At 68.1% G+C, this 113,120-nt stretch carries 110 protein-coding genes, 2 tRNA genes, 1 other RNA gene and 1 pseudogene (2 of these 114 running past the window's edge); 47 read left to right on the plus strand and 67 right to left on the minus strand.

Annotated features, from left to right (window positions below):
- From AB0F44_RS12180 to acs, 3 genes are all read left to right on the plus strand, one after another.
- Positions 1–270, plus strand: partial view of a DUF485 domain-containing protein gene (locus AB0F44_RS12180; RefSeq protein WP_160025759.1) — the 3' portion only. It extends 81 nt beyond the left edge of the window; only the last 270 of its 351 coding nucleotides appear in the window; its start codon lies off the left edge, out of view; the stop codon is at positions 268–270.
- A complete protein-coding gene (locus AB0F44_RS12185; protein WP_357355695.1) occupies positions 270–1,901 on the plus strand; it encodes a cation acetate symporter in 1,632 nt (543 codons plus the stop codon). The genes AB0F44_RS12180 and AB0F44_RS12185 overlap by 1 nt, the downstream gene beginning before the upstream one ends.
- Positions 1,902–2,013: 112 nt before the next feature.
- Positions 2,014–3,984, plus strand: coding sequence for an acetate--CoA ligase (acs, locus tag AB0F44_RS12190; protein ID WP_357355697.1), 1,971 nt, complete (start codon positions 2,014–2,016; stop codon positions 3,982–3,984).
- Positions 3,985–4,060: 76 nt separating this feature from the next.
- On the opposite strand, the gene AB0F44_RS12195 is transcribed toward acs, so the two are convergent.
- Positions 4,061–4,579: a C40 family peptidase gene (locus tag AB0F44_RS12195; protein ID WP_357355699.1), complete on the minus strand. Its 519-nt coding sequence runs from the start codon at positions 4,577–4,579 to the stop codon at positions 4,061–4,063.
- A 513-nt stretch (positions 4,580–5,092) separates the two neighbouring features.
- Between AB0F44_RS12195 and nhaA the strand changes: the two genes are divergently transcribed.
- The 3 genes from nhaA to AB0F44_RS12210 all read left to right on the plus strand — a co-directional run bounded on the left by nhaA (position 5,093) and on the right by AB0F44_RS12210 (position 7,940).
- Positions 5,093–6,391 (plus strand): Na+/H+ antiporter NhaA, encoded by a 1,299-nt coding sequence (gene nhaA, locus AB0F44_RS12200; protein WP_357355701.1) that lies wholly within the window; start codon positions 5,093–5,095, stop codon positions 6,389–6,391.
- Between the two features lie 42 nt (positions 6,392–6,433).
- A complete protein-coding gene (locus AB0F44_RS12205; RefSeq protein ID WP_357355703.1) occupies positions 6,434–6,841 on the plus strand; it encodes a phage holin family protein in 408 nt (135 codons plus the stop codon).
- 166 nt (positions 6,842–7,007) lie between these two features.
- Positions 7,008–7,940 carry a DUF559 domain-containing protein gene (locus AB0F44_RS12210; protein ID WP_357355705.1) on the plus strand — a complete coding sequence of 311 codons (933 nt, stop codon included), beginning with the start codon at positions 7,008–7,010 and terminating at the stop codon, positions 7,938–7,940.
- A 162-nt stretch (positions 7,941–8,102) separates the two neighbouring features.
- On the opposite strand, the gene AB0F44_RS12215 is transcribed toward AB0F44_RS12210, so the two are convergent.
- From AB0F44_RS12215 to nth, 4 genes are read right to left on the minus strand one after another with little or no spacing between them, the layout of a single operon-like run.
- Complete coding sequence (locus tag AB0F44_RS12215) at positions 8,103–9,281, minus strand: MarP family serine protease (protein ID WP_357355707.1); 1,179 nt, start codon at positions 9,279–9,281, stop codon at positions 8,103–8,105.
- Entirely contained in the window at positions 9,278–9,973 is a 696-nt protein-coding gene (locus tag AB0F44_RS12220; RefSeq protein WP_357355709.1) for a CoA pyrophosphatase, read from the minus strand. Before AB0F44_RS12220 ends, AB0F44_RS12215 begins: the two co-directional genes overlap by 4 nt.
- Positions 9,970–10,617 carry a TlpA disulfide reductase family protein gene (locus AB0F44_RS12225; RefSeq protein WP_357355711.1) on the minus strand — a complete coding sequence of 216 codons (648 nt, stop codon included), beginning with the start codon at positions 10,615–10,617 and terminating at the stop codon, positions 9,970–9,972. The genes AB0F44_RS12220 and AB0F44_RS12225 overlap by 4 nt, the downstream gene beginning before the upstream one ends.
- Positions 10,617–11,333: an endonuclease III gene (nth, locus tag AB0F44_RS12230; protein ID WP_357355713.1), complete on the minus strand. Its 717-nt coding sequence runs from the start codon at positions 11,331–11,333 to the stop codon at positions 10,617–10,619. The genes AB0F44_RS12225 and nth overlap by 1 nt, the downstream gene beginning before the upstream one ends.
- Before the next feature lie 187 nt (positions 11,334–11,520).
- Here nth and AB0F44_RS12235 point away from each other — a divergent pair, with 187 nt between their 5' ends.
- The 3 genes from AB0F44_RS12235 (at position 11,521) to AB0F44_RS12245 (ending at position 14,187) form a co-directional block, all read left to right on the plus strand.
- On the plus strand, positions 11,521–12,198 hold the full coding sequence (locus tag AB0F44_RS12235) for a Crp/Fnr family transcriptional regulator (protein WP_008356269.1): 678 nt from the start codon (positions 11,521–11,523) through the stop codon (positions 12,196–12,198).
- A gap of 68 nt (positions 12,199–12,266) precedes the next feature.
- Entirely contained in the window at positions 12,267–12,776 is a 510-nt protein-coding gene (locus tag AB0F44_RS12240; protein WP_357355715.1) for a SigE family RNA polymerase sigma factor, read from the plus strand.
- A complete protein-coding gene (locus AB0F44_RS12245; RefSeq protein WP_357355717.1) occupies positions 12,769–14,187 on the plus strand; it encodes a hypothetical protein in 1,419 nt (472 codons plus the stop codon). The genes AB0F44_RS12240 and AB0F44_RS12245 overlap by 8 nt, the downstream gene beginning before the upstream one ends.
- A 44-nt stretch (positions 14,188–14,231) precedes the next feature.
- On the opposite strand, the gene AB0F44_RS12250 is transcribed toward AB0F44_RS12245, so the two are convergent.
- From AB0F44_RS12250 to AB0F44_RS12270, 5 genes are all read right to left on the minus strand, one after another.
- Positions 14,232–14,828 carry a YdeI/OmpD-associated family protein gene (locus AB0F44_RS12250; RefSeq protein ID WP_357355719.1) on the minus strand — a complete coding sequence of 199 codons (597 nt, stop codon included), beginning with the start codon at positions 14,826–14,828 and terminating at the stop codon, positions 14,232–14,234.
- A gap of 17 nt (positions 14,829–14,845) precedes the next feature.
- Positions 14,846–15,640, minus strand: a complete 795-nt coding sequence (locus AB0F44_RS12255; protein WP_357355721.1) for an MBL fold metallo-hydrolase — start codon at positions 15,638–15,640, stop codon at positions 14,846–14,848.
- Positions 15,637–16,512 carry an NUDIX hydrolase gene (locus tag AB0F44_RS12260; RefSeq protein WP_357355723.1) on the minus strand — a complete coding sequence of 292 codons (876 nt, stop codon included), beginning with the start codon at positions 16,510–16,512 and terminating at the stop codon, positions 15,637–15,639. The genes AB0F44_RS12255 and AB0F44_RS12260 overlap by 4 nt, the downstream gene beginning before the upstream one ends.
- 62 nt (positions 16,513–16,574) lie before the next feature.
- Complete coding sequence (locus AB0F44_RS12265) at positions 16,575–17,033, minus strand: RidA family protein (protein WP_357355725.1); 459 nt, start codon at positions 17,031–17,033, stop codon at positions 16,575–16,577.
- Complete coding sequence (locus AB0F44_RS12270) at positions 17,030–17,185, minus strand: DUF4177 domain-containing protein (RefSeq protein WP_141791386.1); 156 nt, start codon at positions 17,183–17,185, stop codon at positions 17,030–17,032. The genes AB0F44_RS12265 and AB0F44_RS12270 overlap by 4 nt, the downstream gene beginning before the upstream one ends.
- 92 nt (positions 17,186–17,277) lie before the next feature.
- Between AB0F44_RS12270 and AB0F44_RS12275 the strand changes: the two genes are divergently transcribed.
- The 3 genes from AB0F44_RS12275 to AB0F44_RS12285 all read left to right on the plus strand — a co-directional run bounded on the left by AB0F44_RS12275 (position 17,278) and on the right by AB0F44_RS12285 (position 20,416).
- Positions 17,278–18,093, plus strand: coding sequence for a maleylpyruvate isomerase family mycothiol-dependent enzyme (locus tag AB0F44_RS12275; protein ID WP_357355727.1), 816 nt, complete (start codon positions 17,278–17,280; stop codon positions 18,091–18,093).
- Between the two features lie 27 nt (positions 18,094–18,120).
- On the plus strand, positions 18,121–19,137 hold the full coding sequence (locus AB0F44_RS12280; protein ID WP_357355729.1) for an ArsA-related P-loop ATPase: 1,017 nt from the start codon (positions 18,121–18,123) through the stop codon (positions 19,135–19,137).
- Between the two features lie 112 nt (positions 19,138–19,249).
- Entirely contained in the window at positions 19,250–20,416 is a 1,167-nt protein-coding gene (locus AB0F44_RS12285; protein ID WP_357355731.1) for an ArsA family ATPase, read from the plus strand.
- Between the two features lie 94 nt (positions 20,417–20,510).
- Here the strand turns inward: AB0F44_RS12285 and AB0F44_RS12290 are convergent, their stop codons facing one another.
- Entirely contained in the window at positions 20,511–20,786 is a 276-nt protein-coding gene (locus tag AB0F44_RS12290; RefSeq protein ID WP_045548985.1) for a WhiB family transcriptional regulator, read from the minus strand.
- 226 nt (positions 20,787–21,012) lie between these two features.
- Between AB0F44_RS12290 and AB0F44_RS12295 the strand changes: the two genes are divergently transcribed.
- Entirely contained in the window at positions 21,013–23,451 is a 2,439-nt protein-coding gene (locus AB0F44_RS12295) for a penicillin-binding protein (protein WP_357355733.1), read from the plus strand.
- Positions 23,452–23,517: 66 nt separating this feature from the next.
- On the opposite strand, the gene AB0F44_RS12300 is transcribed toward AB0F44_RS12295, so the two are convergent.
- Positions 23,518–23,976, minus strand: coding sequence for a GatB/YqeY domain-containing protein (locus tag AB0F44_RS12300; RefSeq protein WP_355021157.1), 459 nt, complete (start codon positions 23,974–23,976; stop codon positions 23,518–23,520).
- A 26-nt stretch (positions 23,977–24,002) separates the two neighbouring features.
- On the opposite strand from AB0F44_RS12300, the gene AB0F44_RS12305 reads away from it, so the two are divergent.
- The 4 genes from AB0F44_RS12305 to AB0F44_RS12320 all read left to right on the plus strand — a co-directional run bounded on the left by AB0F44_RS12305 (position 24,003) and on the right by AB0F44_RS12320 (position 26,364).
- Entirely contained in the window at positions 24,003–24,923 is a 921-nt protein-coding gene (locus tag AB0F44_RS12305) for a metallophosphoesterase (protein ID WP_357355735.1), read from the plus strand.
- Between the two features lie 73 nt (positions 24,924–24,996).
- A tRNA-Pro gene (locus AB0F44_RS12310) sits at positions 24,997–25,070 on the plus strand.
- 72 nt (positions 25,071–25,142) lie between these two features.
- A complete protein-coding gene (locus AB0F44_RS12315) occupies positions 25,143–25,601 on the plus strand; it encodes a nitroreductase/quinone reductase family protein (RefSeq protein ID WP_357355737.1) in 459 nt (152 codons plus the stop codon).
- Between the two features lie 37 nt (positions 25,602–25,638).
- Positions 25,639–26,364 carry a hypothetical protein gene (locus AB0F44_RS12320; protein ID WP_357355739.1) on the plus strand — a complete coding sequence of 242 codons (726 nt, stop codon included), beginning with the start codon at positions 25,639–25,641 and terminating at the stop codon, positions 26,362–26,364.
- 78 nt (positions 26,365–26,442) lie between these two features.
- On the opposite strand, the gene AB0F44_RS12325 is transcribed toward AB0F44_RS12320, so the two are convergent.
- The 8 genes and pseudogenes from AB0F44_RS12325 to ffs form a co-directional block, all read right to left on the minus strand.
- Positions 26,443–27,486 (minus strand): aspartate-semialdehyde dehydrogenase, encoded by a 1,044-nt coding sequence (locus AB0F44_RS12325; RefSeq protein ID WP_357355741.1) that lies wholly within the window; start codon positions 27,484–27,486, stop codon positions 26,443–26,445.
- A complete protein-coding gene (locus AB0F44_RS12330; RefSeq protein ID WP_357355899.1) occupies positions 27,483–28,040 on the minus strand; it encodes an ACT domain-containing protein in 558 nt (185 codons plus the stop codon). The genes AB0F44_RS12325 and AB0F44_RS12330 overlap by 4 nt, the downstream gene beginning before the upstream one ends.
- Positions 28,014–29,321: pseudogene (locus AB0F44_RS12335) on the minus strand (aspartate kinase); the annotation flags it as partial. The pseudogene AB0F44_RS12335 and the gene AB0F44_RS12330, both read right to left, overlap by 27 nt.
- Positions 29,322–29,332: 11 nt before the next feature.
- Positions 29,333–29,920 carry a DUF5063 domain-containing protein gene (locus AB0F44_RS12340; RefSeq protein ID WP_141802328.1) on the minus strand — a complete coding sequence of 196 codons (588 nt, stop codon included), beginning with the start codon at positions 29,918–29,920 and terminating at the stop codon, positions 29,333–29,335.
- A gap of 101 nt (positions 29,921–30,021) precedes the next feature.
- Positions 30,022–30,618 carry a recombination mediator RecR gene (gene recR, locus AB0F44_RS12345; RefSeq protein ID WP_008356228.1) on the minus strand — a complete coding sequence of 199 codons (597 nt, stop codon included), beginning with the start codon at positions 30,616–30,618 and terminating at the stop codon, positions 30,022–30,024.
- Positions 30,619–30,666: 48 nt separating this feature from the next.
- Positions 30,667–31,056: a YbaB/EbfC family nucleoid-associated protein gene (locus AB0F44_RS12350; RefSeq protein WP_350666520.1), complete on the minus strand. Its 390-nt coding sequence runs from the start codon at positions 31,054–31,056 to the stop codon at positions 30,667–30,669.
- A 10-nt stretch (positions 31,057–31,066) separates the two neighbouring features.
- Complete coding sequence (locus tag AB0F44_RS12355) at positions 31,067–33,193, minus strand: DNA polymerase III subunit gamma and tau (RefSeq protein WP_357355744.1); 2,127 nt, start codon at positions 33,191–33,193, stop codon at positions 31,067–31,069.
- Between the two features lie 92 nt (positions 33,194–33,285).
- An RNA gene (gene ffs, locus AB0F44_RS12360) (signal recognition particle sRNA small type) lies at positions 33,286–33,376 on the minus strand.
- Between the two features lie 100 nt (positions 33,377–33,476).
- Here ffs and AB0F44_RS12365 point away from each other — a divergent pair.
- Positions 33,477–33,564: transfer RNA gene (locus AB0F44_RS12365), tRNA-Ser, on the plus strand.
- Positions 33,565–33,637: 73 nt separating this feature from the next.
- On the opposite strand, the gene AB0F44_RS12370 is transcribed toward AB0F44_RS12365, so the two are convergent.
- Together AB0F44_RS12370 and AB0F44_RS12375 are read right to left on the minus strand one after the other, a co-directional pair.
- Entirely contained in the window at positions 33,638–34,363 is a 726-nt protein-coding gene (locus tag AB0F44_RS12370; protein ID WP_357355746.1) for a hypothetical protein, read from the minus strand.
- Between the two features lie 5 nt (positions 34,364–34,368).
- A complete protein-coding gene (locus tag AB0F44_RS12375) occupies positions 34,369–34,866 on the minus strand; it encodes a VOC family protein (RefSeq protein WP_357355748.1) in 498 nt (165 codons plus the stop codon).
- A gap of 58 nt (positions 34,867–34,924) precedes the next feature.
- Here AB0F44_RS12375 and AB0F44_RS12380 point away from each other — a divergent pair, with 58 nt between their 5' ends.
- Complete coding sequence (locus AB0F44_RS12380) at positions 34,925–35,563, plus strand: helix-turn-helix domain-containing protein (RefSeq protein WP_357355749.1); 639 nt, start codon at positions 34,925–34,927, stop codon at positions 35,561–35,563.
- Positions 35,564–35,576: 13 nt separating this feature from the next.
- On the opposite strand, the gene AB0F44_RS12385 is transcribed toward AB0F44_RS12380, so the two are convergent.
- Positions 35,577–35,987 carry a Rid family hydrolase gene (locus AB0F44_RS12385; RefSeq protein ID WP_357355751.1) on the minus strand — a complete coding sequence of 137 codons (411 nt, stop codon included), beginning with the start codon at positions 35,985–35,987 and terminating at the stop codon, positions 35,577–35,579.
- A 77-nt stretch (positions 35,988–36,064) separates the two neighbouring features.
- Between AB0F44_RS12385 and AB0F44_RS12390 the strand changes: the two genes are divergently transcribed.
- The gene (locus AB0F44_RS12390) at positions 36,065–36,427 is read left to right on the plus strand and encodes a helix-turn-helix domain-containing protein (protein WP_357355753.1); all 363 of its coding nucleotides are present in this window, start codon (positions 36,065–36,067) and stop codon (positions 36,425–36,427) included.
- 4 nt (positions 36,428–36,431) lie between these two features.
- On the opposite strand, the gene AB0F44_RS12395 is transcribed toward AB0F44_RS12390, so the two are convergent.
- The 6 genes from AB0F44_RS12395 to AB0F44_RS12420 form a co-directional block, all read right to left on the minus strand.
- Positions 36,432–37,562, minus strand: coding sequence for a S8/S53 family peptidase (locus AB0F44_RS12395; RefSeq protein ID WP_357355755.1), 1,131 nt, complete (start codon positions 37,560–37,562; stop codon positions 36,432–36,434).
- The gene (locus AB0F44_RS12400) at positions 37,559–38,965 is read right to left on the minus strand and encodes a type VII secretion protein EccB (protein ID WP_357355757.1); all 1,407 of its coding nucleotides are present in this window, start codon (positions 38,963–38,965) and stop codon (positions 37,559–37,561) included. Before AB0F44_RS12400 ends, AB0F44_RS12395 begins: the two co-directional genes overlap by 4 nt.
- Positions 38,965–40,335, minus strand: a complete 1,371-nt coding sequence (gene eccD / locus AB0F44_RS12405) for a type VII secretion integral membrane protein EccD (RefSeq protein WP_357355759.1) — start codon at positions 40,333–40,335, stop codon at positions 38,965–38,967. Before eccD ends, AB0F44_RS12400 begins: the two co-directional genes overlap by 1 nt.
- 183 nt (positions 40,336–40,518) lie before the next feature.
- Positions 40,519–40,812 (minus strand): WXG100 family type VII secretion target, encoded by a 294-nt coding sequence (locus AB0F44_RS12410; protein WP_350666498.1) that lies wholly within the window; start codon positions 40,810–40,812, stop codon positions 40,519–40,521.
- A 47-nt stretch (positions 40,813–40,859) separates the two neighbouring features.
- On the minus strand, positions 40,860–41,195 hold the full coding sequence (locus AB0F44_RS12415) for a WXG100 family type VII secretion target (RefSeq protein ID WP_091043262.1): 336 nt from the start codon (positions 41,193–41,195) through the stop codon (positions 40,860–40,862).
- Positions 41,196–41,346: 151 nt separating this feature from the next.
- A complete protein-coding gene (locus tag AB0F44_RS12420) occupies positions 41,347–42,720 on the minus strand; it encodes a hypothetical protein (RefSeq protein ID WP_357355761.1) in 1,374 nt (457 codons plus the stop codon).
- A gap of 174 nt (positions 42,721–42,894) precedes the next feature.
- Here AB0F44_RS12420 and eccCa point away from each other — a divergent pair, with 174 nt between their 5' ends.
- Positions 42,895–46,926, plus strand: a complete 4,032-nt coding sequence (eccCa, locus tag AB0F44_RS12425; protein ID WP_357355763.1) for a type VII secretion protein EccCa — start codon at positions 42,895–42,897, stop codon at positions 46,924–46,926.
- Positions 46,927–46,998: 72 nt separating this feature from the next.
- On the opposite strand, the gene AB0F44_RS12430 is transcribed toward eccCa, so the two are convergent.
- The 12 genes from AB0F44_RS12430 to AB0F44_RS12485 all read right to left on the minus strand — a co-directional run bounded on the left by AB0F44_RS12430 (position 46,999) and on the right by AB0F44_RS12485 (position 60,327).
- On the minus strand, positions 46,999–49,062 hold the full coding sequence (locus AB0F44_RS12430) for a protein kinase (protein ID WP_357355765.1): 2,064 nt from the start codon (positions 49,060–49,062) through the stop codon (positions 46,999–47,001).
- 257 nt (positions 49,063–49,319) lie between these two features.
- The gene (locus tag AB0F44_RS12435) at positions 49,320–51,530 is read right to left on the minus strand and encodes a protein kinase (protein WP_357355767.1); all 2,211 of its coding nucleotides are present in this window, start codon (positions 51,528–51,530) and stop codon (positions 49,320–49,322) included.
- A gap of 57 nt (positions 51,531–51,587) precedes the next feature.
- Complete coding sequence (locus tag AB0F44_RS12440) at positions 51,588–53,171, minus strand: ABC transporter substrate-binding protein (protein ID WP_357355769.1); 1,584 nt, start codon at positions 53,169–53,171, stop codon at positions 51,588–51,590.
- Positions 53,172–53,410: 239 nt separating this feature from the next.
- Positions 53,411–54,046: a transcriptional regulator gene (locus AB0F44_RS12445; RefSeq protein ID WP_357355771.1), complete on the minus strand. Its 636-nt coding sequence runs from the start codon at positions 54,044–54,046 to the stop codon at positions 53,411–53,413.
- Positions 54,047–54,184: 138 nt separating this feature from the next.
- The gene (locus AB0F44_RS12450; RefSeq protein WP_357355773.1) at positions 54,185–55,399 is read right to left on the minus strand and encodes a hypothetical protein; all 1,215 of its coding nucleotides are present in this window, start codon (positions 55,397–55,399) and stop codon (positions 54,185–54,187) included.
- A 146-nt stretch (positions 55,400–55,545) separates the two neighbouring features.
- The gene (locus tag AB0F44_RS12455) at positions 55,546–56,385 is read right to left on the minus strand and encodes a hypothetical protein (RefSeq protein WP_357355775.1); all 840 of its coding nucleotides are present in this window, start codon (positions 56,383–56,385) and stop codon (positions 55,546–55,548) included.
- Positions 56,386–56,421: 36 nt separating this feature from the next.
- Entirely contained in the window at positions 56,422–57,048 is a 627-nt protein-coding gene (locus tag AB0F44_RS12460; protein ID WP_357355777.1) for a protein TPRXL, read from the minus strand.
- A 1-nt stretch (position 57,049) separates the two neighbouring features.
- Positions 57,050–57,733: a hypothetical protein gene (locus AB0F44_RS12465; protein WP_357355779.1), complete on the minus strand. Its 684-nt coding sequence runs from the start codon at positions 57,731–57,733 to the stop codon at positions 57,050–57,052.
- Positions 57,734–57,767: 34 nt separating this feature from the next.
- On the minus strand, positions 57,768–58,400 hold the full coding sequence (locus AB0F44_RS12470) for a hypothetical protein (RefSeq protein ID WP_357355780.1): 633 nt from the start codon (positions 58,398–58,400) through the stop codon (positions 57,768–57,770).
- Positions 58,401–58,462: 62 nt separating this feature from the next.
- Positions 58,463–59,551, minus strand: a complete 1,089-nt coding sequence (locus AB0F44_RS12475; RefSeq protein WP_357355782.1) for a hypothetical protein — start codon at positions 59,549–59,551, stop codon at positions 58,463–58,465.
- A gap of 85 nt (positions 59,552–59,636) precedes the next feature.
- Positions 59,637–59,933: a flagellar protein FlgN gene (locus AB0F44_RS12480; protein ID WP_357355784.1), complete on the minus strand. Its 297-nt coding sequence runs from the start codon at positions 59,931–59,933 to the stop codon at positions 59,637–59,639.
- Positions 59,934–60,039: 106 nt separating this feature from the next.
- On the minus strand, positions 60,040–60,327 hold the full coding sequence (locus tag AB0F44_RS12485; RefSeq protein WP_008356172.1) for a WXG100 family type VII secretion target: 288 nt from the start codon (positions 60,325–60,327) through the stop codon (positions 60,040–60,042).
- 274 nt (positions 60,328–60,601) lie between these two features.
- On the opposite strand from AB0F44_RS12485, the gene AB0F44_RS12490 reads away from it, so the two are divergent.
- Positions 60,602–61,042: a DUF3592 domain-containing protein gene (locus tag AB0F44_RS12490; protein ID WP_357355786.1), complete on the plus strand. Its 441-nt coding sequence runs from the start codon at positions 60,602–60,604 to the stop codon at positions 61,040–61,042.
- A gap of 97 nt (positions 61,043–61,139) precedes the next feature.
- Here the strand turns inward: AB0F44_RS12490 and AB0F44_RS12495 are convergent, their stop codons facing one another.
- From AB0F44_RS12495 to AB0F44_RS12535, 9 genes are all read right to left on the minus strand, one after another.
- The gene (locus AB0F44_RS12495; RefSeq protein WP_357355788.1) at positions 61,140–61,841 is read right to left on the minus strand and encodes a hypothetical protein; all 702 of its coding nucleotides are present in this window, start codon (positions 61,839–61,841) and stop codon (positions 61,140–61,142) included.
- Between the two features lie 35 nt (positions 61,842–61,876).
- Entirely contained in the window at positions 61,877–62,512 is a 636-nt protein-coding gene (locus tag AB0F44_RS12500; RefSeq protein WP_357355790.1) for a hypothetical protein, read from the minus strand.
- Complete coding sequence (locus AB0F44_RS12505) at positions 62,509–63,147, minus strand: hypothetical protein (RefSeq protein WP_357355792.1); 639 nt, start codon at positions 63,145–63,147, stop codon at positions 62,509–62,511. The genes AB0F44_RS12500 and AB0F44_RS12505 overlap by 4 nt, the downstream gene beginning before the upstream one ends.
- Before the next feature lie 19 nt (positions 63,148–63,166).
- Positions 63,167–64,348 carry a hypothetical protein gene (locus AB0F44_RS12510; protein WP_357355794.1) on the minus strand — a complete coding sequence of 394 codons (1,182 nt, stop codon included), beginning with the start codon at positions 64,346–64,348 and terminating at the stop codon, positions 63,167–63,169.
- A gap of 75 nt (positions 64,349–64,423) precedes the next feature.
- Complete coding sequence (locus AB0F44_RS12515; RefSeq protein ID WP_357355797.1) at positions 64,424–64,720, minus strand: WXG100 family type VII secretion target; 297 nt, start codon at positions 64,718–64,720, stop codon at positions 64,424–64,426.
- A 133-nt stretch (positions 64,721–64,853) separates the two neighbouring features.
- Positions 64,854–65,141, minus strand: coding sequence for a WXG100 family type VII secretion target (locus AB0F44_RS12520; RefSeq protein ID WP_008356172.1), 288 nt, complete (start codon positions 65,139–65,141; stop codon positions 64,854–64,856).
- 336 nt (positions 65,142–65,477) lie between these two features.
- A complete protein-coding gene (locus tag AB0F44_RS12525) occupies positions 65,478–65,765 on the minus strand; it encodes a WXG100 family type VII secretion target (RefSeq protein ID WP_008356184.1) in 288 nt (95 codons plus the stop codon).
- A 124-nt stretch (positions 65,766–65,889) separates the two neighbouring features.
- Entirely contained in the window at positions 65,890–70,395 is a 4,506-nt protein-coding gene (locus AB0F44_RS12530) for an FtsK/SpoIIIE domain-containing protein (RefSeq protein WP_357355799.1), read from the minus strand.
- Between the two features lie 67 nt (positions 70,396–70,462).
- Positions 70,463–71,824: an RDD family protein gene (locus AB0F44_RS12535; RefSeq protein ID WP_357355801.1), complete on the minus strand. Its 1,362-nt coding sequence runs from the start codon at positions 71,822–71,824 to the stop codon at positions 70,463–70,465.
- Positions 71,825–71,937: 113 nt separating this feature from the next.
- Here AB0F44_RS12535 and AB0F44_RS12540 point away from each other — a divergent pair, with 113 nt between their 5' ends.
- Both AB0F44_RS12540 and AB0F44_RS12545 read left to right on the plus strand, forming a co-directional pair.
- Entirely contained in the window at positions 71,938–72,825 is an 888-nt protein-coding gene (locus AB0F44_RS12540; RefSeq protein ID WP_357355803.1) for a fused MFS/spermidine synthase, read from the plus strand.
- A gap of 193 nt (positions 72,826–73,018) precedes the next feature.
- Complete coding sequence (locus AB0F44_RS12545) at positions 73,019–73,189, plus strand: hypothetical protein (protein WP_168381080.1); 171 nt, start codon at positions 73,019–73,021, stop codon at positions 73,187–73,189.
- Between the two features lie 88 nt (positions 73,190–73,277).
- On the opposite strand, the gene AB0F44_RS12550 is transcribed toward AB0F44_RS12545, so the two are convergent.
- Both AB0F44_RS12550 and AB0F44_RS12555 read right to left on the minus strand, forming a co-directional pair.
- Complete coding sequence (locus tag AB0F44_RS12550) at positions 73,278–74,771, minus strand: amidohydrolase (RefSeq protein ID WP_357355806.1); 1,494 nt, start codon at positions 74,769–74,771, stop codon at positions 73,278–73,280.
- Between the two features lie 54 nt (positions 74,772–74,825).
- A complete protein-coding gene (locus tag AB0F44_RS12555) occupies positions 74,826–76,376 on the minus strand; it encodes a helicase HerA-like domain-containing protein (protein WP_357355807.1) in 1,551 nt (516 codons plus the stop codon).
- Between the two features lie 50 nt (positions 76,377–76,426).
- Between AB0F44_RS12555 and AB0F44_RS12560 the strand changes: the two genes are divergently transcribed.
- Both AB0F44_RS12560 and AB0F44_RS12565 read left to right on the plus strand, forming a co-directional pair.
- Complete coding sequence (locus AB0F44_RS12560) at positions 76,427–76,720, plus strand: type II toxin-antitoxin system VapB family antitoxin (protein WP_045551249.1); 294 nt, start codon at positions 76,427–76,429, stop codon at positions 76,718–76,720.
- Between the two features lie 28 nt (positions 76,721–76,748).
- Positions 76,749–77,264 (plus strand): LytR C-terminal domain-containing protein, encoded by a 516-nt coding sequence (locus AB0F44_RS12565; protein ID WP_357355810.1) that lies wholly within the window; start codon positions 76,749–76,751, stop codon positions 77,262–77,264.
- 15 nt (positions 77,265–77,279) lie between these two features.
- On the opposite strand, the gene AB0F44_RS12570 is transcribed toward AB0F44_RS12565, so the two are convergent.
- Positions 77,280–78,770 (minus strand): potassium/proton antiporter, encoded by a 1,491-nt coding sequence (locus AB0F44_RS12570; RefSeq protein ID WP_357355812.1) that lies wholly within the window; start codon positions 78,768–78,770, stop codon positions 77,280–77,282.
- A gap of 211 nt (positions 78,771–78,981) precedes the next feature.
- Between AB0F44_RS12570 and AB0F44_RS12575 the strand changes: the two genes are divergently transcribed.
- From AB0F44_RS12575 to AB0F44_RS12595, 5 genes are all read left to right on the plus strand, one after another.
- Positions 78,982–80,157, plus strand: coding sequence for a pyridoxal phosphate-dependent aminotransferase (locus AB0F44_RS12575; protein ID WP_357355814.1), 1,176 nt, complete (start codon positions 78,982–78,984; stop codon positions 80,155–80,157).
- Between the two features lie 199 nt (positions 80,158–80,356).
- Positions 80,357–80,719 carry a hypothetical protein gene (locus tag AB0F44_RS12580; RefSeq protein WP_357355816.1) on the plus strand — a complete coding sequence of 121 codons (363 nt, stop codon included), beginning with the start codon at positions 80,357–80,359 and terminating at the stop codon, positions 80,717–80,719.
- Positions 80,716–81,597 carry a hypothetical protein gene (locus AB0F44_RS12585; RefSeq protein WP_357355818.1) on the plus strand — a complete coding sequence of 294 codons (882 nt, stop codon included), beginning with the start codon at positions 80,716–80,718 and terminating at the stop codon, positions 81,595–81,597. Before AB0F44_RS12580 ends, AB0F44_RS12585 begins: the two co-directional genes overlap by 4 nt.
- Positions 81,594–82,922 carry a hypothetical protein gene (locus tag AB0F44_RS12590; RefSeq protein ID WP_357355820.1) on the plus strand — a complete coding sequence of 443 codons (1,329 nt, stop codon included), beginning with the start codon at positions 81,594–81,596 and terminating at the stop codon, positions 82,920–82,922. The genes AB0F44_RS12585 and AB0F44_RS12590 overlap by 4 nt, the downstream gene beginning before the upstream one ends.
- Before the next feature lie 133 nt (positions 82,923–83,055).
- The gene (locus AB0F44_RS12595; RefSeq protein ID WP_357355822.1) at positions 83,056–84,147 is read left to right on the plus strand and encodes a hypothetical protein; all 1,092 of its coding nucleotides are present in this window, start codon (positions 83,056–83,058) and stop codon (positions 84,145–84,147) included.
- Positions 84,148–84,230: 83 nt separating this feature from the next.
- Here the strand turns inward: AB0F44_RS12595 and AB0F44_RS12600 are convergent, their stop codons facing one another.
- Positions 84,231–85,226 (minus strand): MerR family transcriptional regulator, encoded by a 996-nt coding sequence (locus AB0F44_RS12600; protein ID WP_357355824.1) that lies wholly within the window; start codon positions 85,224–85,226, stop codon positions 84,231–84,233.
- Between the two features lie 65 nt (positions 85,227–85,291).
- Positions 85,292–85,780 carry a MarR family transcriptional regulator gene (locus AB0F44_RS12605; RefSeq protein ID WP_357355826.1) on the minus strand — a complete coding sequence of 163 codons (489 nt, stop codon included), beginning with the start codon at positions 85,778–85,780 and terminating at the stop codon, positions 85,292–85,294.
- Positions 85,781–85,821: 41 nt separating this feature from the next.
- On the opposite strand from AB0F44_RS12605, the gene AB0F44_RS12610 reads away from it, so the two are divergent.
- The 3 genes from AB0F44_RS12610 to AB0F44_RS12620 all read left to right on the plus strand — a co-directional run bounded on the left by AB0F44_RS12610 (position 85,822) and on the right by AB0F44_RS12620 (position 89,489).
- Entirely contained in the window at positions 85,822–86,733 is a 912-nt protein-coding gene (locus tag AB0F44_RS12610; protein ID WP_357355828.1) for a DMT family transporter, read from the plus strand.
- A 10-nt stretch (positions 86,734–86,743) separates the two neighbouring features.
- Positions 86,744–88,252 (plus strand): fused MFS/spermidine synthase, encoded by a 1,509-nt coding sequence (locus tag AB0F44_RS12615; RefSeq protein WP_357355830.1) that lies wholly within the window; start codon positions 86,744–86,746, stop codon positions 88,250–88,252.
- Between the two features lie 460 nt (positions 88,253–88,712).
- Positions 88,713–89,489: a GntR family transcriptional regulator gene (locus AB0F44_RS12620; RefSeq protein WP_357355832.1), complete on the plus strand. Its 777-nt coding sequence runs from the start codon at positions 88,713–88,715 to the stop codon at positions 89,487–89,489.
- 12 nt (positions 89,490–89,501) lie between these two features.
- Here AB0F44_RS12620 and AB0F44_RS12625 read toward each other — a convergent pair whose 3' ends face one another.
- Both AB0F44_RS12625 and AB0F44_RS12630 read right to left on the minus strand, forming a co-directional pair.
- On the minus strand, positions 89,502–90,863 hold the full coding sequence (locus tag AB0F44_RS12625; RefSeq protein WP_357355834.1) for a VWA domain-containing protein: 1,362 nt from the start codon (positions 90,861–90,863) through the stop codon (positions 89,502–89,504).
- Entirely contained in the window at positions 90,860–91,738 is an 879-nt protein-coding gene (locus AB0F44_RS12630) for a MoxR family ATPase (protein ID WP_350663119.1), read from the minus strand. The genes AB0F44_RS12625 and AB0F44_RS12630 overlap by 4 nt, the downstream gene beginning before the upstream one ends.
- Positions 91,739–91,850: 112 nt before the next feature.
- Here AB0F44_RS12630 and AB0F44_RS12635 point away from each other — a divergent pair, with 112 nt between their 5' ends.
- Entirely contained in the window at positions 91,851–92,183 is a 333-nt protein-coding gene (locus AB0F44_RS12635) for a hypothetical protein (protein ID WP_357355836.1), read from the plus strand.
- 21 nt (positions 92,184–92,204) lie between these two features.
- On the opposite strand, the gene AB0F44_RS12640 is transcribed toward AB0F44_RS12635, so the two are convergent.
- On the minus strand, positions 92,205–92,906 hold the full coding sequence (locus AB0F44_RS12640) for a winged helix-turn-helix transcriptional regulator (RefSeq protein WP_357355838.1): 702 nt from the start codon (positions 92,904–92,906) through the stop codon (positions 92,205–92,207).
- Positions 92,907–93,023: 117 nt separating this feature from the next.
- Entirely contained in the window at positions 93,024–93,698 is a 675-nt protein-coding gene (locus AB0F44_RS12645) for a helix-turn-helix domain-containing protein (protein WP_357355840.1), read from the minus strand.
- 53 nt (positions 93,699–93,751) lie between these two features.
- Here AB0F44_RS12645 and AB0F44_RS12650 point away from each other — a divergent pair, with 53 nt between their 5' ends.
- The 8 genes from AB0F44_RS12650 to AB0F44_RS12685 all read left to right on the plus strand — a co-directional run bounded on the left by AB0F44_RS12650 (position 93,752) and on the right by AB0F44_RS12685 (position 100,424).
- Complete coding sequence (locus tag AB0F44_RS12650; RefSeq protein ID WP_357355843.1) at positions 93,752–94,543, plus strand: DUF899 family protein; 792 nt, start codon at positions 93,752–93,754, stop codon at positions 94,541–94,543.
- A gap of 10 nt (positions 94,544–94,553) precedes the next feature.
- Positions 94,554–94,967, plus strand: a complete 414-nt coding sequence (locus AB0F44_RS12655) for a VOC family protein (protein WP_357355845.1) — start codon at positions 94,554–94,556, stop codon at positions 94,965–94,967.
- 31 nt (positions 94,968–94,998) lie between these two features.
- Positions 94,999–95,640 (plus strand): PadR family transcriptional regulator, encoded by a 642-nt coding sequence (locus AB0F44_RS12660; RefSeq protein WP_357355847.1) that lies wholly within the window; start codon positions 94,999–95,001, stop codon positions 95,638–95,640.
- A 149-nt stretch (positions 95,641–95,789) separates the two neighbouring features.
- Entirely contained in the window at positions 95,790–96,800 is a 1,011-nt protein-coding gene (locus AB0F44_RS12665) for an ATP-binding cassette domain-containing protein (protein WP_357355849.1), read from the plus strand.
- Positions 96,800–97,582: an ABC transporter permease gene (locus tag AB0F44_RS12670; protein WP_350663104.1), complete on the plus strand. Its 783-nt coding sequence runs from the start codon at positions 96,800–96,802 to the stop codon at positions 97,580–97,582. The genes AB0F44_RS12665 and AB0F44_RS12670 overlap by 1 nt, the downstream gene beginning before the upstream one ends.
- Positions 97,583–97,783: 201 nt before the next feature.
- Positions 97,784–98,458 carry a response regulator transcription factor gene (locus tag AB0F44_RS12675; RefSeq protein WP_141806421.1) on the plus strand — a complete coding sequence of 225 codons (675 nt, stop codon included), beginning with the start codon at positions 97,784–97,786 and terminating at the stop codon, positions 98,456–98,458.
- Complete coding sequence (locus AB0F44_RS12680) at positions 98,455–99,876, plus strand: HAMP domain-containing sensor histidine kinase (protein ID WP_357355851.1); 1,422 nt, start codon at positions 98,455–98,457, stop codon at positions 99,874–99,876. Before AB0F44_RS12675 ends, AB0F44_RS12680 begins: the two co-directional genes overlap by 4 nt.
- A gap of 11 nt (positions 99,877–99,887) precedes the next feature.
- Positions 99,888–100,424, plus strand: coding sequence for a hypothetical protein (locus AB0F44_RS12685; protein WP_357355853.1), 537 nt, complete (start codon positions 99,888–99,890; stop codon positions 100,422–100,424).
- Positions 100,425–100,428: 4 nt separating this feature from the next.
- Here AB0F44_RS12685 and zwf read toward each other — a convergent pair whose 3' ends face one another.
- The 4 genes from zwf to AB0F44_RS12705 form a co-directional block, all read right to left on the minus strand.
- A complete protein-coding gene (gene zwf, locus AB0F44_RS12690) occupies positions 100,429–101,886 on the minus strand; it encodes a glucose-6-phosphate dehydrogenase (RefSeq protein ID WP_357355855.1) in 1,458 nt (485 codons plus the stop codon).
- Positions 101,887–101,974: 88 nt separating this feature from the next.
- Positions 101,975–103,237 carry an anthranilate synthase component I family protein gene (locus AB0F44_RS12695; protein WP_357355857.1) on the minus strand — a complete coding sequence of 421 codons (1,263 nt, stop codon included), beginning with the start codon at positions 103,235–103,237 and terminating at the stop codon, positions 101,975–101,977.
- Positions 103,234–103,821 (minus strand): aminodeoxychorismate/anthranilate synthase component II, encoded by a 588-nt coding sequence (locus AB0F44_RS12700; RefSeq protein ID WP_357355859.1) that lies wholly within the window; start codon positions 103,819–103,821, stop codon positions 103,234–103,236. Before AB0F44_RS12700 ends, AB0F44_RS12695 begins: the two co-directional genes overlap by 4 nt.
- Positions 103,818–105,788, minus strand: a complete 1,971-nt coding sequence (locus AB0F44_RS12705; protein ID WP_357355861.1) for an anthranilate synthase family protein — start codon at positions 105,786–105,788, stop codon at positions 103,818–103,820. Before AB0F44_RS12705 ends, AB0F44_RS12700 begins: the two co-directional genes overlap by 4 nt.
- A 94-nt stretch (positions 105,789–105,882) precedes the next feature.
- Between AB0F44_RS12705 and AB0F44_RS12710 the strand changes: the two genes are divergently transcribed.
- From AB0F44_RS12710 to AB0F44_RS12720, 3 genes are read left to right on the plus strand one after another with little or no spacing between them, the layout of a single operon-like run.
- Entirely contained in the window at positions 105,883–106,383 is a 501-nt protein-coding gene (locus AB0F44_RS12710; protein ID WP_357355863.1) for a SigE family RNA polymerase sigma factor, read from the plus strand.
- On the plus strand, positions 106,380–106,994 hold the full coding sequence (locus AB0F44_RS12715; RefSeq protein ID WP_357355865.1) for a hypothetical protein: 615 nt from the start codon (positions 106,380–106,382) through the stop codon (positions 106,992–106,994). Before AB0F44_RS12710 ends, AB0F44_RS12715 begins: the two co-directional genes overlap by 4 nt.
- A gap of 40 nt (positions 106,995–107,034) precedes the next feature.
- Entirely contained in the window at positions 107,035–107,679 is a 645-nt protein-coding gene (locus AB0F44_RS12720) for a hypothetical protein (RefSeq protein ID WP_357355867.1), read from the plus strand.
- Between the two features lie 57 nt (positions 107,680–107,736).
- On the opposite strand, the gene AB0F44_RS12725 is transcribed toward AB0F44_RS12720, so the two are convergent.
- The 3 genes from AB0F44_RS12725 to AB0F44_RS12735 form a co-directional block, all read right to left on the minus strand.
- Positions 107,737–109,926 (minus strand): UvrD-helicase domain-containing protein, encoded by a 2,190-nt coding sequence (locus AB0F44_RS12725; RefSeq protein ID WP_357355869.1) that lies wholly within the window; start codon positions 109,924–109,926, stop codon positions 107,737–107,739.
- A gap of 133 nt (positions 109,927–110,059) precedes the next feature.
- Complete coding sequence (locus AB0F44_RS12730) at positions 110,060–110,581, minus strand: hypothetical protein (protein WP_357355871.1); 522 nt, start codon at positions 110,579–110,581, stop codon at positions 110,060–110,062.
- A 91-nt stretch (positions 110,582–110,672) separates the two neighbouring features.
- Positions 110,673–111,440, minus strand: coding sequence for an enoyl-CoA hydratase family protein (locus AB0F44_RS12735; protein ID WP_357355873.1), 768 nt, complete (start codon positions 111,438–111,440; stop codon positions 110,673–110,675).
- 198 nt (positions 111,441–111,638) lie between these two features.
- On the opposite strand from AB0F44_RS12735, the gene AB0F44_RS12740 reads away from it, so the two are divergent.
- Positions 111,639–112,208 carry a protein-L-isoaspartate O-methyltransferase gene (locus tag AB0F44_RS12740; protein WP_357355875.1) on the plus strand — a complete coding sequence of 190 codons (570 nt, stop codon included), beginning with the start codon at positions 111,639–111,641 and terminating at the stop codon, positions 112,206–112,208.
- Here AB0F44_RS12740 and AB0F44_RS12745 read toward each other — a convergent pair.
- Positions 112,205–113,120, minus strand: the 3' portion of a protein-coding gene (locus AB0F44_RS12745; RefSeq protein ID WP_357355877.1) for a YihY/virulence factor BrkB family protein. Its footprint extends 221 nt past the window's final position; only the last 916 of its 1,137 coding nucleotides appear in the window; its start codon lies beyond the right edge, outside the window; its stop codon occupies positions 112,205–112,207. The two genes, AB0F44_RS12740 and AB0F44_RS12745, sit on opposite strands and share 4 nt — an antisense overlap.

Below are 113,120 nucleotides of genomic sequence, written 5' to 3' on the forward strand. Positions count from 1 at the left end.
CTGCGGTCGGCGTACCGGAAGTTCGTATTCCCGGCCACGGTGGCATTCCTGGCTTGGTACCTCCTCTACGTGTTCTGCTCCAACTGGGCAGAGGACTTCATGAACACCAAGCTCGTCGGCAACATCAATGTCGCGCTGGTCTTCGGGCTCCTCCAGTTCGCGACCACGTTCGGCATCGCCTACCTCTACGCCAACTACTCCAACAAGCACCTCGACCCGCTCGCTCGGAAGCTGGATGAGGAATACGAGATCGAGAAGAGGCAGCTCTGATGGACGGCAGCCAGATCCTCACCACGGTCCTCTTCCTCGCGGTCGTCGCGGTCACGATCGGCATCACCTTCTGGGCGAGCCGGCAGACGAAGACCGCGGCCGACTACTACGCCGGTGGCCGCGGCTTCTCCGGTTTCCAGAACGGTCTTGCCATCGGCGGCGACTACATGTCGGCGGCGTCGTTCCTCGGTATCTCCGGCGCCATCGCCCTGTCCGGCTATGACGGGTTCCTCTACTCGATCGGCTTCCTCGTCGCCTGGCTGGTGGCGCTGCTGCTGGTCGCGGAGGTGCTGCGTAACTCCGGTCGCTACACGATGGCCGACCAGCTGGCGTACCGGATGAAGCAGCGCCCGGTCCGCCTGGCTGCGGCGACCTCCACGGTCGTCGTCTCGATCTTCTACCTGCTGGCCCAGATGGTCGGTGCGGGCGCCCTGGTGGCCCTGCTGCTCGGCGTCGAGGACCAGCTGGTCAAGAACATCGTGATCCTGTTCGTCGGCGCGCTGATGATCTTCTACGTCACCGTCGGCGGGATGAAGGGCACCACCTGGGTCCAGATCGTCAAGGCCGTCCTGCTGATGACCGGCTCGGCGCTGATCGTGATCCTGGTGCTCGCCCAGTTCGGCTTCAATCTCTCCGAGCTGCTCGGCTCCGCGGCGGATGCCTCGGGCAAGGGCGACGCCTTCCTCCAGCCCGGACTGAAGTACGGCCTGAGCTTCACCAGCGAGCTGGACTTCGTCTCGCTCGGGCTCGCCCTGGTGCTCGGCACCGCTGGCCTGCCGCACATCCTGATCCGCTTCTACACCGTCCCGACCTCGGCGGATGCCCGCAAGTCGGTGCTGTGGGCGATCGCCCTGATCGGCGTCTTCTACCTGTTCACCCTGGTCCTGGGCTTCGGTGCGGCCGCGCTGGTCGACCCGACAACCCTGGACAAGGCCGGCAACCTGGCGGCACCATTGCTCGCCCAGGAGGTCGGTGGCGGTGAAGGCTCCATCGGTGGCGCCGTACTGCTGGCTCTCATCGCCGCGGTCGCCTTCGCCACGATCCTCGCCGTGGTCGCGGGTCTGACGTTGACCTCCTCGGTCTCCGTCGCCCACGACATCTACAACTCGGTGATCAAGCGTGGCAAGGCCACCGAGAAGGAGGAGATGAAGGTCTCGCGGTGGGCCGCGGCGGGCATCGGTCTGATCGCGATCCTGCTGGCCATCCCGGCGCAGTCGCTGAACATCGCGTTCCTTGTGGCGCTGGCCTTCGCGGTCGCCGCCTCGGCGAACCTGCCGGCGATCATCTACAACATGTTCTGGGCGCGGTTCAACACCCGTGGCGCGGTGTGGTCGATCTACGGTGGCCTGATCTCCTGCGTCGGTCTGGTCTTCTTCTCGCCGGTCGTCTCCGGCAAGACGGCCGTGGACGCGGTGACGGGCGAGACGATCTCCGCCTCGCTCTTCCCGCTCGGCGTGGACTTCTCCTGGTTCCCCCTGGAGAACCCCGGCATCATCTCCATCCCGCTCGGGTTCTTCCTGGGCTGGCTGGGCACGGTGACGTCGAAGGAGCCGGAGACCGCTGAGCGTTACGTCGAGCTCGAGGTGCGCGCCCTCACCGGCGCCGGCTCGGAGAAGGCGATCACGCACTGATCCCTCACGGCGGGCCGTCGTACACGTGGTGTTGTACGACGGCCCGCCATCATTCTTTCCCCCGCACTACCCTGTGGCTTGAGCCACACATTTTTCGTACGTAGGAGTCACTGTGAGCGACGAGACCCTGTCCAACCTGCTGCACGAGAAGCGCCGGTTCGAGCCGCCTGCCGAGCTTGCCGCCGCTGCCAACGTCAAGGCCGATGCGTACGACACCGCTGGCGCGGATCGCGACGCATTCTGGGCGGCCGCCGCGGAACGGCTCACCTGGTCCAAGCCGTTCGATCGCGTCCTGAACTGGGACAACCCGCCGTTCGCGAAGTGGTACGAGGGTGGCGAGATCAACGTCGCCTACAACGCCGTCGACCGCCACGTCGAGGCCGGGCTCGGTGACCGGGTCGCGATCCACTGGGTCGGCGAGCCTGCCGACGACAAGCGCACCATCACCTATGCCGAGCTCAAGGACGAGGTCTCCCGGGCCGCGAACGCCTTCGAGGCGCTCGGCGTCGGCAAGGGCGACCGAGTGGCGATCTACATGCCGATGATCCCCGAGGCCGTCATCGCGATGCTGGCCTGCGCGCGGATCGGCGCGATCCACACCGTCATCTTCGGTGGCTTCTCCGCCGACGCTCTCGCGACCCGCGTCGTCGACTGCGGCGCGAAGCTGATCGTCACCTCGGACGGCGGCTACCGCCGGGGCGCACCCTCGGCGCTCAAGCCCGCCGTGGACGAGGCGGTCACGAAGGTCGAGGCGACCCAGCCCGGCCTGGTCGAGAACGTACTCGTGGTCAAGCGCACTGGGCAGGACGTCGACTGGAACGACTCTGTCGACAAGTGGTGGTCGGATGTCGTGTCGTCGGCGTCGACCGAGCACACTCCGGTGGCGCACGACGCCGAGCACCCGCTCTTCGTCATGTACACCTCGGGTACCACCGGGAAGCCGAAGGGCATCCTGCACACCACCGGCGGCTACCTCACCCAGGCGGCGTTCACGCACTGGGAGGTCTTCGACCTCAAGCCCGAGACCGACGTCTACTGGTGCACCGCCGACATCGGCTGGATCACCGGCCACTCCTACATCGTCTACGGCCCGCTGGCCAACGGCGCGACCCAGGTGCTCTACGAAGGCACGCCGGACTTCCCGGAGAAGGGTCGCTGGTGGCAGATCATCGAGGAGTACGGCGTCACGATCTTCTACACCGCGCCGACCGCGATCCGGACGTTCATGAAACAGGGACGCGCCATCCCGGACGGCCGCGACCTCTCCTCGGTCCGCCTGCTCGGGTCCGTCGGGGAGCCGATCAACCCCGAGGCCTACATCTGGTACCGCGACGTCATCGGTGGCTCGAAGGTGCCCGTGGTGGACACCTGGTGGCAGACCGAGACCGGCGCGATCATGATCTCGCCGCTCCCCGGGGTCACCCACGGGAAGCCGGGTTCGGCGATGAAGGCCCTGCCGGGTGTGGGCGCCGACGTGGTCGACGACAACGGTGTCTCCGTCCCGAACGGAGCCGGGGGCTACCTCGTGCTGACCCAGCCGTGGCCGTCGATGCTGCGTACGATCTGGGGCGACGACCAGCGCTACATCGACACCTACTGGGCGCGGTTCAAGGACCAAGGGTTCTACTTCGCCGGCGACGGCGCGAAGAAGGACGAGGACGGCGACGTCTGGGTCCTGGGCCGCGTCGACGACGTGATGAACGTGTCCGGCCACCGGCTCTCCACGACCGAGATCGAGTCGGCGCTGGTCTCGCACCCCTACGTCGCGGAGGCGGCGGTCGTCGGCGCGACCGACCCCGACACGGGGCAGGCGGTGGTGGCGTACGTCATCCTGCGCGACGGGTCGCCCGAGGACTGCCACAAGGAGCTCTCCGACCACGTCCGCAAGGAGATCGGCCCGATCGCCAAGCCGCGGCAGATCATGATCGTGCCCGAGCTGCCCAAGACGCGCTCGGGGAAGATCATGCGGCGGCTGCTCCGCGACCTCGCCGAGGGTCGCGGCGTCGGCGACACGACGACGCTTGCCGACCAGACGATCATGGACCTCATCGCTGCCGGGAAGACGACCGCCACGGACGAGTGATCACGCTCGGCACCCACAGCGGCCCGGTCGCCCCTCGCGGGGCGGCCGGGCCGCTGCGTACGTTCTAGTGCTTCTTCTACTTCACCCGGCGGATGAAGTGGCTGTCGGTCCAGATCGGGTCCTTCTTGACGGTCTCACCGGACCTGGGCGCATGCCAGACCCAGCGGCGGCCGTCGTGCTTCCCGGCGTAGATGCCGACGTGGTAGACGCCGCCGCTGCCGTAGAAGAAGACCAGGTCGCCCTTGCGCGGCTTCTTGACCTTGAAGGTGTGGCTGACCTGGGCCGATGAGCTGTGCGGCAGCTTGCGGCCGAGCTTCTTGTAGACCCATTGGGTCAAGCCCGAGCAGTCGTAGGCGTGGGGGCCGTTGCCGCCGTAGGAGTAGGGGTCGCCAGCCTGGCTCTTGACGCGACGCAGCGCTCGCAGCCCGCGCGACTTCTTCTTCTTTTTCTTGGTGGTGTGGGTGCTCGTCTGAGCGCTCGTGTTGGCGCTGGTCTGGGCACTTGCGCCCGGCGGGGAAGCTGCCGTGGCGGACTGGTTGGGAGCGGCGACGAGCGCGAGACCGACCACGAGGGCGGTCGCGAGGCCGACGGTCATCGTTCTGTAGGCGCGCGAAAGCGCACGGACACACGATCCGGTCATTCGAGGTTCCCCTGTTGCAGCGACGCCTGCGAAGGTTCACCTGTCGGATTCGGGCTGCTGTTGCCCGGGCGCTGGTTTCATCTGCGCCTTCACCCCGAGCCGGTCTGCCTTGTGTCTGGCTCCCGGCGTACTGCTTGGCTCCCCCGTGCCCGCCACCGTGGTCGGATCGACTCTCCTCCGGTTGTGACGGGCCTCGGCGCGACCGGAGCGGCCCCACCGTTCGGTGAGGGCTCATCCACTATGCAACGGAATCCGGTGCCGGTCGGGGCATTTGTGCAGCAACTCACTCTCGATCTGATGGTTTTGTGTACGTTTGCGACCGTTTACGCCTGTGTCTTGGCCAAAGGCGGCCCCAAGTTGATCACCTTCCTGCCTCTGAAGACGGCGCTTGCTAGGGTCGTCGTCAGGTGTGCCGGGAAGTCTGGTCGGCGTGAGTTCATCGACCCCTGAGCCCCTGGAGGCCCACTCGTGACCGACACCCGCAACCGCCTCTTCACCCGCGGCTCCTGGCTGGAGACCTCGCGGACGGCCGAGATCCTGCGAGCCGAGACGACGGGCGGCGTACTCCTCATCATCGCCGCGATCATCGCGGTCGTCCTGGCCAACAGCCCCTGGCAGGATGCGTACGAGGCGCTCCGCGACTTCCGGGTCGGACCCGAGTCCCTTCATCTCGACCTGACCCTCGGGGCCTGGGCGGCCGACGGCCTGCTCGCGATCTTCTTCTTCGTCGCCGGCCTGGAGCTCAAGCGCGAGTTCGTCTCCGGCGACCTCCGCGACCCCCGGCGGGCCGCGCTGCCGATCGCGGCCGCGGTCGGCGGCATGGTCGTGCCGGCGCTGGTCTATGTCGCCGTCAACCTGATCGGCGGCGGGTCGCTCGCGGGCTGGGCGACACCGGTGGCCACCGACATCGCCTTCGCGGTCGCGATCCTGGCGGTCATCTCGACGCACCTGCCTGCGGGGCTGCGTACGTTCCTGCTGACCCTCGCCGTCGTCGACGACCTGCTCGGCATCATCGTCATCGCGGTCTTCTTCACCTCCGAGCTGCACATCGGCTACCTCCTGCTGGCGCTCATCCCGATCGGGCTCTTCGCGTTGCTCGTGCAGCGCCGCGTACGCAGCCCCTGGCTGCTCCTCCCGCTCGCCCTGATCGCCTGGGCCCTCGTCCACTCCAGCGGGGTCCACGCCACCGTCGCCGGTGTGCTGCTCGGGTTCACCGTACCCGTCATCGCCCGCAACCCGGAGGCCAAGCGCGGGCTCGCCGAGCACTTCGAGCACCTGGTTCGGCCGATCTCGGCCGGCGTCGCGGTGCCGATCTTCGCCTTCTTCGCCGCCGGTGTCTCCCTCGGTGGCTGGGACGGGGTGACCAGCGCGCTGCGCGACCCGATCACGCTCGGCATCATCCTCGGCCTGGTCGTCGGCAAGACCATCGGCATCTCCGGATCGACCTGGCTGCTGGCCCGGTTCACCCGTGCCTCGCTCGACGACGACCTCGCCTGGACCGACGTGATCGGGATGGCGATGCTGGCCGGCATCGGCTTCACCGTGTCGCTGCTGATCGGCGAGCTCGCCTTCTCGTCCGATCCGTCCGCTCATGACCACATGAAGGTGGGCGTTCTGTTCGGGTCCGTCCTGGCCGCCGCCTTGGCGACGGTGGTGCTGCGGGCACGCAACCGGGTCTACCGACGCATCGAGGAGGTCGAGACTCTCGATGCCAACAAGGACGGCGTGCCGGACGTGTTCGAGGATGATCAGGGTCGGGACCGGTAAGGTCGTGGGCGCTCCCCAATACACGTTCAGCGAAGGGTTCCCATGGCAGTCGACATCGTGAAGTCCCCGGGCGGCGAGGACCCGACGATCGGCAAGCTCGTCGTCGACGCCACCCGCGACATCTCCGAGCTCGTCAACAAGGAGATCACGCTCGCCAAACAGGAGCTCAAGGTCTCGGTGACCAACGCCGGCGTCGGCGTCGGCCTCTTCGCCGCTGCCGCGTTCCTGCTGGTACTCGCCGTGATCATGCTGTCCGTCTCGGCGGCCTACTTCATCCACTGGACCGGCCTCGGCCTGCAGTGGTCCTTCCTCATCGTCTTCGGCTTCTACGTCCTCCTCGCCGCCCTGCTCGCCTTCATCGGCGTACTCAAGGTGAAGAAGGTCAAGGCCCCCGAGAAGGCCATCGCGCAGGGCAAGGAGATCCCCCGGGCTCTCAAGGGCCAGCGCTGACCCCTCTGCCGAAACGTCAGCCCCGTCGGCCGAGGCGTCACCCCGGTCGGCCGAAGCGTCACGGTGACGGGCCAGTTTCCGTCCACAGGGCACGCTGAGTCCGAAGTTATCCACAGCCTCTGAAAAGAGGGATGACTTCGTACGCAACCTGTCGCACGCTGCGGCCATGAATCTCTCACTCGTCAAGACCGACAGCCGCCTGCCGGAGCGTCCCTTCACCACGTCCGACATCGAGTCGGTCGCGACCAACCGATACGCGCTCGCCCAGGCGATCAACCATGGGGACGTACGTCGCCCTTTCCGGGGCGTCTATCTCGCCGCGCAGGCGGAGGACGATCCGGTGAAGCGCGCCGAGGCGCTCGTCCAGGTGGTGTCCGAGCATCAGGTGATCAGTGACCGAACCGCCGCCTGGGTGCACGGCATCAACACCTTCACCCAGACCGAGATGGCACAGCTCCCGGCCGTGGAGACGTGTGCCCTCCGTGGGCACACCCGCACGCGGCGCCCAGGCACCGACGGCCGCTCGCGCGACCTCCTGCCCGAGGACATCGCGGTCATCGGGGGCGTACGTGTGACGACACCGCTACGCACCGCGCTCGACCTCGGCTGCAACCTGAAGCGGCGAGAGGCGATGGCCGCGCTCAACGAGTTCGCCAGACACCACGGGATCACTCGGGACTCCCTCGACAAGGAGCTGCCCCGCTTTCGCGGGCGCCGCGGCGTCGTCCAGCTCCGCGAGCTCGTCCCGCTCCTGAACCGCCGCCTCGAGTCCCAGCGTGAATCGTGGACCTTGCTCGCGATCAGTGACGCCGGACTTCCCCTTCCCGAGGCACAGGTCTGGGTCGACGTCGAAGGAATCCCGACCTACCGCCTCGACTTCGCCTACCGACTCGCCAAGGTCGCGATCGAGTACGACGGCGAGGACCACGACGACCCCGACCAACGAATCTACGACGAAGAGCGACGAGGCTGGCTGATCGATCACGGCTGGACGATCGTCATCGTACGGAAGGGCGACTTCACCGGCGACCGTCTCGACGCCTGGCTCCGAGAGATCAAGGACGCCCTGACCCCGACCTACTCCTCCCGCCGCTTCTGATCGAAGCGTCGCCCCCGTCGGCCGAAGCGTCACCCGCCCGAGCCGAGGCGTCACTCCCGTAGGCCGAGTTGGCATCGCATTGCCAACTCGGCCGACGCAGGTGACGTCTCGACCGACCTACCTGGCGCCTCGGCCGACCTAGCTGACGCCTCGGCGAGAGGGTCAGCCGGCGCAGGCTCCGGTGTCGACGGCAGCGGTCTGGAAGCGCGCCTCGCGGGCGATCTCGATGACCTGGTCGGTGGTGAGGGCATAGCCGGTCTCGGAGTCGGTGACGGAGGCGGCGAAGACGACGCCGACGACGTCGCCCTCGGAGTCGACGATGGGGCCGCCGGAGTTGCCGGGGCGGATGAGGCTGCGTACGGAGTAGACGTCTCGGATGACGGTGCCGACGCCGTAGATGTCGGGCGAGCGGAGGCGCTGCTCGGCACGGATACGACCGGGCTGTACGTCGAAGGGGCCGTCCTGCGGGTAGCCCAGGACGGCGATCGGGTCCTCGGCTGCGGCAGTGCGGTCGAACTCGAGGCGCTTGAGGTTGCCGGCACCTTCGAACTTCAGGACCGCGATGTCGATCTCGGGATCGTAGTGGACGACCTTGGCGTCGTTGGCGCCGTCACCGACGATGACGTTGGGGTCGTCGACGCCCGCGACGACGTGGGCGTTGGTCATCAGGTAGCCGCGGCCGATGACGAACCCGGTGCCCTCGACGCCCTTGCCGCACTCGTTGGCGCCGCGGATCTTGAGGACCGACTCGCCGGCGCGTACGACATCGGGGTCGGTGAGCATGCGACGCGGACCGGGGCCGACCTCGACGATCCGCTCACTGGCGAACGGCTCCAGGTAGCGCGGGAAGAACGAGGTGCCGACGACGTCGTTGAACGCGCTCAGCGCACGGTCGGCGGGCGACGGCATGATCGAGTCGACCTTGGCCAGGATCGCCGAGCCACGCACCGCGGGCGTGAGCCCGTTGATCTGTGCACCCGAGACCGCGACCCCGAGGGCCCAGGCGACCACCAGCACGGCCGCCGCGCTGAGCAGCGAACCGCCGAGCGCATCGACGATCCGGGCCGGCTGCCAGGTGATCTCGTCTCGCACCCGTACGCCGCCGTATTGCAGCACCGCCTGCCCGATGGACGCACACGCGATCACGACGAACAGGGCGCCGAGCGAGACCCACAACGACGGAGCCGCGCTGCCGAGCACCTTCGGTGCCAGCCAGATGCCGATGAAGCCACCGAGCAGCAGTCCGCCGGTCGCGAAGGCGCCGGTGATGAAGCCCTGCCAATAGCCCGAGAGCGCGTAGGCCCCGACGAGAATGATCAGGATCCAGTCAAGAAAGTTCACGGCTGATTCCGTTCGCGTCCCTGGAACATGTATTCGGGCAACTCCTTGATCGGGGCGTCCGGAATCTCCGTGATCCACCCGAGATAGGTGAAGAAACGGCTGATGATTCCACCTGTGAAGCCCCAGAGGATGACATCCTTCTCCGGTCCGATCAAGAACGCGGGCATCAGCCATTCGTTGCGGCCAGGCGCGCCGACCTGGATCCGGTGGGCCGGGTCGATGAGATCCGACAACGGCACCCGATAGACGGCGTGCACCTCTTCGACCGACCGCGTCGTGACCGGAGACGGCTCCCGCCACCACGCGATGATCGGTACCACCGCGTGGTTGGAGAACGGGATCCACAGCGCCGGGAGGCGGCCGACGACGTCGACACCGGTGGGGTCGAGCCCGGTCTCCTCCCAGGCCTCCCGGAGCGCCGCCTCCTCGGCGGTCTCCCCCGGATCGAGCCGGCCGCCGGGGAACGAGACCTGACCCGGGTGCGAACGCATCGTGTGCGACCGCTCGGTCAGCAACAGATCGGGACCCGAGGGACCTTCGCCGAAGAGCATCAGCACGGCCGATTCGCGGGCGCTGCCGTCGGCCGGCGGCAGAAACTGTGAGATGTCCTCGCCCTGGATCTGCTGCGCCGCCTCGACGATCTCGTCGAACCACTCCGGCCGAGTCCCGTTGGCCGTCTGACGCTCGCTCACAGCGTGATCCCCAGCTTCTTCTCGACGAGCTCCTTCACCTGGGTCGCACTGGTCATGCCACCCATCTGCAGCAGCTCGACCTCGCCGGAGGAGGACAGGACGTACGTCGCCGGCACCGCGCGCGCCGTGAGCGGCCCGCCCTGCAGCTCGCCGCCTGGATCGGCGTACATCGGGAAGGACACCCCGCGTGAGATCGCCTCCTCGAGCGCGACTCCGGGGACGGTGTCCATGACGTCGATGCCGATCACCGGCACCTCGTCGCCGTAGGTCTCGTAGAAGCTCTGCAGGGCAGGCATCTCCTCCTTGCAGGGCGCGCAGAAGCCCTGGAAGAGGTTGATCACCATCGGCCCCTGGAACGAGGCGAGGTCGGCGGACTCGCCACCGCCGAGACAGGGCAGCTCGATCGACGGCAGTCCGCCGTCGCTCACCGGCCCCTCCTGGCAGGCCTCCACCTTCGATGCCTTCTTGGCCGCGACCATCTTTGCGGTGGCGACGTTCACCTTGGAGGAGGACGGCTCGTCAGCAAGTGGCGCGCCGGACTGCCCGCCCCCGCTCGAGGAGTCGGTGCCGCAACCGGCCAGGACGGCCAGCAGCAGGGCGGCTGCTGACGCGGCCCGGGCTCGTCTACCCAGGGCACGAACCATCAGTTGCGGCCCTCCGTGCGGACCAGCTTGGCCGCGGCGACCGGGTCGGTCGGCCCTTCGCCGTACGCAGGGCACAGCTGGGCCACCGGACAGGCACCGCACGCCGGCTTCTGGGCGTGACAGATCCGCCGCCCGTGCCAGATCACGTGATGCGACAGCATCGTCCAGTCACGCTTCTCGAACAGCGCACCGACCTCGTGCTCGACCTTGACCGGGTCCTTCTCGGTCGTCCAACCGAAGCGCCGCGACAGCCGTCCGAAGTGCGTGTCGACGGTGATCCCCGGCTTGCCGAAGGCGTTGCCCAGCACGACGTTGGCAGTCTTGCGCCCGACACCGGGCAGCTTCACCAGCTGCTCCAGACGGGAGGGCACCTCGCCGTCGTACTCCTCCACCAGCACGGCGCTCAGCTTGAGCAGCGCGTCTGTCTTGGCGCGGAAGAAGCCGAGCGGCCCGACGAGCTGCTCCAGATGCTCCCGAGGCGCCGCCGCCATCTCCTTCGCGGAGGGGTAGGCCGCAAAGAGGGCGGGCGAGGCCAGGTTGACCCGCTTGTCCGTGGTCTGCGCGCTCAGCACGGTCACGACCAGGCACTCGAACGGATTGGTGAAGTCGAGCTCGGCCTTGGCATCCGGGTAGGTCTCACCGAGGACGCGGTCGATCCGACGGGCACGACGCACCAGACCCAGGCGCGTCTCAGTCGCAAACTTCTGGGCAGGCACGCAGCAAGGCTACGCGGCCGCACCGACAATCCCGATCCGGCCCAGAGCGCGGCTACCACAAACACCGCTCAGCACATGCACTTTCTGCCCTTATCGGTGGGTGATGTGCACTTGTGAGACGTTCCACAGATAGGATTCCCGGTGTACTACCCGCGGATGTGGGGAAAATCCAGGAGGAATGGCCGCAATGGACAACGACGTACTCCGTCAGGCACCGCTCTTCAGCGCACTCGATGACGAGTCGATGACGGCCCTGCACGCCTCGATGGCAGAGTCGAAGCTCCGCCGCGGAGAGGTGCTCTTTCACGAGGGCGACTCCGGCGACAAGCTGTACGTCGTGATCGACGGCAAGGTGAAGCTCGGCCGCACCTCGTCCGACGGCCGCGAGAACCTGCTCGCCATCATGGGCCCCGGCCAGATGTTCGGTGAACTCTCGCTCTTCGACCCGGGCCCCCGCTCGGCCACCGTCACCGCGGTCACCGACTCCGCCTTCGCGAGCCTCTCGCACGAGGACCTCCTCAAGTGGCTCGAGGGCCGCCCGGTCGTCGCCCGCGGCCTGCTCGCCCAACTGGCCGGCCGCCTCCGCAAGGCCAACGACGTCGTCGCCGACCTCGTCTTCTCCGACGTCCCCGGCCGTGTCGCGAAGGCCCTGCTCGACCTCGCCGACCGGTTCGGCCGCACCGCCGACGACGGCGTCCACGTCCACCACGACCTCACCCAGGAGGAGCTCGCCCAGCTCGTCGGCGCCTCCCGCGAGACGGTCAACAAGGCCCTGGCCGACTTCGCCAGCCGCGGCTGGCTCCGCCTCGAGCCGCGCAGCGTGGTCATCATGGACATCGAGCGCATGGCTCGTCGCGCCCGCTGATTCTTTACCTTCCAACAGGCATCCGGCCTCCTTCCACCTGGCGTAACAGCAGGTGAAAGGAGGCCGAGATGCTTTTCAGATCAGACTCGGGTCAGGCGGAGTTCGACGAGTTCGTACGCTCCCGCGCCCAGGCACTCTCCCGCACGGCGTACCTGCTGACCGGTGAGGCCCACCTCGCCGAGGGCCTTCTCCAGCAGGCGCTCCTGTCCGCGGCCAAGGCCTGGCACCGCATCGAAGGCCACCCCGAGCCGTACGTCCGGCGGATCCTCTACACCCAGAACATCTCCTGGTGGCGCCGCCGTCGCTTCGCGGAGACCCCGCTGGACACGCACGAGGCCACCACCGCAGCGCCCGAGACCGGCGACCGAGACCTCCGGCTCAGCCTGGAACAGGCCCTTGCACAGCTGACGCTGAAACAGCGCACGATCCTGGTGCTGCGCTACTTCGAAGACCTCACCGAGGCCCAGACCGCCGACATGCTCGGGCTCCACGTCGGCACCGTGAAGTCGACCGGCCGCAAGGCGCTCGACCGACTGCGCACCCTCGCCCCGCACCTCGAGGAGCTCATCAATGACTGACCAGAAGCTTCGCGACGAGCTCTCCCGCATCGCCGACACGACACCCGCTCTTCGGGTCCCTGACGGCCTGTACGCACGCGGTCGCCGCATCCATCGCCGCTCGGTCGCGATCGTGGCGGCCTCCGTCACCGCGGCCGTCGCCCTCATCATCGTCGGCTTCACCGGGATCCCCGACCGGCAGTCCGATATCGAGCCGGCCGAGCGCAACGGCGACCTGGCCGTCCCAAAGATGGTCGAGACCGCGCCGGAGTGGTTGACCGAGCTCGACGGGCTCGGTGCCTACGCCCACGCCGACGTCATGGAGGACGACCTCGATCTCGGCGTCGGGGCCGTGGCGTACGTCCGGAGCAGCAGCGACGAGAACGGCAGCGTCCCGGTCGTGGTCGATGCCGCCACAGGCGGCTACCACGTGCTCGACCTGCCGGGGTTCGTCGGCAAGGAGGTGCGTGGCCAGCCGTCGCACAGCGCCCTCGCGCTCTCGCCGGACGGCAGCCACCTCGCCTGGGCCTGGGCAGATCCCGCCGACAGTGACACCACGCCGCGTCCTGCCGGCGTGAAGGTCGCCGATCTGACCACCGGGGACGTACGCACCTGGAATGTCTCCGCGCAGCACGACGCCGCGGTCTACGTCCACAACCTCGAGTGGTCCACCAACGGACAGTGGCTGCTGTGGCAGGGCTGGCAGATGCGGAGCTGGCGGGACGCGAGCTTCGAGACCGAGACCTCCCGCGCCGGCGGCATCGGGCTCGGGGACGACGGGTTCCTCTTCACGGACGAAAGCTCCGCCGAGGCCGATCAGCAGAACAGGGAGCTCGGGTTGAGCCGGGAGGTCGAGTGGGCCATCTCGGACGACGGCACGATCGCTCGCCTCATCGAGAGCCGCGTCATCACTCAGGCACCCGGATTGGCCCCCGAGAGCCGCCCGCTCACCCCGATCACTAGCGGGGCGTACACAGGCTTGGCCTTCCGAGGCACAGAGCTGTACGTCATCAAGCAGCCCTTCGGAACCGAGGTACTGCCGGTGGACGGGACCTCACCCGGGCTGAAGACTGATGCGACCGGGTATCCGCGGCTCGTCGGCTGGATCGGCGCGAACCCGATCCTGTGGCAGGAGATCGACGACAACCTCACCTCCTTCGATCAGTACCACGCTCCGGTGGACCTGCAAAGCTTCTCAAGCCTCGTCGTGATGCACCGGCCGATCGCGGAGGGCGCGACGATCGCCTACCGACTGATCGACCCAGGTGAGGCCAGGTCGACCGTCACCAGTCCTGACCCAACCTGGCCCAAACCGTCCAGCGGGTTGGGACTGCCGACGATCGGCCTGGTCATCGCGGCCCTGTTCGCCTTCGTCCTCACCCCGTTCGTCGTACGCCGGCGTCACTTCCGTGCGGCGAGGAAGGCCAGCTGAGCGCACACCGAGAGCTCAGTGGCACCCGCCCACACGAACCGGGGCTACTGTGGCCGGCGCTTCTGGGGATGGAGCGTCTCGTGACGGGCGAGCATGGCGACGTACTCCTCGATCCTGCGCGACCGCGCGGCCTCGGTCTTCAGGGAGGTGATGCGGTGATAGAGGGCGTAACGGTTCTGGGAGGTGAGGACGTCGTACATCGCCTGCGCCTCGGGCACCGCTGCGATCGCGGCGAGGAGGTCGGGCGGGGTCTCGGCGGTGGCCGGACCCGCGTACGCCGCCTCCCACCGCCCATCCGACTTCGCCGCCTCCACGGCGGCCCGCCCGGCGGCGGTCATTCGGCCCTCGGCCTCGAGACGGCCGATGTGCTCGACGTTCCTCAGCGACCAGCGGCTCTTCGGCCCGCGCGGCGTGAACCGCTGGAACGACGACTGCTCGTCGCGCCGCCGGGCCTGGCCGTCGATCCAGCCGAAGCAGAGCGCTTCGTCAAGCGCGGTCTGCCAGGTCAGCGTGGTCAGCGTGCCGCCCTTCTTGGTCAGCACCAGCCAGACCGCGGGGGTGTCGGCATGGTGCTCCTCCAGCCAGGCCCGCCACGCGGACGGATCGGGAAGCAGGAGCTCGGCTCCGGACAGGATCGCCATGAGCCGAACAGTAGGCCTCAGCGCTCGGCGAGGTAAGCCAATTGCGCTCGTACGGAGAGCTCGGCGGCTCCCCAGAGGACCTGGTCGACGTCGGCGTACACGATCTCGACGATCGCCCGCGGATCCGCGTCGGCCGGGGTGGCGTCGAGCCCGGAGAGAGCGTCCGCGACCTGGCCGAGGCGTTCGCGCCGGTGGGCGATGTAGTAGTCCAGGGCGCCGAGGGCGTTTCCGATGACCGGGCCGTGGCCTGGCCAGACGCTGCCGACACCGTGCTCGGAGGCGAGCGCGTGAAGACGGTCGAGCGAGTCCAGATAGGCACCCAGCTCGCCGTCGGGGTGGGCGACGACCGTGGTCCCCCGCCCGAGGACCGTGTCACCGGTCAGGACGGCGCCGTCGGCGGGCAGCCAGAAGGACAGCGAGTCCGAGGTGTGCCCGGGAGTCCCGACGACGCGGATCTCCAGGCCGTCGACCTCGATGACGTCACCGTCGCCGAGCCCCTCGGTCCCGAGCCGGTATTCAGGATCAAGAGCGCGTACGCCGGCCCCGACCCGCTCCGCGAAGGCCCGTGCCGCCTCGGAGTGGTCGTAGTGATGATGGGTCAGCAGCACCGTCGCCACCTCGCCGGCCGCCTCCGCGACCGCATCGAGATGCCCCTCGTCGAGAGGCCCCGGGTCGATCACGACCGACCGGCGCGCGCCGGGCTCGCGCAGCACCCAGGTGTTGGTGCCGTCGAGCGACATGATCCCAGGGTTGGGCGCGAGGATGCATTGCCCGCGCTCGCCGAAGACGCCGCCTGACCAGGACTCGTTCATGAGCGGTTCCTTCCGGCGACGAGAGTGGCGTGCAGGGGCATCATCGACAGGGTGTGGCCGCCGTCGACCTCGGTCACGGCCGGGGTGAACATCGTCAGCACGCGCTCTGCGGCGGCAGCGAGGACCTCGTCCTCGGAGCCGAGCGAGGTGACCTCGAGACAGTTGAGGTAGGTCGGCGGCATCATCGCCAGCTCGCCGGCCTCGACCTGGGCGACCGCCTCGGCGGTGCTCAGCCAGAGCACCGAGGAGGACTCGCTCGACACGTCACGCGTCACCTGCCCCTCAGGCAGGCGCGCGACGAAGAACCAGGTCGCGAAGCGCTTCGGCTCGAAGACGGGCGTCGTCCAGGCGGCCCACGGCCCCAGCAGATCCGTACGCAGCACCAGCCCCCGCCGGGTCAGCAGCTCGGTCAACGACAGCGAGCGTGACTCCAGGGCGGCCCGGTCGGCCTCCCAGTCGTCTCCCGAGACGTCGTCGACGACGGCATCGCCGGAAGCCCCCGCGAGCAGCACCCCGGACTCCTCGAACGTCTCCCGCACCGCCGCGGCGACCAGCGCCCGCGCGCGGGACTCGTCGACCCCGAGCCGGCGCGCCCACTCACCGGCCGACGGCCCGGCCCAGCAGGAGTCGGGCAGCTCGGCGTCGCGTACGTCCACGCCGCCGCCGGGAAAGACGGCCATCCCCGCGGCGAACCCCATCGTCAGCTGTCGGTGGAGCAGATAGACCTCGGGACCTGCGTCCGAGCCCGGCCGCAGCAGCAGCACCGTCGCCGCATCGCGCGGCTCGACCGGGGTGCGTACGCCCTGGGCGTACTCCCCGGCCAACGCCACGATGTCGTCACCAAGCCGGACTGGAGGGATCGGGATACGCACGTTCGTCACTGTAGCGACGCTCACACCAGCGCCCTACCCCCATCCGAGACTCAGACCGAGGCTCAGATCTCGACGACGATCTCCACCTCGACGGGAGCGTCGAGCGGCAGGACGGGCACACCGACGGCGGAACGCGCGTGCCGGCCGGCGTCGCCGAAGACCTTCCCGAGCAGCTCCGAGGCGCCGTTGGCGACGCCGGGCTGGCCGGTGAAGTCGGGCGTGGAGGCGACGAAGCACAGCACCTTCACGACGCGCTTGACCTGCGAGAGGTCACCGAGCTCGGCCTTGACCGCGGCCAAGGCGTTGAGCGCGCACTGCTGCGCCGCCGCGTAGCCGTCCTCGGCTGACACATCCCCGCCGACCTTGCCGACGGAGAGCAGCGCGCCGTCCTTCATCGGGAGCTGGCCCGAGGTGAAGACGTGGTTGCCCGAGCGCACCGCCGGAATGTAGGCCGCCACCGGCGGCACGACGTCCGGCACGCTCAGCCCGAGCTCGGCGAGGACGTCCTCGGGGCCGCTCACTCCGAGACCGCCCGCTTGAAGAAGCCGACGTAGTTGCCGGTGCCGTTGTCGAGGATGGAGACGAGCTCCCACCCGTCGGCACCGAAGTTGTTGAGAATCTGCGCCGCAGCGTGGTTGAGGATCGGCGCTACCTGGTACTCCCACTTGGTCATATCGGCACCCTACTTCGCGGACCCGCGGACCGGTTTTCCGGCGACATGGTTTGACCTTCCAACCGAGGACCCGGCCCACTATCGTCAGGTCCGTGACTCCCGCAGAGCAGCTGAAGACGTACGTCGACACCTGGTGGTCCTCCGTCCAGGACCTCCTCACGCTCCTCGAGGAGCTCTCCGAGCCCGACTGGGAGCAGCCCACCGACCTCCCCGGCTGGGACGTACGGGCCGTCGCCTCCCACGTCGCTCACCTCGAGGGCCTCACCGCCGGCGCGCCCCGCGAGGACGCGACCGTGCCCGAGTCCGCCCACATCAAGTCGCCGATGGGCCAGTTCACCGAGATCGGCGTGCTCACCCGCCGCGACGTCCCCACGGCGAGCATCATCGACGAGATCCGCCGTTACACCGCCGTACGCCACGACGAGCTGCTCGCCTCCCCGCCCGAGGACCCCGCGGTGCCGGCGTCCGGCATCTTCGGCGCGCTCGGGTGGACCACCGGCAAGCTGCTTCGCAACCGGCCGCTCGACCTCTGGCTGCACGAGCAGGACATCCGCCGCGCCACCGGCCGCCCGGGCAACCTCGACAGCCCCGGCGCTCTCCACACGGCCGACTACCTCCTCGAAGGCGTCGGGTTCGTGCTCGCCAAGAAGGCCGCCTGCGCCCCCGGCACCTCCGTCGTCGTCGAGGTCGAGGGCCACGCGCCCTACGCGTTCACCGTCACCAAGGAGGGGAAGGGAGTCCCGGTGGCCGACCCGGTCACCGCGCCCACCGTCACCCTCTCCACGGACCGGGAGACGTACGTCCTCCTCACCGGCGGCCGCGCCTCCGGCGACCCCGCCAAGGTCGAGATCAGCGGCGACACCGCCATCGGCACCAAGATCGTCGAGAACCTCAACATCACCCCCTGATGGCGCGACCCCGTTAAAGTCACTCCCATGAGTTCCGACTGGCCCCACGTGCAGCTGCATGTGGTGACCGGCAAGGGCGGCACGGGCAAGTCGACGGTGGCCGCGGCCCTGGCGCTCGGGCTGGCCTCCCACGGGAAGAACGTCCTGCTGTGCGAGGTCGAGGGCCGCCAGGGGGTGGCGCGGATGTTCGACGTCGACCCGCTGCCCTACGCCGAGACCCGCATCGCGACCGGGTTGCGGCTGCGGGCGCGATCCGGTGCCGACGCCGAGCCGGGCAACGTCTACGCCCTGCACATCGCCCCCGAGGAAGCCCTCCTCGAGTACCTGAAGATGTACTACAAGCTCGGTCCCGCCGGCCGCGCGCTCGACCGGTTCGGCGTGATCGAGTTCGCGACCACGATCGCGCCCGGGGTCCGGGACGTGCTCCTCACCGGCAAGCTCTTCGAGGCCGTCCAGCGCAACAGCCGCAACAAGGGCGCGCGGACCTACGACGCCGTCGTGCTCGACGCTCCCCCGACCGGCCGGATCACGAGTTTCCTCAACGTGTCCGAGTCCGTCGCGGGCTTGGCCAAGGTCGGCCCGATCAAGAACCAGGCCGACACGATGATGACCCTGTTCCGCTCCCGGCGCACCGCCGTCCACCTGGTCACGCTGCTCGAGGAGATGCCGGTTCAGGAGACCGCCGACGGCATCAGCGAGCTGCGCTCCGCCGGGCTTCCGGTCGGCGGCGTCATCGTCAACCAGGTACGCCCCCGCGACCTCCCTGACGAGTCCCTCGCCCCCGCTCTCGCCGGCTCCCTCGACGGCGAGCTGATCGCCGAGGACCTCAAGCGCGCCGGCATCGAACCCGACCCCGCCCTGATCTCCGCCCTCTCCGACGAGGCGAAGGAGTACGCCGAGCGCCGAGCCCTCGAGGACGCCCAGCGTGACCTCGTCGCCGGCCTCGGGGTCCCGACCTACGAGCTCAACCGGATCGCCGGCGGGATCGACATGGGCGGGCTCTACGAGCTCGCGGCCGAGCTCAAGGACCAGGGGCTCGCATGAGGATGGAATACCCGGTTAACCGGGTATCCCTGCACTTCTCTGGCATTGCAACACCAGAGAAGTGCAGGAAGTGCCTGAGCGACGTGACGCAAGTGACGAGAGGGACAGCCCGATGAGCGCTCACCCACGCGTCGGCCCGCTGGCCGCCCACGCCGACCACACCCGGGCCCTCGAGATCGACCGGCTGCTCGACGACCGCGACACCCACATCATCGTCTGCTGCGGCAGCGGCGGCGTGGGCAAGACGACCACGTCGGCGGCGCTGGCGCTCCGAGCGGCCGAGCGCGGACGCAAGGTGGTGGTGCTGACGATCGACCCGGCGCGACGCCTCGCCCAGTCGATGGGCATCGAGCGGCTCGACAACACGCCTCGCCAAGTGCCCGGGATCGGCCCGGGCCGACTCGACGCGATGATGCTCGACATGAAACGCACCTTCGACGAGGTGGTCGAGTCCCAGGCCAGCCCCGAGAAGGCGCAGCAGATCCTCAACAACCAGTTCTACATCGCGTTGAGCTCCAGCTTCGCGGGCACGCAGGAATACATGGCGATGGAGAAGCTCGGCCAGCTCTACCGCGACGCCTTCGCCCACAACGGCGGCAACGGCGACTACGACCTGATCGTCGTCGACACGCCCCCGAGCCGAAGCGCCCTCGACTTCCTCGACGCCCCCGAGCGCCTCTCCAGCTTCCTCGACGGGCGCTTCATACGCCTGATGCTGGCCCCGGCCAAGGGGCCGGTCAAGCTCATGTCGGCGGGGATCAACATCGTCACCAACGCGCTCAAGAAGGTCCTCGGCGGCCAGATGCTCACCGACCTGCAGACCTTCGTGACCGCGCTCGACACCGTCTTCGGTGGGTTTCGGCAACGGGCCCAGGAGACGTACGCACTGCTTCAGGCCGACGAGACCGCCTTCCTCGTCATCGCGGCCCCCGAGCCGGATGCCCTCCGGGAGGCCGCCTACTTCGTCGAGCGCCTCTCCGGCGATCGGATGCCTCTCCAGGGGCTGGTCGTCAACCGAGCCACCCTGCCCGACGACGCCTCGCTCACCGCGGCCGCCGCCGGGGCCGCCTCCGAACGTCTCCCCGACGCGCCTCTCACCGCTGGACTCCTGCGGCTCCACGCCGACCGCGCCCTCCTGGTCGAGCGCCAGCACCAGCTGCGCGAGCGCTTCGCGGTCGCCCATCCCCAGGTGCCGACCGCCGTCGTGCCGGCGCTGCCCGGTGACGTACACGATCTCGACGGGCTCCGCGAGATCGGCCGGCTGCTTGCCCAGGAATGAGCACCTGAAAACGGGGTCGAGCCAGGACGTACGTGACGTACGTCCTGGCTCAGACCAAGATCTTCAGCGACTCACTCGAGTAGGGGACGAGTGATCACTCCACGGATGCACGGGTGCGCGCGGCCTCGAGCACGGCGCGCCAAGAGGCGTTCGGGCTGCGGCGGAGCAGCGCACGACGCTCGCGCTCGGTCATACCGCCCCAGACACCCCACTCGATCTGGTTGTCGAGCGCCTCGGCAAGGCACTCGGTGCGGACGACGCAGCCTGAGCAGACCATCTTGGCCTTGTTCTGCTCGGCTCCACGTACGAAGAGCTCGTCGGGCTCGTTCTCACGACAGGCGGCCTGTAGCGACCATTCATCAACCCACATGGTGTGCCATCCCTTCATCGGAGCGCTTCGCCCTCCCCATATTGATGACGTGGCGCCCGTGCGGACTAAAGGTTAAGGACTCGACCCGGTCGAGTGACACACCCTTCTGGCCCAAAGTACGTAGTTCGAAATGACTAGGAGGGGTCCTGGGACCCGTTTTTGCCTCCCTGTCCGGCTCCGATTGCGAATCATGTGCTATTAGCCGCAATCACCTACGATGACCAGCATGTCTTCGCCGTCGCTGCGCCCGCAGACCGTGCTCAAGCATCTCGCCGTCATGTGCGGGGTCGCAGCCGTCCTCGGCGTCGTCGCCGCGGGCCTCGCCATCCCCTTCGCCGGTGTGGCCGGGATCGCGGCCAAGGAGACGGCCGAGAAGATGGATTCGCTGCCGAAGGCCTTCGAGGTCGACGACATGTCCCAGACGACCAAGATCGTCGACCGCAAGGGCAACCTGATCACGACGCTCTACGACCAGAACCGCGTCTACCGTCCTCTCGACCAGATCTCGTCCAACATGACGAAGGCACTCCTGGCGATCGAGGACTACCGCTTCTACCAGCACGGCGCGATGGACCTCAAGGGCACGCTGCGCGCGCTGATCACCAACCAGGCCAGCGACTCGGTGCAGGGTGGTTCCTCCATCACCCAGCAGCTGGTGAAGACGACGCTGGTCTACTCCGCGAAGACCGAGGCCGAGCGCAAGGCGGCCATCGAGAAGTCGACCGCCCGCAAGATCCGCGAGCTGCGCTACGCGATCGCGCTGGAGGAGAAGCACTCCAAGGACTGGATCCTCGAGCGCTACCTCAACGCGGCCTACTTCGGCGACGGCGCGTACGGCGTCCAGGCGGCCGCCAAGCACTACTTCAACGTCAACGCCTCCGAGCTCAACTGGCAGCAGTCGGCGATGCTGGCCGGGATGGTGAAGAACCCCACCGGCTACGACCCGACCAACTACCCCGACGCCACCATCGCCCGCCGCAACGTCGTCGTCGACCGGATGGCCGCACTCAAGGTCGTCTCCCGCCCCGAGGCGGAGAAGCTGAAGGACGCCAGCCTCGGCCTGAACGTCCAGAAGCAGCGCAACGGCTGCCTCGGCTCGTCTGCGGAGTTCTTCTGCGACTACGTGCTCAAGTGGCTGCTCAAGGACCCGGCCTTCGGCGAGACCGAGACCGACCGGCTCGCGCTGATCAAGTCCGGCGGTCTGACCATCAAGACCACGCTCGACCAGCGCTTCCAGGACGCCGCTCAAGAGTCGGTCGAGGATCACGTCTACGCCACCGACCAGGCCATCGGCGCCCTGGCCATGGTCGAGCCCGGCACCGGTCGCGTCCGGGCGCTCGCGCAGTCCCGTCCGATGGGTGACAACAAGAAGAAGGGCCAGTCCTACCTCAACTACCTGGTCCCGAAGGAGAAGTCGGGCGACTCCAACGGCTTCCAGGCCGGGTCGACCTTCAAGGCGTTCACCCTGGCCGCTGCCATCGAGCAGGGGTTCCCGCTCAAGCAGAAGATCAACTCGCCCGAGGAGCTGACGCTCAACGAGTCCACCTTCGCCGGCTGCCCGGGTGACGGCAACCGGGTCGGCAACCACACGTTCCACAACTCCACGACCTCGGGCAGCAAGGACGCCTACACCGGCACCCGGGAGTCCGTGAACACCTTCTACGCCCAGCTCTTCCAGCTCACCGGGATGTGCACGCCCTACAAGATGGCGCAGAAGATGGGCGTCAAGCTCACGGCCCCGTTCGGGGTCAACTTCGACGACGGTCACATCTGCAAGCCGAGCGAGACCCGCTGCGGCGGCGCGGAGCGCGTGCCGACCTTCACCCTCGGCGTCGTCGACGTCAGCCCGCTCGAGATGGCCGAGGCGTACGCGACGTTCGGCGCCCGCGGCAAGCACTGCGACTCGGTTCCGGTCAACGAGATCCTCGACGCCAACAACAAGGTGATCAAGCAGTACGAGCCGACCTGCGAGCAGGCGATGGCCAAGGGCACCGCCGACGCGGTCAACGACATCCTTCGCGGCGTGATGGAGCCCGGTGGCTTCGGCCAGAACCTGGCCCTGTCGGTGCCGAGCGCCGGCAAGACCGGAACCACGCAGGACAACAAGGCGGTGTGGCTGATGGGCTACACGCCTCGGCTCGCGACCGCTTCGATGATCGCCGGCGCCAACTCGGCTGGCACACCGCTCAGCCTCAACGGCCAGGTCGTCGGCGGCAACTACGTCTACGAGGCGGCGGGCTCGACGACTGCGGGTCCGATGTGGGGCGGCGCGATGCAGGTGATCGACAAGTACCTCAAGTCCGTGGACTTCCAGGAGCCCGACCCGAGCGTGATCGCAGGAAACACGGTTGATGTCCCCTGGGTCGGCGGCATGACCGTCGAGAAGGCGACGAAGGTGCTGAGGGCCGCCGGCTTCCAGGTCCAGCTCGGCCCTGAGGCGTACTCCGAATACGACCGCGGCCTGGTTGCCTTCACCACTCCGTCCGGCGATGCCGCCGAGGGATCGCCGATCACGATCTACACCTCGCTCGGCCCGGAGCCCAAGCCCGAGCCGAAGAAGAAGAAAAAGCAGCCCGAGCCGACGACGACGCCTGACGACGAGAAACCGAAGCCGAGAGCCGAGGCGAACGAGCCCGACTTCGGCTGGGAGTGGCCGACCGGCTGACGCGAGCCCATCCAACGCCTGTGGCCCCACCGATCCGGTGGGGCCACAGGCGTTCTCGGGCTGCCGTCAGGCGAGTTGCTTGCGCACCTCCGCGGCCACGGCACCACCGTCGGCACGGCCCTTGGTCTGCGGGGTCAGGATGCCCATGACCTTGCCCATGGCACGCATCCCCTCGTCGGCCGCACCGGTCTGGGCGATGGCCTTGCTGACGAGGTCGGAGATCTCCTCGGCGCTCAGTTGAGCGGGCAGGTACTCGGTGATCACCGCGGCCTCCGCGGTCTCCTTCTCGGCCTGCTCGGCGCGACCACCGTCGGCGAAGGCGGTGGCCGCCTCGCGGCGCTTCTTGGCCTCGCGGGTGAGGATCGTGATGATCTCGTCGTCGGTGAGCTCCTTGGCCTCCTTGCCGGCGACCTCGGCCTCGGTGATCGAGGCCATGACCATACGCAGCGTCCCGGCGCGCTCCTTGTCACGGGCCTTCATCGCGGAGGTCAGGTCGGTCCTCAGCTGGTCCTTCAGAGTGCTCATGGAACCCATTGTGGCAGGGTTGAGCCATGCGGCTCGCCTCAGTAATCGGCGCAACCCTCGGCACCGGGCTCGCCACCGGCGCGGCCATGACGGCGTACGCCCTGTGGGAGGCCCGTCAATACACGCTGCGCCACGTCGGACTCCCGGTGCTCCCCGAGGGCGCGGACCCGCTGCGGGTGCTGCATCTCTCCGACATGCACGTGGTCCCGTCGCAGCACAAAAAGCTCGACTGGATCGCGTCGCTGGCCTCGCTGAAGCCGGACCTGGTCGTCGACACCGGTGACAACCTGGCCCATCAGCGGGCGGTGCCGTCGATCGTCAATGCCCTCGGCGGGCTGCTCGACGTACCGGGCGTCTTCGTGCACGGCTCCAACGACTACTACGAGCCACGGATGCGCAACCCGATCGGCTACCTGCTGCCGGACAACGGCAAGCGGCAGACGAACGTGCCCGAGCTCCCCTGGCGTGACCTGTCCGCTTCCTTCACCAAGTCCGGCTGGCTGGACCTCACCAACACGCGCTCGTCGCTGACCGTCAAGGGCATCGAGTTCGCCTTCGCGGGCGTCGACGACCCCCACCTCCGCCTCGACGACCTCTCCTCGGTCGCCGGCCCCGCGGACCCGGCCGCGGACGTACGCCTCGGGGTCGCGCACGCTCCCTATCTACGGGTCCTGGACCAGTTCACCGCGGACGGCTACGACGCGATCCTGGCCGGCCACACCCACGGCGGTCAGATCTGCCTCCCGGGCGGACGAGCGCTGGCCACCAACTGCGATCTCGACCCCGGCCGGGTACGCGGCCTGCACACTCACACCCACGGTGGACGGCAGGCTTGGCTGCACGTATCGGCCGGTCTCGGCACCTCGCCCTACACCCGGATCCGCATCGCCTGCCGCCCCGAGGCGACCCTCCTGACACTCACCCCGCGCGGGGCTTCTCGTCGGTAGGGCCCGATTACGGATCGGGGGAGTCTCTGGGCTATGCTCATTCCTCGTTGGACCGTTTGTTCGGTGCAGCATTCGGGTTGTAGCGCAGCTTGGTAGCGCACCTCGTTCGGGACGAGGGGGCCGCAGGTTCAAATCCTGTCAACCCGACATCGAGTTCAGGCTCGGAGATCGCAGATCTCCGAGCCTGATCCCGTTTTCCGGCGCAGTAGTGTCGACGCCATGAGCTTCGACACGCGCAACGGCACCCGCGGCGCCAAACAGCCCTCGGCCAACCTCCTCCTGAAGCTGGGCAACAAGCTGATGATGAGCCGGGCCCGCAAGAGCAACGCCAAGATGGCCGGGATGCGGCTGCTCGTTCTCACCACGATCGGCAAGAAGAGCGGCGAGCCCCGTTCGACGCCGCTCGCCTGGTTCCCGGGCGACGACGGCACCTGGCTGATCGCCGCCTCGGCGGCCGGCGGACCGAAGAATCCGGCGTGGTACTACAACCTCGCTGCCAACCCGGACCGGGTCACCATCGAGCTCGGCGGCGAGACCATCCCGGTGGTCGCCGAGCAGCTGCACGGCGAGGAGCGCGCCCGCGCGTGGGCCGCGATCGTGGAGTCATCCGCCAACTTCGGGAGCTACGAGGAGAAGACCGACCGCGAGATCCCGGTCATCCGCCTCACCCGCGCCTGAGTTCAAATGTGACGCGCAGCATGCGAAACTGCCCCTCATGAGCAACGACCCCGCCGACAAGCTCGCCGCGCCGTCGTTCGGTTTCAAGAAGAAGCGTGGGGGCACGAAGCCGGCGAACACCAAGCCCGAGAAGACCCAGCCCCAGAAGACCCAGCCCCCGAAAGCTCGGGTCGAGACTGCCTCGGTCGAGACGGCCTCTGCTGAGAAGACCCAGGTGCTGGAGAAGACGGCACCACCCGTCGTAGCGTCCGAGCCGCCCGCTGAGAAGGCCGCGAAGAAGGCCGCAGCGAAGCCGGCGAAGAAGCAGAAGGCTCAGAAGCCGCCAAAGCCGGCGAAGGAACCGAGGGCACCCAAGGAGCCCAAGGAACCGCTTCAGCGCAGGATCAACCTCGGCACCCCGTCGGGCCTGTCCGCGGCGGTCATGATCGGGGCCATCGTCGGCGCGTTCATGGCCCTGGCCGTCTGGTTCAGCGGCACCGTGAGCCAGTGGACGCGAGGCACCTCGTCGCTGGGCGACAAGGGCGCGATCATCCTCATCGCCGTCTTCGCCCTCGCGATCATCGTCGGCGGCTACCTCCTCCGCCTGGCGGGCGCCCGCTCCCCCTTCACGATCAGCTTCCTCGGCTCAGCGCTCGTCGCCGTACTCTCGATGCTCTTCCTCACCGACGTCTTCGCCCACGCCTGGGGAGTGATCATCGTCGTGATCCTCACCGCCGCCGCGTACGCCCTCTCCTACTGGGTCACGACCAACTACATCGACTGACAGACCCGGCCGAGGCGTCACTCCGGTCGGCCGAGTTGGCACCGTCGTGCCAACTCGGCCAGCGCGCCTGACGTCTCGTCAGAGGGCGGCGGCTACCAGCTCGGCGAGCTGGACGGTGTTGAGCGCGGCGCCCTTGCGGAGGTTGTCGTTGGAGATGAACAGGGCGAGGCCGCGGTTGTCGGGGACACCCTCGTCCTGGCGGATGCGGCCGACGTAGGAGGGGTCCTTGCCAGCGGCGTACAGAGGCGTGGGTACGTCGCGGAGCTCGACGCCCGGGGCGTTCGCGAGGATCGCGGTGGCGCGCTCGGGGGTCAGGGGCGAGGAGAACTCGGCGTTGACCGCGAGCGAGTGACCGGTGACGACCGGGACGCGTACGCAGATGCCGGAGACCCGCAGGTCGGGCAGGGACAGGATCTTGCGGGACTCGTTGCGGAGCTTCTGCTCCTCATCGGTCTCGTTGAGGCCGTCCTCGACCAGCGAACCGGCGTAGGGCAGGACGTTGTAGGCGATCGTCTCGACGTACTTGTCCGGCTCCGGGAACGCGATGGCGGACCCGTCGTAGGCGAGCTCACGGGCCTTGTCGCCGGCAGCCGCGACCTCGCTGACCAGCTCCTCGACGCCGGCGACGCCGGAGCCCGAGACGGCCTGGTAGGTCGATACGACGAGCCGCTCGAGACCGGCTTCGTCGTGGAGCGCCTTGAGGACCGGCATCGCGGCCATCGTGGTGCAGTTGGGGTTGGCGATGATGCCCTGGCGGGCCTCGATGACCCCGTCCATCGCCGAGGGGTTGACCTCGGAGACGACCAGCGGGATCGACGGGTCCTTGCGCCAGGCCGAGGAGTTGTCGATGACGATCACGCCGGCCTCGGCGAACTTCGGCGCCAGCGCCTTCGAGGTGGCGCCACCGGCGGAGAAGATCGCGATGTCGAGACCCGACGGGTCAGCGGTGGCGGCGTCCTCGACGACGACCGAGCGACCACCGAACTCGATGGTCTTGCCGGCCGAGCGCGCCGAGGCGAAGAAACGAACCTCGCCGAGCGGGAAGCCGCGCTCGAGCAGGATCTGGCGTACGGCGACGCCCACCTGTCCGGTCGCTCCCACAATTCCCAGGTTGATGCTCATCGGCCGGTCCCTCCATAGACGATGGCCTCTACGTCGCTGTCGAGGCCGAATGCTTTGTGTGTGGCGCGCACGGCGCGGTCGAGGTCGTCGGCGCTGACCAGCACCGAGACGCGGATCTCCGAGGTCGACACCATCCGGATCAGGACTCCCTCGGCGGCGAGCGCGGCGAAGAACTTCGCCGTGATCCCCGGATGCGTACGCATCCCAGCGCCGACGATCGAGAGCTTGCCGATCTGCTCGTCGGCGACCGGGTCGGCGAAGCCGACCTCAGCCTGGATGTCGGCGAGGGCCGCGCGGGCCCTCTTGACGTCGGTGCGGGGCAGCGTGAACGAGATGTCCGTGCGCCGCGTCTTCTCCGCCGACACGTTCTGGACGATCATGTCGATGTTGATGCCGTTGTCGGCAAGGGTGTCGAAGATGCGGGCGGCCTCGCCGGGCTCGTCGGTGACCCCGGCGACGGTGATCTTGGCTTCACCGCGGTCGTGGGCCACACCGACGATCTCCGGGGTGTCGCCATCGGCGTCGGCGCCGTAGGAGACCTTCTCGACCTCCACGTCGCTGAACCTCTCCGCGGCGGCCTGCACCGCGCGGTCGACCTCGTCGTCGCCGACTACGACCGAGACCCGGACCTCCGAGGTGGAGATCATCTGGATGTTGACCCCGGCTTGAGCGATCGCAGAGAAGAAGTCGGCGATCTTCTTCGGCTGGGTGCGCAGCCCGGCACCGATCAGGGAGACCTTGCCCATCCGGGGCTCGGTGTTCACCCGCTCGAAGCCGAGCTCAGCGCGCGCCTGCTCCAGCACCTTCCCGGCGCGCTCGGCGTCATCGCGGGGCAGCGTGAACGTGATGTCGGTGCGGCCGGAGCCGGCTGCCGACGAGTCCTGGACCACCATGTCGACGTTGATGCCCACGCCGGCGACGATCTCGAAGACCTTCGCGGCGGCGCCCACCTGGTCGGGGGCGTTGACGACGGTGATCTTGGCCTGGCTGCGGTCGTGGGCGATGGCGGCGACGATCGGCGCCTCCATCCCTGCGTCGCCGCCGAGCTGGTGGTCGGCGTGCGGCGAGACCGCGTCGATGCTGCCCTTGACCACGGTGCCGTTGAGGGTGGAGAAGGAGGAGCGTACGTGGATCGGAAGGCTGTGGCGCCGGGCGAACTCCACCGAACGCAGGTGGAGCACCTTCGCCCCGGAGGCCGCCAGCTCGAGCATCTCCTCGAAAGCGACCGAGCTCAGCTTGCGAGCGGTCGGGACGATCCGCGGGTCGGCGGTGAAGACGCCGTCGACGTCGGTGTAGATCTCGCAGACGTCGGCGTTCAGCGCCACAGCCAGCGCGACCGCGGTGGTGTCGGTGCCGCCACGGCCCAGCGTGGTGATGTCCTTGGTGTCCCGGGAGACGCCCTGGAAGCCGGCCACGATCGCGATCGCACCGTCGCCGAGCGCTGCCTGGATCCGCTCCGGGGTGATGCTGAGGATCTTGGCGCGCCCGTGCTGCGCGTCGGTGATCAGACCGGCCTGCGACCCGGTGAACGACCGAGCCTCGTACGCCAGCCCGCGCTCGTTCGCGACGTCGTTGATCGCCATCGCGAGCAGCGCCATGGACTGCCGCTCGCCGGAGGTGAGCAGCATGTCGAACTCACGCGCGTGCGCGGTCGCGTCGGGCGAGACCTTGTTGGCCAGGTCGATCAGCTCATCGGTGGTGTCGCCCATGGCAGAGACGGCCACGACGACGTCGTGGCCCTGCTCTTTGGTCGCGACCACTCGCTGAGCGACGCGCTTGATGCCTGCAGCGTCTGCGACCGAGCTGCCACCGTACTTCTGAACGACGATTCCCACGGCGGGAAAGTCTACGTTGCCGGTGCGGGCGTCTTCTCCAGCATCTCATCAGCGGCGGCTAGGTCCTCGTCCTCACCGGTGAACGGCTCGGAGTCGAGGCGGTCGTGAGCGACCACGGTGAGCAGTGCGTTGAGCACGGCACCGGCCAGGTTGCCCCAGTTGTTGACGTAGCTGAACTGCCACCACCACAGCGCCTCGTCGACGTCGCCGAGACGGTAGTGCCGCAGGCCGTACTCCAGATCGGTCACCAGGCTGGCGACGTCGTCGGAGATCTGGCTGTCGACAACGTCCGGGCTGTACGGATCGAAGACGAAGCTGTAGGTGTCGATGTCGCCGAACATCTCGGCGAGCCCCATCCGGAGCTCGTCGACATCGGCTTCCATGCCCACGTCGGGCTGGAACTCCTCACGAGGCTCGAAGTCCTGCTGGGCGCCCAGTCGCGCGCCCGCCAGCAGGATCTGGCTCACCTCCAGCAGCAGCATCGGCACAGCGCTGCCCCCATCGCCGTCCGCAGCGATCGCACGCACCGAGAGCAGGAAGCTCTCCACCGAGTCGGCGATGCTGGTGGCGAAGTCCTTGCCGGTCAAGTCATTCGTCATGACGGCCCCCTTCCCGAGGTCCCTTGAATCGTCAGGCTACCGCCGAAGTCGCGGCCTGACGAGGGTAAAGAGTCGGCTCTTAGGGATCACACAGGTAACGACTACTCAGCCGCGCGGCGTCCGGCGAATGCGCGGCCGAGGGTGACCTCGTCGGCGTACTCCAGATCGCCACCGACCGGGAGACCGCTGGCCAGACGGGTGACCTTCAGCCCGAGCGGGCTCAGCTGACGGGTCAGATAGGTCGCCGTCGCCTCGCCCTCGAGGTTGGGGTCCGTGGCGAGGATCACCTCGGTGATCCCGGGGTCGTTGAGCCGCTGGACGAGCTCACGGATGCGCAGCTGGTCGGGACCGATCCCGTCGATCGGGCTGATCGCGCCGCCGAGCACGTGATAGCGCCCGCGGAACTCGCGGGTGCGCTCGATCGCGACGACGTCCTTGTACTCCTCGACCACGCACAGCACCGACTGCTCGCGACGGGGGTCGCGACAGATCCGGCAGGTCTCCTCCTCGGAGACGTTGAAGCAGACCGAGCAGAACTTCACCTTTGCCTTGACCTCGTTGAGGATCGAGGCCAGCCGATGTACGTCGGCGGGATCAGCCTGGAGCAGATGGAACGCGATCCGCTGAGCGCTCTTCGGGCCTACGCCCGGCAGCCGTCCCAGCTCGTCGATGAGGTCTTGGACCACACCCTCGTACAACTTGGTTATCGCCTGTCTCTAGCTGTGCTGGTTTCAACTGTGTCTGTTTCAGAAGCCGAGCTTGAACGGCGGCTCGCCGCCGCCGGGGGCACCGGGGCCACCGAGGCCGCCCGCGAGCGGGCCCATCGCCTCACCGGCGAGCTCGTCGGCCTTGCCCTTGGCCTCGCGGTAGGCAGCGACGATCACAGCGCCGAGGTCCTCGAGGTCGTCGGGGTTGCTGCCGTCGAACTCGCCCTGCTTGATCTCCACGCCGACCAGCTCGCCGGTGCCGGTGAGCTTGACGGTCACCGCACCGCCGGCGACGGTGCCGTCGACGATCGTGTCGGCGAGCTTCTCCTGGGCGTCGACGATTTGGCTCTGCAGCGCCTGGGCCTGCTGCATGATCGCGTTGAGGTCGAAGCCGCCCTCGCCGCCGAGGCCTTCGAGTGGGTTCGTCATCTGTGCCGTCCTAGTTGTGAGGAATCTCTTCGATCATCGTTGCACCCAACTCCTGAGCGAGCAGCGCCTCGGCGCCCATCGCGGCAGGCCCGTCGTAGGCCTGGTCGTCGGGGTTCACCGCGGCATCGGCCTCCGCCAGGCGGGCCACCGTGTCGTCGACAGGGGGCTCGTAGTCGGCCGCACGCGTCGGCCGAATGGCCTCCCTAGCCAGCGCGATCGCTCCTGGGTCGGCGGGCTGCATAGTCGACGAGGCCTGTGGCTCCGGCGGAGCCGGCGGCTGGTCCGGGGGCGGCGGCTCGGCGGCCCAGTCGGGCGGTGGCGCCTGCTCGTTCCAGGATGCCTCCGGCGGCTGCTGCGGCTGGGTGGGCTCCTGGGGCTGGCTCGGCTGTGGCGTCGGCGGCGCCTGCCGCTGCGGGGACCCTTGGCCGCCGCCCGCGACGATCGCCTCGATCTTCGGCTGGATGCCGATCACGTTGACCAGCGCCTGCCCGAGGATCGGCTCGTGCCCGCCGGTCGCGAACCGGTCGCGGAGACCCGGCGAGGCGAACCCGAGGGTGAGCACGCCGTCGCGGAAGTCGACCACCTGGGCGTTCTGGCCCACCAGCGACCAGGTCGCCCGGCGCAGGCCCTTGGTCTGGGCGATCACGTCGTCCCACAGGCGGCGGACGTCCACGTTGCCCATGCCGCCCGGCGACTGCGCCTGAGGCTGGGTCTGAGGCGGCGTCTGAGGCTGGCTCGGCGGCTCAGGAGCGGCCGGCGTCTGCTGGGGAGGCATCTCCGCGGCCGGAGCGGGCTCGCGGGCGGGCTCGGGGGCTCGCTCAGGGGCCGGGGCGTACGCCTGGACGGGCTCTGGATGCGGCGTCGCGGGAGCGACCGTCTCGTGCCCCGGCGCACCGACGGACGGCTTGAGCACCGGCCGGTCCTGAGCGGGGGCAGCCGCCGCCGGAGCAGCGGTCACCGTCGGCGTACCGCTGATCTCGATCCGCCTCTCCAGACGGTCCAGTCGGGCCGCGAGGCCGTCGGCACCGTCGGCCGCGGGCAGCAGCACCCGGGCACAGATCAGCTCGAGCAGAAGTCGGGGTGCGGTGGCGCCGCGCATCTCGGTCAGACCGGTCGCGACCGCATCGGCGGCCCGCGACAGATCGTGTGGGCCGAAGCGTCCGGCCTGAGCGACCAGCCGCTCGCCGCCGTCCTCAGAGACGTCGATGAGCCCGGTAGCGGGCGCATCCGGGACCGCCTTGACGATGACCAGGTCACGCAGCCGCCGCAGCAGGTCCTCGGTGAACCGCCGCGGGTCCTGGCCGGTCTCGATGATCTTGTCGATGACACCGAAGACCGCCGCGCCGTCATGGGCGGCGAAGGCGTCGACGACCTCGTCCAGCAGCGCGTCCGGGGTGTAGCCGAGCAGACCAGCAGCCAGCTCGTACGTCACGCCCTCAGGCCCCGAGCCACCGAGCAACTGGTCCATGACCGAGAGGCTGTCGCGCATAGACCCGGCGCCCGCGCGTGCGACGAGCGGCAGCGCGGCCGGCTCGACGTTGATGCCCTCCTTCTCGCACAGCGTCGAGATGTAGTCGGAGACCAGCTTGGGCGGGAAGAGGCGGAACGGATAGTGATGGGTGCGCGACCGGATCGTCGGAATGACCTTCTCCGGCTCGGTCGTCGCGAAGATGAACCGCAGGTGCTCCGGCGGCTCCTCGACGAGCTTGAGCAGCGCGTTGAAGCCCTGCGTCGAGACCATGTGGGCCTCGTCGATGATGTAGACCTTGTAGCGGCTCTTCACCGGCGCGAAGAACGCCTTCTCCCGCAGGTCACGGGCATCATCCACGCCACCGTGCGACGCCGCGTCGATCTCGATCACGTCGATGCTGCCGGGCCCGCCGCGGGCCAGGTCCCGGCACGACTCGCACTCCCCGCACGGATCCGCGATCGGCGCCTTCTCGCAGTTCAGCGCCCGCGCCAGGATCCGCGCCGAGGTCGTCTTGCCGCAGCCACGTGGCCCGGAGAAGAGGTACGCATGGTTGACCCGGTTGCCCGCGAGCGCATTGCGCAGCGGGCCGGTGACGTGATCTTGGCCGATGACCTCGGCAAACGTCTCCGGCCGGTAGCGGCGGTAGAGAGCTAACGGTGCGTCCACCCGATAGACCCTAGCCGCGACCGCCGACAGTTCGTAACCACCCGCGACGTGCGTCGGACACCGGCCCACCGCCGAGCGTGCGCGGGAAAAGAAAAGGCCCCCCACGTACCCAACAGAGCTCGCTTATCCTTGCTGCCTTCCGGCCCTGGGGAGGTTCGACAAGATGTCGCCACATGGGGGGTTGCCGAAGAGTCTAGACGAGTCCGCTCGCCGATCCCAAAGGCGGCCCGCTGGCCCTCCGCCGATTTCCTCCAGGATCACGGAGCCGCGTAGGATCCCTCACGGATCTGTCGCCTAGTGGCCTATGGCGCACGGCTGGAATCCGTGTTGGGTTAACGCCCTCGGGGGTTCGAATCCCCCCAGATCCGCCAGCACAAACCGGCGCCTGACCTGCTATCGAGCAGGTCAGGCGCCGTTCATTTATCAGTGTGCCCAGGACATTGCTCATCCGCGGCCCCGCGTGCGGAGCAGCGCGATTCCGAGGATCAACCCTCCGGGCACGATCACGATCGGCGCCACCGGGTCCTCGAATCCGGTGCCGACCAGAGCCACGACGCTGACCACGCCGAGCAGGATGCTGACGATCGTCGTCGCCAGCGCCGCCCGGCGGACGACGCCATGTCCGCGTAACGCCTCCGCAGCGAAGACCATCGACCCGAGCGCGAGCAGCGACAAGGCGGACACGAGCGGGACCGTCAGCACGTCGAAGTCCCGCACGAGCGGCGGCAGGTTCTCCGGGTCGGCGAACAGGCCCAACCCCAGAGCCACGTACGTCCACCACACGACCAGCGTGGCCAGTGCCGACCACCACGCGAGCCGTCCGAGTCGCCCGGGCACCCCGATGCGGATCTGGCGGGCAGCCAGAGCCAGGAACACCGGGGACACGAAGAGGAGCAGCCCCGTGACCAGCGCGTAGACCGGATGGTCCTGGGTGATCTGGGCCTGCGTGGAGCTCGCCAGCGCATTGACCGCCACGCCTTCGCGTTCGGCTGCAGCCACCAGATCCTGCTCGAAGCCGGCTCCGATGGTGACGGCAACCACGACATAGCCCGCCAGCACCGAGACCGCGCCGACGTACGCCCGGCCTGCCGATGCCACCCACTGCGGGGCCCGCCCGCGGTCGACGCGGCGTGCAGGCTGGTCGCGGCGGGCGATCCTCTTGACGTTCATCGCCCTCAGCCCACCGTTTGCTCGGCCCGAGCCGCGGCCTTGAGCTTGGCCGCCTGCACCGGGTTGTCGACGACGAGGACGTCCTCCGGGTCCGGTTCGGTGTGGTGCTGCAGGGTGTAGAACCGCACCTCGTGACCGTCCGGATCGTGCAGCAGCGGCAGGATCCAGCCGAGGGTGGCAGGCTGCACGCCTGCGTGCCGCTCGCCGAGGTCGGTCAACCTGTCCCCGAGCGCGCGGAGGGTGCACTCGTCGGCCACTCCGATCGAGAAGTAGTCGAAACCGGCGGCGGCACGAGCGCGTTCGGGATCGAGCCGCAAGCCCAGGTTCGGGCCACCGTTGGGGTGTACCAGGCAGATGCCGTCGAGCTCGCCGTCCGTCTGAAACTCCACGACGAGCTTGTACCCGAGCCTTGATTCGTACCACCGCTGGGCTCGCCGAAGGTCGGCGACCGGCAGCTTGAGGTGGTGGACGCCGGCGAGAGCCGGTGCTTCATAGTCGCTCATGTCCACTCCTGACTTGCAGTGTGACTGCAATTTCCTAATTGCAGTTATACTGCAACTCGTGTCTTCAGAAGTCAATCCCCCCACTCGGGGATCTCGTGCCGAGCGGACCGAGCAGGCGATCGTCGCCGCGGCCCACGAACTCTTCGCCCAGCGCGGCTATCGCGGCACCGCGCTGACAGACGTCGCCAAAGCCGCGGGCGTCTCCGACCGAACCATCTACGTCCGCTTCGCCACCAAGGCACACCTGCTCAAGCGAGTGGTCGACGTGGCCCTCGTCGGTGACGCCCTGCCTATCGCCCTGGCCGATCGCGACTGGATCGACACGGTCATGAACGCCCCGACACTCGAGGAGCGGCTGGCCGCGGACGCGGAAGGCACCGCGGTGATGATGGATCGCATCGCGCCCGTCCTCGCCGTAGCCATGCAGGCCGAGGCGGACGAGCCGTTGATCGCAGCAGCAGCCCAGGCGGCCCGCGAGTCGACACTCGAGCAGGTGCGCGCCTTCTGGGAGAAGCTGCACCGCGACGGGCTGATGAGCCCCGATGCCGACCTCGAGTGGGTGATCGCCACCAGCGCCCTGCTGGCCAACGCCGAGACGTACGTCCACATGACCCGCACACTGCGCTGGACACCCCCCGAGTACCAGGCGTGGCGGCACCGAACCTGGCGCCACCTCGCCATGGCCCCGGCGACGTGAGCTGCGACGTGCCTCAGTCCAGCACGGCGTACGCCTCGACCTCGACGAGCACGTCAGGCTCGAACAGGTAGTCCACGCCGATCGCGGACAGTGGCGGCAGGGGCTGCGGGATGCCGAGCTCGTCGATGACGCTCTCGAGCCCGGTGACGAAGGCGTCGTACTTGTCCGGGGTCCAACCCGTGACGAAGAACCGGAGGCGTACGACGTCGGCGAAGGTCGCGCCGGCCCCGGCCAGGCCGCGGGCGGTGTTGCGGAGGGCATGGGCGAGCTGGCCGGCGAGGTCCCCCGGGGCGACGCCGCGACCGAGCTCGTCCCGCGCGATCTGTCCGGCGACATGGATGTGTCGGGAGCCGGTGGCGACAGAGACGTGGTGGTAGGGCACGGGCTGGAACATGCCTTCGGGGGTGAGCAGATCGACGGACACGATGAGATTCCTTTCGAGGGTTAAGGTTTCTCATGTGTACTTGGTATCCAGAGGACACTTCAACGAGTCTAGGTGTCATGCCGGATACCCCGGGCCCCTTGCGCCTGACCCAGGAGCATCGCGAGCTTCTCGACCAGCTCCTCGACAAGTGGTCGCTCCAGGTGCTCGACACGCTCTGTGAGCGGCCTCGCCGCTTCAACGAGCTGCGTCAGGCGATCCCGGCAGTGACCCAGAAGTCACTCACCACCGCGCTGCGTCGCCTGGAGCGCAACGGCATGGTCGAGCGCGTCGTACTGAGCACTCGCCCGGTCGCGGTGGAATACCGCATCACCCCGCTGGGCAGCACCCTGCAGGACCTCATCGACCGGCTCTACCACTGGACGACCACGACCCTGCCCGAGGTCGAAGCAGCACGCCAGGCCTTCGACCGCTCGGTCTGACGCGCTACATCGAGCTCTTGCGCCGCGAGAACAGCGGCCGCAGGACCAGCCCGAGGCCGAGCGCACCGCCGCCCGCGATGCCCCACCAGATCGCGTTCTCGCGAACGGCGGCGAGGGGATCCGCCTTCTCGCGCGCCATCGGCGCCTGATCGACCTCGGGCGGCTTGGTCGTCTCCTTGTCGAGCGGCCGAACGATGGCGTCGTACGCATTCACCGCGCCCGCACCCCAGTAACGGCTGCCCTGACCTTCCTGGCCAGAAGCCGTGGCGTAGAGGCGGTCGATGACCTGCTCGGCCTTCCAGCTCTTGTTGGCAGACCAGATCAAGGCGAGTACGCCGCTGACCTCTGCCGCCGCGAACGACGTCGTGATCGTGTCGACCCAGCACGGCTTTCCGAACAGCGTCTTCGAAGGCGCGCCGTAGGTCGGGGCTGTGACATCGGTATTGGAGTTGGGCAGCACGGTGGTGTCTGGATCCGATGCCCAGGTGCCAGACGCGCTGACGGTCACCACCGGATCAGTGGCTTTGGGGAAGACGCTCGCAGCCACGTCCGGCCCCTCTTTACTGGTGACCTCCGACCAGTCGGAGGCCATGACGACGATCGCGCCCTTCTTCACCAAGGTGTCGACCGCCTTGTCCATCGCAGGGCTTTCCTGCGCTGCGGGAAGGCCGATATCAACGATCAGACGAGTGGTGTTTCCTCGGGCCAGCTGGTTGAGCGCGGCGGTCAGCTTCGCTACTTCGACCGTCGACTTCTCTTGGCCGACCTTGAGGACCGGGTGATCGCTGATCTGCGCCTTGGGCGCGATCTCGGAGATCAGCCCAGCAGCGACGGCCCCGTGATAATCCTGCGCTTTGCTGGAGATGCCGGAGTCGACGACCGCGATCTTCACGCCACCGCCCTGATCACTGACCTGTTGCGCCTCAGCGATCCTCATGATGGCGAACGGAGCAACGGCGCTGGGCACTGGAGCATCCTTGGTGTCAGCGGGCTGCGGCGTACCACCACCGATGTTCTGCGAATAGTCGCTGCACATCGGCCTCTCCTCGGCGGCGTACGCCGGACTGGTGCCGCCCAGCACCGCCAGACCACTCGCCAGAGCGGCCACGGCAACACCTACCCGCAGCACGCTCACTGAGGCAGGCACTGGTCCTCCTGGCCCGGTCCGAAGCCGGGCGGGCATAGAGCCATCTCAGTGGAGAGCGCCGCGCCTACCGGGAGCAGTCGCAGCCACGTACCTGGAATGAGCGGTCCAGAGTCAGGGCTCAGACCGAGGCGTCCGACAGTGAGTGGTCCGTCGACCGTGTTGGCTGTCGCACGACCATCGATGAGATAGGGCGTTGCACTCTTCTTCTCGAGGTCTTCGCCGTTGGCGGCGTAGACGAAAGCGCCCTTGCCGGGATCGACACGCGCCGCGGTCAGGTTGTCGGCCTCCGGCGGGCTCGCAGGCCACGCCTTCTCACCTGGCTCGATGCCGAGCCGCACGGTGGTGTCGCCTCCGGTCTCGAGCCGGGCACAGGCCGCGCCGGTCGCCGGGTCGAGCGTCGACCTCGGCCAGAAGGTGGACGCTTCTAGACGCTCACCGTCGATGTTCGGCTGCGACTCCAGGGTCTGCAGGTTGATCTTGTCGCCAAAGGCGATGTCGTAGACCTCGCTGGCGAAGTCCTCGAGCCGAATCCAGCCGCTCTCCGTCATGAGATAGTCCTTGGCCAGGTAGTTGCCCTTCGTGCCGATCGGGTACTCCTCGCCCTCGACCGTTTGACCCGCCTTCGTGTAAGCGCTCCCGAAGGAACCCCCAGTCAGGGCTCCGCCCGCGGGGAAGAGATTCACCCAGGACTGAGGCACTGTGGGAGTCGAGACCGGCCCGGTGAAGATGCGGTCGGCGTACGTCTCCGCGTCGCCTTCGACCTTGTAGCTGTACGCCTGCGTGTCGCCGTCTACGTTCGTGCTGTCCGCGATGAGGTAGGTGCCCTCAGCTGTCTGCACCATGAAACCGGCCCGATCGGCTCCCTGCACGTCAGGCTTGGTCGAGATGTTCAGGAACGTGCCTGCATCGTCAGCCGTGCAGGCGGTCCAACCGGTCTTGATGAAGTCCGCCTCGGTCGGCAGCTCCTCAGGGACGTTCGGACCGGAGATGCCGATCGTCGCCTTCGGGAACTCCTTGTCGATCTCCTCCTGGTCGATGACCTTGGACTTCTTCTCCAGGTCGAGACCGAGGATGAGCTGTGCGCTGGCCAGGTTGACGACCGGGTGCAGCTCCTTGGCCTTGTCCGGGCCGGTGACGACGTAACGCGCACCGCCCTTGGTGACGATCAGGCCGTCCTCGTCGGCCCAGCCGGTCGCGGCCTTGGGCGAGAGGAAGTGAGCGACGGCGCCACCGGCGATGAGCAGAACCGCGAGCACGACACCACCGAAGACCGAGCGGCCCGGGCGGGCCGGCTCCACCTCGCGCCCGCCTGGGGCGCCGGAGAGGAACGCGGAGACGAGCCGACGACGGCTGAAGGCATGGGCCTCTACGAGGTCCTTCTTGCTGGCCATCAGAAACCAGCCACCGCGGCGCCGAAGAGGCCCGAGGCGAGCACCATCAGCGGCAGCATCGCGAGCAGGCAGGCGGTCTCGGCGACATCGGCCAGGCGACCACGACGGATCGACCCGACGTCGGGGACGAGCGTCAGCACCAGGAGTACGCCGCCCGCGGCCGCCAGCACGACGGCGGTCGTCGGCCGCCAGGACTCGTGGTAGACGAGCAGCGCGGCGCCGATCGCGAGCAGGCCGGCGATCCCGGAGACCAGCCCGACCAGCACCTCCGAACCCGTCCGGTACTGCCGGGTGCGCAGCATCAGCACGACACACGCGGCGAGAGCCAGCAGCGTGCCGAAGAGGCCGAGCCGCACCACGAACGGCGAGGTCAGCACGACCAGGACGCCGACGGAGAGGGAGATCGCGACCAGGATCTCGTGGGCGACCTTGGCGTCGACCCTGACCTGGTCGGCCCGGATCTCGTCCGGGTCGAGGTTGATGTCCTCGTCGGAATAGAGCTGGGGGACGTCGGTCTTGGTCGTGCTCAGCGCGAGCCACGGGAAGAAGCTGCCGGCCAGCACCACGACGACCAGCACGATCCCGAGCACCACACCGGCCTTCCAGCCGGTCATGCTCAGCAGCATGCCGGCCACCAGGAAGACGCCGCCGACGAGCGCGCCCGGCATCGCCAGCATCCGGGCCTCACCGAGGCCGAGGAAGCCGATCGCGGCGGCGAGCATCGCGCCCGCGCCGGCGAAGGCCAGCGGCATCCCGACGCCACCATCGGGGCCGAGAGAGGCAGCGCCGATCAGGAAGCCGGCGACCGCGCCGTAGACCTCACCGATCCACACCGCGGCGATCGCGGCGTCGTTCTCGGCCTCGAGCCGGGAGAGCACGATCGCGCCTCCGGCGAGGACGAGGCCGATCACGCCGGCGGCGACGCCGGCGAGCATCGACGGCGCCTGCGTCCACAACGCACCGGCACCGAGGAGCAGCAGCATCGCGGCGGCCAGCAGTGACGTACGTCGTCCTGCTTCCGGCTTCCAGGGGGCCATCTCGCTCTCGACGACGTCGGTCATCGCCTCGACCACGTCGTCGTAGACCCGCGGCGGCTTGTCGTCGATCCCGGCGCTCACCGTGAGCACGCCACCGTCCTCGACGCCCTGCGGGATCAGACCGAGGTCACCGGTGAGCTTGCGGCCGTCGGCGAGCACGACGCGGTAGCCGGCGTACGCCGTCTGCGGGTCGAGCAACCCGACGCTTCGCGCAAGCTCCGGCACGAGCTCCGCCACCGGCACCGAGCCCGGCAGCACCAGATCCATCCGGCGGGTGCCGGAGGCGACTGTGACCCGGACCAGCCCAGTGGGCGCCACCTGCGCCTGCGTCATTTCACGAACTCCTCGCGTCGTGCCTGTGCCCGAGACGAACCGACCGAATGTCCCGAGAGTTAGACCTGCATCGCGCCCGCTGAATCAGACAGCGAACATCAGCGCTGACTTTGCCATAAAACAAGCACCGAGGGGACCGGTGCCCCGCACCGATCCCCTCGTGTTGCCTGTGTGCTGAAGAACTCAGCCGCCGAAGCCGCCGGCACCGCGCTGGTCAGCGCGGTGCATGTCAGCGTTGGCCTCGTTGACGAACTTGCTGCCGCGGTCCAGAGCCATACCGAGCTCGCGGATGCTCTGGTTCCACTTGGCCTGCGCCCGGTTGTAGGCGTCAGCCGCCTGGCCGGTGAAGTTCTCCTGGAGGCCCATGATGTGACGCTCGAGCTCGTCGAGCTCGCGGTCCATGTCCGCAACGCCCTTGAGCAGGACGTCGGTGATGGAGCCCATCTTCCCGTGGTTTACGACAATCTCTTCACCCATGTCAGTTCCTTCCAGTCCTGTGCTTGAAATGCGGCCTGACCGGGTGGTCAGCCACCCATCTTGTAAGAGATGCTGTCCATGCTGGAGGTGACGGAGCTGGACTGCCCGGCAACATCCTCGTCGGCCTGGCTACCGACCTTGCGAGCATTCTCGAGACCCGCGGTGAGCTCGTCGAGCGCGTTGGTGATCTCGCGCGACTTCTCGTTGTAGGTGTTCATCAGCTGCTGGAACGAGGTGCCGCCGGCACCCTTCCAGCCCGATGCGCCCTCCGCCTGGGCCTCCGAGACGGTGCGGCTGTTGACGCTCTGCAGCTTGGCCTTGGTCTCGTTGATGAAGTTGACGGCGGTGTTGATCGCCTGGCCTTGCTTGATCTCACTGCTCATGGTGCTGTCCTTCCACCGGCGGAACCGGTTCCTAGGTTGATACCTGTTGGAGCCCGGCTCCCGATGGGCTCCCCCGAGGTCCGGACAATGTGTTCTTACCCCGTCTCCGGAGTTCTAAACACAAATCTCTGAACTTTTTCAGCCCTGCTGTCTAGCCATTGAAACCCGATTCCCACAGGTGTCGGAAGAACCCTGAGGAAACCACGAACGAAGCGATGACGGCGGCGCCGCACAGCGACTCCGCCCAGTCGGCCCGAGACGCCCACTTCGCCGAGCGCCAGCCCCGGCCGGTCGCGATCGCCGCGATGATGACGGCGAACCCGATCACCACGACTCCCAGACCGAACCAGGAGACCAGCTCCGGGTCGGCCCAGCCTACGAAGGCACGGACCCCGACCGCCAGCGCAATAACTCCGGCGACCCGGAGTACGCCACGAGGCAGCCAGTAGCGATAGCTGCGCGCCGAGAGCAGGATGACGAAGGCACCGGCCAGCGTGATCAGCCAGCCACCGATCCGGTCCACGTCGTCCGTCGCGGTCGCCACCAGCGCCGGTCCGCTCACCACGACCACGGCGAGAACCGCCCAGGAGGCCGCCGCCAGCGTGCGGGCGCCGCGCTCGGCCACCTCGGTGACCTCGTCAATCGGGACGGTCGCCTTGCCGGAGGTCGTCTTGGCCCGTGCCGACCAGGCGGTCACCGACAGCTTGGAGACATCGAGGAGATAGGAGTCCGGGACGTCCACGGCGTACGACGGGACGATCCGCGCCGCCAGCGCAGCAGCGGCGAACAGGATCGACCACGGCACCTGCGGCGAGGTGCCGAGCAGGGCGCACAGCGCGGTCACCACGAAGACGACGACGCCGGTCGCGGTCCAGATCTTCAGTGCGGCATCGACGGTGTCGACGAGGGACCGCGAGACGGTCGCGACGACCGCGGCACTCAACCCGGCCACGCCGACCGCCATCGGCAGCGTCTCGGGCGCCGGGTCGACGGTGATGACGAAGGCAGCGCCGGCGGCGAAGGCCGGGGCGACGATCGCTCGGCGCGCTGCGTACGGCCCTGCGGGGATGATGCCGACCAACGCGCCCAGCGCGAGCAGACCGGCGATGGCCAGTCGCTGCCAGCCGTCGGCCTGGGCGCCGAACCCGGCCGCGGCGACCGCCAGAAGAGTGGCCAGACCGACCCAGTAGAAGGAGAAGCTGCCCGCCCGGATCGGGGCGGCCGTCTCGACGACCTCACGCCGCGCGTAGGCCTGCGTGGGCGGCGAGTCGGCGGCGAGCAGGGCACCCGAGGCGATGCCGCGTGAGGCGAGCGATGCGTCCGGCTGGATCACCTCGCCACGGCGGTCCCGCAGCACCGGAACCGCTGGAAGGCCGACGGCGGTGGCGTACTCCCGAGCCAGGTCCGAGGCGTGCGCATCGGACGGAACGACGATGTCGACCACTCCGGCGGTGCCGTGGACCGTGACCGCCAGGCCGCCTGCTGCGAGCGCCGGCTCAACGGCATCGGCCGTCTGAGTGGGCATGACACCTCCCGGATGCGTGATGACCCTGTGACAGAGTTCCACATCGGAAGCTCCACCGCCCGTTTTACCCGACCGGCACGGTTAAGGGTAGTAGCCGGGTGGCGGGCACTCTAAGATCCTGACCACCTGCGGCATCCGGGACCGTGGGGCACTGAACCAGTCTCAGGGGGACACGTGACCATCGCTGCGACAGCCGGCGGTACCCGCACCGAGGAGCCGGAGGTCCCCGAGGGGGAGCTGGCTCTGAATGCTCCGCCGGCTATCGAAGAGGGCGAGGGTGTCGGCGGCATCCTGATGAACGCCATCCCGATGCTCGGTGGTCTCGGGTCGATCGTGCTCATCGCGACGATGCAGTCGGGCGCGGGCGGTTCCCCGCCGATCCAGCGCTACATCGCGGCCGGCATGTTCCTCTTCGCGACCCTCGGCTTCATCTTCGTGCAGATCGACCGTCAGCGTAAGCAGAAGCAGAAGCAGGTCGGCGGGCAGCGCACCGACTACCTGCGCTACCTGGCCGGTGCTCGGCAGTCGGCTCGCAAGGCTGGCGAGCAGCAGCGCAAGGCGCTGACCTGGCACTACCCCGCGCCGTCCTCGCTGCCGGCGATCGCCGAGGAGCGCAGCCGGCTGTGGGAGCGCGCGAACACCCACAAGCGCTATCTCGACGTCCGCTACGGCGTCGCGCACCAGCCCCTGGCCCTGACCCTGGTGCCGCCCCAGCAGACCCCGATCGACCAGGTCGACCCGGCCTCGGCGAGCGCGCTGCACCGGCTGCTGACGGTCCACCGGGTCCAGCCCGACCTGCCGGCCGCTACCAACCTGCGCGGCTTCGACAAGATGGAGATCTGCGGCAACGAGGACCAGGCCCGCGCTCTCGCCCGCGCCCTGATCTGCGGGATGACGGCCTTCCATTCGCCCGAGCAGCTGATCGTCGCTGTGCTCACCTCCGAGCGCAACCTGGCCGAGTGGGACTGGGTCAAGTGGCTCCCGCACGCACAGAGCGGCCGCGAGGTCGACGCCGTCGGGCCGCGCCGCATGGTGGTCACCAACATCAACGACCTCGGCGCCCTTCTCCCGACCGAGGTCGGCGAGCGTGCCCGCTGGGGCACCGACGACCGGATCCCCTCGCCGCAGGTCGTGGTCATCGTCGACGGCGGCTCCGTCCCGCCGGGCAACCACGTCCTCCCCGACGACGGCATCCAGGGCGTCACCGTCATCGACCTGCCGACCCACTGGGACGAGCTCTTCGACTCCAGCCGGGTGCGGTTCCTCATCGACGACGAGGAGCCCGACGAGAACAACACGGTTGCCGGCTACCAGGTCCGCGTACGCATGGACCCGGTCCGTCTGCGGGTGGACCAGATGACCATGGCCGACGCCGAGGCCTACGCCCGGCGCCTGACCGCGCTCTACACGGTGGCTCCGGAGGGCTCCGACGCGGCCGCCGAGACCCCGCAGGACACCGAGATCGCGGCCCCGAAGGACTACATGGCGCTGCTCGGTCTGGGCGACGTACGCTCCTTCGATCCGGACGTCGCCTGGCGCCCCCGCGCCAACCGCGACCGGCTCCGCGTGCCGGTCGGTGTCGGTGACGCCGGGCAGCAGATCTACATGGACATCAAGGAGTCGGCCCAGCAGGGTATGGGGCCGCACGGCCTCGTCATCGGCGCGACCGGTTCCGGTAAGTCGGAGTTCCTCCGCACCCTCGTCCTCGGTCTGGTGCTCACCCACCCGCCGGAGGTCCTCAACCTGGTGCTGGTCGACTTCAAGGGTGGTGCGACCTTCGCGGGGATGGCGGGCATGCCCCACGTCTCCGCGGTGATCACCAACCTCGAGGGCGAGCTCACCCTGGTCGACCGTATGCAGGACGCGCTCTCCGGTGAGATGACCCGCCGCCAGGAGCTCCTGCGCGAGGCCGGCAACTTCTCCTCCCTGAAGGACTACGAGAAGGCCCGTACGCAGGACCCGTCGATGGATCCGCTGCCGTCGCTGTTCATCGTGGTCGACGAGTTCTCCGAGATGCTCTCGGCCAAGCCCGAGTTCATCGACCTGTTCGTCGCGATCGGTCGTCTGGGCCGGTCGCTCGGCATCCACCTGCTGCTCGCCTCGCAGCGCCTCGAGGAGGGCCGCCTGCGCGGTCTCGACTCGCACCTCTCCTACCGCGTCGGTCTGCGCACGTTCTCCGCGCAGGAGTCGCGGACCGTGCTCGGTGTGCCGGACGCCTACGAGCTCCCAGCGATTCCCGGCCTCGGTTACCTGAAGCCCGACCCGACCAACATGCAGCGGTTCCGGGCTGCGTACGTCTCGGGGCCGCCGGCCGCGGGGTCACGGGTCCGCCGCGACGAGGGCGGGAAGCTGCAGGGCATCTACCCGTTCTCGATCGCCGAGGTGAAGCAGTTGGCATTGCCGGTCGAGGAGGAAGAGCGTCCGGCCACCCCGGTCGTGGGCGCGGACGGCGTCGAGAAGTCGATGCTCGACATCGCCGTCGACCGGATGACCGGCCACGGCGTCCCGGCCCACCAGGTCTGGCTGCCGCCGCTCGACATCCCCGACACGCTCGACACGCTGATGCCCGACCTGACCACCTCGCCCGAGCTCGGTCTGCACTCGCCCGCCTGGAAGCGGCTCGGTGGGCTGGTCGTGCCGCTCGGCATCGTCGACAAGCCACGTGAGCAGCTGCGTGACACGCTCACCGTCGACCTGCGCGGGGCCGCCGGTCACGTCGCGGTCATCGGTGCGCCCCGCACCGGTAAGTCGACCACGCTCCGCACCATCGTCACCTCGATGTCGCTGACCATGACGCCGCAGGAGGTGCAGTTCTTCGTCCTCGACTTCGGTGGCGGTACGTTCGCACCGCTGGCCAAGCTCCCGCACGTCTCCGGTGTCGGCACCCGTTCCGAGCCGGACGTCGTACGCCGCGTCCTGGCCGAGATCTCCGGCATCATCGACCGCCGCGAGGCCTACTTCCGGGCGCAGGGGATCGACTCGATCGAGACCTACCGCACCCGCCGTGCCCGCGGCCAGGCCGACGACGGCTGGGGCGACGTCTTCCTCGTCATCGACGGCTGGGGCACGCTGCGCGCCGACTTCGACGACCTCGAGTACGCCATCCAGGAGATCGCTCCGCGTGGCCTGACCTTCGGCGTGCACATCGTCGCGGCGGCCGGTCGCTGGGCCGAGTTCCGCTCATCGATGCGCGATGTCTTCGGCACCAAGCTCGAGCTGCGTCTGGGCGACCCGATGGACTCCGAGCTCGACCGCAAGCTCGCCGCTCTGGTCCCGACCGGGCGCCCGGGTCGAGGCATCGTGAAGGAGAAGCTCCACTTCCTCAGCGCCCTGCCCCGCATGGACGGCGACGGCTCCGCGGCGACGCTGGGCGATGGCGTCGACGACCTGATCTCCCGCGTCTCCGCGGCCTGGCAGGGTCCTGCCGGGCCGAAGCTGCGGCTGCTGCCGGAGCGGATCACGATCGAGCGGATCCGCGAGCAGGCCGGAGTCACCGAGGAGAAGCCCGGCAAGCGCCTGCTTCTGGGCATCAACGAGAAGGAGCTGGCCCCGGTCGGCCTCAACCCCGACACCGAACCCCACCTGCTCGTCTTCGGCGACGGCCAGTCCGGCAAGTCCTCGATGCTGCGCAGCATCGCCCGCGAGATCATGCGGACGCACACGCCCAAGGAGGCGCAGATCGCGGTGGTCGACTACCGCCGGTCGCTGCTCGGCGAGATCCCCGAGGACTACCTGGTCGGTTACCTCACCTCGGCGACGCAAGCGAACCCGACGTTGAACGACCTGGCGGCGTACCTGACCAAGCGGATCCCGGGCCCCGACGTCACACCCGAGGAGCTGCGCAACCGGTCGTGGTGGTCCGGCGCGGAGCTGTTCGTGCTCGTCGACGACTACGACCTCGTCTCGACACAGCAGGGCTCGCCCCTGGCTCCGTTGCAGCCGCTGATGGCCCAGGCCGGCGACGTCGGTCTGCACGTCATCCTCGCCCGCCGCTCGGGTGGCGCGTCGCGCTCCCTCTACGAGTCGGTGATTCAGTCGATGCGCGACCTGGCGATGCCCGGCCTGCTGCTCTCCGGCAGCCCGGACGAGGGCCCGCTCATCGGCAACATGAAGCCGGTCCCGACGCTTCCGGGTCGTGGCCGCCTGGTCACCCGCGACCGCGGTATCGAGGTGATCCAGCTGGCCTGGAGCGAGTCGACGGTGTAGTCCTCGAGCTCGAACGAGAGACGGCCCGCGACCTGAGATCCAGGTCGCGGGCCGCTCGTCATTCGTCTGCGGTCAGAGCGTCCCGGTGCCGTTGTTGTTGGACGCCTTGCGCAACGGTGGGTGGGTCTCGTACTCGTCGGCGGCGGGCATCTCCCACGTCTCGGCAGTGAACCCGTCCTTGCCGGAGATCAGGACCGATGCCTTGTTGAGGTACTCGTAGTCCCCGTCGCCGGCGCGCAGCGGGTTGATCAGGTCGTCCCTACCGTCACCGTTGACGTCGGCGACCGCGGGGATCTGAGACCCGCTGACCGCGTCGTCGTTCTTGACCGGGTCGTCGATGTCCCACGACGGCTCGGGAACGAACTTCTTGCCCTCGGGGTCGTAGGAGTAGACGCGGATGGCCCACTTCTGGTCCACGATCTCCTGGGTGATGAGCTCGTCCTTCCCATCGCCATCGACGTCGGCGAAGTTGGACGACCCGGCGACCCGGTCACCGTCGGGTCCGGGCACCTCGAGGTCGGTCTTGGTGAACTTCGACCCCTGGCTCATCAGCAAGTCGGTTGCGACCGGCGAGGTCTCCCTGGCGCCCGCGATGATGTCGGCTCGCTTGTCGCCATCGAAGTCGCCGACGTCGAAGTTGGCGTCGAACGTGGTGCCGTTCCAAGGCCCGGTGTACCAGTCGGTGCTCTTCCCCCAGGTGTTGTCTGCCTGGCTCGCCATGACCGTGACGTGGAGTTGGAGATCCTTGAGCTTGCCGAGCTCTGCATCGTCCGCGGGAAGCTTGGTCCCGTTGCCGACGGAGATCATGCCGATGTCGTCGCGTCCGTCGCCGTTGAAGTCGGCGCAGAACATGGCCAGGCGCTTGCCCGACGCCGGCACCTGGATGGCGCCGTCGGGTTGGTTCTTCGCGTTGGAGTCGACGTTGAACGAGGATCCGATGCCGGAGACCTGCACCACGTCGACCCGTCCGTCGGCGTCCAGGTCGCCAAGCAGGTTGCCGAACTTGAGGCCCTTGGTGGTGCCGGCCTCGAACCCCTTGCCGGTGGAGGCGAAGAGGGTCGCGGCGTTGCCGTCCCAGTTGTAGTTGACGTCGCCGAACGGCGCACCGAGCACCAGATCGCCCAGCCGGTCCCCGTCGATGTCTCCACTAACCGCCGGTTTGGGCTTCGCGGGAGTGTTCTCGGTGGTCGCGACGGTGACTCCCACCGCGGTGCCGCCCGCAACGAGAACCGCGAGTGCCGCCGCGCCGGCGATCCACCACGTGGTCTTGGCACGTTTGAGAGTGACGGTGGCTCCAGATGCGAAGCCCATCTGTCGCCCGGCCATCGCGGCGAAACGGTCCCGAACCCGGACGGCCTCGTTAGTACGTTGGGCCGGATCCTTGGTGAGAAGGCCTCGCTCACCGGCGAGCAGGTCATTGGCCTGCAGGGTGAAGTCGTCGCGACCCGGCAGCGTCGGGATCGGCTGCGATCCATGAGCCATCGCAGTCTCGACGTCGTTCGCCCCGGTGAAGGGGACCGTCCCGGTGACGAGCTCGTAGAACAGGCAGCCCAGCGAGTAGAGGTCGCTCCCCGGAGTGGCCGGCGCACCCACCGCACGCTCGGGCGCCAGATAGTTCCACGCACCGGAGTGAATCCCGGGCCTGGCCGTCGCGGAGTCATCGGCGCGCGCCGCCGCGAAGTCGGCAAGGTAGGCGTACGGCGGAGTGTTGCCGTCGCGCAGCAAGACGTTCGACGGCTTCACGTCGCCGTGCACGACGCCGACCTCGGGCGAGTGGATCGCTGCCAGACCATCGGCGATCTGGGCACAGATGTCGGCTGCCAGCGGGCCCGGAAGACGGCCCCGGGCCTTCAGCAGCGAGCCGAGGTCGCCGCCGTCGGCGAACTGGGAGACCAGGTAGGGGGCACCTTCGTTGGTCCGGCCGTTGGTGTAGACGCCCATGATGTGGGGCGAGTCCAGCTTGGCCATCAGCGTGGCCTGCTTGTCGAACCGAGACACGAACTCAGGGTCCCGGGCACTGCGCCCGAGGAGCACCTTGATGGCGACCGCTCGGTTGAGGCGGGTGTCGGTGGCCCTGTAGACGACCGCCATCTCGTTGGACGCCACCTGATGCTCGAGCCGGTAGGGCCCGATCATGCCGGGCGCATCCGCTCCTAGCACGGTCGCCGGCAAAGGTGCCTGCACAGGGGGAGGCGGGGGCGGCGGGGCCTGCGTCGGCGGCAGGGTCGACGGAGGCGGTGGCGGAGCAGGAGGCGGTGGCGGTGTACTCGAAGGTCCGCTGGGCCGAGCGACCCGAGGCCTGATCGTGGTCTTGTCGGGGTCGTCGACCGGAGGACGCTCGAACGACGGCTGCGGCCCGCGAGACGAGTTGTCAGGGGTTCCGGTGGAATCGCTCATCCGAGGGTTCCTCCCATCAGGTTGTAGCGGCGCACATCGTCGGGCGACTTCTTCCACGTCGCCATCATGTGACCGGGGAACGTTCCGGTCTTCGACGCCAGAGCCACGTAGAAGGCATAGGGGCTTTCGCTGGTGTCCTGCGTCACCGCCACGATGTCGGTCCGTCCGTCGCCGTTGACGTCGGCAACGGTCACGGGATACCTGCTGGTGGTCTTGAGGGTGTTGCGGGGCTTGGGCAGCTTCCCGCGGTTGGCGATCGAGAACTGGGTCAGGTCCTCGCTGAACGTGCCGACGGTGATCGACTGACCCTCACCACGGCCGGCTTCAGCGGCGATGATCTCGTCGCGACCGTCGCCGTTGACGTCACCGGCGACGAGCGAGCTGATTCCCTGGTGTTTGAAGGGAAACGACTTGGGCGCAGCAACCACAGACCCATCTCCTTGGTAGAGGTCCAGGTCCGAAGTGCCAGTTGTGAGCGTCATATTCTCTGGGCTGCCTTCGACCCGGTTCAGGACCACCAGGTCAGCCTTCTCGTCGCCAGTGAATTCACCCACCACGACCTGCTCCCTGGATACGGCCGGATACGCCGCGAACCGCGTCGGCTCCGCAAATCCTGACCCCGTGCCGCGATACACCCAGACGCTGCCGGTACCGACCGTCCTACCCTTCTTGTCGAGTTCACGGTCCGGGTTGCCGAACGTCGTGGCCATGAACAGATCGGCGACACCGTCACCGTCGAAGTCGTCAGTACCCAGGTCGTAGTAGAACGTCGACCCGGCCATCTTCTTGCCCTGCTCGACGACTCCCGACGGCGCTTTGAGCGATCCCTCCAGATCACCGTGGAAGTTGAAGCCCTTCTCGCTCCGTACGAAGGTGATGAGCGAGTTCTTCCCATCGCCGGCGAAGTCGGCGCAGAGCGGAAACACCTCGCTCCCGTCGTTGTCCTCGGGGAGAGCGGGGTCGTCGTACGTGACGGGTTTCGACGGGGTCAGCGTGCGGCCGTCCGACTTCCAGGTGACCACATCCACTCCCTCCCCGTCGAGGTTCTCGATGTTGGTGACCACATCGCCGAACTTGTCCCCGTTCACATCCGCGTACGCAGCCCCCTTGACTGTCGGCACGATGGGCTCGGGCCCGTGCTCGACCCAGGGCTGGGTGATCGCCAGGGCCCCACCGACGCCGAGAGCGGCGACACCGACCATCGCCACACCGACCCGGAGCGGAGTGATCTTCGACGGCCGCTGCGCCTCCTCGATCAGGATGGCTTCGCTCTCGGAGGGTGCGCGGACGGCCGCGACCAGGATCGGCGCCGGGTTCGGGTCGGTCATCGACGGCGCGGGCACCAGCTGAGCGGGCGCGGTGATCTCGCGCAGCTTCAGCAGGTCGTCCTTGAAGACGTCCGCGCTCTGGTAGCGGCTCCGCCGGTCCTTCGCCATCGAGAGCTGCAGGATCCGGTTGGCCGCCTTGGTCCAGTCGTCGGAGCCGACGAACTGCGGGATCGGCGCGTTCTGGTGGGCCATCGCCACCTGCACGGCCGCACCCGAGTAGGGGATCTTGCCGGTCAGCGTGAACCACAGCATGCAGCCGGCCGCGTAGATGTCTCGTGACGGCTCCGGCGAGATCGGCCGACCCTGCGCGTCACGCTCGTCGCGGATGTACTCGGGCGCCAGGTAGTTCCACGTGCCGGTGATCCCGCCGGCAGGCGAGTCGGAGGACGAGGTCGCGATCCCGAAGTCGCACAGGAAGGCGAACGGGTCGAGAGGGCTCGCCGGGTTGCGTACGAGCACGTTCGACGGCTTGACGTCCTGGTGGATGATCCCCGCCTGGTGGGCGTCGTGAAGCGCCCCCGCCACCTGGGCGTTCACCAGGCACGCCAGGTGCGGCGCCAACGGTCCGTTGCTGCGTACGAGTCCGGTCACATCACCGCCCTTGATGAACTGGGTGACGATGAACGGGCTGCCCTGCTGCTCACCGATGTCGTAGATCGCGATGATGTGAGGCGACCTGATCTGCGCGAGGGTCTGGCCTTCGCGGATGAACATGTCGATGAACTGTCGGTCGGCTAGGTGGGCATGCACCATTTTCAGGGCGACCTGCCGTTCGAGCTTGGTGTCGAAGGCGTCATAGACCACGCCCATTCCACCCTCACCAAGAATGCGATCCAGGCGGTAGTGGCCGAACACTGCCCCGGGATGAAGCGTCGTCATGCCCGCACCCTATTCAAGGGGCATGGAACCCAACCACTCCAATGCGCTAAAAGTCGCCTACTTCTTGGTCGGCGACCACTCGACGATGGTCGAGACGAGCGGCGCGACCTGTCCGGACCGGGGACGTACGCTGTCGACCTTCTTGTCGATCACCGTCACCGTCGGGTTCATAACGATCGGCACGACGATCGAATCGCGGACCAGCGTCTTCTCGATCTGGACGCGTACGTCGCGGGCCTCGTAGGGGTCAGCGGTGCGGGCCAGCTCGCTGATGAGGCGGTCGCGATCGCGGTCGCCGCCACCGGTCGCGTTCTGGCTGCCCTTGCTGCCCCACTGCGCCGAGATCTCCTCCGGCGTCTGCGGGATCGGGATCCGGACGAGCGCGGCGTCCCACTTGTTGCCCGAGAGCACCTTGTCGGCCGAGGACACACCACAGTCGGTGGTGCCCCAGCCCTCGTCGTCCACGACGTTCGAGATGGTGTCGTAGGCGCCTGCGGCGAACGCGCTCGACTTGTCGTAGGAGATGCACACCTTGGCGCCGCGCGGAGCCGTCGCGTCCTCCGAGGCCTTGAACTTCGTGGAGAACCCGGAGTCCTCGGTCGCGATCTGGTAGCCCTCGCCACCCGGCGGGAACAGCACGACATCGGTGGCTTCGTACGCCTCGGCCCATTCGCCGGCGCCACCCTCGGCGATGTCGCCGCGGGGCACTGCCCGCAGATAGGACGTACGGGCGTCCTTGCGCTTGAACAGGCCACGGTCGGAGCGGAGGATCAGCGCCCACATGGTGCCGTCGTTGGCGTTCGCGACGCCGTAGTCGCGGCGCTCGAGGTCGCGCACCTGCTTCCGGTTGGCCTTGGTCGGCGTGACCTGGACGACGTCGACCTTCTCGCCCAGGCTGTCCAGCGCGTCGGAACTGGCCGGGGTGAGGCGTACCTGCTCGTAGGTCGGCTTGGCCTCGCCTGCGTATTCGGGGTTGGCCTCGAGGTCGACCTCCTGGCCGCTCTCGCCGGCCGAGATCTTCGAGATCCGGTAGGGCCCGCTGGAGAGCAGCGCCTCCTCGGGCGCCTTGCCGTTCTCGGCGACCGCGAACGCGGTTGTCCATGCTTCCGCGATCTTGGTCAGCTTCGCGGTGTCGGACTCCTCGATCGCGGTCTCGACGACCTCCTTGGCCTCGATCGGGTCCTCGATCTTCAGGGCCTTCTGCCCGACGACGTGCGCCGGCACGGCGACGTCCAGGGCCGTACGCCAGTCGACCACCGGCACCACGAGCGGGACCTCGATGGCGCGCGCGCCTTCGTCGACCTCGGGGATGTAGGCGCTCTTGGTCAGGCCTGTGGGTACCCCACCGAAGTCGACCTTGCCATCGCTGCCTTCCTTGGAGGTCGCGAAGTAGCCCGAGGTCGCCGCCCAGGCGAGCATGAGGTCGGCGGTGTCGATAGGCACTCCGTCGGACCAGGTCGGCTCGGCGAGGTCGTAGCGCACCCTGGCCTGCTTGTCGCCCTCCATGGTGACCTTGCCGAAGGTCTCGTCCATCTCGACGGTGTCGTTGACCAGGGTGCCGAAGGCTCCGCGGGTCAGCGAGGCGATGTCGAGGTTCCCGTCGGTCACGCTCGCCGCGCTCGCCGGGTTGGTGCTCGTCAAGGACCCCGTCCACGCAACGGCGACCTCCGACCCCTCCTCCACCGAGGCTGGAAGATCACCCGAGCAGGCGGTTGCAACAAGCGCCAGACTGGCAACGGAAACGAGTCCCGCTCGACGACGTGCCCCAGGATGCACCTTCAAGTCCCCTCTCCGAGACAACGGACGCCCAGATCCTAACGAGCCGCGACGGAGACCGGCCACCGACGTAGCCAGTCTCCGTCGACACGGTTGTCGAGACCTCAGCTGGCGGGGATCTCCACCTGCTCCTTGAACTCGGCGATCGTCTTGTCCGAGCCGATCACCTTCGCGCCGTCGCGGCCGTACTCGACGAGGTAGGTGTCAGCCTTCTCGTCCACCTCGAAGGCGATCCATCCGGTGTGCTCACCGCCATCGCGCCGCGACACGTCCTCGAACGGCGTACGCTTCGCGGCGGTCAGCTCCGTGGCCACCTCGTCGGTGTCGGGCGACCAGAAGTCCGCGCCGTTGTCCCAGGAGATCTCGAAGTTCCCGTCTTGGATGAGGCCGCCGTACTCCTTCCCGGGGTTGACCTTGATCTGGAGCAGCACGATCTCTCCGCCTTCGGCGATGAGCTCGGCCTCCTCCGTCGACTGGAAGTCACGGACCGCGGAGATGATCTCGATCGTGTCGCCCATCTCGGGGTCCTTGAGCGTCTTCCCGATCTTCACCTCGGCCTCGACGCCGGCAGGAGCCGCGGACGCGGACTCGGAGGCCGGTGCACTGGACTCGACCTCGACCGCAGCGCCTGCGTCCGAGTCGGTCGCCTCGGAGCCGCACCCGGTCAGGGTGAGCGCGAGGCCAACGCTGAGGCCGGCGGCGGCCAGTCGACAGGTCCGGACGGTGGTGCGAGCGCGCATGAAGAAGTGCCTTTCAACAGTGAATGTTCCCGAGATCGAGAGGTACGGCGTCACCCTGGCAACTCGAGCCCTTTGTGGTCGCTCTTTACTTCGGCGTGTCGCACGGTGATCTGCACGACATCACCTGGAATTCGCCTTCTAGCCGTTCTCGGCCAGCCACTCCGGATTGATCGCCAGTGCCGTCACACTGGCGTCCTTGGTCGGGAAGTCGACGTCCTTCACGTCCACCTTCAACGCCAGGGACGGCTTGCCGGTCGCCAGGTCCGTACGCACCAGGCTCAGCTCTGTGAGCTCGGTCCACACCCGGTCGCTCCGACGCCTGGAGAAGCGCTCGTGCAGCTCGGTGTCGTTCGTGACCGTGTAGACGTCATTCGACGAGTACGCCAGCACCTCGGCGTCGAGCCCGACGGAACCCTCCAGGTAGCCGACCTCGCGAGCTCGAATCGGCTCAGCCCCGGTCGGCAACGGCGCGCTCCACATCGTGTTGTCGACGACCCAGAAGAGCTGTCCGTCCGAGACCGTCACCCGAGACGGTCCGCCGATGCGCGACGAGTCGTCCTCCGGATAGACGATCTCGTGGTCGACAGCGACCTGCGCCGCGGGCGTTCCCTTGGTGGTGTTCCAGACCCGCACGAAGTGCTGGTCGTCGTCGTTCTCCCAGCCTTCGTAGACGATGCCGTCGACGCAGGGCGACGTGGTGCCTGGGAAGCCAGAAGGCTCCAAGGTGGTCAGGATGTCCGTACCGTCGTGTGGATAGGCCGACGTCAGCGCGGCGCGGTCCAGCTGGTTCTCCGGAATGGACTCGCTGTCGTCCTCGAAGGCCTTGGTGTCGGTGCCCCTTCCCGACGAGAGGACGCGCTCACCGCACACTGCCGCGGTCGATGTCGCGCCGTACGGAGACACCCGCGTCGTCGCCTTGCCGCTGTCGCCGTCGATGTAGGTCACGAACGGATCCTTGGACCCGTCCTCGGGGCTGAACCCGACCAACGTCCCCGCCCCAACCTGCACCCGGTACCACTCATGCTGCGTCTCGACTTCGTTCCCACCACTCGTACGCTCGTTCGCGGTCAGTCCGTTCTCATCGATCACGTAGTCGTGGCTCCGGTCGGACGTGGTGATCCCATCCTCCGTCCATGAGATCGCGGCGCCCTCGACCTCGTCGAGCTCGACCGCACGCGTCTCCCCCTTCGGGGAGACCAGCACGAGGTAGCTGGAGTCCTCGCCGCCCTCCTGGATCCGCATCGCCAGAACCGCGTCCTCGGTCGCGAAGTCCTTCGGAGGCGGGCCGACCTGGCCACACCCGGAGAGCAGAGCCGCCGAAGCCACCGCCATCGCCGCCACACGTCGAGTCAACGCACACATCCCGTCGTCAGTAGATGAGTCAGGAGGCGCCACAACGGAGACCCCCGAGAATCCGAGCGGGGATACGGTACGCGCCCAGCCCCCGCGGCGCCCCACCGCCCCAGCACGGCTCTCAGCCCTCGCAGGCATTTGATCCGCTAACGAACCTGCTTGTCAGTCGCATCGAACTCACGCCACCCCACGTGGCGATACTCGAGCACCCGACGCCACTCCCGCTCGTCGAGCCCATCGAGCTCGGACCAGTAGCCCAGGGGCATCTCTCGAAGTCGAATTCGGTCACCTTCATCGACATCGATCAGACGGCGATGAATGAGTACATCGAGGAGGCGGTCTCGTGCGACTCCGGCCCGGTGCCGCTTGTCTGAGCTTCGTGGCCCACGCCGCGGCGGCTTCCGGCTCTTTGCCCCGCCCTCGGGTCTGGATACCAACTCCAGGACCAGGTTGGCCAACCCCAAGGTCCCAGCGCCAAGAACGAGGATCGACAGCCACGGCATGCCGGGGAGATCCAGGACCAGCAACAACACGTACGCCGCCGCTGACGCAATCGCGGTGACCGCGGCCATCGCAACGCCGAGAACGCTGCGCCGTCTCGTCTGCCACCACACGGACAACCCTGTGCCAGCTACGAGAATCGCAGCGCCGAAGGCGATCCGCGCCAGCCACAACAGCCCCTCCGCGCCTGTCTCCTGACCGCCGGCCAGTGCAACCAGCACCAACCCCAATACCGCCGAACCGAAAAGCGGGAGAACGATGAGCGCGAGCAGCCCCATGGCCACGGCGCCGACGGCGTTCAGCAGGAACCGGCCCGGAAGCGGTGGGTAGCTCCGCTCCAACACCGCCGCCTCGGCCTCGCCCCAGCTGAACGGCTGCGAGAACTGCTCCGTACGCGCCCACTCGTCAACCGCCTGTCGAGCCCACTCGGCACGAGCTTCATCGGTCTTGCGCGCCCACGCCATGAACATCTTCGGCGCAGCCATCAGTACTCCAACCCGAGATCGATCAATGCTTCGCGACTAGGCCGGCGGCGCCCAGCGAAGGGTCGAGACACATACGTCGAACGCCGTCTTCCAACCCACGAACACCGGGTCGGTCGCCGCCATCTCCACCGGCCGCGCGACCGACGCCGTCAACTGCAGGCCTCGGCGGTGATTCGAGCCTGGGATTGGCGTCACGTACACCATCGAGGTCATGACGATCGAGCCGCCTTGGAGCTCCTTCGTCGACTCCCGTTCGAAGCGGATGAACCGCTTGTCGCCGAAGAGCGGCTTGGCGTCGTACGTCTGGATCGCATGCGTCACGTAACCATCGAGGCTCTCGCCGTTCGGCGCGCGCCGGATGGTGGCGAACATGGAGCCCGGGATGTAGACGTCGCCGGTCGGCTGTCCGGTGGCGGCGAAGTAGGCGATCACGTTCTGCTGCTTCATGAGCGAGAACGCCTGGTCCATCTGCAGCCGAAGGTGCGCGTGCAGATCGGGCCGGTTGGCGTCCATGCAGCGCCGCTTCATCTCGGCGTCGATCGCTTCCCGGTCAGAGGCGTCCGGGACGTGACGCTCCCAACCGTCGAGAAGCTTCAGGTGAAACTCCGGGTCCTTGCTGGCACCCAGCATCTCCCGCAACGAGCCTGCGCCGATTCCTGACACGTCAAGCCTTTCCGTCAGCACTCGCAGTCAGCGGACTGCTGTTCAGTGCATCAAATTCTTCGTAGGACACGATCGAACGGGAGCGAAGGGTGGTCAGCGCCTGACGCCTCAAGGCGAGAAGCACCTCCATCTCGTCCGAGGTCAGTGCGTTGACGTCGACCGCGGGTGGCTTCTCCTTCGAGTAGAGCCGGAACTCCGCGACGATCACCGAGATCCCGAACGCCAGGAGCAACAACGGCGCCATCACGAGGGGGAACCGCGGATATGCATCCGGGTCGCTCATGAGGATCAGGACAAGGAGGACGACGGTCGAGACCAGCACGAAGACCGAGAACCCGAACAGGGACCGATCCCACTGCCGATGAGTCGACCGGACCCACGGCACGAAGTGGTAGAGCAGAGCAAGGAATCCGAGCGCGCATCCGATGTAGACGCACGGAACCTCGAAACCCGGCGAGAAGTCTTCGGAGAGCTTCCTCGCACCTCCGCCACTGGCAAAGATCGCCACGGCGAACAGCGGTCCGGCCAGACCGATGAGCGCGACCCAGTACATCAGCTTGGCAGCAAGGTTCGCCGCACTCGAGCGACGACGCTTCCTCTCGGCTGACTCCAGCTCGATCTGGGCGTAGTCCAGAACGACTCGATTCAGCTCGTTGATGTCGAAGCGATCGAAGTTGCTGTGCACCGTTGCCCAGTTTCCTGGATCGATCGCTGCCGCCTTAGGCATTGGAAACGTGCTCCCATTCGTCAACTTGGTTTCGTGTGAGACCCGGAACCGGACTGGCCTCGAAGGGACGACCGTCCGGGTCGAGGAGAGAAAGGCTCGAGAGAATGATCGGCATCTGAGTGATCGTGAGCTGGAACGCCAACGGCAGACCGGACTCCACGATCAGTCCCACACCACCGGCGTCGCCGCTGAAGGCATAGACCGCGGTGGACAGGTGTAGATCATGTCCGTCGATGCTCTCGTCCCGCGATGCGACGCACTTGATGCCGGGACCGATCGCCGCACCGATGCACTCATCGACGTCGAAACCCGACTTCTCCCAGGCCTTGACGTCGAGGTCACCAGCCTCGGCAAGGACCACTCTGACACGGCTGACGATCGGGACCGTCATCGGCCAGTGAAGGATGGTGACCAGCCTGCCCGGCTCACCGAGGCTGGCAAGGGAATCCGTCAGGATGCGGCGTACGTCCTCGTCCGACCGCCGGCTCGCGTTGTTGCCGAACCACTCGCGGACGCGGGCACACTCGGTCGACACCCACGCGTCGGCGCCCTCTCCCAGTTCAGTGGGAACCAGCGTCCATTCACGTTGTGGGTAGATTCCTTCAGCTCGCCACGTTCCGACCACGGTCGTCCTCCGATTTGATTACAAGCTCCGAGCAGCACACGTCAGTATGGGAGATCGATCGCTCAGGCGAAGATGTCGACGGCCGAGTCGGGCAGGCCCTGGATCGTGTTCACCGTGCTGTAGAAGGAGTTGGTCTGCTTCGCCAACGCCCCCTGGATGTCGAGGCCAGCGGCCCACATCTTGCTGTATGAGCTGATACGCGTGAAGTCACCGACGTCGAGACCGGCGTGAAGGCTGGTCATGATGTCCGGAAAGGCCTTGAACTTGACGGCGTCTCCGACGCCACCCGCAGCCTTGTACGCAGCCGAGAACTTGGCGAACTTGGTCGCGTCGCCCAGGGCCGTGACCGCATCGGCCATCTTTCCGAACTTGCCGAACGGTACGACGTCGAGAACCGCCAACAGGAGGTCGACACCCGAGCACTTTCCGGCACAGAACTGGATGGTCTTCGCGAGGAGAACCAGCGCCGATACCGCCATCGCGATGGCCGCGAGTGGTCCGGCGATGAACAGGGCTGCCACGAAAAGCACCAGCGCAACGATCTCGAGGACGGCGATGATGTCGTCGAGGACCTCCCAGAAGCCGTCCTCGATCTTGCCCGACATCTCGTTACCGATGCCGCTGACCGCAGCGTCGTACGCGTCTTCCCAGGAGTCGTAGTAGCCGTCCCAGGTCTCGGCGGCGTTCTCCCAGTCCTTGCGGGCCTGGTCCTTCGCCTCCTCGGCGTCTTCCTCCTGCTGCGCCTCCGGGCTGCCCTCCTTCGGACCCGCTCCCGGAAGGTGGTTCGGCGCACCCTCCATGCTGTCGAACTTGGCCCACAGGTCCTGGCAGGTGTCGACCTGCGATCTGATCAGCGGCTGCCACTGCTGAAGCTCTTCGCCGTACTTCGCGATGATCGGCCCGACCGGCGTGTAGAGCGCGCTGGCCTCTTCGAGCGTCTTGTAGGAGTCGCCGATCTTGTCCTGAAGCTTCTCGACGGCCTTGCCGTCCATCTCGCCGTTGGCAAGATCGTGCTCGGAGATCTTCTTCAGCTCTTCGTAACAGGACTTCATCATCTCGCCCAGACGCTCGATGGCGTCACCGCGCTCGATGATGCCCGAGGGGTTGCCCTCGACCGTCTTGATCTCTCTGCCCTTAGGGGATGAATCCATGGCTCATGTGCTCCTTCGTCGAGCCCGTCAGGTGTCCTGAATCGTCCGGTTACACGGTCACCGCGCACGCGGCCCGGTGGACGTCCTACTTGGTCTGGAACTGAAGGGCAGTCTCGCTGTCCCAGTTCTCGAAACCATCGACTACGCCTTTGACGTGCTCCTGGAGCTCTTTCAGGCTCTCCTTGAGATCGTCGCGCTTGTCATCCCAACGCTCCTCGAAGTCCTGCGCCTTGTCCCGGAGGTCGCCGCGGCCGTACGGATTGCCGATGTCCGCCTCGAGCGCCTCCGACTGGCTCGTCGCATTCTCGAACTCGCTCACGATCGAGTCCAGCTGCGTCGCGATTCTCGAGAGTGTCTCGATCTTGATCTTGACGTCCGCCACCGCGCTCCCCTTCGATCTTCGTCAATCTGCCCGGTCAAAGCTGCCGAAATGTCGCTTTGGGCGGGGCGATCGCTCTCGCGTCGCCCCGCCCAACCAAGCGAGTGGATCAGCCGCCGGCGAGCTGGCTGTCCAGGTCCTGGATCGCCGTGGCCATGTCACGCAGAGCCTGAGCCATGTCCTCGACACCAGCAATGGCGTCCTTCAGACCGGTCGTCATCTCCGTGTAGCCGTCCTGGAACTTACCGGACGCCTTCTCCGTCTTGAACCCGTCCTGAACGAGCTCGTCGACGTAGCCCTGGCACTCGTCCAGAGCGGACTCGATCGTGTCCTTGCCCTGGTCGAGCTTGTCGGCGGTGCCGGTCATCTCGTCGTATGTTGCCCCGAAGTCACTCATCGATCATTGCCTTTCCCGCGATTTCATTGCAGGACGCCCCCTCGGGGCGCCAGACGTCACGGTATTGCACGCGACTCGAAGTAGTGAAGCGCAAATCACGATTCGCTGTCACCTTCATACAAGGTTCTCTCGGAAGCCTCCGGGACGACGGACGCCCAGCTCCTAACGACGCCTGTGGGGGACCTGTCGTCGACATAGCCAGACGCCGCCGGGAGGCTGGCCGGACGGCCCACTAGAGTGTGGGCCCCAACCACCTCGGGGATACGGAGATCTCATGAGCACTGGCGCTACCGTCGCGCTGCTAGTCGGCATTGCCCTGCTGATCCTCCCGGCTTGGCTGGCCTGGTATCTAGTAAGCCGCCAGCGGCGTGTTGGCGCGTGGCCACGCGCCCAGGCGACAATTCGCGACGCCCAAGAAAAGGCCTACCGGTCCTCGTTCATCGAGTCGAGCACGACGGAGACATACGTCCACGCCCACTACGAGTATCGGGACGCCGCTGGAATTCAGCACGTCGGTGAGGTCGAACATCTCCACAACGGGAAGGTTGGCGACATCATCGAGATCATGTATGACCCCGCCGACCCGGACTCCAGCGACATCGTCAGCGGCGGCTCAACTGGCGGTCGCATCATCAACTACGGCGCGATCTTCATCATCTTCGGCGGCGGCGGTATCTTCCTCATCTTGGCCTCCCTCGGCATCATCTCGATGTAGGGAAGCCGACAGAATCGGCACCCACCTCGGGATCCGTGCAGGAGCACGTACGTCATGAGCTCGACTACGGACCCGCCTACAGCCCGGCTAGCTGTCCTCAGGCGTCAAGTTGTCGCCAGGACCCAATCGGCATGTTGAGCATCGACGAGATGTCGATGTCGCTTTCGTTCACGACGCCGCGCTTCAACAGGATCTCAATGGCCTGCGCCCGGACGTTGTTGTAGTTCAGATCCTCCCGGCTCTGGGGGCGAGCGCTTCGGGGCGTCGCCGGCCTCGCGGGCCGTGAGCCGAAAATCCACAGTACGAGGAAACCAAGGTTTGCGACGGCCGCTGCGAGAGCGAGCAGAACGAGCAAGCTCCCGCCGAGGTCCACACCACCCCATTGAAGCAAGATGAAAGCGCCGGCAGTGGACGTACCCGAGATCGCGGTCACGATCGGATCCATCAATCGGCGCCGGCGCCCGCAACCGTTCCATATCTGGAACGTGATGAAAGGAACGGCCAGTGCGATCAGAAACGCTAGGAATACAGCACTGGCCCACGAGTCCGAATCACCGATGGATGCGTTCGATCGAAAAATCAACGCGATAAAGCCGAGCACGGGAAAGGCGTATAGGAGCGCGCCCAGGAGATAAACCGGGAGTCCGAAGATCGGACGCGGCCCCATCGGTGGATCCAGATCCGGAGCCGGCTTGCTCAGAATTTCTGCCTCAATAACGCCCCACTGGACAGGCTGAGGAAAGTCCACCGTGCGCACCCACTCGAGCACCTGGTCGACGCCATCCGAACGATCGCTCATTGTTGATACATCCCACCATCAACGCCTAGGGCATCCTACTTCGGTGCGGACGCAGGGGCGGCGCGCCACCTCACCGTCGAAACACAAGTATCGAACAGGTGCTTGATAGCGAGAACTTTGGGGTCTTCCTGCGGCACGCTAAGCGGCGCGCCGAATCCGGCCACAAGTTGCAACGCACGACGGCGGTTCGTTCCAGGAATCGGCAGCAGGTAGGTGACAGACCAATTGCGGACGGACTCGCTGCCCACCTGTACCCGCTTTTCCTTCTCATAGCGCAGGGTGCGGACGTCCCCCAACAGGGGCGTTGCCCCATGTCCCCGAATCAACTCACGCGCCATGGCGTCGAGGCTGGATCCAGGCTCCGCGCGGCGAACTGACGCAATCATCGAAGCCGGCATCCACAAGGTGGATGGGTTGTCTTCCTCCGTCGCGACGAAAAAGGCCGTCGCGCCATTCGCCCGCATGTCATCGAATGACTTCTTCAGCAGTCGCCGGGTTTCGGCGTACATCTCTATCTTGTGCGCTCGCATGAGGCGTTGTTTCAACCCAGAGACCATTATCTCGAAGGTCTCATCATCGACCGCTCTCCGGGACCAACCCGGAGGAAGAGTCATGTCAAACTCGGGGTCGGCGGAAATTCCCATCGCTGCACGCAAATCGGACGCGCTCATACGCTCTCCTCAAACTGCCATGGGGACTCCTCGAGAACCCCTTCGACCATAACCGACTGGAACACCTGACCGTTCCCCGGACGGACGAGACGAAGATTGCGAAGCAGTGGGAGAACGCCCCGAAGAGCATAGACCGTGAGCAGTTCATACGTTTCCGCCAAACTCACGATGAGAGTGGCCTCACCATCATCGAAGACGAAGTGGATGCCAGCCAAATCGATATCAGCGCCGGCCGCGTTCGAAATCACCTGTTGGGTCGTGCACTGAAGCCCAGGCCCTATGTGCGGCGCGTCAAATCGATGCACGATGGCGTCGGTCTCTACCCACTTCGGCATATCCTGGGATGGATACACACCGATATGGCACATCGCGGTGACTCGTCCGATTGGCGGCCACACCTGAAACGTCGCAATCGAGGAGGTGTTGTCGCGATCGCTAAGAGCAGGCCTAAGCAGCTCATCCGCCTCGGCTCTCGAAATCGGACTCCCGTCCCAACCTTCTTTGCCGGCAACTTCTTCCGTCGCAGCTAAGACCCATTCATCCGATTGGCGGGGGTCGAGGCCGCCCGGAATGAACAACCATCCGGGGACCTCAAAGTCTTCCACCAAGTCAAGAGCCCATTCGTGCTGTGTCATTTATAAGCCTCAGTCTCGGTCAACCGAGCCAACTCGGAATGTTGAGTGAGGGAAGATTGAGCGCCGGGATCCTCTCAAAATTGGCGTAGTGACCCGTCACTCCCGAGAACGCCGTCAGCGCGAAGTCGAATGCAGCTAGATTTCTGACCGATGACAGCCCAGCCATGGCGGCATTATCGGCCCAGAATCCACGGTGAGCCTGATACACGCTCGCGAATCCCTCGCTACCCAGGAACAGTTTACTGAATCCAGTGCGCGCGCCACTCGACTTGAAGATTCCGATGAGCCCGTCACTGTAATACAACTTCGGATTCCTGAGCGCACTCGTAAGGCCCTTGCAGGCACCGAAGTTCCCGAATAGCGCCGCCTTCGAAGCTGCCTTGTTCAGATGGCCGAGTTTTGCGAATGTCGACAGCTTTCCGATAGGAACGATCGCGACAGCTGCCAAGAATATATCCCACCCATTGGCTTCATCATTAAAGAATTGCCCAAGAACGGCGACCAAGTAAAGGGCCCCAACGATAAGGGCGAGAGCGCCGAGTATAGGACCTCCGATAACCAACGCAACGATGCCAACAGCGAACGCGACCCATCCCAGAATATCAGCCGCATCCGACCACCAACTATCCTCAATTGCGCCCGAGGTCCCGTCGGTGATGCCATTCGTAGCCGTGTCGAAGGCTTCCTCCCACACGTCATACCAGGTGTCGAAGACCTCGGCTTCGCTCTGCCAGTTTTCGTACGCCTCTTTCTTGGCCTTGTTCTCAGTGGCTTCCTCTTTGTCGGTGCCGCCGATTCCGAGGACGCCACCCTCCTCCTCCGTGGTGCTGTCGTCCTTGTCGCCTGGGAGGTTCTCGTAGGTCGACCACAACTCCTTGCAGGTGTTGGCGCTCCCGTCGATCCTCAGCTTGCACGACTCGAGCGATTCGCCGTACTGCACGAGAACAGGCCCAACGGGCTCGTAGAGGTCGCCAGCCTCCCTCAGCTTCTCGTGAGAGTCGCCGATGATCTCTTGAAGCTTCTGAATGGCCTGACCCTGCTGCTGTCCATCCGAGAGTGAGTTGTCCTTGAGAGTCTGCAGAGTTGTGGCAGCGTCATGCATCTTCTTGCCGAGGCTCTCGATCTGCTTGCCTCGCGAGACGATCTCTCCGGGCCTGCCTTCAACATGCTTGATCTCCCTGCCCTTGGGAGAATCTTCCATCCCGCCAAACATCGACTTGATCTCCTTGTTCCCGAGCTACAGCCCAGTCGTTTCCGCCACCACGCTACTGCCGTCTCACTTGGACTCGAACGCCAACGCGGTCTCGCTGTCCCAGTTCTGGAACCCATCGACGACACCCTTGACATGCTTCTGGATGTCCTGGAGTGCGTCCTTCAGCTCGTCACGCTTGTTGTTCCATCGATCTTCGAAATCTTCGGCCGCCTCCCGAAGCTCGTTGCGGCCAAACGGATCTCCGATGGCGTCCTCGAGCTTGTCGGCACGGCTGCTCGCCTGCTCGAACTCCTCGACAATTTTGCTGAGACTCGTGGCTACGGTGTCCAACTCAGCGATCTTGATACTGACGTCGGCCATATCCGACCGTCCTTCCGTTCCCCGACAAACTCTTGACGTACCAGCATTCGCCGATATCCAGGCGATGCACGGTCACCGCATGACGGCGGCGGGCCAACCCACTGGGTTGGCACCGCCGCGCAATGCCGTTCGCTCAGCCGCCGGCGAGCTGCGAGTCCAGGTCCTGGATCGCCGTGGCCATGTCACGCAGAGCCTGAGCCATGTCCTCGACACCAGCAATGGCGTCCTTCAGACCCGTGGTCATCTCCGTGTAGCCGTCCTGGAACTTGCCAGAGGCCTTCTCCGTCTTGAACCCGTCCTGAACGAGCTCGTCCACGTAGCCCTGGCACTCATCCAGAGCGGACTCGATCGTGTCCTTACCCTGGTCGAGCTTGTCGGCGGTGCCGGTCATCTCGTCGTATGTTGCCCCGAAGTCACTCATCGATCATTGCCTTTCCCGCAATTTTCATTACACGACACCCGATTGCGGCGCCGTTCGTCACCATCACTCACGCATCACACTGTCGTGATGCGTGAACCGACGAGCCGACACCGTCATCCCGAGCGTGGTGGTCCGAGATCCAGGCAATCAACGTCGTCGCGGTAGTCCTACCCGCTACGGCCGGTTCTAAACATCTCCGAAAGTAAAGTTTCAGCTCATCCCGGTTTAGGCGGTGGCAGCAGCACACCCGGCGGGAGTCGACACCGCAGCCCCTGACCGAGACGGGTAATGGTGGGCCGATAGATGCCGGCCCACCATATTGACCAACGCTGCGGCTCAGCCGCCCGCGAGCTGCGAGTCCAGGTCCTGGATGGCGGTCGCCATGTCACGCAGAGCCTGAGCCATGTCCTCGACACCAGCGATGGCGTCTTTGAGGCCGGTGGTCATCTCGGTGTAGCCGTCCTGGAACTTGCCGGACGCCTTCTCCGTCTTGAAACCGTCCTGAACGAGCTCATCCACATAGCCCTGGCACTCGTCCAGCGCCGACTCGATCGTGTCCTTGCCCTGGTCGAGCTTGTCGGCAGTGCCGGTCATCTCGTCGTAGGTTGCCCCGAAATCAGTCATCGATCCTAGCCCTCTCCCGCGATTTCATTACCTGGCGTGGGTAAACGCCGCTGGCCACCGTAGGCCACCCTTCACGAGGTTGTGAAGGGTAAAAACAGATTCGTTGCCAGATTCGTACAGAGGTTCATACAGAGTTCTCGGAGTCACTCGCCAAGGGCATCTGCATGGTCACCATGCGCCCGGCCTGGACGAAGATGCCGCGGCCTGCAGGGAAGTCGGTGCGCTTCAGCTTGCCGAACGGAACCTTGAACAGCGTGTCGCCGTCGTACGTGTCCGGCTTGAGCACGATTCCCTGGCGGGCGGCCTTCCATTCACCCATGACGCCCGAGCCGCCGCCGGCTCGAGTGACGTCGGCGTCGCCGACGAAGAGGTGGTCGGAGTTGTTGATCGCCTGCAGCAGGGCGCGCATCGGGCGGTCGGCGGGACCGTCGGCCAGGTGAGTCATGTCCTCGGCGACGATCATGATGCGGCCGGGGAAGGACTCGTCGGCGACGATCTCGGCGAGCTCGGTGACGAGGGTCTTCTCGTCGTCGGGGCGGGTGGCGCTGCGTACCCAAGGCCTGAAGTCGCCGAGCATGGCGCGACGGCTGCCGAGGTGGAACAGCTTCACCTCGGGGTCGAAGCGTTCCATCGACTCGACGAGCGCCTTGAGTACGTTGGTCTTGCCAGACTGCGGCGGGCCGGTGACGATGAACGAGCCGATCGGGTCGAAGCCGCGCGGCGCCAGGGTGTCGTCGGCGATACCGAAGACGGGCTGACCGTTGGCCTGCGCGGGAAGCGACCGGCTGGAGATCTTCGTCGGCAGGGCACCGATCTCGCCGACCTCGGGAACACCCAGGGCACGCAGCTGCGAGACCAGCTCGTCGAGAGCCTTGGTCTGCTCGGCGACGTTGGTGGTGCCACCCAGGACGGCGAGCTGCACCTCGGCCTTGTCGACGACGGCGCGGCCGGGCACCGACTGCTCGTTGAGTACGTCCTTGGGTGCTCCGACCAGGACGTACTGGCTCGGGTCGGAGAGCCGCATGACCACGCGGCGCGGGATGTTCGCGAAGACGGCCGTCGGGACGGACCCAGACCGGTCGGCGGTGATCACCGCGTGGATCCCGAGCGGGCGGCCCTCACCGAGGACCCGCATGAAGGACTGGTAGAACGGCGCGCGACCGGCGGCGATCTCCCACTCCTTCTTGAACTCGGGGTAGTTGTCGATGAGGAGCAGGATGCGCGGCATCGACTGGTCGGCGATCTCACGGTATTCGGTGAGGTTCGCCGCCGCGGCCTTGGAGAACAGCTCCGAGCGGCGGTCCATCTCCCGCTCGAGGGTGCGCATCAGCCGCTGCAGACGCTCGGCGTCGTCGCCGTCGATGATCGAGCCGACGTGCGGGAGACGCTCGATCGCACCCAGCGCGCCGGAGGCGAAGTCGAGGCCGTAGACCTGGACCTGGCCGAGCTCCGGACGGGCGCCGGCGGCGGTCGCGATCGTCTTCAGCAGGGTCGACTTGCCCGAACCGGAGGACCCGAAGATGAGCAGGGAGCCATCGCGGTCGGGGGCGAAGTAGATCGCGTTCTGCTGCTGACGCTCCGGGAGGTCGGCAAGACCCAGCAGGATCTGTCCGTCGCCCTCCAACGGGAGGTCGCGCATGTCGACCACGGAGGCCAGGTCATCGAGCCATGGTCGCCGCGGGACCATCAGACCAGCCGTGGCGGAGGCCTTGATCAGGTTGGCCACGATCCGCTTCTGGTCGTTGGGGCCGAGGTCCTCGTCGTGCGAGTCGCTCTCCGGCGGACGCTCCGGCTCCCACTCCGTGATCGAACCGAACTTGAGCTCGGCCACCCTCACGTCAGCGGTGACGACCTCGTCGTCGCGCGTCCAGCCACCGGCGTACGCGGACTGGAACGGGGTGAGGCGACCGGGTCCGGTCTTCGCGATACCGCGGCCCGGCAGGGACGGCGGGAAGGTCCCGGCGATCGGGTCGTCGACGACGTCCTTGGAGTCGGTCTCATCGGCCATACGCAGCGCGACGCGGAGGTTGGTGTTGGCCCGCAGGTTGTCCTTGATGACACCGGCCGGGCGCTGGGTCGCCATGATCAGGTGGATGCCGAGCGAACGACCTCGCTGGGCGATGTCGACGACGCCGTCGACGAACTCCGGCACCTCACCGGCCAGTGCGGCGAACTCGTCGATGACCAGCACCAGCGCGGGCGGGCACTCCGGGTCCTGTCGCTTCTCCAGCTCGAGGAGGTCCTTGGCCTTCTTCCGGTTGAAGAGGTGCTCGCGGTAGTGCAGCTCGGCCTTGAGGCTGGTCAGCGCGCGGCGTACGAGGTGCGGGCTCAGGTCGGTCACCAGACCGACGCAGTGCGGCAGCTCGATGCAGTCGGCGAAGGCCGAGCCGCCCTTGTAGTCGACGAAGAGGAAGGTCACCCGGTCGGGCGAGTGGGCCGAGGCGATACCGAGCACCCACGCCTGCAGAAACTCTGACTTACCGGCACCGGTGGTGCCGCCGACGAGGGCGTGCGGGCCCTGCGTACGCAGGTCCAGCGTCATCGCGTCGGAGGCGCCCTGGCCGATGATGGCGCGCAGGTTGCCCGCCTTCTTCAGCCGCGGCCGCGGCCGGTCGGAGCGGTCGATGATCGAGTTGTTCTGCCGCCAGCGCTCCACCACGGAGTGCGGGTCCTCGGCGACCTCGTTGCCGACCAGCGACAGGAAGCCGACCGAGTTGGGCAGGTCGGAGGAGTCGTGGACGACGGTGCTGGCGTCCACCACCGGCGCGAGCCGCTTGGCGAACATGTCCATGTAGGCGTTGGAGACGCCCTCGACAATGACACCCTCGTAGAGGTCGCCGTTGCGGACGAGCCCGACGGTGGCACGCTCCAGGCCGTCGCTCACGTCCAGGAAGCTGCGGCACACCGCCGGCAACGCCTCGACGGTGGAGGACATGAAGACCGCGTGTACGCCGACATCGGCGCCGCGCTCGAGCACCTGGACCAGCCGGGCGCGATCCACCGGAGCGTCGTTGGTGACGAAGACGACGATCGAGACCTGCACTCGGGCGTTGGTCTCCTCCCCTGCCCGAGCGACGTCGGTGCCGTACTGCATCGGGTTCCACTTCTCGGCGAACGGGCCGCGGTGCTCCGCGGTCCGGCCGGCGCGCATGATGTATTCCTCCAGCGCGCTGAGCAGGGCGTTGGCCGTCGGCGCGGAGTCGGCCAGCGGCATGTCCTTGAACCGGTTGGTCTCCGAGGTGGTGTGCGGCAGCCACTTGAGCCACTCGAACTCCTCGACCCAGTCCGGGTCGGCGAAGGCGACGGTGACGACCTCGTTGGGCGCGTGCAGGCCGAAGAGCTGCACCGCGAGCCCACGCATCGCGTCAGCGGCCGGGCCGGCCGGGCCGGCCACACCCACGGAACCCACCGCGGGGAGCGACTCCAGCAGGGGTACGTCGTCGACGTACTTGTAGCGCTCCTTGAGTCGGTCGATCCGCTCGATGAACTCGGGCAGGCCGTTCTGGGTGTCACGCTCCGCGATCGAGTTGCGCGACAGAGCGCGGGTGGTGCCGAGACGTACGGCCAGGAAGTTCCAGTGCTCGGGGCGCCGGGTCCACAGCCGCGGACCGAGCTGCATCGCCTGCTCGAAGACCTCGGCGACCGCCGGGACCTCCTCGTTGCGCGCCAGCTCCTCCTCGGGCTTGCTGCGGTAGAAGACCTCTTCCAGCTTCTCGAACTGCCGCTCGAAGAGCTCGATCTCGTGGTCCTGCTTCGCGCCGGCCTGGCGGTGCTGGTTGATGTAGTTGCCGACCGCCATCATCGGGGTCATCACGACCAGCAGCAGCGCGCGGGCGCGGCCGGTCATCGCGTAGATCGAGAGCGCCATGATGATCGGGGCGATCAGCACGAACCACGGGAACAGCTTCTTCTGCATCTCCGTCGGCATCCACGGCGGCGGGTGCTCGGTGCCGGGATAGCGCACGTCGACCCGCGGGCTGCGGTTGAAGAGCAGGCCGCCGCCGCGCTCGAGGACCGGGTCCTCGACAGCGGAGAGGAAGTCGGCCGAGAGCTGCATGACCAGCGTGGTGCTGCCGATGACGACGGGCGTGTCCGGCGCCAGACGTACGCGGGAGACCTGGGTCCCGTCGACGACGACGCCGTTGGCCGAGTTGAGGTCGACCAGCTCGACCGAGCGGTCCACCTCGATGCGGGCGTGACGCTTGGAGACCATCGGGTCGGCGAGCACGATCTCGTTCTCGGGACCACGGCCGATCGAGGCGTGGCCGGTGGTCAACGGGAACGCCTGTCCCCGCACCGGACCGTCGATCGCGCGCAGCACACCGACGCTCTTACGCCGGGAGCCGGTGGTCTCGTTGTCCGGGCCCATGTTCACGACCGCGGCCGCGAAGCCCGACCCGATCGGCGCGTCACCGATGGGTACGTCGGGCTCGAGCGGTTCCATCCGGTCGGCGGTCGGCGGGGCGACGGCCAAGGTCAAGATGTCCTGCTCACCGGCGATCACGGAGCGCGCCGGGTCCGCGTCGGCAATGTGCCGCGCGACGTCTCCCGCGGTGGCCGTGGAGTCAGCCGTGACGATCACATCCGCCGGCGCGACACCGGGCCGGTGCAGTGTGAGCTTGACCTTCATCCTTCGTTCCCCTCGTCAACGTGCCAAAAGTCAATGCAGCGAGATCGTGCGGCGGCCCGCGCGGCGGTCACCCGCGACGCACCAGGGCCGAGCGGTCGCCGAACCGGATCATCGCGCCGACCGGTGCCAGCACCGGCTCCCAGGCGTTGAGCCGTCGGGTGGCACCCTCGTGAATCACCACGGTGCCGTTGGTCGAGCCGCGGTCGGTGACCTCGACGCCGTCTCCGCTGGGGCGCAGGGACAGGTGGGTCTTCGAGACCGACACGTCGATGATCGAGACCGTACGCGCCCCCAGCGTGTTCTCCGTCAGAGCGGGGTCACGGCCGACCAGCACCAGGCCTGCCACCGGGATCCGCTCGCCGGAGTCGACCTTGAGCATGATGCCGCGTTCGCGCGGCTGCGCCGGAGGCTGCTGACCACCGGACGTGGGTAGCGGCGTGGGAGCCGGCGTAGGCGTCGGTGTCGGGGCCGGATGCGGGGTCGGCGTGGGGGCCGGATGCGGGGTCGGTGTCGGGTAAGGCGTGGGCGTCGGGGTCGGAGGCGGCGGGGGAACCGTCTGGCCCTGGTTGGGGGTCACCGCGCGCGAGGGCGGGATCGACGGGGTCACCGGCTTCGGTGCGACCGGTCCCGACGGCGGTGTGGCGAGCGAGCCGCCCGCGGAAGCACCGGGCTCGTCGTTCCTCGCTTTCGGACGGGAGACGCCGAGCACGCCGGCGCTGACCCGCCCCGAGGGACGGTAGCTGCCGGCGTCGTGATCGTTGGGGGTGGTGAGCGAGGGCAGCGACTTCCGCTGCGCGACGGGCGCGGCCGCGACCGTCTTGCGGGCGATGCGCATGCGCTTCTCGTCGTAGGGGTCGAGGCCCTCGCGGACGTCGACCATCCAGAACTCGGCGACCTTGTCGTGCCAGCCGCGGCTCCGCTGCTCCTTGTCGAACAGCGGCGAGGCGAGGAAGACGATCGGAGCGATCGGGATGATCCCGGAGCCCCAGAGCACCAGGGCGCGGAGGAAGGCACGACCGACGCCCGGTCGCTCGAGCGTCTTGACGTTGATCGAGCGGATTCCGGCGACGGACTTGCCAAGCGTGACCCCACGGCGGCCGTGGAAGACGATCTGGACGATGACGTAGATCAGGCTCAGCAGTACGGTCGCGCCGCCCGCGATCGCCGCGAGCATGAAGTCGGGGTGGCTCAGGAACCGGGCGAAGCCGAACTTGCCCTGGACCAGCTTCAGCAGCAGCGGGAGCGTGAAGACGAGATAGGGCACCTGCAGAAGCAGGTAGCAGACGATGTCAACGGCGGCCGCGACGGCACGACGGCCCAGCGGTGCATCCTTCAGACCGAGCGAGGCGGCGTAGGCCGGATCCGGCTTTCCGTCGGCGGTGAGACCCTCGATCCGGTCGTCATTTTCGGCGACCTCCCATATCTCCACCGCAAGAACTCCCTCACGCCCGATGTCCGAGTATTTTCGGCGCTGACCAACAACGCCAGAAGGCTACCGGAATGTCCCGGCTCGGGCGCGATGGTGTCTGGCAGGATCGACGTATGTCAACACCCTCCGGGCCATCAGGGAGCCTCGAGCGCATCGTCTTCTCGGACGGCAGCACCGCCGATCTTGTACGCAAGGATGACGGCTGGGCCATCCAGATCGACGGCGTCGCACAGTCCCACCTCGGAGAAGACCCGGTGCAGCCGCCGAAGCTCGCCTCGATCCGGTGGATGCTGGCTGCGCTCGGGGACCAGGCGCCCCGCAGCGTCGCCCACCTGGGCGGGGCACTGCTCGCCCTTCCCCGTGCCGTCGCTCACCGGTGGCCCGCGGCCACGCAGACGGTGGTGGAGCTCGAGCCCGCCCTGGTCGAGCTCACCAGGTCACGCTTCCCGCTGCCTCCCGGGATCACCATGGAGACCGCCGAGGCGCGCTCGTGGCTTGAGGCTCACCCTGGCTCGGAGTACGACGCCGTCGTCATCGACATCTTCGCCGGCAACCGGATCCCGCCGGCGTTCACCTCGCTGGAGTGCATGACCGCGGCACGCGACGCGCTGCGCGAGGAGGGTCGGCTCGTGCTGAACTCCGTCGCCGGCCCGGAACTGCTCTTCACCCGTCGCGAGCTCGCCACGTTGCGTACGGTCTTCGGGCATGTCGCGATGATCGTGCAGGGGTCCGCGCTTGCGGGAGCGAGGTTCGGCAACGCCACGCTGATCGCCTCGGCGGCCCCGATCGACGGTGAGGCGATCCGCTCCTCGCTCGCCGGCGACCCGTCGAAGGGCGCGCTGGTGACCGACCTCGACCCGATCATCGACGGAGCCGACCCGATCAGCGATGCCGACCAGCTCTGGTCCCCGGAGCCGAACCTGCCCGACGCGAGCGCCGCGCTTCGCCTCCTCGAGCAGGCCCGCCAAGCCGTCGACACGCTCAGATCCGCCGCAGACTGAGGCTCCATCGCCTTTGTCTAGCGAGATTCGGCCCTATCGCTCGGCAGATACCGCGACAGGCATCGCCAGCCATTTCTTTTACCGAAACCGGCTTGTAACGTTCAAACAACCTGCTTGCGACTTGCGGGCGGGATGCTTGATGCGCAGGACAAACCACGATGCACACCATCTATCCGTTGTAGGGGGGACCTCGATGGAAACACTCACCGCCACCCAGCCTGAGGCCAACAGTGCCGCGAAGCAGCACAGCCTCAAGTTCCGTCACGCCAGTGCCCTGACGAAGCTCATGGACGAGCGCCAGGACCTGCGCGGTGTTCACGTGTTCGCCGACTTCGTCGACGACTCGGTGCGCTGGTCTGCATGACCAGCAGCTAAATGGGGGGATCACCGATCCCGTTGCGCAAGGCCCGGCCGACGACGGCCGGGCCTTCGCTTGTCTTCAGGGCCCGCGGCTAGGAGCTGCGGTGGACGATCCGGCCGCCGACCGTGGTCAGCACGACCCCGCCATGGGCGATAGCGGCCAGATCCCCGACCGAGGCCCGGAGCGGATCGATGTCGAGCACGGCCAGGTCGCCGCGAGATCCGGGAGCGACCGTGGGCTGACCGTCGACCGACGCCGCCAGGGCCTCCTGGGCGGTGAGTGCCTGCTCCGGGTGCCACGGCTCCTTGCCGTCACGCGAGCGACCGACGGCGGCCGCGATGGCCAGCCACGGGTCGAGCGGCGCGACCGGAGCATCCGACCCGAGCGCCACCCGCACGCCCTCGTCGAGCATCCAGCGGGTCGCGAAGCAGCGGTCCTCGCGCCCCGGCCAGACGTCCTCGGTCATCTCGCGGTCGTCGAGGATGTGCGCCGGCTGCACGGATGCGGTGATCCCGAGTCGAGCCATCAGCGGCAGATCCTCGCGACGTACGAGCTGGGCGTGCTCGATGCTGCCGCGTGCACCCGTCATCGCGTACGCCGCCAGTGCCTCCGACACCGCCCGGTCACCGATCGCGTGCGTGGCCACCTGGAGGCTGGCCGCGTGGGCCTTCCCCAGGAGCCCGTGCAGCTCGTCCGGTGACTGGTTCGGCGCTCCGCAGCTGTCCGGATCGTCGGCGTACGGATCGCAGCACCACGCCGTCCGCGTGCCCAGCGAGCCGTCGCTGATGATCTTCAGCGGCCCCATCGTCAGCCGGTCCTCGCCCGGGAGCAGCCGGTCCCCCGTACGCAGCCCCTCGGCGATCGCCTCGTCGAGCTGGTCGGCGTACGTCGCGACCCGGATCCGCAGTAGGTCGCAGCCGGCCGCCCACCGCGAGCGCCAGTCGTCGAGCCGGATGCCGACCTCGAAGTCGGTCATCCCGACCACCCCGAGTGCGGCGGTCCGGGTCAGCATCCGGCGGTAGGCAGCCGGCGTGCTCCCGTTGGACTCGAAGAGCTCTGCAACCCGCGGATAGGTCTCGAACCACTCCGTCTCCTCCACCATGTCCTCCCGGCGCGGCAGGTCCACGGCGTCGAGCGCGGCGGTGTTCAGCCAGGCGTGATGGAAGTCGTGGTTGACCAGGATCGCGGGGATGCCACCGGTGACCGAGTCGAGCTCGGAGACCGTGCCCCAGCGGTCCCAGGTGCCGGCCGAGTGCCCCATCCCGACGATCGCCTCACCCGGCCCGACCTCGCGCGCGGCCGCGGCGACCCGCGCCAGCGCCTCGGCGGGCGAACGGGTGCCGTGCAGGTCCAGCCTGCTGGCCTTCAGCGTCCACTGGCCGAGGTGGGTGTGGGCGTCCCACAGACCCGGCACGAGCCAGCGCCCACCGGCGTCGTACGCCTCGACACCCTCCGGTCGGGGCAGGCCTTCTCCGACCGCCGACACGACACCGTCGGCGACGAGAACGTCAACCACCCCGGCGGGCGCGTTCGCCCGAGGTGAGAGCGGAACGATGCGTACGTTCCGGAGGAGAAGGTCGGGCATGAGCAGACGATAAGGATTCTGCCCATGCCCGAGCGAATCAGAAGGCCACCGGGCTCAGCGGCGCTTGAAGATTCCCCTGACGAGCTCCCTCGCGGCGGTGCGTGCGGCCTGCTTGAAGGCGGTCGACTTCACCACCGTCTCGATCATCGAGTCGTCATCGTCACGCGACCGCGATCGCGACCCCGACGACTTCTTCGGGGCGGTCTTCTTGGCCGCCTTCTCCTCCGCCTCGGCCGCGCGGGCGGCCTCCGCCGCGTCCGTCTTCGCCTTGAGCTGGTCGACGGCGGACTCGACCTCGACGGCCGCGGTGTACTTCGCCGCCAGCGGCGACGCCGCCACGGCAGCTTCCATCGCGGCGACCTCCGCCGGCCCCATCAGCGACTCGGGGGCGCGCAGCCGCGTCCAGGCGACCGGCGTCGGCGCGCCGCGCTCGTTCATGACGGTCACGATCGCCTCGCCGATGCCGAGGGTCTGGATGACCGCGCCGAGGTCGTCGTAGGAGGAGGTCGGATAGGTGTTTACGCTGGCCTTCAGGGCCTTGGCGTCGTTGGGCGTGGCGACCCGCAGCTGGTGCTGGATGCGCGAGCCGAGCTGACCGAGCACGTCGTCGGGGACGTCGGTCGGCTTCTGGGTGACGAAGAAGACCCCGACACCCTTGGAGCGGATCAGCCGGACCGTGTTGGTGATCTGGTCGAGGAACGCGTCGGAGGCGTCGTTGAAGAGCAGGTGCGCCTCGTCGAAGAAGAAGACCAGCTTGGGCTTGTCGACGTCACCGACCTCGGGCAGCGCCCGGAAGAGCTCGGCGAGCAGCCACATCAGGAAGGTCGAGAAGATCGCCGGCCGGTCCTGCAGGTTGGGCAGCTCCAACAGCGAGATGATCCCGGCGTCCCCGTCGTTGCGTACGAAATCAGTGACGGCGAAGGCCGGCTCACCGAAGAACTCGTCCGCGCCCTGGTCGGCGAAGGCGATGAGCGTACGCAGGATCACCCCGGTCGTCGCTGACGAGAGGCCGCCCAGACCCTTGAGGTCGGCCTTGCCCTCGTCGGAGACCAGCCACTGCAGCACCGCGCGCAGGTCGTCGAGCCCGACCAGCTTCAGGCCGGCCTTCTCGGCGTAGTGGAAGACGAGACCGAGCGAGGACTCCTGGGTCTCGTTGAGATCCAGGACCTTGGAGAGGAGCGTCGGACCGAAGGCGTCGACCGTGACCCGGACCGGGATGCCGGTGCCCTCGCCGCCGAGCGCGAAGAACTCGACCGGGAACCCGCGCGCCTGCCAGGCCTGCCCGACGGACGCCGCCCGCGCGGTCAGCTTCTCGCTCGACTCGCCCGGCGCGGACAGACCGGAGAGGTCGCCCTTGATGTCGGCTGCGAACACCGGGACCCCGGCTGCGGAGAGCTGCTCGGCCAGCAGCTGCAGGGTCTTCGTCTTGCCCGTGCCGGTCGCGCCCGCGACCAGCCCATGCCGGTTCAACATCCCCAAAGGAATGCGAATCGGCGTCTCCAACAACGTCTCAGCGTCCGCCATCAGGCCCCCGAGCTCGAGGGCGGAACCCTCGAATTGGTAGCCGGGCCCGACCGCTTCTGAGAGAGCAGCAGCATCCGTCATGACCAGGACTCTATGTGGGGATTTGGTTCGGGGGCGATACAGTCACGAGGGTGATCTTCAAGCGTGTCGGCGATTCTCGCCCCTACCCTGACCATGGTCTGACGACCAAGGGGTGGGCCGCGCTGCCTCCTCGAACGGTCCGTCTCGACGAGCTGGTGACCACGAAGGACACCCTTCAGCTGGTGGCTCTGCTCAACGAGGACTCGACGTTCTTCGGCGACCTCTTCGCCCATGTCGTGGAGTGGAACGGCGAGCTCTACCTCGAGGACGGGCTCCACCGGGCGCTCCGCGCGGCGCTCCAGCAGCGCAACGTGCTGCACGCCCGCGTGCACAGCCTCGGTTAGGGCGTTCCGAGCGGTTAGGCTCGGCGTCATGCTCGATTCGGCCCTCACGGGACTTCGTACGTTCATCATCCTCGCCGTCCTCGCGGCAGCGGTCGCTCTGGCCGGTGCCTGGGGATGGAAGGCGATGACCGCACCCTTCCCGCAGAAGGTCGAGGTCGGGCCGTGCGCGGACGCGCCGGTCAAGAAGGGCTCCGAGGTCTACCCGTCGCAGGTGGTCGTGACCGTGCTCAACGCGAGCACGCGCGCCGGGCTCGCCACCCGGGCGATGACCGACCTCGTCGACGCGGGCTTCGTCAAGGGATCCACCGGCAACGCGCCCAGCGGCACCAAGCTGAAGACCGTCGAGGTGTGGACCCCCGACAAGAACGCCCCCTCCGCCGCGCTCGTCGCGAGCTGGCTCGGCGACGCGAAGATCGTCGAGAAGAAGTCCGACATCCCGGGCATCGTGGTCGTCACCGGCGAGAACTTCCCCAAGGTCACCGGCGGAGACAAGACCGTCACCGCCAAGGCCGACGGCACGATCTGCAGCCCTCCGGTCGAATAAGGCGTACGCAGCCCCTCACCGCAGCCAGCCCGCGAGTCGTCCCTTCCGGCTGACCATCTCGAGGCGCCGTTCCGCGCGCTCACGCTGGTGGCGGGGCACGACGACCAGGACGACGTCGCGGGCGCGAAGGACCGTGGTCTCCTCCGGAACCAGGGTCCGTCCGTCGCGGATCAGCAGCGACACCGACGACCCCGTAGGCAGCCGGAGCTCGCTGACCTCGACGCCGTGCAGGCGCGACTCGGGCGGGATGCGGAGCTGGATCAGGTCTGCCGCGATCTGCTCCAGCGGCGCGACGTCGAGGTCGAGCGAGCGCGGGTCGTTGGGGCGGGCGACCTCGAGCACGCGGGCGACCCACGGCAGGGTCGGGCCGGTGAGCAGCGTGTAGACGACGACCATCACGAAGACAAGGTCGAAGAGCTGCTCGGCGCCGTCGACGCCCTCGGCCAACGGGATGGTGGTGAGCACGACCGGCACCGCGCCACGCAACCCTGCCCAGGAGACGAAGACGGTCTCCCGCCATGACATCCGGGAGACCACCGTGCTGACCAGCACGGATGTCGGCCGGGCGAGGAAGGTCAGGATCAGGCCGGCGGCAAGGGCGAGGCCGATCGTCGTGAGGTCGATACGCCCCGGGGAGAGCAGCAGCCCGAGCATCACGAAGAGCCCGATCTGGGCCAGCCAGGCGACGCCCTCGGCGAAGGACCTGGTGGCACCGCGGTGGGGCAGCTCGGAGTTGCCGAGCACGAGTGCGGCCACGTAGATCGCCGCGAACCCGGACCCGTGCAGCCACGCCGCTCCGCCGTACGCCAGGAAGGCCAGCGTCATCACTGCCAGCGGATAGAGACCGGCGGAGGGCAGCGCGGCCCTCCGCATCAGCCATGCTCCACCGAACCCGACGAGCAGGCCGACCACGATGCCCAGCAGCAGCTCGCCGACCACGATCCCGGCCACGACGACCGGATGGTGCTCAGCGATCGCACCACTGGCGATCAGCGTCACGATCACCACGGTCGGGGCGTCGTTGAGCCCCGACTCCGACTCGAGGACACCGGTCAGCCGCTTGGGCAACGGCACCACCCGCAGCACCGAGAACACCGCGGCCGCATCGGTCGGCGAGGTCACCGCCCCCAGCAGGAACGCCAGTTGCCAGGAGAGCCCGAGCAGATAGTGCGCCCCCACCGCGACGATCCCGATCGAGACCACGACCCCGACCGTGGCCAGCATCAGCCCGAGGCCGAAGGCGGGACGTACGTCCTTCCACGACGTCGTCAGACCACCTTCGGCCAGGATCAGCGCCAGCGCCCCGAAGCCGACCGCGTGCGCGAGCTGAGCGTCGTCGAACCGGATCCCGAGCACCGACTCACCGAGCAGGACGCCCATCAGCAGGTAGATCAGCAGCGACGGGAGCCCCGCCTTGGTCGACATCCGCACCGCGAGGATCGCCAAGAGCGTGACCAGGGAGCCGATCAGCACGAACAGGTCGAACTGATGGACGTCGAAACTCATGTACGCCGGGCCCCCCTCCGACCTATGGACCTGCATCTTAGGGCGTGTCCGAGAACTCCCTGGCGGCCTGCGCCGCCAGGGCACGCACTGGCCGGCGTTGCCGCCCCTCGAAAGACCCCGGTATGCCTTCGGAGCGGCGCCTTGGCCAGCACGCACCCTGACGACGCATGCCATCCAGGCATTTCTCGGCCACGCCCTAATGTTTGCTCCCATGGACCGCCTGACTGTCGCCCAACGCGCGAACGTGCCTCCTTTTCACGTGATGGACATGCTCGAGCGGGCGGCGCAGCGGCAGCGGACGTACGGCGATCTCATCTCGCTCACCTCGGGGCAGCCGTCCACGGGGGCGCCACAGGCGGTCAGCGCCGAGGCGGTGCGGCTGCTGCAGAGCGGTGACCCGCTGGGCTATACGCCGGCGACCGGGATCCTGGAGCTGCGCCAGGCGATCGCGGGGCATCATCGGGCGTGGCACGGGATCGACGTCTCCCCCGACGACGTCGTCGTGACCACGGGCGCGAGCGGCGGCTTCCTGGCGACGTTCCTGGCAGCGTTCGACACCGGCGACCGGGTGGCGATGGCCCGGCCGTCCTATCCCTGCTACCGCAACGTGCTCGCGGCGCTCGGGTGCGAGGTCGTGGAGATCCCGACCGGCGCGGCCGAGCGGTTCCAGCCGACCGTGGAGCAGGTGCGGGAGCTGCACGAGCGCGTCGGTCTGAAGGGGCTCGTGGTGGCCAGCCCGGCCAACCCGACCGGAACCATGCTGCTGCCCGAGGAGCTGGCCGCGCTGGCCCGCTACTGCGAGGAGGCCGGGATACAGCTGATCTCGGACGAGATCTACCACGGGCTGACCTACGGTGGGGACGGTAGCCGTGGCCGCAGCGCCTGGGAGACCTCGCGCGAGGCCGTCGTGTTCGGCTCGTTCTCCAAGTACTTCTCCATGACCGGCTGGCGCATCGGCTGGCTGCTCGCGCCCGCCCACCTGCGACGCGCGATCGACGTCCTGGTCGGCAACTTCACCATCTGCCCGCCGACGCTCGCCCAGCATGCCGCGGTGGCGGCGTTCACCCCGGACGCGTACGCCGAGCTCGACAGCCACGTGACCCGCTACGCGACCAACCGGGGGGTGCTCCTCGACGGCCTCCGCTCCCTCGGGGTCACCGAGATGGCCCCGGCTGACGGCGCCTTCTACGTCTACGCCGACGTCAGCCGCTGGACCGACGACACCATGGCATGGTGCCACCAGATCCTCGACCGCACCGGCGTCGCGATGGCTCCTGGGATCGACTTTGACCCGGTCGACGGACACCGCTTCGTACGTCTCTCCTTCGCTGGGTCGTCGACCGAGATCGAGCAGGGGCTGGACCGCCTGTCCACGATCCTGACCTGACATACCCCGCCGAGGCGTCAGTTTCTGACCGCGAAGGGTCGATTATTGACGTCGAGTGGGCCATCTCGACGTCAATAATCGACGTCTCGGCGCCAAGAACTGACGTCTCGGCGGACGGGGTTTGAGAAAGTTTGGGATTTTACGTTTAGGAATCGCTCCAGCGGGTAGGACCATCTCAGAGACCTGTCCAAGGAGGGATATGTACGGCGACAGCGACGTGATCCGCCGTCGGGTGAGCCGTCTGCGAGAGCAGGCGGACGACATCCGCGCGAGTGCCGACAAGCTGGTGGTGCAGGCCGAGGCCGTGCCGTGGCACGGCCGGGCTGCCGAGTCCCTCCGTGGGCGAATGAAGGAGCGAGCCACCGCGCTGCGGAGCTCGGCCGAGAAGCATGACCGCGCGGCCGACGCCCTGGCCAAGCACCTCAAACAGGTCGACCTGTTCAAGGAGCAGATCGCCGAGGCCGAGGCGCGCGCCGAGGTGCTGACCACCGACGGCAAGCTTGACGGATTCGAGGCCCCTGAGCCGGGCCACAAGGACTGGCTGGAGGTCACCTTCCGATGACCACGATCGACCTGGGCCCCGCTCCGGCGGCGCCGACCGAGCCGTGGGCAGGAGTGCCCCGGCGGGTCGGCCTGACCCTCCCCGAGCTCACCCACGCCTGCGAGACCATCGGGGCTCCGCTCCCGTTCGAGGTTGCGACGCACCGTGACGAGGGGCTCGACGCCCGGTTGGGGCGCACCCGCTCCGCAGCCGAGGCCGAGGCCCTGGCGCGCGCCGTCGCCGGCTTCGGCGAGGGCAGCACCTCGCTGCAGCGCCGCGACCTCCTCGACACCGACGGGACCCTCGACGCCGGGATCGCCGGCGCCCTGGGACTCCTGGCGACCCCCGAGGTGGTCATCGACCTCGATGTCGTCGTCGACGGCCTCCGCGGCCGCGCCTGGCACCGGCAGAAGGGTGAGGCAGCCGCCTCGCTCGCCACCGTGGACGGACTCGTCTTCGAGCTCTCCTGGTATCCCTCCGCGGCCTGGGCGGCCGAGCTCGGCCGAACCGCGACGCTGCCAGGTGACACCGCCCGGCTGACGTCGGCGGTACCCGAGCAGCTGGAGGTCCCGTTCGCGACCGCCGACGCCGTCTTCGAGGCGCTGCGCACCGGTCGGGGCGACCTGGTGCCGGTGCTGACCGAGGGCGACGTGGTGGTCTCGAGGGCCCTCGAGGCACTGTCCACCGAGGCCCACGGCCGGCTGCGTGCCATCGTCGCGACGACGGCCGACCCGGAGAACCCGCTGATCGGCACGGTCTCCTGGACGCTGGTCAACGACGGCTGGCGTTCGATGCGTACGGTGTCGCTCGATGGAGAGCTGACACTGCTGATCACCAGCGTGGAGCCGTCCGAGCTCGCCGCAGACCTTGCTCCTGTTCTCGCGGAGGTGGCCCGATGAGCTCTTCGACCAACGATCCGATCAACCGCCTGGGACCGATCCCGGGTGGCGCCCCCGACTCGGTGCCGCCGCCTGCAGGCCGCGAGGACAAGTACGAGCAGATCCTCGGCCTGGCCGGCTCCATCGGCGACGCCGGCGCGCAGCTGCGCGAGTGGGCCGAGCTCGGCGCCGAGATCCTGACCGACGACGACGTCACCTCCTCCGCCGAGCTCTCGGCGAAGACCTGGGAGCCGGCCGAGGAGGAGATCCGGGCCGCGACCTCCGAGAAGAGTGGCGTCCTCGGGCTCGGCCAGGCGCTCGAGGCCGATGCGCTCTCGGTGCGGGCGACGGTGCAGACCTACCGCTGGATCGACGAGCTCCAGGCCGCTGCCCGCAGCACGCTGGGCGCCATCGCGGCCAACGCGCTCGACTACCTCGCACCCGAGGTCGAGCTCGGCGGGTCGCTGCTGTCCGCCGGCCTGATCGAGACCGACGCTCTCGACCGCGAGGGCGTCACCGCCTATCTCGGCGAGCTCGCCCAGGGTCATCCCGAGCTGATGGACCACATCGCCACCGGCGGCGGGCTGCTCGAGTCGCTCGAGCTGCGCTCGCTGCTCACCGCCGACTTCCCGCGCGGTGATGACGCCGGGGCGGCCACCGCGGGCGCGCTGCGCGCCGCTGGCATCGACACGTTCGCGACCGACGCCGGGCATGCGCTGCGTGACGTCGGCGGGGCCCTGGCCTCCACCGAGGAGGACACCCGGGCCGGCGACATCACCGCAGCCACCCCGGCCACCATCGAGGAGCTGATCCGCACCCTCGAGGCCACCGAGACGGGTGTCGCGGTCCAGAAGACGGCGCCCGGTCGCTACATCGCCTATCTGCCGGGGCCGTACGCCGGCAGCCGACGCCTGCGGCTCGTCTCCGGTGACCTCTCCGACTACATCGCCACCGCGTCACGGACCATCGAGGAGACGGTCGAGGCCGGCTCCCACGTGATGCTCGTCGGTGCCGCGGCCGGGGGAACCGCGGCGGCCGCGATCGCGGCTTCGGCCGGAGCTGCGTACGTCGTGGACCAGGTGGTCACCGTGGGTGCTCCCGGCGCGGCAGCACCGCGGGTTCCGGAGACCACGCGGGTGCTGTCGCTGGAGGACCGCTCCGATCCGGTCGCGCTCCTCGGCGGGCTCATCAACGCGGGTGTCGGACACCGGTTCACGGTCGTCTACGACGGCACCGCGGCGCAGGAGAGCCACTACGTGGCCGGCGGGCGGGCTGCGGACAACGCGGCCCACGACGAGCTCCGCGACGAGATCGGGCGGATCCGCAGTCTGGGATATCTCGGCTGAGCCGCGGGCTTGCCTCGGGGACGTGAGTCGATACGGTGTAGATCGCCCTCGGCTCCATCCCCGACCTCACCTGTGCTCGGTCACCGGCCAGTCGATTGCGGAGGGCACTCTGACGCCTACCTGATCGGTCCCTGTGAAGTCCATCGTCGTCCACGCCGGCCTCCCCAAGACGGGCACCTCCGCGGTCCAGGCGTTCTTCAGCACCCATACGGAGACGCTCGCGAAGTCCGGCATCTTCTACCCGCAGCACACCGTCGACCAGAACGGCATCAGCGCCGGCAACGCCGGATCGCTCATGGAGCGCTCGGGCCATCTCTTCGTGGCCTCGCCCCGCGAGGTCGCCAGGACGCTCGAAGAGTTCGACGCCAGCGGCTGCCACACGCTGCTGCTCTCCTCCGAGGCGTTCCTCCCCGAGCTGCCCGGGATCGCCGAGCTGCTGCCGTCGCAGGCCCGGTTCGTCCTCTACGTCCGCGATCCCCTCGCCTTCCTGGAGTCCGACTACAACCAGCGGGTCAAGCGGATCGGTCATCTCGAACCGTTCGCGGCGGCGCCTGATGCGTACGGCGGATGGCTGGGTCACGAGCACCTCTACAAAGCGCTCGGCTCCGAGGCGGTGCGCTCCCGGCTCGTCCTGCGTCCCTACCTTCCCGAGCTCTTCGTCGGTGACAGCCTGCTCACCGACCTGCTCGACACCGCCGGGATCGACACCGCCGAGCTCGGCGACCTGTCCTTGAGGCGGGTCAACCTCTCCTACTCGCTGCACGCGCTCGAGATCAAGCGCGCCCTCAACGTCCTCCCGCTGGGGCCGCAGCTGCAGGAGCGCCTCGACATCCACCTCCAGTCCTGCCCCCTCGGGCCGACGACCTACACCCTGATGCCTCCCGCAGACCACGAGCGGCTCCGGAAGATCGCAGACGACGAGCTGCGCGCGCTCGCGCTGAGGTACGACATCGACTCCCTCGAGCCCATGCGGGAACTGCTGCGCGAGAAGCCGCAGAAGCCCTTCCACCCGCAACAGCTGACCGACGACGAGGTCGACGCCGTCGTACGGCACATCGCCAACGTCGGTAAGCGGCTCACCCGCCGGATCGCCCAGACGCTCGCCGAGCACCCGGAGATCGAGCTCGTCTACCCCTCCCTGCGCGACTCGTTCGCCGCCGCTGCTGCCGAGCTGGGCGAGGAGCCCACTGCACCGAAGCGGCGCTGGTGGTCGCGTCGGCGCTGAGCGTCGGGATACCCGGTTAACCGGGTATCCCTGCACTTCTCAGGCGTTGCATTGCCAGAGAAGTGCAGGAAAAGCCTGAGAAGTCAGGACAGATCGACGACCACGATCGTGTGGTTGTCCGGCTCCCCGGCGGCGACGACAGCGGCCGCGACCGCGTCGGCGACCGACTGCGGGCCGGCCTCGGCGGAGATGAGCGCATCCAGGTCGTCCACGTAGGAGTGGACGCCGTCGGTGGTCAGCACCAGCCGGTCGCCCGGCAGCAGCTCGAGCGACATCTCGTCGGCGACGACGCCGGGCACCAGGGCGCGGTTGAGCAGCGCCCGGTGCTCGTGGGAGCGAGCCTCGTCGGCGGTCAGCTGGCCGGCCTCGACCATCGCGGCGACGACCGTGTGATCGTGGGTGACCTGGCGTACGTCTCCGTCCCGCACCAGGAAGACCCTCGCGTCGCCGATGTGGGTGATCCTCGCGGTCGAGCCGTGCAGGTCGACGGCGGTGAGAGTGGTGCCCGACTTCGGCACCTCCGAGAACACCTCCTGGATGGCCGCTCGCAGCCCGCCGCCGGCGTACGCCGTCAGGGCCGCCCCGGCAAGATCGTCGCGCTCACCAAAACCGTCGGCGACGGCGATGAGCTCGGGGGTGACCAGGACGGCATCCTGCTGGCTGGATCGGCCACCTGTCTCGTGGCTGACGCCGAACTCGGCGTGCAAAGTTTCCGTTGACGTAGTCATCTGACGTGCCTCGCTCCTCAATCGGTGGACGAGGACGGAGACCATCTTGCGACGCGTGGCGGTGTCGGCCTCGACCTGGCGCCAGTAGGTCTCGACCTCGACCGCCGCGAGTGCGGCGGGCATGTCGACGATCTCCCGGATCCGGGCCAGCGGCATCCCGACCAGGCGCAGTGAGGCCACCAGGCGTGCGCGTTCCACCTGGTCAGGCCCATAACGGCGATAGCCGGAGACCGCGTCCACCTCGGCAGGAAGCAGCAGACCGAGGTCGTCGTACAACCTCAGTGCCTTCGGCGTCAGCCCGGTCTCCCGGGCGAAATCACCGATGTTCACAAGCCCCTCCAGGCCGCTCATGGTCACCATCCTCCCCGGTGAAGGTCACCGGTGGAAGCAGATTGGTGCTTCCCCCTGGGTCAACCTCAAGCCCCGGTCTGCTCGGCCCACTTCTCGAGCAGCCGGGCGAGCGACCGCCGCTCGGCCGCGGTGAAGACGGCGAGCAGGCGGTGCTCGTTGGCGATGTGGTCGGTGAAGGCCGCGTCGATCAGCTCGCGCCCGCGCTCCGTCAGCGCGATACGACGCCCGCGGCCGTCCTCGTCACGGCGGTCCCGGCTGACCCAGCCCTGAGCCAGGCAGCGGTCGACCCGCTTGGTGACCGCCCCCGAGGAGACCATCGTCTGCTCGCCGAGCTCCTTCGGAGTCAGGGCGTACGGAGCGCCTTGCCGTCGCAACGTCGCCAGCACGTCGAACTCGCCCTCGCCCAGTCCGTGCTCGGCATAGACGCTGACCAGCTCGTCGGTGAGACGCAGCGCGAGACGGTGCAGCCTGGCGATGACGGCCTGCGGGGTGATGTCGAGGTCGGGGCGCTCTCGCTCCCACTGCTTCATCACGGTCGAGACGTGGTCTGTCATGACCATGGAATATATCTCACGCGGAAACTATTATACCTTCCATGGAAAGTAGATTTGTTACCCTCGCGCTGACCGCGATCGCCCCGGTGGCATGGGGGTCGGGCTACTTCGTCACCGCGACGTTCCTGCCGCCGGACCGGCCGCTGTTCGGCGCCGTGGTTCGGGCCCTGCCCTTCGGCCTGCTGCTCCTGGCGCTCCGGCCGGGCCTGCTCCACGGCTCCTGGTGGTGGCGCACAGCGGCGCTCGGACTGCTCAACTTCGGGGCGTTCTTCGCCCTCGTCTTCGTCGCCGCCTACCGGCTCCCCGGCGGCCTCGCCGCAACCCTGACCGCGGTCTCGCCGATCGTGGTGATGCTGCTGGCCTGGGGCTTCGCCGGGGAGAGGCCACGCGCCGGGTCGCTCGCGGCCGGAGTCGTCGGCGCCATCGGCGTGGCCCTGCTGGTGCTCCGCGATGGCGCGGGTCTCGACCTGATCGGCGTCCTGGCCGCCTTCGCCTCGGTCGCCGTCTTCTCCACCGGCTTCATCCTCGTCAAGGTCTGGCAGCCGCCGGTCGGACTGCTCACCTTCACCGCCTGGCAGCTCGTCCTGGGTGGCCTCATCCTCGCCCCGGTGGCCCTCATCGTCGAGGGCCCGCCGCCCGCTCTCGACCTGCCGGCGATCGGGGGCTACGCCTACATCGGCATCGCCGGCACGGTCGTCGCCTACGCGGTCTGGTTCCGTGGCGCCCGGCGGCTGCCTGCCGCCGCGGTGTCGCTGATCGGCCTGCTCAACCCGGTCGCCGGGATCCTGATCGGCCTCGCTTTCGCAGGCGAACACCTCACCCCGATCAGCGGGCTCGGAATGGCGCTGGTGCTCGGTGGCGTACTCCTCGGACAGCCCGCGGTGCTCGACCGGATCAAGGCCAGACGCGGCCCGGAACCAGCCTCGTGTGCGGACGTTGGAGCAGCGGGATAGGTTCACCTCCATGAAACTGCGTGCACGTGCGCTCGAGCTTCTCGTCTTCACCGTCGGTGCCGGCACCTTGGGATCCGAGATGGCCGCCGCTCGGCTGCTCGCTCCGTGGTTCGGTGACTCGACGATCGTGTGGGCCAACACGATCGCGACAGTGCTGGTCGCGCTCGCGATCGGCTACTCCGTCGGCGGCAGGATCGCCGACCGGAACCCGCACCCCTCCGGCCTGGCCAAGATCGTGCTCGTCGCCGCTGCCCTCCTGGCCGCGGTGCCATTCATCGCCGACCCGTTCCTCCCGCTCGCGGTCAGGGCGGTCGACCAGCTCAGCATCGCCACCTTCGCCGGCTCGCTGGTCGGAGTCGGAGTGCTGCTCGCGATCCCGCTCTTCCTGCTCGGCATCGTCAGCCCCTACGCCGTCCGGCTGACCGTCGAAGCCGTCGAGGATGCCGGCCACGCAGCCGGGCGCCTCTACGCGATCTCGACGGTCGGCTCCCTGGTCGGCACCTTCGCCGCCTCGCTGCTGCTCATCCCGGTCGTCGGGACGCGACGTACGTTCCTGATCTTCGCTCTTCTGATGGCGGTCTGCGCGATCCCGCACCTGGTCAAGCGCCGGCTGCCGGCCGCGGTCGTGCCGGCGGTGATCCTCGCTCTGATCGCGCTGCCGACCGGGTCGATCAAGACGCTGACCAGCAACGGCGGCGAGGTCATCTGGGAGAAGGAGACGGAGTACCAGTACGCCCGCGTGGTCGAGTACGACGACGGCAGCCGCTACCTCGAGCTCAACGAGGGCCACGCCGTGCACTCGGTCTACAACAAGGGTGAGTGGCTCACCGGCGCCTACTGGGACGAGATGCTCTCGCTGTCGTACGCCGGCGCGGAGGCCCCGAAATCGGTGGCGATCCTGGGCTCGGCCGCCGGGACGACCGCGCGCCAGTTCGGTCACTTCGCCCCCGAGACCCGGGTGGACGCCGTCGAGATCGACGAGGACGTCACCGAGGTCGGCCAGAAACTGTTCGACCTGAAGGACCAGCCGAACCTCCACCTCCACACCGCCGACGCCCGCCCGTGGCTGCAGAAGCAGACCCGGAAGTACGACGCGATCATGGTCGACGCCTACCATCAGCCCTACATCCCGTTCTACCTGACCACGAAGGAGTTCTTCGCGCTGGCGAAGTCCCACCTGAACCCGGGCGGGGTGCTCGTCGTTAACTCAGCCCACCCGGAGGGCTCCACAGCGCTGGAGAAGGTCCTCACCGCAACCCTGCGGACCTCGTTCGGCGAGGCCGTGTGGCGGTCGGACTCCGGCCCGACCAACACCCACCTGATCGCGACCGTCGACCCGGATGCGGATCCCGAGGCCAACCTCATCGCCACCGCGAAGTCGCAGCCCGCCGACCTCGCCGGCACCCTCACCGACTCCGCCGCCCGGCTCGAGCCGGGCATCCGGGGCGGGACGGTCTACACCGATGACGTCGCGCCGGTCGAGTGGCTCACGGACCTCAGCCTGCTCGAGGTTGCCTGACCCGCTCGGGCGCTTCACCTCACCGATCGGCGTCTTGCGCAGGCATCCCACGCAGACTTGGTCGGGCGCGACCTTGCTGAGCCGGCGCGGCGGCAGCACGTGCCACGTCCCCAGCCGGCGGCCACACTGGGTCTGCACGTACCCATGGCTCCTCTTGACCGAGCGAAGGTGCCAGAAGCTGCCCCGGTCGGTCCGGTAGACCAGCGGGTCTTTGGCCAGGACCGGCGGCCTCTCGCTGGACCCCATGCTGAGTCTGTCGTCTACGAACACGAATTCCCCCAAGGAATGTCGATGGCTCTCGTCGTTGAGTGTCTCGAGACGCCGGGGTCACAGCCGGGCCGAACGCCCAACGTCCCGAGACACGTTCGACCATAAGTCCACTCATTGCAACGGGTCAAGGCGGAAAGGGTGGGGCTATGCGGCTATTCGGGATCTGTACGCCTCAGTAACGTGTTCTCCCATGAGCAATCCCCGTCCGCGCGGCCTGCCGAAATACCTCCACGTGGCCGACTATCTGCGGGCCCAGATCGACGACGGCACCTATCTGCCCGGCGAGCGTCTACCGACCGAGCCCGAGCTGATGGACACCTTCCCCTACGACCGCGCCACGATCCGGCGAGGCTTGGCGGTGCTGCGCAACGAAGGCCTGATCACCAGCGAGCAGGGCCGTGGTGTGTTCGTACGCGACGCCACCAAGACCCGCTACGACCTGATGAGCATGCTGATCACGGACCCCAGCCACCCGGCGAAGCCGGACGCGGCCTACCACCAGCCGCCGCGCGGCCCGGACGACGGCATCTCGGTCGAACACTCGTATGAGGTCATCGCGGCCGGCGAGAAGCTCGGGGAGGCCTTCGACCTCGACCCGCGCAGCGAGCTGCTCAGCACCACCTACACCTTCTTCATCAGCGGTGACACGGCTGAATACCGCACCACGGCCTACATCCCCTATCCGCTGGTCATCGACACCCCGCTGGCCACCCCGTCCGACGACTGGCCGCAGCCGCCGATCAAGGATCTGCTGGCCACGGTCGGCGTGAAGGTCACCACGGTCGCGATGGACATCGAGTCGCGGATGCCGACGCCGCAGGAGAGCTACGACCTGCAGATCCCCGACGGCACCCCGGTCCTCTCGGACCGGCGCCGGTTCCTCGCCGACGACCGGGTCGTCTGCGTCACCGACTCTGTCGGGGTTGCCGACCGGATCGTCTACGGGCTCGACCTGAAGCTGCAGTGAGCCGGCCCGGCCTCAGGCCAGGTCGTGGACGAACTCGGAGAGCTGAGTGAGGTTGCGGCACTCCCGCATCTCGATGATCGAGCCGTAGCGCGTCGCCTCGGAGTCGCCGGTGTCCCACTGCGTACGGACCTCGGGGTTGAGCCAGTGGGCGTGCCTGCACGCGTCGGCCATCGCGCGCAGCGAGTCGACAGCGAGGTCGGAGTAGTTGGACCGGGCGTCGCCGAGGATCAGCAGCGACGACTTCGGGCCGAGGGCGTCGGCGTGGCGCTCCTGGAAGAGCGAGAAGGCGCGGCCGTAGTTGGTGCGCCCCATCCGGGCCGCGTGCTCGGTCGCCTTCGTCAGCTCGGTCATCGTGTCGACCAGGTCGGCGCCGGGCTTGAAGTAGGACGTGACCTCGTGGATCTCGTCGACGAACGTGAACGCGCGCACCTTGCCGAACTGCTCGCGCAGGGCGAAGACGAGCATCAGCGTGAACGTCGCGAAGTTGGACACCGAGCCAGACACGTCACACAGGATCACCAGCTCGGTGCGGTGCGGCCGCTTCGGCCTGAAGCGCAGGTCGACGGGGACGCCGCCGGTGGACATCGAGGACCGGAGCGTACGCCGCAGGTCCACCGCTCCTCGCCGGCGCGCGTGATGCTCCTGGGTGAGCCGGGTCGCCAGCCGGCGCGCCAGCGGGTAGATCTCGCGCCGGAGCGCCTCCAGGTCGGCCCGCCGTGCGTGCAGGAAGTCGAGCTTCTCGATGGTGGGGCGTACGGCGATCTTGGCGATCTGCTCGGGGCCCTTCTCCTCCGCGATCCGGCGGCGGGCGTCGGCCTCCACGAGGCCCGAGAAGCGGTCCACCCGGCGGGTGCCGACCCGGGCCGCCTCCTCGTCGGTCCAGCCGCCCTGCTGGAGCCCCTCGATCAGCCGCGAGGTGAGCTCGTCGGTCGAGAGCCGGCGCAGCGCGGTGTAGGACGACCACGAACTCAGCCCGGGCCCGCGGCCGGGCATCGCGCCGAAGCGCGCCACCGCCTCGGCGGCCAGCTGGCGGAGCATCTCGACGTCGTCGGCCTCCAGGGCCTCGCTCAGTCGCGAGGTGAACTCGGAGAGCGCCTCGGGCCCGTCCTTCGCCACTCCCGCGGCCTCGGCCTCAGCATCCATCCCCGAGCCGACCATCCGCGGGAAGTAGAGCTCGAACAGCCCGTCGAAGGTGGCCCGCTGGTTGGCGCGCTTGACCAGGGTCGCGGCGTACGCCTCCTTGACCTGGGTCCGGTCGTTCCAGCCGATCAGGCCCAGGGCGGTGACCGCGTCGAGGCCCTCGGAGAGCGACACCGGCAGCCCAGCTCCTCGAAGTGCTTCGAGGAACTCGATGTGCCGGTCGAGGAGCGTCACCTCTTCAACCGCAGCTCTCGGACCGCACGGTCGACGTCGGAGGAGTGCTTGAGGACGACGCCGAGGGTGTCGGCGACGGCCTTGTCGGAGAGGTCGGTGATCTCCAGCGCGATCAGGGTGCGCGCCCAGTCGACCGACTCGGCGATCGAGGGCGACTTCTTGAGCTCGAGCTCGCGCAGCCGGCCGACGACGGAGACGAGCTGACGCGCCACCTTGTCGTCGAGCCCGGGCACCTGGGAGAGCACGATCTCGCGCTCCCGGTCGGCCTCGGGGTAGTCGAGGTGGAGGTAGAGGCAGCGTCGCTTGAGCGCCTCGGAGAGCTCGCGGGTGGCGTTGGAGGTGAGTACGACCAGCGGGCGCCGGGTCGAGGTCATCGTGCCGAGCTCGGGGATGGTCACCTGGAAGTCGGAGAGCACCTCGAGCAGCAGCCCCTCGACCTCGACGTCGGTCTTGTCGACCTCGTCGATGAGCAGCACCGTCGGCTCCTCACGGCGGATCGCGGTCAGCAGCGGCCTGGTCAGCAGGAACTCTTCGGAGAAGATGTCGTCGTGGGTCTCCTCCCACGCCTGACCGTCGTTGGCGGCCTGGATGCGGAGCAGCTGCTTCTTGTAGTTCCACTCGTACAACGCCCGGGCCTCGTCCAAGCCCTCGTAGCACTGCAGCCTGACCAGCTCGGCCCCGGTCGCGCGGGTGATCGCCTTGGCCAGCTCGGTCTTGCCCACACCTGCCGGTCCTTCGACGAGCACCGGCTTCTCCAGCGCCCCCGCGAGGTAGGTCGTCAGCGCGGTCGAGTCGTCCGCGAGGTAGCCGACGTCTCCCATACGGGTGACGGCCTCGGCGGGCGAGGAGAACCAGGAAGACGTACGCGAAGGCATGACGCGACACTAGCGACTCTGCCCCTGGTCTGCTCCCGGTGTCCGGATGGGACGTTCGTCATAGTGACCATCGGACCCGTTACCGTCGGGCCCATCCGTCGTTGTGGTAGGCGTGCACTCGGACACCCCGCGACATCTGACGCTGGTCGTCGTCGCCATGAAGGTATGCGCGCTGACCGCGCTGGCAGCCTTCTGTCTGGTTGCCATCACCACGCCGTCCGAGCCCCGGTCGCTGGCGAAGCGGGAGCAGCCCGAGCTCGCCGCGATGCTCGAGCAGCACCACTGCGTGGCTCCTCCGACGATCGCGCCCTGGCGCCGGGAGAGCGCCATCATCCGCACGCCGCTCGGCGAGCTGAAGCATGTCCCTCTCGACGTCGGTCAGTTGATCGAGGAGGGCAAGGCCCGCGGCGAGCTGATCGCCTTCTGCGCCGACCCCGCCCCCTAGGACGGAGCCGACCGAAGAACGTCAGCTGGCTTCGGCGAGTGTGCTCGCGAAGAGTCCAAGCACGCGGTCGAGCGCGGCGCGGTCACCTTCGACCTTGAGCCCGGCCTCGGCGATCGCGGCGTCCACGGGGAAGCCCATGAACACGACGCCGGTCCAGGCCGTCGAGTCGCCCGCGATGGTGACGTCGGCGTCCTCGAGCGTGCCCTCGGCGAGGTCGAACTGGTTGCCCTTCCAGACGAGCCGGAACTGCTGCGGGTCGGCGTCCGGGCGGCGGGCGTCGGTCAGCTCCCAGGCGACGCTGATCGGCTCGGGGGTCGTCGCGCTGCCGGCGGGCACCATCGTGCGCATCGCCACCATCACGCCGCTGGGCGTCATCCCGGCCGACATGATCGGGAAGCGGGTCGAGCCGTGGGCCCAGCGGCCGAGCGCTCCGAGGATCGTCTCGAGCTCGCGGCCCCACGGGGTGAGGGCGTAAGCCGTCGTCTTGGTGATGTAGCCGAGCTCGGTCTCGACCACGACGCCGGCGTGCTCGAGGAACAGCAGCCGGTCCTTGAGCTCGTCGGTGCTGACCCCGATCACGGAGGACTCCAGGTCCCGTGCCGTACGCGGCCCGAACATCAGCTCGCGCACCACGATCAGGCTCCACCGGTCGCCGATCAGGTCCAGTGCATGCGCGGCCGCGCACGCGTCTCCCAGGTCCCCGTAAGTCAGGTTCAGGGTCACGTCGATCCTCTCCGAGTCATTCGATCGCATCGAGCGTAGTGAGCCCGAACTACGGGTCGTCAGAGCCAGAAGTCCCGGCGTGCCTGCTGAAAATGCTGTGTCTCCTCGAATGCGGCGTTAGGCGATGGCGGAGTACGCAGCAGCCACCCGCTCCACGGCCCGCTGGTCTCCCGCGACGGCCATCGAGCCGATCGGGCTCCCGGCGAAGACGACGTCGGCCCATGCCGACGAGTCGCCGGAGACGGTCGTCGCGGCCTCGTCGTCCGCACCCTCGGTCAGCTCGAAACGGTCCTCGTCCCACTGCAGTCGGTAGCGGCGTACGCCTGCGGCGGGACGCCGCTCGTCGTGCAGCTCCATCGCGAGCCGGACCGGGCCGTCGCCCCACTCGGCCATCGTGGCGTAGGGGGCCATGGTGCGCATCGCCACGACCACCCCGTCGGGGGTCATGCTCCCGTCCACCGGGAAGCCGGGTGAGTGCTGCGCCCAATGACCCAGCGACCGCATCACGTCCTCCAGCCCCTGCCCCCACTCGGTGAGCCGGTAGACGCGGGTCCGTCCGAGGTCGTCGAGCTGCGCCTGCTCGACGACGCCGCTGTCTCGCAGCGCCTTCAGTCTGGAGGTGAGCACGGCGGGCGTGACCCCTACGACTGCCGAGGCCAGGTCGGCGAACCGGCGCGGTCCGAGCAACAGCTCGCGGGCGATCACCATGCTCCACCGGTCCCCGATGACATCCATGGCGTGCGCGGTCGCGCAGGCATCACCCAGGTCGGCGTACGTCTGCTTCTTCGGCATCTATCCTCCAAACTCTCTTCACAAGAGTATCAACTATGTTTAACGTAGTCAGTATGACCACGATCTCACTACCTCCCGTCGTCGACCGGACGACCTATCTGCACGAGCGCGATGCGCTCCTCAACCGCGAGAAGGAGCACACCCGAGCGGGTGACGCCCTCGCCGCGGCGCGCCGACGGCTCCCGATGACCGAGGTCGACGCGGCCGCATCCCTCGTCGGCGCCGCCGGACGGGTCAGCCTGCTCGACGCCTTCGAGGGGCGTACGCAGCTCTTCGCGAGCTACCACATGTGGCACACCGGCCATGCCGCCGCCGACCAGTGCGAGGGGTGCACGTTCTTCAGCGGCGGCGTCACCGAGCTCGGTTACCTGCACGCGCGCGGGGTGACGTACGCCGTCTTCTGCCAGGGGCCCTACCCGGAGAGCTCCCGCTACCGGGACTTCATGGGGTGGGAGATGCCGTGGTACTCCGTGCCCGAGGAGTCGTGGGACGTCCTCGACGCCCGCGGGTTCTTCGGCGGCAAGGTCTGCTACCTGCGCGACGGCGACCGGGTCTTCGAGACGTACCGCACGACCGGTCGCGGTGTGGAGCCGATGTCGGCGTCGTACGGGATCCTGGACATGACCGTCTACGGACGGCAGGAGACCTGGGAGGACTCACCGGAGGGCTGGCCACGGCGCACGGGCACCGACGGCAGCCAGTTCCGCAGCGAGGAGGCGGCCACGACCAACCACCGCGCCGGCGTGAGCGGTCGGCCGACGGCTCAGTGGTCGCGGCTTGCAGCCGGACGCGACGACGATCTCGGATCGGACACCGCCCCTGCCGCCGACCATCACTGTCACTGAGGAGATCCGGATGCGTACGACGATCGCACTGCCCACCCGGGACCGCGCCCGGTCCCATGTCTTCCTGCGTGACGGCCTCGGCCTCGAGACTCCCGGCGAGCTCGCCGACGACGGGGTCCCCGAACCGCTGCGGGCGACTCTGTCGGACTCCTGCGAGGTGATGATGATCCCCACCGGCGGGTTCAAGTGGGTCACCGGCCAGCTCGACGACGAGCCGATGGACGCGGCGGCCATGCCCCCGGAGGGCCCGAAGCAGTGCCTGGTCACCATCGAGCTCGGCTCGCGCGACGATGTCGAGGCGCGCTATGCGGCGGCCACGGCTCTTGGCCGCGGCGTGATCGAGCCGGAGTCGGCGCCGTGGGGTGAGTACCGTGCGATCGTCGCGGACCCCGACGGACACCTGTGGCAACTGACGTCGCGCTGAGGTCTGGTCTTGCCGCCCCTAGAATCTCCCTATGGCCGGAGACGACACACGGATGCTGCTGCTGGGAGCAGTGGCGCTGTTCGAGCCCGTCAACGGCTACCAGATCCGGCGCGAGCTGATGTCGTGGCAGGTCGACCAGTGGGCCAACATCAACCCGGGCTCGATCTATCACGCACTGACCTCGCTGACCGAGAAGGGCCATCTGACCAGGCACGACCTGGTCGACAACGGGCGGACGGTCGCGGTCTACGAGATCAGCGCCAGCGGCCGCGCAGAGCTGGAGCGCCTGGTCACCCGCTCGCTGCAGGCCGTCGACGTCTACAACGGCGTCTCCTTCTACGCCGCGTTCTCGCTGGCGCCTCTGCTGGAGCGTCCCGCCGTCATCCAGCAGCTGAGTGTCCGCCTGCAGGCCCTGGAGCGCACCGACAAGGAGCTCGACGCCGCGATCCGGGCCAACACCCACGTGGCGCCGCCCCACACCGGTGCCGCACTGCGCCTCCAGCTCGACAAGCTCCGCTCGGAGCGGGCGTGGCTGGTGGAGGTCCTGGACGACGTACGCAGCGGCAAGTTCGCCTTCGCCGGCGACGCTCCCGGCTGGACGCCGGCCGAGGACGACCCGGGATGGCAGATGGACGCCGACCGGAAGCGCTACCGGGAGATGCTGCGCGGCTGAGCCGGCGCGGGTGTCGCCGAATTGGTTTGACATCTCGGGATCAAAATTGAACACTCACGGCATTCAAGTTTGAACACCCAGGTAAAATCGGGTGATTGTTGTCGATGGTCCGTGCTTGTCTGGGACTTGCACGCACAAGGGAGTGACACATGATTCACGCACGCGGCCTGAGGCACACCTTCGCCTCCGGCCATGGCAAGCAGAAGAAAGAAGTCGTCGCGGTCGACGGAGTCGACCTCGACGTCGAAGAGGGCGAGGTGGTCGGCTTCCTGGGCCCGAACGGCGCCGGCAAGACCACCACCCTGCGCATCCTCACCACCCTCCTCAAGCCCACGGCAGGCACCGCCACGGTGGCGGGCTTCGACGTGGCCAAGCAGTCCGTCGAGGTCCGGCGGAGCATCGGCTACTGCTCCCAGGTCGGATCGACCTTCTCGGGCGCTTACGCGGGCGACGAGGTCGTCGACCACGGCATGCTCTACGGGATGTCCAAGAAGGACGCCGTCGCCCACGGGCAGGCGCTCTTCGAGAGGCTTCAGCTCGACGGGCTCTGGCGCCGCAAGCCTCGCAACATGTCCGGCGGGCAGAAGCGCCGCCTCGACATCGCGATGGCGCTGATCCACGCCCCCAAGCTGGTCTTCCTCGACGAGCCCACCACCGGCCTCGACCCGCAGGCGCGGGCCAACCTGTGGGACCACATCGCCTCGCTGCGTACGGACCACGGGGCCACGGTCTTCCTGACCACCCACTACCTCGACGAGGCCGACACCCTCGCCGACCGGGTGATGGTCATCGACCAGGGACGCATCGTCGCGAACGACACCCCGGAGAACCTCAAGGCCGCCGTCTCCGGCGACCTGGTCTCGCTCGAGGTCGCCACCGACGAGCAGGTCGCGATCGCGCGCGACAAGCTCGGCTCGATCTCGGAGACCATCGAGGTCGACGAGCGACTGGTCAGCGGCCGGGTTCCGCGGGCCGGAAAGGCAGTCCCCGGGCTGCTGCGCGACCTGGAGTCCAACGGCGTCTCGCTGGAGTCGATCGAGGTCGCCCGACCCACCCTGGACGACGTCTTCCTGACGCTGACCGGACGATCGCTGCGCGATGCCGACTCAGGCACACCCGAGGCCGAAGCGGCCGCCGAGCAGACTCAGGAGGCCAAGTGATGACCGAGTTCCAGCAGCCCGTTCTCAAGTCCGGCTTCTTCCGGGAGTCGATGGTCGTCTTCAACCGACAGCTGCGGATGAACCTCCGCAACCCGGCCTGGGTGCTGATCGGCGTGATGCAGCCGATCCTCTACCTGGTTCTCTTCGGCCCGCTGCTCGAGCCGCTGATCGAGGAGCTCGGTGGCAACGCGTACAACTGGTTCGTCCCGGGCATGCTCGTCCAGCTCGGCATCTTCGGGGCGATGTTCGCCGGCTTCTCGCTGATCGGGGAGTGGCGTGAGGGCGTCATCGAGGCGGAGCGGGTCACCCCGGCGTCGCGTGGCGCGCTGCTCTTCGGGCGTCTCTACCGCGACCTGCTGCAGATCCTGGTGCAGGCGATCATCCTGGTCGCCCTCGGCCTGGTGATGGGCATGGACTTCAAGCCGGTGGGGATCCTCGTCGGGATCGCGATCACCGTGATGATCGGTGGCGCCGGAGCCGCGGCCTCCAACGCGTTCGCGCTGCTCGTCAAGAGCGAGGACGTGATGGCGCCGGTGACCAACATGCTGCTGATGCCGATCCTGCTGCTGTCGGGCATCTTCCTGCCGATGAGCTTCGGTGCCGCGTGGCTCGAGACGCTGGCCGACGTCATCCCGACCAAGCACATCGTTGACGCGGTGCGAGCCTCGTTCTTCGGTGACCTCGGGGTTGCCGACATCGGCTGGGGCGTCGGCTGGACCCTGGGCCTGTTCGCGCTCGCGGTCTGGTGGGGCATCTCCACCTTCCGCAAGGAGAACGCCTGACTTCTCGGGTGTTTCCTGCACTTCTCGGGTGTTGCATTGCCTGAGAAGTGCAGGAATACCCGGTTAACCGGGTATTCCAACACCCCTGCCGATCTAGCGGAAACACCAGCGTCCTCTCAGCGGTGACTCAGCGAGGGGTGGCAAGGTAGGAGTGTGAACAGCCCTGCCACCCCGAGCGACAGCCCCGGCGACAAGCCGCACGTGCTGGTCGTCGACGACGACAAGGCCGTGCGTGAGTCGCTGCGCCGGTCGTTGGAGTTCAACGGCTACGTGGTCGCCCTGGCCGGCGACGGCGCCGAGGCGCTTGCCGGCATCGCCAACCACGATCCCGACGTGGTCGTGATGGACGTGATGATGCCCCGCCTCGACGGCATCGAGGCCACCAAGGCGCTGCGGGCAGCCGGCAACGACGTACCGATCCTGGTGCTGACCGCCCGCGACGCCGTCGGCGACCGGGTCGACGGCCTGGACGCCGGGGCCGACGACTACCTCACCAAGCCGTTCGCGCTCGAGGAGCTCCTTGCCCGGCTGCGCGCGCTGCTGCGCCGGGCCGCCCCGATCGGCGAGGACGACGAGGAGACGCTGCACTTCGCCGACCTGTCCATGAACACCACCACCCGCGAGGTGACCCGGGGCGAGCGAGCCATCGAGCTCACCCGCACCGAATTCACGCTCCTGGAGATGTTCCTGCGCCGGCCCCGCCGCGTACTCGATCGGTCCTTCATCCTCGAAGAGGTGTGGGGCTACGACTTCCCGACCACGGCCAACTCGCTGGAGGTCTACGTCGGCTATCTGCGCCGCAAGACCGAGGCCGAGGGCGAGGCCCGGCTGATCCACACCGTACGCGGCATCGGCTACGTCCTGAAGGAGTCGTGAGCAGCGCCGTGACCACGCCGGCAGCCAGCTCGCGCTACCGCGGCTCTCTGGCGGGCCGGGTCACCCTGCTGACGACCCTCGCGGTCGCCGGCTCGATCGCGCTGATCGCGATCGGGCTCTACTTCGTCGTACGCATCCAGCTGCAGGCCAACATGGACGAGTCGCTGCTCAAGCGGGCCAGTGTCGCTGCCGCGAACACCGCGTCCATCCAGGACACCCGGACCGGTGAGGCCTTCCCGACCTGGGTGCTCAACGCCGGCGACATCCAGATCGCCGAGGTCGTCGACTCCCACAATTACTGGTCGCCGACGCTCGGCACGTTCCCGCGTCCCGGCGCGCCGGAGGAGGCGGTGGCCAAGCGCGAGGCCAAGCAGTCGGTCCGTACGGTCTCCACCAAGGTGGGCGTGTTCCGGGTCGTGAGCGTGCCGATCCCGGAGAGTGACTCCGCCCTGATGCTGGCGCAGTCGCTGGAGCCGCAGCAGGCGATGTACAAGCGGCTCGGGCTTGTCGTGCTCTTCTTCGGCGCGGCCGGTGTCGTCGCCGCGGCGTTCGCCGGCTGGGTCGTGGCAGCGGGCGGGCTGCGGCCGGTGAGGCGGCTGACCGCTTCGGTCGACCGAATCGCGACCACCGAGGACCTCACCCCACTCCCGGTCGAGGGCGACGACGAGATCGCCCGGCTGGCCACGTCGTTCAACCGGATGCTGTCCGCCGTCTCCGCCTCCCGGGACCGGCAGCGGCAGCTGGTGGCCGACGCCTCGCACGAGCTGCGTACGCCGCTGACCTCGCTCCGCACCAACGTCGAGCTCCTCACCCAGGCCGATGCCTCGATCTCGGGCGAGCAGCGGGCCGAGCTGCTCGGCGACATCCGCGCCCAGATCGAGGAGCTCACCAACCTGATCGGCGACCTGGTCGAGCTGGCCCGCGACGCGCCGGCCGAGCCCACGCTGGAGACGGTCGACCTCTCCGAGGTCGTGGACCGGGCGCTCTCGCGTGTCCGTCTGCGCGCACCGTCGGTGACCTTCTCCGAGGAGATGGCGCCGTGGTGGGTCATGGGCGACACCAGCTCGCTGGAGCGGGCGGTCACCAACCTCCTCGACAACGCCGCCAAGTGGTCGCCGGAGTCGGGCACGGTGCACGTCTCGCTCCGCGATGGCGTGCTCAACGTCGACGACGAGGGGCCGGGCATCGCCGAGGACGACATCCCCTACGTCTTCGACCGGTTCTACCGCTCCACCGAGGCCCGCTCGATGCCTGGGTCGGGGCTCGGCCTCGCTATCGTCCGGCAGGTCGCCGAGCGTACCGGCGGGTCGGTCTCCGCGGCCCGCTCCCCGCACGGTGGTGCGCGGATGACCATGCGCCTGCCCGGCTCCGCCTCTCCCAAGCCGACAGAACCGCCCACGGCGGTGCTGAACAACTAAGGGTTGAACCTTTGAGATACGCCGTTCTGGCGCCCAGTCTGGTGGCGCTGCTCTCCCTCGCCGCCTGCGGAGCCGAGGAGCCCGCCGATCCGTCAGCGTCCGCCTCCGCATCATCCCCGGAGCATGCCTCCAAGGAGACGTTCAACCCGTGCGACGGGCTCGACATCGCCCCCGTGGAGCAGGCACTCGGCGCCCAACTCCGGGTCGAAACGGGCACCTCGGCGGCACCTCGCTGCGCTTTGCTCCCCGAAAAGTCGGGCGGGACTGCGTACGAACTGAACTACCTGCCCTTCAAGGGCACCCTCGCGGAAGCGTGGAAGACCATGGACGTGAAGTCCGGGGACGTCAGCGAGCCCGACATCAAGGGCGCCGATGACGCCCGGATGGTCAAGCAGCAGGGCGTCAACTCGTACGCCGTCACCGGCTTCGTCCAGAACGGCACCCTGATCCAGAGCTTCAACTCCGTCGACCTGGAGCCCTACGACGGCGACGCCATCGACCGCGCCGCCCAGGCCCTCCTCGAGCAGCTGAGCGCCAACGCCCCGTAGCCGGCTAGTGCTTCTTCGTCTCGCGCCAGGAGCGCTCGAAGGGGAGGCGCCAGGCGTGAGGGGCGATCAGCTGGTGGATCGAGTTGGGTCCCCAGGAGCCGGGAGCGTAGAGGCGCACGGGCGGAGGGTTTTCGAGGAGCGGCTGGGAGATCTCCCAGAGCGTCTCGATGCCCTCGGCGGTGGTGAAAAGGGTGTGATCGCCACGCATGGCGTCGTGGATGAGGCGTTCGTACGCCTCGAGGACGCCGGTCGAGGAGGTCGTCTCCTGGGTGGCGAACTGCATGGAGAGCTTCTCCAGCTTCATGCCGGGCCCGGGGCGCTTGCCGTAGAACGACAGTGACATCTTCGACTGGTCGGCGAGGTCGAAGGTGAGGTGGTCGGGGCCCTGGGTGCCGGCGCCGGAGTTGGCCGGGAACATCGTCAGCGGCGGCTCCTTGAACGCGATCGAGATGATCCGCGCGCCCTCGGCCAGCTTCTTGCCGGTGCGCAGGAAGAACGGCACGCCTGCCCAGCGCCAGTTGTCGATGATCACCTTCATCGCGATGAAGGTCTCGGTGTCGGAGTCGTCGGCGACCTCGTTCTTGCCGCGATAGCCGGAGTATTGACCACGCACCACGTTGCGCGGGTCCAGCGGCTGGATCGACCGGAAGACCTTGTTCTTCTCCTCGCCGATCGGGTCGGGAGCAAGCGAGGTCGGTGGCTCCATCGCCATGAACGCCAGCACCTGCATCAGGTGGGTCACGACCATGTCGCGGTAGGCGCCGGTGCTCTCGTAGAACGCGGTCCGTCCCTCCAGGCCCAGCGTCTCGGGGATGTCGATCTGGACGTGGTCGATGAAGTTGCGGTTCCAGATCGGCTCGAAGAGTCCGTTGGCGAATCGGAAGGCCAGGATGTTCTGCGCGGCCTCCTTGCCGAGGAAGTGGTCGATCCGGAAGATCTGCTCCTCGGAGAAGACCTCGTGGATCTTCGCGTTGAGCTCCTTGGCCGACTCGAGGTCGGTGCCGAAGGGCTTCTCCATGATGATCCGGGCGCGCTCGACGAGGTCGGCCTCCTCGAGCTGGCGGATCACGTCCTGGGCGGCCTTGGGCGGGACGCTGAGGTAGTGGAGGCGGCGCACGTCGCTGCCGAGCCCCTGGAGCTTCTTCTCGGCGAGCTTCACCGCGTCGGCGAGCGCGTGTGGGCCCTCCTTGGTCGAGACGTAGGAGAGCATCCCCCCGAACGCCTCCCAGCGCTCGTCGGTGATGTCCCCCTTGCCGAACTCCTCGCAAGCCTCACGAGCGAACTCCATGAACTGCTCGTCGGACATATCCTCCAGTGACGTGCCGACGATCTGGGCGTCCGTCATCAGCCCGGCCTCGTTGAGTCTGAGCAGGCCAGGCAGGAGTTTGCGGCGCGCCAAATCACCGGTCGCACCGAAGAGCACGATCACATGTGGCAGGGCTTTGTCGTCGATGGTCGCCATGATGAGTCCACGGTAGTCCTCGTCTTATGAACGATCCAATAGACAACGGCCGCCGTCTCAACGTGTCGCCGTCTTTTCACCTGTTTGATCATCTGGCGAGGGAAGCGCGCACCCGATCGGCCTTCAGACGCGCCTCGGCAGCCTCCCCGGCGACGTCGGATCGGACCGTGATCCCGCCGCCGGTGCCGATCTGCCAGGTGTGGGTGTCGTGAGTCGTCAGGGTCCGGATGACGACGCCCAGATCGGCGGGTCCGTCGCCGGAGATCCAGCCGAAAGCACCGGCGTACGCCGCCCTCGGCCCGCCCAGGTCCCGCTCGGCGCGCTCGATGACCTCCATCGTGCGCAGCTTGGGCGCGCCAGTCATCGACCCGGCGGGGAAGAGCCTGCGCAGCGCCTCGATCGTGGTGATCTCGTCCCGGAGACGGCCTCTGACCGTGCTGACGAGCTGGTGCACGCTCGGGTAGGACTCGACCTTCATCAGGTCCGGCACCTCCACCGTCCCCGGCTCGCAGACCATCGCCAGATCGTTGCGGAGCAGGTCGGTGATCATCAGGTTCTCGCTGCGGAGCTTGGGATCGGTACGCAGCAACTCCGCGTTGGCCGCATCCTCCACGTCGTTCGCGCCCCTCGGGGTCGTGCCCTTGATCGGCCTAGTCTCGATCACGCGGTTGGCGTCGATCAGAGCGTACCGCTCGGGGCTCGAGCTCAGCAGCCATGCCGCGTGGCCGGCGACGTCGTGCTGGAGGAAGCCGGCGTACGGGGCGGGGTTGATGCTCCTGAGCCGCAGGTAGGTCTCCACCGGGTCGGCCTCGGCGTAGACCGTGGTCCGGTAGGTCAGATTCGCCTCGTAGGTGTCCCCTGCGTGCAGTGCTTCCTGGACCTGGTCGAAGGCGGCGCGGTACGCCGGCGGTGTGGGATACCCGGTCGACCGGGTATCCCTGGACTGGGTGGGCGCTGAAACGCCCTTCAAGTCCATGAAATCCCCGTCAGGTTCGTGTTCGATGACCGTCAGGTGAGACGGCCGCAGCCAGACCGCATCCGGAACATCATCCGAGGGGACAGCGGGGAGATCGGGTCGGCAGGCGTAGCCGAGGTAGCCGAACCACTGCTCCCCCGGGCCGACCTCACGCTCCAGGACCTGCCAGATGTCGTCGCCGACGACCTCGGCGCGGCCCCCGGCGTGGCGCAGGACCTCACGGCGCGCGGCCGAGTAGGTCAGCGAGACGTCGTCGTCCTCCAGCCAGCCGATGAGGGACCGGGTGCCCGACCACTCGCGCGCGCCGCCGCCGTCGAGCCAGACGCAGCGAGGATGGGCGGCGGCGACCTCGGCGAAGAGGTCCTCGACGCTCATCGTGGCTCCGGTCGACCCAGGCTCTGCTGGTTCAAGAAGTTCGCGACCATCGCCGCCCCGTGCTGGGAGAGCACCGACTCGGGGTGGAACTGCACGCCCTCCAGCGGCAGCAGCCGATGACGTATGCCCATCACGACCCCGTCCTCGGAACGGGCCGTCACCTCCAGGACATCGGGGACCGAGACGGCCGCCAGGGAGTGATAGCGGACCGCCTCGACCGGCGACGGGATGCCCGCGAAGACCCCCCGCCCGTCGTGCGTCACCTGGGCCACCTCACCGTGGGCAGGCTCGATCCGGTCGATGACGCCACCGTAGGCGGTCACCAGCCCTTGCATCCCCAGGCAGACGCCGAGGACGGGCCGCCCCGCGTCGAGGAGTACGTCCCGCCCGACCGCGAAGTCCGCCGGATCGGCCGGGTGGCCGGGTCCGGGCGACAGGACCACGTGGGTGTATCCAGAGAGGTCCCCGAGCTTCACCTCGTCGTGCTCGACGACGTCGGGAATCTCCCCGTTGACCTGCGCGATCATGTGGACGAGGCTCCACACGTAGGAGTCGTGGTGGTCGACCACGACGACGTCGCTCATTGGGCGAGCAGATCGCTGACGACGTCGTGGATGAGGTCGTAGCCGCGCTCGGTGAGGACCGACTCCGCGTGGAACTGGATGCCGGCGTAGTGGGGCCCGGAGAGGGCGTGGATGTCACCCGTCTCGGGGTCGGCATCCACCGACACCCCGGCGGGCAGCTCCGCGGAACCCACCCGTCCGACGAAGGTGTTGTAGAAGCCGACGCGCTCGCGGCGCGGCCGCCCACCGAACCCGAGACCGACGCGGGTCTGGGTGCCCTGGAAGACGATGTCCTTGTAGTGCAGCCCGATCCCGAGCTGGTGGCACAGCGCCTGGTGGCCGAGGCAGACGGCGAGGAACGGCTGACCATTCTCCAGCAAAGAAGCCACCGCAGCGCGCAGCTTGGCCATCTTCGGATCAGTTCCGTCACGCGGGTCGCCCGGTCCGGGCCCGACGATGACGAGATCAGCACCCTCGAAGGCGCCGTCCTCGTAGTCCTCGTGCCGGACGACCGACGAGGTCATGCCGAGCACCCGAAGGACGTGGCGCAGCATGCGTACGAAGTCGTCCTCGCCGTCCAGGATCACGGCGTGCTTCCCGGCGAGGTGGGCCGAGGGCTCCTCGTCGCCCTGGTCGGTGAGCCAGAACGACGACAGCCGGCGGTTGCGGGCGGCCAGGGTCAGCAGCAGGTCCTCGTCGTTGACCAGCTCGGAGACGTCCTGGGCGAGCGCGGGCGCGGCCGGCACCAGCCCGAAGGCCGACAGGATCCCGCCAGCCTTGGCGTGGGTCTCCGCCACCTCATATACAGGGTCGGAGTCGCGCACCAGCGTCGCCCCGGCACTCACCTTCAGCCGGCCGTCGACAGACACGTCGGCAGTGCGGATCACGATCGGCGAATCGACCGTCGGCGCACCGGACTCGTCACGGCCGAGCAGCGCGAGAGCGGCGCCGTAGTAGCCACGGCCCTCCGGCTCGTACTTCTTGATCAGCCGGCATGCGTTCTCCACCGGCGAGCCGGTGACGGTGGCGGCGTACATCGTGTCGCGCAGGATCTCGCGCGGGTCGCGGGCCGAGCGGCCGGCAAGGAGGTATTCGGTGTGGATCAGCCGCGACATCGGCTTCAGGAACGGCCCGAGCACCTGGCCGCCCTGGTCGCAGATGTCGCACATCATCTTGAGCTCCTCGTCGACCACCATGAAGAGCTCGTAGACCTCCTTCTGATCCTTCAGGAAGTCGGTCAGCTGCCCCTTGAGGTCGTGGGCGATCTTCTCCGGGCTGCCCTCGAGGTCGCGCGGCAGCCGGAACGTACCGGAGATCGGGTTCATCCGGACGTCGCCGCCGTGGACGCTCACGTGCCGCTCCGGCGAGGCGCCGATGAGGTAGCGGTCGCCGGTGAAGAAGCAGTAGGTCCAGTACGCCCCGCGCTCGCGCTCCAGAAGACGACGCAGCACGGTGAGCGCGCGGTCGTGGTTCCAGTCGTCGAGCTGGGCGCGGTAGTGGCGGCCGATCACGAAGTTGGCGCCCTCGCCCTGGCCGATCTCGTCCTCGATGACGGTCTTGACCAGGTCGGCGTAGGTGTCGTCGTCCACGTCGAAACCACCGCGGTCCACGAACTCCACGGGGACGTCGGGAAGGGCCTCGATCACCTCGGCGACGGAGAACTCCCACTCGCGCTCCACGTCGACGACCACCAGCGGGGTGCCGTCGTCGTGGGCCTCGAAGCCCCGCTCGCTCACCTGCCGGAACGGCACCGCGAGCAGCCGGTCGGCGACCTTCCCCGGCTCCGGGGTGCCCTCCTCGAGAGGTACGTCGAGCAGCGACTCGACCACGGACCGCGTGCCCGCCAGCATGCCGACCGTGTCCCGGTCACCCGCCCGCGAGGAGCGTCGGATGATCGCCCACGCCTCGTGCCCCGTGATCTCCTCGATCGCGGTCCGGGCGGGGCTGTTGTCCGCCGAAGCGGAGCCCGAGGCAATGTGGCTTGTCATGGGATGAGCCTAATCCGCGCGCTGACGCGTGACCCATTCGATTCGGATGGTGGGCCCGTGCAACCCCACGGTGCCCCGAATCCGTTGACAGTGCGTGAGACGTTCCCAAGACGCCGAATTCGAGGCCTTCGTACGCCGCCACCGAGCTCCGCTCGTCGGCACTGCCCGGCTGCTGACCGCCGGCGACGCCCACCTGGCCGAGGATCTGGTCCAGTCGACCCTGGTCAAGGTCTATCTGGCCTGGGGGCGAGCGTCCCAGCATCCCGCTGCGTACGCTCGTCGCACCCTGGTCAACTGCCTGACCGACCACACCAGGCGCCCGTTCTTCCGGCGCGAGCACGGCGCGGCCTCGCTGCCCGAGGCACCGGTCGAAGATCCGGCGATGGTCGATCCCGAGCTGGTCGCGGCGCTGGCCGAGCTCCCGCCCCGCCAGCGCGCGGCCGTCGTACTCCGCCATGTCCACGACCTCTCCGTCGAGGAGGTCGCCGACGCACTCAGCTGCTCGACCGGAACCGTGAAGTCCCAGACCGCACGCGGCCTGGACAAGCTCCGGGCGCTGCTCACCCCCACCCAACTGACAGGAGACTCCCGATGAACGACGTGATCGACCGCCTCGCCCGCCTGACCCCGTCCCCGGTGACCACCGAAGATCCCGCTGCCGACCTCCGCCGTGGTCACAAGGCGCTCTCCCGGCGCCGGATCAAGCGCGCCGCTCTCGGCGGCGCCGCGCTGACCCTCGCGGTCGGTGGCGCCTTCGGCGGGATCGCGCTGACCTCCGGCAACGAGGTCGCGCCGATTGCGCAGGCTGGCGACAACGTACGTCTGGTCGACTACGACGGCACCCAGATGCCCGGCTTCACCGTGGCGAAGGTGCCCGAGGGGTTCGTGCTGCAGGGATCCGACCAGTACGTCCTCGCCGTCGCCCGTCCCGACGACGACACCACGGTCAGCGACTTCCGGGACAAGATCGTGGTGACCCTGGAGACGACGGCATCGGGAACCCAGGACCCGGCCAACACCACCGTCGGCGGCAAACCCGCCACCCTCGTCACCACCCCCGACGGCGCGACGATGCTCAAGTACGCCTACCGCGACTTCACCGTCGTCATCCAGATGTGGAGCACCATCCACCTCACCGACGAGCAGCTCGTCGAGTTCGCCGAGGGCGTCGAGGTCACCGCCGACGCCAAGCCGTCCCACGGCTGACTCCCATCCCGCCGCCCACCCGCGCAGCTAGGCTGCGCGGGTGGGCGTCAACGATCTGAGCAACGACGAGTTCGAGCGGCTCTACGGGCACTGGGCGACGCGCAGCCCGGCCGACGTGGCCGCCCTCTTCGAGGGCTATCCCGGCACCTGGTGGGTCGCGGGTGGTTGGGCGATCGAGGCATTCACCGGCGTACGTCGTGAGCACGAGGACACCGACACCTGCGTGCTCCGCAGTGATCTCGCCGTGCTGCGCAAGCATCTGGCGGGGCGCTTCGACGTATGGGCCGCAGGCACCACGGCGCTGCGTCCGCTACTCCCGGACGACGATCCCGACGGCGCCGCAGACGATGTCCTCTGGGAGACCGAGGGCCAAGTCTGGACGCGGCGGAGCGCTCAGGATCCGTGGGAGTACGACCTGCTACTCAACCCCGGCACCGCCGATGAGTGGGTCTATCGGCGTGAGGAGTCGATCCGGATGCCGATGTCCGAGGCGGTCTGGGAGCGCGACGGGATTCGTTATCTCCAGCCCGAAATCCAGCTCCTCTACAAGGCCCCAGGGCTCCGCGCGAAGGACCAGTTCGACTTCGACAACACAATGCCGCTGCTCGACGACCGCCGGCGTCGCTGGCTGCGGCGCGCGCTCGAGCAGACCTTGCCCGACCACTCCTGGATCACAGCCCTCTAGTCATCCCCGCCATCGCCGAGTCGGCGCGTTCTAACGCGCCGACTCGGCGATGGGTCGTCAGGAGACGGTGGTCAGCAGCTGGGTCGCGCGGGTGAGGACGACGTAGAGCGTGGCGCGGCCGGTGGCCGACTCGCGCTCGATCTCGTCGGGGCGGACCACGACGATGCCGTCGAACTCGAGGCCCTTGGTGTCCAGGCCGGTGAGGACGACGATGCGGTCCTCGCCGGAGGGCACCGAGGTCGGGTCGGCGGCAGAGGCGGCAGCGCTGGGCGCGTCGGCCGCGAACTCCGACCAGGACGCGAGCCACGCGTTAACGTCGGAGCGGCGCGCGACCGGGACCACGATGCCGACGGTGCCGCTGACCTGCGACGCGATCTCGCCGACCGCCTCCCGGGTGGCCTTCTCCAGGTCGACCGAGTGCTCGATGACCCGCGGCTCGACGCCGGTGGAGCGGACTGCGGTGGGCAGGTCGGCGTTGAGCCCGACCCGCTCGGCGTAGGCCGCGGCGAAGTCGTAGATCTCGGCCGAGTTGCGGTAGTTCGTGGACAGGTGGAACGCGTGGACCGGCTTGCCCTCAAGCGCCTTGGCGCGGGCTGCGTCGGCCTCCTCCGCCACCGGCCACGAGGACTGGGCGGGGTCGCCGACGATGGTCCACGAGGCCGTACGTCCCCTGCGACCGACCATCCGCCACTGCATCGGGGTGAGGTCCTGGGCCTCGTCGATGAGGATGTGGGCGAACGGGTCGTCGTCGATCCGGTACGTCGGCGGGCGCCAGCCCCGGCCCGAGGAGAACTCGCGGTCGGAGGCGGTCATCAGCTCGGCGATGTCGATGCCGCTCTGGTCGGCGTCCCGCTCATCGGCGACCTGCTCGGGGATGTCGCCGATCGCGTAGCGGAGCTCGTCGAGCAGCGGAATGTCCTCGATGGCCAGGTCGGCGTCGGTCAGGCCGCGACCGGCCCACGACTTGAGGAGCAGCTGCTGCTCGTCGTACGTCAGGACTCCCTCGGAGACGCGAGCGAGGAACTCCGGCTCGCGGAGCCAGCCGAGCACCTCACGCGCCTCCAGTGCCGGCCACCAGGCGGCGGCGAACTCCAGGAAGGCGGGGTTGTCGAGCATCTCGTCGTTGAAGACCTCGCGACCTCGCTCGCGGCCGCGCTCGCCGCGTACCTGACGCCAGAGGATGTCGAGAAGCATCTGAGGTACGCGACGCAGCTGCTGGTTGCGCCGACCCTGGCTCATCAGCTGTCGCCGCAGCTCACCGAGGCGCTTGCCGTCCAGCCGCAGCGAGTCGTCGCGGTAGAAGACCTTGAACTCGCGCGGGGAGCCCGGCGCCTGCTGGCGCGAGGCACGGCGCAGCACCTCGGCCATCCGTACCGAGCCCTTCACGTCGGCGACGGCGGGGTCGTTGTGCCAGGTCGCGCGTACGCCGTCCACGACCTCACCCAGCGAGCGCAGCGCCACCGCGGTCTCACCGAGGCTCGGCAGGACGCGTTCGATGTAGCGCATGAAGACGCCCGACGGCCCGACGATGAGCACGCCACCGGACTCGTAGCGCCGACGCTCGGTATAGAGCAGGTAGGCGGCCCGGTGGAGAGCCACCACGGTCTTGCCCACGCCCGGACCACCGGAGATGGTCGTGACGCCCTTGCCGGGCGCGCGGATGGCCTTGTCCTGCTCGGCCTGGATGGTCGCGACGATGGAGTGCATCGTGCGGTCGCGGGCGCGGCTGAGCTGGGCGATCAGGGCGCCCTCGCCGACGATCGGCAGGTCGGCACCGGTGCGCTCCAGCGCCTCGGCGTCGAGCAGCTCGTCCTCGACACCGATGACGCTCTGCCCCTCGGACCGGAGCACCCGCCGCCGGATCACCGACCGCGGCTCGACCGCCGTGGCCTGGTAGAACACCGCGGCCGCCGGCGCTCGCCAGTCGATCAGCAGCGAGTCACGCTCGGCGTCGCGCAGACCGATGCGGCCGACGTAGCGCGGCTCGGTGTCGACCGACGGATCGAGGTCGAGGCGGCCGAAGACCAGCCCCTCGTGGGCAGCGTCGAGCTGCGCGATGCGTCGCGCAGCCTGGAAGGCGAACGCGTCGCGCTCCACCAGACCGCCCTCATGCCCCAGGGCCCCACGTTCGCGGCCCTCGTTGGCCAGCTCGTGCGCAGCGCGCGCCGACTCCCCCAGCTGGAGGTAGACACGATCTACGAACCCCTGCTCCTGAGCGATCTCGCGCTCAGCCAGCTTGTCGTTCAACTGGATGTTCCCCCGTCACAAAGATTCACACCCGCCGTGCGCCCCCCATGGCGCACGGCAAGGAGACAACTCTACCCCCGACGTGGTGCTACGGGGGCAGCGGTGCCGCCAGTCGACCACCGTGGCGAACCGGCTAGCCGCCGACCCAGCCCTCGACGTGGTCGATGACCGCCAGGTTGATCTCGATCGTGCCGTCGGCGGGGACGTACGGCGATCCGTCCTTGTGCAGCGCCCGCAACGTGATCTTGTGTTTCCCCGGTCCGCCGAGCACGACCGACTCAGCACCGTTGCCGTGGTAGTTCGCCCGCGGCTCGGTGCACCAGCCGGCGCTCTCCTGGTCCCATCCATCGGCCGACATGTAGACGTGCAGATCGCCCGGAATCTCGAAGTCGCAACCGAACTCCACCCGAAAGTTGTCGAGCGTGGTGGTGAACTCGATCGTGTGGCCGGCCGGGTCGAGCAGCTCACGTGCGTCCGCGCTCTCCCAACGAGCGACGACCTCGCTGCCGTCCGGCGTCGCCGTCGGAGGCGCAACGGACACCTCCGGCTCCGGCGACCATACGAAGCCTTCGTCATCGCCGCCAAAGGGGTTGATCACCCAGAGGACCCCGGCGACCACGACCAGGAAAACCGCGCCCGACAGGACCTTGACCATCTCTACTTCCTTCCAAGGAGGAAGCGGAGCCTAGCCTCGCGCACACTCTCGGGCGCCGGAATTTCCACAAGTCACAGTCGCCTCGCTTGCACTACTTCTTGCGGCTCAGGAAAGCCGTCATCGCCTCGCGGGCCTCGTCGGAGCCGAAGAGGCGGGCAGAGAGCGCGGCCATCTCCTCACCTCCGGCGTCGATGTGCTCGACCAGGCCGCGGACCATGAGGCGCTTGGTCTCGCGCAGGCCCTGGGGGGAGCCCTCGAGCAGGGAGGCGGTGATGGCGGCGACCTCGTCGTCGAGCGAGGCGGCGGGGACGGCGGCGGTCAGGATGCCGATGCGGGCCGCCTCGGCAGCGTCGAACTTGTCGCCGGTGAGGAAGTAGCGGGAGGCGGCGCGGGCGTCGATCCGGGGCAGGATCGAGAGGGAGATCGCGGCGGGGGCCAGGCCGAGCCGGACCTCGGTGAGCGCGAACGAGACGGTGTCGGCGGCGATCGCGATGTCGGCGGCGGCGACGAGCCCGAGACCACCGGCGCGTACGGGTCCCTGGACCTTCGCCACGACGGGCTTGGTCAGGGCGACGATGGTGCGCTGGAGACGTACGATCCCGCGGGTCCCTTCCTCCATCGGCACCGTCGCGGCCTCGGAAAGGTCGGCGCCGGAGCAGAAGACGGTGCCCGTGGCCTGGAGCACGACAGCCTTGACGGAGGTGTCCTTGTCGGCGGCGTGCAGCGCCTCGAACAGCTCGGTGACCAACTGGCGGGAGAGCGCGTTGCGGTTGGCCGGCGAGTCGAGGGTGATGGTGGCGACACCATCGGCGACGTCGAGGTGGACGAGTTCAGCAGTGGTTTCAGGCGACTCAGTCATGGGGCAGACCTTAGAGCGTGTTCGGGAATCCGGCGTCGAGTCGGGCGTTGTCCAGTGCGTGCGATCGCAAGGCGGAGGAGGGAGGCGGCCCGGTGTTGGCCGTCGACCGACGACAACGCCGCGAGCGCGCGTACTGGGCGGCGCCCGGCCGGCGCATCCGGGTTCCCGAATGCGCTCTCAGGGTGCTTGACTGGAGGGGTGGACGCGGTCCTCGATGCGTTTTCCGCCATCCCCCGGGAGGGCTTCCTTCCTCCCGAGGAGCGGGGCTTCGCGGGCTTCGACGAGCCGCTTCCCATCGGCCACGGGCAGACCAACTCGCAGCCGCGGACGGTGGCGGACATGCTCCATCTTCTCGAGGTCGCACCAGGTGACAAGGTGCTCGACGTCGGCTCCGGATCGGGCTGGACCACCGCGCTGCTCGCCCACCTGACCGGTCCTGAGGGCAGCGTCATCGGGGTCGAGCTGGAGCCCTCCCTGGTCAGGTTCGGCCGCCGGAACCTGGCCGTGACCGACCAGCCGTGGGCCCGCATCGAGAAGGCGAAGCCCGGGGTCCTCGGGTGGCCAGGGGAGGCTGCGTACGATCGCATCCTCGTCTCCGCCGAGGCCGAGGCCCTGCCGCGCGAGCTGATGGACCAGCTCGCCGCGCCCGGGCGGATGGTGGTCCCGGTCGCCGGCCTGATGATGCTGGTGGAGCGGAACGCGACGGGCCCGGCGCGACTCAGCAGGCACGGCTGGTATCGCTTCGTGCCGTTGCGGAGGAAGCTCTAAGAGCTCGTACGCCGCTTCGACTCGTCCTCGTCGGGACGCGGCACCGCGCGCAGTTGGCCGGGCGGCACCGGAGGCGGTGGCTTGGTCGGCGGCAGCGGCCGGCTGAACTCGTCGTGGCGACGGATCCGACTCGCGGTCTTGCGGAGCCAGGAGGGGTCCATGACGATCTCGTGGCTGTCGCCGTCCGGACCGTCGAAGGTGACCGCGACCGTCTCGAAGCCCTTGTGACGCTGCATCAGGGCATAGCTCGCGTAGGCGCGGCGGTCGGCCTCGGTCAGCTCGACGTCGTCGGTGAAGAGAGTCAGCAGCGCGCGCGGCCACAGGTGACGGGCGAAGACGACGTTGACCTCGATCGAGATCACCACCATCAGCGCCGCGATGTAGAGGAAGGCGACCAGACCGAGGACCAGCGCGAAGGTCTGGTTCATGCCGCGGGTGGCGGCGAGCACGTGCTGGACGAACTCCGCGCCGGAGTACTGCAGCACCTGCCACAGCATCGCGAACGTGAACGCGCCCGGGAGGGCGTGCCCGAGGGCGTGGTCGCGGGTGGTGGCCATCCGGAAGACGACGCAGAGCATGCCGGTGACGATCACGACGGTGCCGAGGATCACCAGCCAGTAGCCGACATCGACCGCCTTGAAACCGAGGAAATCGGTGCGGCTCAGCAGCAGGGACAGCGCGGTCACCGAGAGGATGGCCAGTCCGCCGGCGGCGAGCATGAGCAGCGCCCGCACTCGCAGGAGGATCGGGTTGGGGCGGCTGTTGCGCGGCACCGACCAGGCGGTGTTCACAGCGTTCTGCAGCGAGAGGCCCAGGCCGAGCGCACCGTAGAGGGCGGTGATACCACCGATGACGATCGCGCCGGTCGAGCCGGTGAGCTCCTTGCGGCCGAGCTGGTCACCGATGATCGGG

This window comes from Nocardioides sp. NPDC023903 (assembly GCF_040639295.1).
Classification (GTDB): Bacteria; Actinomycetota; Actinomycetes; order Propionibacteriales; family Nocardioidaceae; genus Nocardioides.

Excerpts from the sequence above, each read along its gene's own strand:
- AB0F44_RS12605 (WP_357355826.1), bottom strand. The coding sequence starts at position 85,780 with ATGACAGACCACGTCTCGACCGTGATGAAGCAGTGGGAGCGAGAGCGC.
- AB0F44_RS12390 (WP_357355753.1), top strand. The coding sequence starts at position 36,065 with ATGCCGGATACCCCGGGCCCCTTGCGCCTGACCCAGGAGCATCGCGAG.
- eccD (WP_357355759.1), bottom strand. The coding sequence starts at position 40,335 with ATGACGCAGGCGCAGGTGGCGCCCACTGGGCTGGTCCGGGTCACAGTC.
- AB0F44_RS12620 (WP_357355832.1), top strand. The coding sequence starts at position 88,713 with ATGAGCAATCCCCGTCCGCGCGGCCTGCCGAAATACCTCCACGTGGCC.
- AB0F44_RS12545 (WP_168381080.1), top strand. The coding sequence starts at position 73,019 with ATGGAAACACTCACCGCCACCCAGCCTGAGGCCAACAGTGCCGCGAAG.
- AB0F44_RS12510 (WP_357355794.1), bottom strand. The coding sequence starts at position 64,348 with ATGGAAGATTCTCCCAAGGGCAGGGAGATCAAGCATGTTGAAGGCAGG.
- AB0F44_RS12670 (WP_350663104.1), top strand. The coding sequence starts at position 96,800 with ATGACCGAGTTCCAGCAGCCCGTTCTCAAGTCCGGCTTCTTCCGGGAG.
- AB0F44_RS12415 (WP_091043262.1), bottom strand. The coding sequence starts at position 41,195 with ATGAGCAGTGAGATCAAGCAAGGCCAGGCGATCAACACCGCCGTCAAC.
- AB0F44_RS12290 (WP_045548985.1), bottom strand. The coding sequence starts at position 20,786 with ATGTGGGTTGATGAATGGTCGCTACAGGCCGCCTGTCGTGAGAACGAG.
- AB0F44_RS12705 (WP_357355861.1), bottom strand. The coding sequence starts at position 105,788 with ATGACAAGCCACATTGCCTCGGGCTCCGCTTCGGCGGACAACAGCCCC.
- AB0F44_RS12495 (WP_357355788.1), bottom strand. The coding sequence starts at position 61,841 with ATGAGCGATCGTTCGGATGGCGTCGACCAGGTGCTCGAGTGGGTGCGC.
- AB0F44_RS12435 (WP_357355767.1), bottom strand. The coding sequence starts at position 51,530 with ATGACGACGCTTCATCCCGGGGCAGTGTTCGGCCACTACCGCCTGGAT.
- AB0F44_RS12340 (WP_141802328.1), bottom strand. The coding sequence starts at position 29,920 with ATGACGAATGACTTGACCGGCAAGGACTTCGCCACCAGCATCGCCGAC.
- AB0F44_RS12500 (WP_357355790.1), bottom strand. The coding sequence starts at position 62,512 with ATGAGCGCGTCCGATTTGCGTGCAGCGATGGGAATTTCCGCCGACCCC.
- AB0F44_RS12295 (WP_357355733.1), top strand. The coding sequence starts at position 21,013 with ATGTCTTCGCCGTCGCTGCGCCCGCAGACCGTGCTCAAGCATCTCGCC.
- AB0F44_RS12570 (WP_357355812.1), bottom strand. The coding sequence starts at position 78,770 with ATGAGTTTCGACGTCCATCAGTTCGACCTGTTCGTGCTGATCGGCTCC.
- AB0F44_RS12600 (WP_357355824.1), bottom strand. The coding sequence starts at position 85,226 with ATGAGCGGCCTGGAGGGGCTTGTGAACATCGGTGATTTCGCCCGGGAG.
- AB0F44_RS12285 (WP_357355731.1), top strand. The coding sequence starts at position 19,250 with ATGAGCGCTCACCCACGCGTCGGCCCGCTGGCCGCCCACGCCGACCAC.
- AB0F44_RS12610 (WP_357355828.1), top strand. The coding sequence starts at position 85,822 with ATGGAAAGTAGATTTGTTACCCTCGCGCTGACCGCGATCGCCCCGGTG.
- AB0F44_RS12420 (WP_357355761.1), bottom strand. The coding sequence starts at position 42,720 with ATGCCCACTCAGACGGCCGATGCCGTTGAGCCGGCGCTCGCAGCAGGC.
- AB0F44_RS12490 (WP_357355786.1), top strand. The coding sequence starts at position 60,602 with ATGAGCACTGGCGCTACCGTCGCGCTGCTAGTCGGCATTGCCCTGCTG.
- AB0F44_RS12485 (WP_008356172.1), bottom strand. The coding sequence starts at position 60,327 with ATGAGTGACTTCGGGGCAACATACGACGAGATGACCGGCACCGCCGAC.
- AB0F44_RS12580 (WP_357355816.1), top strand. The coding sequence starts at position 80,357 with ATGTACGGCGACAGCGACGTGATCCGCCGTCGGGTGAGCCGTCTGCGA.
- AB0F44_RS12615 (WP_357355830.1), top strand. The coding sequence starts at position 86,744 with ATGAAACTGCGTGCACGTGCGCTCGAGCTTCTCGTCTTCACCGTCGGT.
- AB0F44_RS12665 (WP_357355849.1), top strand. The coding sequence starts at position 95,790 with ATGATTCACGCACGCGGCCTGAGGCACACCTTCGCCTCCGGCCATGGC.
- AB0F44_RS12320 (WP_357355739.1), top strand. The coding sequence starts at position 25,639 with ATGAGCAACGACCCCGCCGACAAGCTCGCCGCGCCGTCGTTCGGTTTC.
- AB0F44_RS12270 (WP_141791386.1), bottom strand. The coding sequence starts at position 17,185 with ATGACCAAGTGGGAGTACCAGGTAGCGCCGATCCTCAACCACGCTGCG.
- AB0F44_RS12540 (WP_357355803.1), top strand. The coding sequence starts at position 71,938 with ATGTCAACACCCTCCGGGCCATCAGGGAGCCTCGAGCGCATCGTCTTC.
- AB0F44_RS12250 (WP_357355719.1), bottom strand. The coding sequence starts at position 14,828 with ATGGCGATCCTGTCCGGAGCCGAGCTCCTGCTTCCCGATCCGTCCGCG.
- AB0F44_RS12255 (WP_357355721.1), bottom strand. The coding sequence starts at position 15,640 with ATGAACGAGTCCTGGTCAGGCGGCGTCTTCGGCGAGCGCGGGCAATGC.
- AB0F44_RS12455 (WP_357355775.1), bottom strand. The coding sequence starts at position 56,385 with ATGGCTGCGCCGAAGATGTTCATGGCGTGGGCGCGCAAGACCGATGAA.
- AB0F44_RS12585 (WP_357355818.1), top strand. The coding sequence starts at position 80,716 with ATGACCACGATCGACCTGGGCCCCGCTCCGGCGGCGCCGACCGAGCCG.
- AB0F44_RS12735 (WP_357355873.1), bottom strand. The coding sequence starts at position 111,440 with ATGACTGAGTCGCCTGAAACCACTGCTGAACTCGTCCACCTCGACGTC.
- AB0F44_RS12590 (WP_357355820.1), top strand. The coding sequence starts at position 81,594 with ATGAGCTCTTCGACCAACGATCCGATCAACCGCCTGGGACCGATCCCG.
- AB0F44_RS12400 (WP_357355757.1), bottom strand. The coding sequence starts at position 38,965 with ATGGCCAGCAAGAAGGACCTCGTAGAGGCCCATGCCTTCAGCCGTCGT.
- AB0F44_RS12715 (WP_357355865.1), top strand. The coding sequence starts at position 106,380 with ATGAACGACGTGATCGACCGCCTCGCCCGCCTGACCCCGTCCCCGGTG.
- AB0F44_RS12505 (WP_357355792.1), bottom strand. The coding sequence starts at position 63,147 with ATGACACAGCACGAATGGGCTCTTGACTTGGTGGAAGACTTTGAGGTC.
- AB0F44_RS12300 (WP_355021157.1), bottom strand. The coding sequence starts at position 23,976 with ATGAGCACTCTGAAGGACCAGCTGAGGACCGACCTGACCTCCGCGATG.
- AB0F44_RS12350 (WP_350666520.1), bottom strand. The coding sequence starts at position 31,056 with ATGACGAACCCACTCGAAGGCCTCGGCGGCGAGGGCGGCTTCGACCTC.
- AB0F44_RS12695 (WP_357355857.1), bottom strand. The coding sequence starts at position 103,237 with ATGAGCGTCGAGGACCTCTTCGCCGAGGTCGCCGCCGCCCATCCTCGC.
- AB0F44_RS12430 (WP_357355765.1), bottom strand. The coding sequence starts at position 49,062 with ATGATCGGGCCCTACCGGCTCGAGCATCAGGTGGCGTCCAACGAGATG.
- AB0F44_RS12700 (WP_357355859.1), bottom strand. The coding sequence starts at position 103,821 with ATGAGCGACGTCGTCGTGGTCGACCACCACGACTCCTACGTGTGGAGC.
- AB0F44_RS12650 (WP_357355843.1), top strand. The coding sequence starts at position 93,752 with ATGACCACGATCTCACTACCTCCCGTCGTCGACCGGACGACCTATCTG.
- AB0F44_RS12185 (WP_357355695.1), top strand. The coding sequence starts at position 270 with ATGGACGGCAGCCAGATCCTCACCACGGTCCTCTTCCTCGCGGTCGTC.
- AB0F44_RS12555 (WP_357355807.1), bottom strand. The coding sequence starts at position 76,376 with ATGACGGATGCTGCTGCTCTCTCAGAAGCGGTCGGGCCCGGCTACCAA.
- AB0F44_RS12515 (WP_357355797.1), bottom strand. The coding sequence starts at position 64,720 with ATGGCCGACGTCAGTATCAAGATCGCTGAGTTGGACACCGTAGCCACG.
- AB0F44_RS12565 (WP_357355810.1), top strand. The coding sequence starts at position 76,749 with ATGCTCGATTCGGCCCTCACGGGACTTCGTACGTTCATCATCCTCGCC.
- AB0F44_RS12325 (WP_357355741.1), bottom strand. The coding sequence starts at position 27,486 with ATGAGCATCAACCTGGGAATTGTGGGAGCGACCGGACAGGTGGGCGTC.
- AB0F44_RS12525 (WP_008356184.1), bottom strand. The coding sequence starts at position 65,765 with ATGACTGATTTCGGGGCAACCTACGACGAGATGACCGGCACTGCCGAC.
- AB0F44_RS12655 (WP_357355845.1), top strand. The coding sequence starts at position 94,554 with ATGCGTACGACGATCGCACTGCCCACCCGGGACCGCGCCCGGTCCCAT.
- AB0F44_RS12730 (WP_357355871.1), bottom strand. The coding sequence starts at position 110,581 with ATGGTCAAGGTCCTGTCGGGCGCGGTTTTCCTGGTCGTGGTCGCCGGG.
- AB0F44_RS12645 (WP_357355840.1), bottom strand. The coding sequence starts at position 93,698 with ATGCCGAAGAAGCAGACGTACGCCGACCTGGGTGATGCCTGCGCGACC.
- AB0F44_RS12530 (WP_357355799.1), bottom strand. The coding sequence starts at position 70,395 with ATGAAGGTCAAGCTCACACTGCACCGGCCCGGTGTCGCGCCGGCGGAT.
- AB0F44_RS12370 (WP_357355746.1), bottom strand. The coding sequence starts at position 34,363 with ATGAACGTCAAGAGGATCGCCCGCCGCGACCAGCCTGCACGCCGCGTC.
- AB0F44_RS12280 (WP_357355729.1), top strand. The coding sequence starts at position 18,121 with ATGAGTTCCGACTGGCCCCACGTGCAGCTGCATGTGGTGACCGGCAAG.
- AB0F44_RS12410 (WP_350666498.1), bottom strand. The coding sequence starts at position 40,812 with ATGGGTGAAGAGATTGTCGTAAACCACGGGAAGATGGGCTCCATCACC.
- AB0F44_RS12195 (WP_357355699.1), bottom strand. The coding sequence starts at position 4,579 with ATGACCGTCGGCCTCGCGACCGCCCTCGTGGTCGGTCTCGCGCTCGTC.
- zwf (WP_357355855.1), bottom strand. The coding sequence starts at position 101,886 with ATGGCGACCATCGACGACAAAGCCCTGCCACATGTGATCGTGCTCTTC.
- AB0F44_RS12375 (WP_357355748.1), bottom strand. The coding sequence starts at position 34,866 with ATGAGCGACTATGAAGCACCGGCTCTCGCCGGCGTCCACCACCTCAAG.
- AB0F44_RS12245 (WP_357355717.1), top strand. The coding sequence starts at position 12,769 with ATGACTGACCAGAAGCTTCGCGACGAGCTCTCCCGCATCGCCGACACG.
- AB0F44_RS12550 (WP_357355806.1), bottom strand. The coding sequence starts at position 74,771 with ATGCCCGACCTTCTCCTCCGGAACGTACGCATCGTTCCGCTCTCACCT.
- AB0F44_RS12520 (WP_008356172.1), bottom strand. The coding sequence starts at position 65,141 with ATGAGTGACTTCGGGGCAACATACGACGAGATGACCGGCACCGCCGAC.
- AB0F44_RS12305 (WP_357355735.1), top strand. The coding sequence starts at position 24,003 with ATGCGGCTCGCCTCAGTAATCGGCGCAACCCTCGGCACCGGGCTCGCC.
- AB0F44_RS12660 (WP_357355847.1), top strand. The coding sequence starts at position 94,999 with ATGGCCGGAGACGACACACGGATGCTGCTGCTGGGAGCAGTGGCGCTG.
- AB0F44_RS12475 (WP_357355782.1), bottom strand. The coding sequence starts at position 59,551 with ATGGATTCATCCCCTAAGGGCAGAGAGATCAAGACGGTCGAGGGCAAC.
- AB0F44_RS12210 (WP_357355705.1), top strand. The coding sequence starts at position 7,008 with ATGAATCTCTCACTCGTCAAGACCGACAGCCGCCTGCCGGAGCGTCCC.
- AB0F44_RS12240 (WP_357355715.1), top strand. The coding sequence starts at position 12,267 with ATGCTTTTCAGATCAGACTCGGGTCAGGCGGAGTTCGACGAGTTCGTA.
- AB0F44_RS12315 (WP_357355737.1), top strand. The coding sequence starts at position 25,143 with ATGAGCTTCGACACGCGCAACGGCACCCGCGGCGCCAAACAGCCCTCG.
- AB0F44_RS12575 (WP_357355814.1), top strand. The coding sequence starts at position 78,982 with ATGGACCGCCTGACTGTCGCCCAACGCGCGAACGTGCCTCCTTTTCAC.
- AB0F44_RS12630 (WP_350663119.1), bottom strand. The coding sequence starts at position 91,738 with ATGCCTTCGCGTACGTCTTCCTGGTTCTCCTCGCCCGCCGAGGCCGTC.
- AB0F44_RS12445 (WP_357355771.1), bottom strand. The coding sequence starts at position 54,046 with ATGCGCGCTCGCACCACCGTCCGGACCTGTCGACTGGCCGCCGCCGGC.
- AB0F44_RS12235 (WP_008356269.1), top strand. The coding sequence starts at position 11,521 with ATGGACAACGACGTACTCCGTCAGGCACCGCTCTTCAGCGCACTCGAT.
- AB0F44_RS12225 (WP_357355711.1), bottom strand. The coding sequence starts at position 10,617 with ATGGTTCGTGCCCTGGGTAGACGAGCCCGGGCCGCGTCAGCAGCCGCC.
- AB0F44_RS12205 (WP_357355703.1), top strand. The coding sequence starts at position 6,434 with ATGGCAGTCGACATCGTGAAGTCCCCGGGCGGCGAGGACCCGACGATC.